Genomic DNA, 115343 nt, shown 5'->3' on the forward strand with positions numbered 1-115343 from the left:
GGCATATTGCATGGATAGGCTCTTAACTCCTTTTGCAAATTTAGTTTTCCTCGTGTTTGTGGTAATTCATGTGAGTACATATTTTGAACTAGATTTCGCAGTTACAAACGGCTTAATGCCAAAGCTTCACGGGACCGCAATATTGGTTGCGGGTGTTTTTATATTTTTGGCAAAAAGAGTTATCTCAAGCAGCGAGGAGTTTTTTAAGCTTGGTGGTGAAAATGCACCAATATTGCTAGGAGGGCTATTCTTTCCTGTAATGCCATATATATTAATGAATTTTTTCTTATGTATAGCATTACTTGAAGGTGGTAATCCCAAAATTATTAATGGCGCATATTTCCTAGTTCAAAAAGGTACAGTTATCCGAGAAGTTGATTATGCTGGTTATAATCAACTGTTAAGTTATCAATTGAGGCTGTTTACTGGACATTGGGTTCTTATTGGTTGGGCAGCTTTACTTTGCGCCAAACTGATAAAATCGGCTCAGTATAAAAATGCCTAACAAGTCATTAAAGCAGGACAAAAAACAGTTGGTTTTTGCTCGTGCCTCGGTTATTTTAACCAACTATTTTATTGCCTCTGAGTTAGGCGTTATACAAAATTATAGGATTCGCATGAAAATTTATGTTGGTTTAGCCTTATGCTTATTTACTTTGAGTGCTGTTGCCAGTAAAAAAGCTATCACGGAAGAAGGTGATGTTGTCATTCTAAAAGATGATGGAACTTGGGTATATGAAAATGGAAAAGCTGAAGAGGATATTCAACTTGAAATGAACCCATTAACTTTTTCAAAAGATCCAAGCTCAAATTTTATGCTTAAAAGCACTAAGACAAATTCTGCTTTTTGGATAAACCCTAAAAAATGGAAGTTCAAGAAGAATGATAATGGTCATGAATCAGCAGAGTATACTTTTAATATTAAAGGCTCCGATTTATATGGCATGGTTATATCAGAACAATGGGAAATGGATCTCGAGGAATTAGTAAAGCTTGCTGTAGATAATGCTAAAGGGGCTGCACCTGATTTAAGAGTTACTAAACAAGAATATAGAATGGTTAATGGCAAAAAAGTTATATACATGGAAATGGAAGGTACAATACAAAGTCTCAAGTTTACTTATTTAGGGTATTACTATTCAGACAAGTCAGGTGCTACTCAGTACCTTACATATACTGGTTCAAATCTTGTTAGTAAATATAGAAATGATATTGATAATTTTTTGAATGGATTTGATATTCAGCAGTAGTTTTGTATAACAAGCTGTTCAAGACGGGACTGCTAAAGCTTGGCTCAGTTCCACTTCGTTACACAGTTTAGCCAAGCATTATCAGCCCCTTAATGAGGCGTTAGCATTACTATGGAGTTCTACAAAAAATGAAAAGTATAATTTTACTTTTATCACTTACGGTTTCTTTTAATCTTTTTGCTGCTGATTATCAGCAAGAAATTAATAAATTTTTTGAATTATATAAAAAAGATAAAATAGATCAGGCAGTTGATTCGATTTACAGTTCAAATGAATATGTATCTGCAATTCCAGATCAAATTAAAAATGTTAAAACACAGCTTAAAGCTCTAAAAGGGTTAGTTGGTAATGTTCATCATATTGGTCAATTAGATACGTTTTTGGTTGGTGAGTCATTTGTATATGTTACATACCTGGCTACTTACGATAGACTGCCTGTACGTTACGAATTTCAATTTTTCAAAGTGAAAGAAGGTTGGAGAATTTATTCATTTTCATTTGATGACGATTTATCTGAAATACAGCGTCAAGCAAGAAAAGCCGCTTGGTCTGCAAAAAAGTAATGCTAACAAACAAATAAACTAGTACTAATAACAGTTGGCTTTTGCTCCTGCGTCGCTTATTTTAGCCAAGATATTATTTGACCGTTAATGGGGCGTTATGTGCTTAAAGGAGCCCAATATGAAGTATTCACTATTAATTTTACTACTGTTCATACAGTCTTGTGCCACTTCTATGTCTCCATCCACCTTTATCAATGAATTTCCTAAAGTTACACAAAGCACATACATTACAGAAACTAGTGCTGAAAACTGTAAGTTGTTAGTTGCAAACAGAAAGTATGTCGCTCCTATAGGTTTTACAGTCCACGGTGATGTTAGTAATGGGGCAAAAGGTGTTGATGAATGGGTTGTTGCAGATAAAGGGGATTCTTATACCGTAAATAATTTTGAGTGGATTTCAGTTGGTGATCAGGGTAAAACTCAATTAATAATTCACTTCAATACTTTAAGTTGTAAATAATTACGATTAATCAGCACATAACAAGGCAGTTAAACTGAAAACGCTTGGTTTTTGCTCCTTCGTCGCTTATTTTAACCAACTATTTTTAGCCTCTTAATAGGCGTTAGGTGCAAAAGGAGTTGTGGTGAAATCTAAAATTATTTTTTCATTATTCATTTTAAGTGTTTTTGTATTAGGGGCTCTAAGTGGCTTCTATTTTGGTATGGTTGGTGCTACAGGCTCTTATAGCAGTCAATTATATTCTGGTGCTCAGGAGATGAGGCTTGCCTTGATAAATATTCAACAAAACGACATTGATAAAGCAAAAGCAACGCTATGTCGTTCAATTGAAACTAGATTAAAAATCTTAGAACTTGCAACACCTATTCTGCATAAACGTAAAAAAATGGAAGTAAGTGAATTACAACAAGCTTTACTTTATAGAGATATCGAGCAAAACCAAGGTGAAATAGTGGCAATTTGCACCCAACAAGCAAATTAATCAGGGAAAATAACAGTTGGTTTTTGTTCCTGTGTCGCTTATTTTATCAACTATTTTAATGCCTCTTAATGAGGTGTTATTTTTTTAAATAGAATGGAGTCATATTTAAAATGGGTTATAAAAATCAATGCCCCAATTGCAAAAACTTTATTGAGAAAAAGTTAAAATTAAAGCTATTAAAAAATACTGAAATACGATGCCCGTATTGTGCAAAAGATTTACGAATTAGTGAGTCAAGAGCGTTCTTGGTTACAGCACCTTTGTTTGCAGCTTTTGCTTTCGGCTTGCACAAATATACAGACTTGAGTAACGAATTGGCGTTAGTCGCTATTTTGATTTTTGTAGCAGCATCCTATTATCCTAGTCGGAGTATTGAAATACTCTTAACTAAACTAGAGCTAACTAAAGATTAGGTTAGGTGTAATAAAAATATTACAAGGCAATTAAGCACGGATTAAAAAAGCTTGGTTTAGTTCGTGCTTCATTAATTTTAGCCAAGTTTTTTAGCCCCTTATTTGGGTGGTAGGTGTTTAGAGGGGGGGGCTCAGTGAAAAAGTCTGTTATATTTGGAACATTAGCTTATACATTTGTTACGTTTCCTTTAGCTGTTATTTGGCACGTAATATTATTTAAAGATAAGTACACTGCATTTGGTTATTTTGATGGAGAACCTAGTTTGATTTTAGGGTTTGCCACTATAATTATTCAGGGGTTTGTACTTTCCTTTTTATATTCTTATGTTAACTTTTCAGCTGCTGGAGTTACCCGAGGTTTAAAATACTCGGCTTTGTTGGGTATGTTTTTTTGGACATCACATGTATTAGCTCTGGTAGCTAAACAATCCATGTTAAACCCTATTACGTTCATGTTAATGGAAAGTGTTTATTTAATAATACAGTTCGGTATTTACGGTTGCTGTATTGGGTTAATATTCAAAAAAATACAGCGCTAACAATAGCTTGTTAGGTGTTTTATTTATTTTAGTGTATTCTGATGGCTTGGAGGAGTTATGTTGATTTCAATTGTTCTCGTTTCAATCTGGGTTTTTCTAATGTTTCGCTCAGGTTTGGCTGAATATAGATATTATCAATCGGTGAAAACACTTGAACCTAAAATTTGGGAGCAACTAGGATCACCTAAATACCTAAAAATTCCAATAGCATTTGTATCATCAAAAGGTTCAAAGTTATTACGTAGCACTTCTAATAAAACAGTGCGTGAGTTGGCGAATAAGCATAGGCAAGCAGGCATTCAATTTTTGTCGTATGTCGCGTTAGTTTTAGTTGCAGGTATAGTGTTTTTTAAAGTCGCCTAATAATCTGTTTCGTAAGGATAAAATTCAGTTGGTTTTTGTTCCTGCGTCGCTTATTTTAGCCAGCATATTATTTGCCTCTTAACGAGGTGTCAGGTTATTTGAGTATGGGAATTCGAAATGAAAAAATACGGATTTAATATCGCAAGAGGACTAATCGTCCTTGTTTTGATAGTAGGTGGCGCTGCCAAATTGGCCGGCGTTCCTGAGCTTCACGAAAGTTTTTATATTCTTGGGTTGCCTGAATGGTTTGGTTACTTCATTGGCGCTTGTGAAATCGCAGGTGTCATAGGGTTGTTCATCAGACCTCTCTGTGCTATTTCAGCTGTTGGTATCGCTATTATCATGGTTGGAGGAGTGTATTTTCACGTCAAGTATACACCTGTCGTCGAAGGAATTCCTGCATTTGTCATATTAGCCCTCAGTGTTTTTGTCTTTTTAAAAACAAAATCGCAAATACTCAAATTCAGTAAAACCCAACAAGAAACTTAAGCGGGACTGTCAACAGTTTGCTCGGTTTAGTTTCGCAACACATTGTAGCAAACTATTAATTAGTCCCTTCTTTGGGCGTTATAAGTACAAGGATAGTTAAGAGTATGTGGGAAAATTTAAGTAAAACTCAAAAGTTTATATTTATTGCGATAATGTGTTGTGTCGCTCCTTTTGCTCCAGAATTTATTTTGATGGCAGATATTGGTGGTATAGAGCTAGTCTTTAGCTTTTTGGTTTTATACTGCAAACCAATGCTACTTCGTATTCAATCGGCTATTCAGCGGGTAAAGTTTGAAGTTAACATTTGCACTTCTGCACTCAAAAGTAGCTCAATATTTCAGACTAAAGTATATTTTACCCAAGCATTATTCTATACAAGCGCGTTTGTTGTTTCTGGTTCCATACTTTACGCATCAGTATTCTTTTTACCTGCATTTATGCTAAATGGCGTTTTGGTGTAATGTACTGATAACAAGTTTTTAAACAATGACAAAACAAATTGAAATGGAAGGGAGCTTCGAGTCTCTTTAGCCACTTTGAAACGTTAGGTTTCAAATAAGCCTCTAGAGAAAGAAAAAAACCTATGTATCTCTTAACAAGCTACATAGGGTTCTCAATGAATGGTGCCGACCGTCGGAGTCGAACTGTCGACCTACTAATTACAAGGTACTGACGCTAAAGGGTTAAAGTCACTGTTTATGCACTATAACTACATGAATAATCTCTTGAAATACAATAATAGCCCTAGCTGTTCATAGTCTGATTCGTGTGATTATTGATTTTGTTTTGACAGCATCTGGTGTTTAGGAAAAATAACTTCATCTGTATCAAAGCCTAAATCTTTCGACATACTTAAAAACTTATCTACTACAGCTTTATCTGGGTTAGAGCTTCTTGACAATAACCATAGATATGAAGTGTTTGGTCCAGCAACAAAAGCGTATTGATATTGTTCATCTAATTCAAATATCACATAAGATCCATAAAAGGGGCCAAAGAAAGATACTTTTAAAAAGCCTATATCGGTTGTTTCGACAAATTTAGCTTTACCAATGGCTTTACTCCAAGTTTGTTCTTCAGTTGAAAAACCTCTATTGATAACTTTTACATGCCCCTCTGGCATTAATTGATATTCTGCGGTTACTTCGTCTAACCCTTTTTCAAATGAATGGTCAAGGCGGGCAATTTCATACCACTTTCCTAGGTATTTACTGAGGTTAAAATTCTCTACAGGTTTAACGCCTTCAGGCACCGTTGTACAGGCGGACAATAAAGAAAATAAAATAGCGATAAAAGTTACTTTAAACATAATTTTTAACATAGCCACCTCATTTGCGAGCAACTAAATGCACGGTACTGGTTGATCGTTCTAGAAATGCACCTTCGCAATAAGCAAAATAATAAAGCCACAGACGTTTAAACGCTTCATCGTAGCCAAAGCTAGTTAACTCCGACCAAGAATCTAAAAAGGCTGTTCGCCAATCAGCGAGTGTTTTTGCGTAATCTAAACCTATGTCCTCAATAGTTTCTACCACTAAGTCAGAGTGTTTAGTTAAATGATCAGATAACACTGAGATTGAAGGAAGAAAGCCTCCTGGGAAAATATAGCGCTGAATAAAGTCAACATTGTTTTTATAGTAATCAAAACGTTGGTCGACAATGGTGATTGATTGAATTAACAGTTTTCCACCTGGCTTTAAGCAGCGATTACACACCTCAAAAAAGCTAGGTAAATACTCATAGCCAACAGCTTCGATCATTTCAATAGACACTAATTTATCAAATTGCCCTTTAAGATCACGGTAATCGTTTTTTAATAAGGTAATTTGCTGTTCTAACCCATTGGCTTTTACTTTAGCTTGGGCAAACTCATATTGCGCATCTGAAATGGTTGTTGTGGTGACTTTACAACCATAGTGCTTGGCTGCATAAATCGCTAAACCGCCCCAGCCCGTGCCAATCTCTAGTAAATGATCATCTTCTGTTAAGGCTAATCGTTCGCAAATTGTTTTTAATTTATGCTGTTGTGCCTCAGCTAATGTTGCTTCAGGTGATGGGTAAATGGCCGAAGAATACATCATACTGTCATCAAGAAAACGGGTGTATAGCTCATTACCTAAATCATAATGTGCAAGAATATTGCGTTTAGAACCTGTCTGGTTATTTCGGTTTTGCCAATGAAAAAACTGATTCTTAAGTTTGTTTAACCAAGCGCCTTTTTTTTCTAATTGGTCGGTTTGTTGCTGGGCTTTTGCAAATATACGGATAACCGATGTGAGGTCTGGACTGGTCCATTTTCCTTCTATAAATGACTCTGCTGCACCAATACTGCCACCACGAACAAAGTCTTTATAGACACTACTATCATTAATGATAATTTTTCCGTTTACCTTAGCTGTATTTGGGGTGTTAGGAAAGAAACGGTGCTGCTTGCCTTCTACCACTTCTAATACGCCATAACTAATTTTTGAAAATAGTGAGAAAACCAAATTTCGACAGTGACCCTCAAACCAATTCATTCTATTTTTTATGTTGATAGGTGCAATGTTTTCCATGTTTAACTCCGCTTTTTATCTGCTAAGGTTTGGTAACCAATAAAAGGAATGCGCTTAATAACTAACGTTAATGCTTGCCAATAAATACTGGTGACTATTTTCACTGTCATCACAGGTAAACTACACCATGTTTTGAAAATATTTTTTGCTGTTAATGGTTTAGGCTGCATCGCTAAGCCAGCTTCAAAAACTTTGTTCATATCACCATGCGTATTATGGTTTTCTATTTTAATAAGCAATTTATTATTTAGCTCTGGTGGTTTTACCCGCCAGTGGTAACGCATATTTAAGTCCATAAAGGGAGATACTTGGAATTCTTTTTCGCTGACATCTTTTTTTGTTATATCGACTAAATAATAATGTCTTTCATGCCATGGGGTATTACTTACCTCTACCAACATTTGTTCACAGTCATTATTTGTGTTGTAACAAAAATAAAAATTCGCGGGGCTAAAGTAAACTCCAAAGCACCTTACTTGCGCTAGCATGGTGATGCGAGATATCTCTGCATTACCTTTAAGCTGTTGAACTTTATTTGTTATACGAGCAAATAATGGTTTAGGTTCACTTTTATGATAATTTTTTGTCTTGCTGTTTTGTCCTGCCTTTAAGTAATCCTTTGCGTTGAACCAAAGTGGTTTAAAACATGAGAAACCAAACACTCCCGTTGCACCTTGTTTTTTATCCATTTGCTCAACATCTAAGGACAACATAAATAACCGATAATTGAAGCTGTGAACTGTCGGTGTAAATCTACGGTGATAAATATTACCGGTATATATTTGATTAATCGGTGTATTACTCATAGAGTTCGCCGTTAGCCTAGTCTTTAGTTGCGACGTTTAGGGCGCAGCCAAAACGTTTGGCTACTTCAATAGCACTTTTTACGCCATCTTCATGAAAACCGTTATGCCAATAGGCGCCAGCAAAGTGAGTTTTTCGTTGACCACAAATTAAATTGCGCAGTTTTTGCGCTCGACATGACTGTAATGAGAAAACAGGGTGATGGTAAGTAAACTCTTTTAAAATTTTATCGGGATCAATTGCTTGTTTTTGGTTTAAGGTTACGCAAAAAGTGTGCTTTGACTGAATGCCTTGCAGAATATTCATGTTGTAAGTGACACTAGCGTCAGCGTCGCGGTTATCACTTAATTGATAATTCCAACTTGCCCAAGCTTTTTTTCGTTTAGGCAACATTTCAATATCAGTATGTAGTACGACTGAGTTAGCTTTATACGGCATCGCAGACAGCACGTTTCTTTCATTGTCACTTGCATCAGATAAAAGCGCTAGTGCTTGATCTGAATGACAAGCAATAACAACTTCATCAAAATACTGCTCAGGATCATCATCAAAGTTGATAGTGATACCTTCTGTAGTTCTTGTAATATTTTTAATGTTGGCGTTTAAATGAATGTTTTTTGCAAAAGGCATACTCAATGGAGTTAAATAGCTGCGTGAGCCGTTTGGAATAACATACCATTGCGGTCTGTCTTTGATATTGAGTAAGCCATGGTTATAGAAAAACTTGACAAAAAATTGAAATTCAAAAGCTTCCATTTGCGCTAATGAGCTTGACCAAATTGCCGCGCCCATTGGTAAAATATAATGCTCAGCAAAAAATGCACTAAAGCAATGAATGGATAAAAACTCTCCTAGAGTTAATTCTGCTTGGTAGGTATTTTGCTGGTAAGTTTCTTTACATAGTTTGTTAAAACGTAAAATATCTTTGATCAGCAACCAAAACTTAGGTCTGAAGACATTGCGTCTTTGTGCGAATAAAGAATTAAGGTTATGGCCATTATATTCTAGACCGGTTTTACTATTATGAACTGAAAAACTCATTTCAGTTTTTTGTTTATCAATACCAATTTCACCTAGTAAAGCTAAAAAGTTAGGGTAGGTTTTATTATTAAAAACAATGAATCCGGTATCAATAGCATAATTTTGTTGTTCTATAGACACATCAACGGTAGCAGTATGGCCACCAAGTGTTGAGTTTTTTTCAAAAACAGTAACATGGTGCTTTTTTGACAATAGATAAGCAGCGGTTAATCCTGAAATGCCTGATCCTATAATGGCTATTTTTTTCATGTGTTTAATCCCTTGCTCAGTAGCAACCTACTAAAAGATTGCGGTAAAAAAGCTAACAGCTTTAACAATAAAGTTAAGCGCTTTGGAAAATGTAGATAATGCTTTCTTCGTTTAATACCTTGATAAATTCTTTCTGCTGCTTGCTCTGCCGTAAGTAAAAATGGCATGGAAAAGTTATTTTTTTCGGTTAATGGTGTTTTTATAAAACCAGGATGAATAAGACAAACATCAATATGCTCACTCACTAAATCTATCCTTAAACTATTGGCCAAATAGTCTACCCCTGCTTTTGATGCTCCGTATGCTTCTGCCCGAGCAAAGGGTAAAATAGTCGCGCTAGAACTCACTAAAGCTAATTGTCCACCAGCAATGACCTTAGGTAAAAAACACTCTAATAAAGCTCCCATGGAAAGCAAGTTAGTATTCATCACTTCTCTAAAGCTTTTACCATCAAATTGCTTAGCGTTATTAATATAAAGACAAGTACCAGCATTAAGAATAAGTATATCAATATAAACTATTTGCTTAGCTGCCATTTTAATAGCACTAATATCGTTAACATCAAAAACTAAATGCATTGCAGCATCAGGGGTTAGTTGTGCTAGTTTTTCTTTGTTTCGTCCACAGGTGACCACTTGATAACCTAACTTTTTATAATGTAAGTATAAAGCCAGACCAATGCCTGATGTAGCGCCCGTGATGAGTACGACTTTACCTTGAGCATTTAAGCCGAACTTATTCATGCTTACTTGCTCTGCGCTTGATAAAAGCAATTAATTTTCCAACAAACGGAATGTGCTCATAAAGCATCGCGCCAACATCAACAAAGTCTTTGTGATAAATAATTTTATCGTCAATCCCTTGGATTTGAGAACTGCCAGACACTTCAATTTCAAAACCTTTGTTTAACTTAGGGTGGCAAAATTTCATTTGCCAATAAATGGCTGCTTGGTTGCCCTCATGTATCACCTGAACGATGGTGAAATCACAACTGACAAGATTGCTATAAAGGTTTTCGAAATAAGCTTTTAACTTGTCTATTCCATTTAATGAATGTATAGGATCAATAAAGATAATGTCATGGTGATACAATTTGTCCAATAAGTGAAGATTATCTACCGACAACTGGCTGTAGATATCAATAAAGTTATCTAACCAAGGTGGTTGCTGCTTATCTTTATTCACAATGCTTAATTGAGCACTCATAAATTTCCTTTATTGTTTCTTTCAATTGATTGATAAAACGCTATCGCTTTAATTCTAGCTGTAGCATGTTCAACAATAGCTGGCCAATAAATATCTAGTTGATGTTTCTCTAGGTATTTGTGAGGAAAATGTATTTCTTTATCTGGCACAGCGCTTAACTCTGGTAAATATATACGAATGAATTTTCCATAAGGATCAAACTTTTCACTTTGTCTGATAGGATTAAATACTCGAAAGTACGGTTGAGCATCACAACCGGTACTGGCAGACCATTGCCAGCCGCCATTATTAGCGGCTAAGTCGCCATCAATAAGCTGCTCCATAAAATATCGCTCACCCCAACGCCAATCTATTAAAAGATGTTTAGTGAGAAAGCTTGCCGTTAACATCCTAAGTCGATTATGCATCCAGCCCGTGGTATTGAGTTGTTTCATGGCTGCATCAATAATTGGGTAACCGGTTCGCCCTTGTTTCCATGCCTCAAAGTGTTTGGGATTATTAGGCCAATGAACCTGCTGGTATTTTTCTTTGAAGCATTGGTGTTTTGATAGCGCGGGGCGGTGAAATAATAAATGGCGATAAAATTCTCGCCATATAACCTCATTGAGCCAAATGAAGTTATCGCTATCACTGGCCAGTAATAGGTCAGGCCAATGGTTAAGCAGAAGTCTTAATACATATCTAGGGCTAATTACACCAGCAGCTAAGTAAGGAGATATTCCCGAAGTTCCTTTTATGCTCGGAATGTCTCTTTGATCTTTATAATATTTATGTTTGTGATTAATAAATTGAGTTAGCACCTCTTGCTCAAATTCGTCAGCAAGCGGCCAGTTTATTGAAGAGGGGGCTTTTACTTCATTATCACTACTGCTTTTAGAGGGTATATCAACATTATCATCGGTTTGAACTTTGCCTAAATATTCAAAACTATTGCTTTGCACATACTTTAGCCAAGCGCGTTTAAAGGGAGTAAACACTTTAAACATAGTATTAGATTTAGTGAGTATTTTTCCTTTTGGCACTATAACGTCAGATTCAAAGAGGGTAACATTAACGCCATGTTCACTAAGCGCTTTGTCTCGTTGTTGTTCGTTATATTCAAGTTCAGCGTTGGCAACGACTTCTGATATTGCGTGTTGATGGCAATACTCTTTTATGTATTTCGTTTGCTGCTTAAAGGTATCGACATGAACAATATCGAGCTTAATACCTATACGGGCGAGTTCTTTAATCAGGGAATAAGCATGTCTTAAGATAAAGTCTATTTTTATTTCTGACCAATGATGTTGTCGCCATTGAGCTTTTGAAACAAAGAAAATAGCCTTACCGACATCTTCAGATTTTTTATGGTTTAAAAAGTAGTGTAAGGCTGGGTTATCGTGGGTTCTTAAATCATTTCTGAGCCAAAGTAACACTGATATTCCTTAAAGTTTACATAGAAAAGTGTCTAGTATGCGTACCTGAGTTTTAACTGTTCAGGGTAAGGCGATAAATAAGACTGTTTCGCTAAATAAATTTTTGGGTATTGTAAAAGGTAATGTTTGAGCAAGGTCAGCGGTGCCATTAACGGAATCAAGCCTAAACGATAATCATGTATTTGCTGTGTTAACTCTTTACGTTCATTGTATTGAAGGTGTTTAGAGAAGTAGCCTTGAATATGCGCTAAAGTATTAGCATGTTTTTTTCTTGTTGCTAGTGTTTTAAGCGCTTGCATTAAACCGCTAATATATTGTTCTGCCATCGGCTTTAATGCTATATCTGCGCGAGCTAATAATCGTCCTAATTGTTTGTAAGCAATTAAATCGTGACTCATTACGGTATACTTATATTGGCTATGAAAACTGATGAGTTTATGTTTAGTTAGGCCTGATTCATTTAACTGTTGCCAATGTTTGTATGCATATACGCGAGCAATAAAGTTTTCCCTGATCAATGGATCATTGAGTCGTCCGTTTTCTTCACAAGGTAATGAAGGATTTTCTGTCATGATTTCTTTGGCAAAAGCTCCTACACCATTAGCCTTTAAGGCATTGCCTTCAGGGCTATAAACTTTTACACGCTCCATGCCACAAGTCGGGCTTTTCGCACAAAAGATATAACCACTAAGGTTTTTAGTTAAACCAGCCACTTTTTTTCCATAAGCTGCTAGGGCTTGAGTAACATCGCCACTGCCATCGGGTCTCGATACAGTGATCAAGTCGTTTTGCTTAATTTGTCTGATAGTTTTTCTTGGTACGGGTAAACCTATTGCCACCTCAGGGCAAAAGCTTTTAAAGGTCGCATGCTGAGAAAGCTCATTAATACAGAATTTTGAAGGCTTATTACTGGCGTCAAAGCGTACTTTTTCACCAACTAAACACGCACTAATACCTATGTGTAAATCTTTCTTATCAACGTTAAGGATCATGAGGATCTCCTAATTTCATTTAGTAAATAAATGAACCTATTGGATTAAGTAACTTATTTATTCCCTGGGTAAAATGCAATGCATCGTTTGCTACGGTGTAACATAAGCAACCTTCAGGTGAAATTGGATGATGCTGATGGTCACCATTTAACATGATGAAATCCCCTTTTACATATTGACCGTTTTCGTCTTCAAAAGAACCGTCTAGTAATAACGTTAATTCAAATCCTTTGTGTGTATGCTCAGGTACACCGCCTCCAGGTTGAATGTGCAATAAACTGGTGTGAATTTCATTTTCATCAAGTTGAATACGTGCTCGAGATAATTTACCTATGTGCGATGTTTTACCAAAATTCATGTTATGAAGTACAGCAGGTATAACGTAGGATTGCTTGTTAAACTCTATACGCTTTTCTGTTTTAACATCCGTTTCTGTTAAGGCGTTAGATGCGGTTATATCATCAATCATTTGATCAAAATTGATTACTGGCATGTTCTCAATATCGTCATTAGAATCAATAATAAAACGGTCAAGAAAAGCTTCTTCAAATTCGAAGCTATTTTCTGCAACTTGCTCGGTTAGTTGTGCAATTTGACGTTGGCAAGTCGGGCACATGTCAGCGTGAATAGCTATTCCTGCTGATAAGGATGCTGGCAATTCGCCATCAACGAATGACTTGAGTAACTCAAAAGTAGGGTGATGTTTAATCATGCTCTTCTCCTAACTGCACTTTGAGTTTAGCGAGTGCTAAGCGCAACCTAGATTTAATAGTGCCTAAAGGTAAATTTAATTTAGTCGCTAATTGTTCTTGGGACATTTCCATCAAGTAAAAACCTTTTACTACTTCCTTTTGTGCTTCTGGAAGGGTATCAATAACGCTGAGTAAGTTATCTTGAGCAAGATGATCTTCATAGTTGTCAGTCTCACTAACCATGCTTTCGGCAATCGGCCAGATATCATCACTTAAGTTATCTTCTTTGTTCCCTTTAATTTTACGTAACATATCAAAGGTTACATTACGCATTACTGTATAAACCCAGGTGGTAGCAGCACCTTTATCAGCATTGAAAAGGTGTGCTTTACGCCAAACATTACTCATGGTTTCTTGAACCACTTCATTAGCTTGTGCTTCGTTAGGGAATTTACCACGAGCTATCCGTAAAATTTTAGGTGCAAAAAACTTGAACAATACCGTGAAGGCTTGTTTATCTCTGCTTTGTGCGACAGCTTTAAGTTTTAGACAAAGCTGGGAATGATCTATTTCGTTAGACATCTTAATAGATTTAGCATTTGTCTGTGTGCATAGCAAATTAGTTTGCATCGCTGTAAATACCGATTAGTCATCATTTAATTACCTATACGCTGGTAATCAATAAAAGATCACTCAACAGGAAAATTATTTATAAATAACTGAATTAATAAAATCTTTTGCCTGAGAAAAGTCATTTAATTTAACAAATTGGCTTTTTATTTTTAAACCCACAGGTAAAAGTTCTAGCCACCTTGCTATTACCCAATGACTGTTGTTTAGCGCTCTGTGCTGGTATAGGTGATTTAACAAGGTGTTATTATTAATTATATCGTTAAGGGCTGAACTCAGCTCAGATGGCGACAAAAATTCATCCTCGCCTTTATCAGCCCAATGAGAAAGAGCGGTTGCTTGCGCGAAGACTAAGTCACTTTGATCAAGCTGAATGTTTGATAGTTTAACGAGTGTAAAGCAATGCACGTCTATTTCTAGTATGCCATCTTCCCCTTGATTAAAGTCTTGTATCTTTACCAGGCTGCCCCAGTTATTACTATCAATATTGAAAGATTTTGAGATGAGTTGAATAACAAACAGTTGATGAGATGAAATCATGCTCAACATTTTTAGGTATTTAGTTTCAAAAATCCTTAACCTTATCTTACCTTCGGGCAAAATAAATACTGATAACGGAAAGACTGGCAGAGTTAAGTTTTTTAATTCATGTTCAATGAAATTTTTCATATTAGTTCATACGAAGTAAAATGCTTAGGCGATCAAATAAATGTGATTTTTAGTAATAAAAAAGCCCCTGTATAGAGTGTTCAGGGGCAAAGCGTTGCACAGCTAAAGGTCATAATTACTCTAAAATTACCGTGTCAATGACGTGAATAATGCCGTTGCTCGTTATTATTTCGGTAACCGTTACATTCGCACCACCAATCATTAAGGTGCCATTTTTAGTATCGACAGAGACAGCTATTTTACTACCCGATGCAGTGGTGAGTGACTTACCGTTCGCAGCATAAGCATCAATCGTTGAAATAGCACTATCGCTAACCACATGTGTTAGTAACACATTGGTTAATGCTGAAGTGTCTGCTAATAATGCAGCTAGGGCATCAGCATCAATTTTATCAAAAGCAGCATTAGTGGGAGCGAATACTGTAAAAGTTGCGCTTTCATCAGCCAATGTAGACACTAAGTCAGCCGCAGTTAAGGCAGTTACTAAGGTTGAAAAATTATCAGAGTCATCGACTGCTACTTCTACAATGGTTTTTGAAGACATATCAATTGATGTAGGAGGTAAGATAACAGTATCAACAACATGAATGACGCCGTTAGTTGCCATCACATCTGCAGCACTCACTTTTGCGCCATTAGCAAACAGCATGCTATCAACAAATGATAATGCGATTGAGCTTCCTGATGCTGTGTTGGTCATATTATCTGCTGTTTGTGCTAATGAAATAACTGTATCAGACATGACTTTACCTGGTAGTACATGATATAAAAGAATGTCTGATAACTGTTCTGTGGTTAAACTTTCTAAGCTACCTTCTACAAGTTTTGAAAATGCATCATCGGTTGGTGCGAATACCGTATAATTATTATCAAGATCACCCAGTACACTATCTAAACCTGTTGTAACAAGTGCTGATGCAAGTTTTGTAAAATTACCATTATCAACCGCTACTTCCACTAAACTCATATGTGCAGGGATTTCTACTTCACCTACAATCACTGCATCAATCACGTGAATAATGCCATTGGTGGTATAGATATCTTTGATGACAATATTAGCACCTCCAAAAGTTAACTTATCTGTCATGGTATTAATCACTAGGGGTTGCATAGCTGTTGATGCTGTTTCAACAGAAGTTCCGTTTAAGGTATAAGCAGTAACCGAATCAACGGCTGCATCAGAAACGACATGTTGTAAAAGAATGCTAGATAACACGTCAGGATTAGTTAATAGTGTATTCATGGTTTTTTCATCAATTAATGCAAACGCATCATCTGTAGGAGCAAACACGGTGAAATCAGTGCTTTCATCAGCTAATACCGCATCTAAATTAGTTGCCTGTAAAGCACTAACTAAGGTAGTAAAACTGCCATTGGCAATGGCTGTTTCAACAATATTCATTGTTGGCTCAATCATTTCTTCTGGAGGCAATAACACCGCATCTATGACATGAATAATGCCGTTGGAAGTAACTATATCAGTGTCAGTTACAGCCACCGTATTGACCAATAAGCTATCGTTTGCCAGTGACAAGCCTATCTCATCACCACTGACCATTTCGACTTTCGTACCGGCTAGCGAGATCGCTGTACTTGCTGGAATCTCACCGCTAGCAACGTGGTAGGTTAAAATATCTGTCAATGTTTCTGTATCAGCTAACAAAGCATCAATGGTTTCTTGTCCAAGTAAGGAAAATGCTTCGTCTGTTGGAGCAAAAACAGTAAATTTTTGACTGGTATCGGCGAGCGTTACATCTAACCCGGTAGCCTGCATTGCGGCTACTAGTGTGGTAAAGTTCCCTGTAGAAACGGCTGTATCTGCTATCGTCATAGTGGACATAGGTTCATCAGCAACTTCCACAGTTTTATCATTGTCATCATTACACGCTTGCAATAACACGACACTTGCTAAAGTTATGCATAACAGTCTGAATTTATTCACGGGTGTACCCCTCAATTTTAATTAATTTTCATTATTACTTACGACGGTAAAAATCATTTTGATCACTTTTTATATTGAAAATAAATATAATAATTTTTGTGATCTTAAATTGAATATTTATCGTATAAATATGGTTGTAAATTTAAAAAGAGTTTATAAAACAACAGCTAACGGCTTTACTTCTTAGGGTGGTAACTTTACAAATAAGTTAACACCCTAAGTTGCTCTAGTGATATGAGGTTGAATCTGAGCGTTCTAAGAGAAAGTAATAAAGTAGAGTAAGGAGGTGAAAACGAGAAGGAGCTTACTTCCTTAACCTTGGCAATGTTGATCAGGTATGGATTTGTCGAAAAATAAGGTGATGTCGGCAACGGTTACGCCAAACTTTTTCATTTTAGTTTTATTTACCACACGATCACTATCAAGCTGGTACATCCAATCATCTAGATGAAGTACATAAACATCATCATCCACAGGTACTTGTAAACTATACTGCCAATGAAAGGCAAAACCGGCATGTTGGCCACTAGCAGTGCCAATAACATCTTCAGCTGTGCCTTGATAAACGCCATTTGCTAATTTGACAAGTTGCCAGTTGCGGTAAGTGATTTCACCATCGTCAAAATAGAATTTTTCAGCAAGTAATCCTTCATCACCTTGCCAACTCCCTTGAATTTCGACACAAAAACGTCGAGTAACTTGGCCGGAATAATTTTGCACCATACCCCAAGCAACGACAGGCCCGGTAAAGTAAGCCTTAATATCAAATGGTGTATCTACCTTGTTATATTGTTTAATATCAGTTGAGCAGGCATAAAGAAAACCCATCGCTATCGTTGTGAAAATGATCTTAATAAGTTTATTCATTACTCTTCTCTCCTAATAATTGTGAGCGTAACGAAGGTTCACTGGTACTTTCATGTAGCCAAATATTGACAAATAGCTGACCGAAAATTTCATCATGAATTGCGCCGATATACTGGCTATTAAAGTAAAAAATACTTTTATCTTTTTGCATTAATAAAGCTAAACTATCTCCCTTCTTAATGTTTGGCCAAATAGCTGTTAAGGTTTCAATATATTGTTGATAGACTTTTTTTGACACGCCTTGATGTTGCCATTGTTCAATTGTTCGTGTGATTAAGTCTTCATTGGAAATATCAGCTAGGTAAACAATTTGAAATATCAGTTCATCGTTATCAACAGATATAGGATACTTCCCCGATGTTGTTTTTAATTGGCTCTGATACAAATCCCAAAATAAAATTGAAAAAGTCGCGCTACCTGTCGTGATAAATTGTTTAGTAGCCATTACTGATTTAAGATTAGTTTTACTTGCAAAGATTGCCTGTGATTTTAGCGATGTATTAGGTGTACACCAACCAAATGAATTAATAGAAAAGAATAAAATAACACTTAAAAGGGGCTTAAACATAACAAAATTCCTTGTCAAAAAAGTAAGATTTCAACGAGAAAAATAGAATCATAAGTGATCCCCAAATAATAGAAAGAATGACGAAAGTAGTCGTTACGTTTAAACCAAACGATACCGCATTCATCTCGTTACCTGCTATGTAACTTAAAGGGGCAAGCAGTGCACCAATAATACCTTGAAATAACTTTGACTCTTGTAAGAACTTCAAGCTATGACAAAGTGTTGAGGCAAAACAAAACCACAAAGTAATTAACCAAAATGGCATGAATTTCCCTTCTGGGAAAACAAAAATACCTAAATACTGCAACATAGAGTCAACCATTATCCCAATAATCGTTACAGTACAAATTAGGTAAAATTCCTTAATTCTAGTCTTAGATACAAAATAGAAGTGTAGGAGCAACATTAATAATGCAACAGGGATAAAAAAGTTGCCCCAATAAACTAGTCCAAACCAAGCGATATCAAAGCCAATAAGATTAATAATAAACACGATGTTCACCGTAAATAACAGAGTCTTTATAACTAATACGCAGCAAAAGCCGTTTGGGTTTAATATATAGGTGTGAAATATCAAAGAAATTAACTCAAAGGTTAATTGGTAACAGATTTAAGTTGTAGGTGTAATCTTAGTGATTTATTTTAAAAGGTATCAGTAATGACATTATCAGAAATAAAACCAAGAAAACTAACTGTGAAAGCAAATTAAACCAATAACAATCATTAATACTAAAGCAGATGAAACAGACAATAATTAACTAAACTTTTTCTATAAAAAATTATTAATATTTACTTAAGTAAATATGTTGAGAAATAACACCTGTTTTATCTGCTATTCACTGGTTAAGTTAAATCAACTACAGCCCAAACCAATAGCTATCACTGGTGCTAATACCCCGTTCGTATATTTACACCATCAACTAATTTACCCTAATAAAATTCACTCGCAGTTTTAGCGGCCTATGCATCAACCTATGTACCCTAAGCAACGGATTAAATCCTTTTACCCCTAGAAACACCTGAAAAATCATTATGAAAAGTTAGATTTACCCTAATACCCAATTCGCACTAATTGGGTTTATTCAAAATAGGGTTTATTTTGTGCCTATCAATAACACGAAATAAATATTAAACAGGTGTGTAAGTCACGAATATTGTGGGGTAGATAAAATATTGGTGTAAGTGAAATTGATTAAGAATTTAATCAAGCGATAGATACAAAAAAGCCCTAACCGAAGTTAGGGCTTGAATGAATGGTGCCGACTGCCGGAGTCGAACTGGCGACCTACTGATTACAAGTCAGTTGCTCTACCAACTGAGCTAAGTCGGCACACAAAACTGTGTGCAGTATATCAATAGTTAATTAACATACTTTGGCACCGAAATAGTGATTTTATTAAATAAATAATAGCACCATTTCTTTAAATGGTGCCCCGACCCGGAATTGAACCAGGGACACGAGGATTTTCAATCCTCTGCTCTACCAACTGAGCTATCGGGGCATTTCTTTTCGAAGCGTTTTTGCTGCCTCGTTAAGACGGGCGCTATTAGACTGTTTTTAACTTTGTTCGTCAACTATTTTTTTTACTATTTTGAAAAAAAGAGTTTGTTTGCTGTTTTATTATCCTTATTGCGGTTTATTTAACAGTTATTGCTATCTGTTTTGATATAACCGGTTTTTGATGTGGGATATGTAAATGGTTACCTAATACCAGTTGTAAGGTATGTTTTCCTGGGGGGAGTGTTAATTCTGTTTCAGTTTGACCACCACCAAAGTGTTTTATTTTATCTGTCGCGGGTAAAGGTGCGTGCATATCAGGTAACTTATCGGTATCAATGAGTATGTGATGATGACCGGTATTGTCTTTTTTTATCCCTGCTGGCGCAACTCCCATGCCGCTTAAGCCAAATTTTACGGTAAATGTACTGGGCACAGTTTGACAATCGGTAGGGCTAATAAAATACACGCTTGCATTCTCTGGTGATGCTGAAACATGTTCGTGGCTCAATGCCACGTTACTTAGCGCCGCAGCACTTAACGTTGCTAAAGTAAGAGCTAGTGAAAATAATGTGTTTTTCATAAATTATCCTTAATTTTTACAGTATGTTATGCCGATGGTGGTACATAGCCTTCAATATCAGGCTCTTTGCCTTCAAATAAGTAAGCGAGCATTGCGTCTTCTAAAAAAGCGCGATCGTCAACATTCATCATATTCATTTTCTTTTCATTGATGAGCATGGTTTGTTTTTTCTGCCAATTTCCCCAAGCTTCTTTAGAAATATTATCAAAAATACGTTTACCTACTTCTCCGGGGTAAAGTTGAAAGCTTAATCCTTCGGCGTCTTTTTTTAAGTTTTGACAAAATACTGTGCGACTCATAATGTTTCTCAATAATTCTAGTTAAATATGTTTTAGTAGGTTAATTAGTTTTTGGGTAGATGCTGCTAAACCAACATTTTCCTCTATCGATAAATCATACCATTTTTGCGGCCGTTGTTCGTTTATTTCTGCCTTTATTTCGCAGTTAGGTGTTGCTTGGCAATGAACAACAATAGGTTCAATATCTAAATGAAAATGACTAAATGTGTGCCTAAATGCGCAGAGTGCTTCCCTTGACTGCTCTTGCAAGTTTAGGCTAGCTAATAATGCATCAATTTGATGGTGTTTTTCTACTTCATAAAAACACCATAACCCACCCCATATTCCTGCGGGAGGGCGCTTTTCCATAAGCACTTGGCTTGAACCTTCAGTGATTATTTTAGGGATAATCATAATGGTGTTTTTTTCGGGGATTTTTTTCTTCGGCTTTTTTTGTGGGTAGTTGGTTTGCTCGTTACTGGCAAAAGCTAAACAAGTTTCTTTTAACGGGCAACTTTCACATTTAGGTTTGCTTCTTGTGCAAACCGTTGCGCCTAAATCCATCATGGCTTGGTTGAAGCTTGCTGTTTCTACAGCAGGAGTGAGTTGCTCCGATAGTTGCCATAAGGCTTTATCAAAAGCCGATAAACCATTATACCCGGGGACTAAATAACACCTAGCCAGAACACGCTTTACGTTACCATCTAAGATCGGTTGATGTTGATTGAGGGCTAATGACAAAATAGCACCGGCAGTTGAGCGGCCAATACCTGGTAGGGCAATAACTTGTTCAATGTCTTCAGGAAAAATACTGTTGTGCTGTTCGACTATTAGTTTTGCCGCTTTATGTAAATTTCGCGCTCTGGCGTAATAACCCAAACCTGTCCAGTGATGTAAAACATTATCTTCTTCAGCAAGGGCTAATGCTTCAATGGTTGGAAAGCTTTCCATAAACCTTTGGTAATAAGGTATAACTGTAGCCACCTGCGTTTGTTGTAGCATTATTTCTGAAATCCACACTCGGTAAGGGGTTTTATTTTGCTGCCAAGGTAGGTGTTTTCTGCCTTGTTGATGATACCAAGTCACTACTTGTTCGCCAAAGCGGTTTGCTGAGTTAGTTGAAATTTGAGTATTAATGGGAGTCAAGCTTATTGAAATTTTTGGTTAGTGTAACGAAAAGTTTAGCTACGCTCAAAAAATAGTTTTGCTTTAGCTTATAAGTGTTTATATTGGTTTTAATCGTATTAAAGGCTTTTATGGATGAAAATGGATAAAACCACTTCCTTAACTTCACATCGTTATCATATGAATAAATACAGCCCTTATGCGTTACCTGAGTACTTGGTGCGGTCTTATTGGTGGGCTTATTTATCACCTGTAGGGGTGAGCTTTTTTGATCGAGACCTTATCGTAAATCGTATTTTATGGGGCAGTTACCACGCTATTGCAAAAGATGCAGTGTCGTTAATTGCTCGCTCAAAAGAGCATACCGTGGCGGGAATATCTTGTGCTTATGGGCATTTTTTCCCCGACCTTGCTCAACATGGTCAACTAGGTAAATTATACCTATTTGATATTGCGCCGATTCAAATTAGCCAAATGCAGAAAAAAATATCACAGCAAACAATTGATGAAAAATGCCAGTTTTTTATCAGTGATGCTGAGCAAATAGCATTGACTAATCAAAGTGTTGACACGTCAGTATTATTTTTTCTCTTACATGAGTTACCAGAGCAGGTGAGGGCAAAAGTACTAGCACAAGCAATACGTATTACAAAGCAAACTGGTCGTTTGGTAATTGCCGATTATGCGCCATGTGAATATAAACACTTCTTTCATAAACACATTATATTTAGATCTGTTTTTGAAAAAATGGAGCCTTTTCTTGCTAACTTTTGGAGTTGTGATTTATTGGCTGAGCTTGAAGTAAAAGCTCAACTACAAGGGCGCAGTATTAAATTAATCAGTAAACACTACTACTTTAATCAGTTTTATCGCCTGCTTGAGTTCAGTATTGAATAAATTTGTTTTATTGACTGTACTATCCTCTGTATAATAGCGCCGATTTTATTAAAGAGATTCCCAGATGAAACTAAATGCCAAAAATCGCAGCACTCGCTTGCGAAAAAAACTTCGTGTTGATGAGTTTAAAGAACTAGGCTTTGATGTTGCTTGGCAACTTAAAGAAGATATTACTAGTGATGAGTTAGATGCTTTTATTGATAAGTTTTTTACCGAAGTTATTCAACCTAACGGCTTAGGCTTTGGTGGCGAAGGTGATACTTTGTGGCACGGTTTAATTTGTACTCAAAAACTGGGGTCATGTACTGACGAACACAGAGCTGCTGTTGAGAAGTGGTTAACTGATAACGGTGCAACCTCTGTAGCAGTAAGTGAGTTATACGATGTCTGGTGGGCAGAGTAAGCTTCTTAACGTGGTAATTTAATAAGTAAGATAATGACAGATAAAATAGAGAAAACACATAAAACCTTAATGCAAGCAGAGCAAGAAGGTAAGTATATTCGCAAAGTGCGTAGTTTTGTTAAACGTGAAGGACGTTTAACAAAAGGACAAGAGCGGGCATTAAATGAACATTGGGCTGATATGGGGTTAAACCATAGTGACGGTGTTATAGATGCTAAAGCGCTTTTTGCTAATGATAACCCCGTAACGCTAGAAATTGGTTTTGGTATGGGGAAGTCGTTAGTTGAGATGGCTAAAGCGGCACCTGAAGTGAATTTTATTGGTATTGAAGTTCATAAGCCGGGCGTTGGTGCTTGTATCTCTTTAGCGGTAGAAGAAGGGGTAACAAACTTAAAAGTGTATGAGCATGATGCTATAGAAATTCTGGCTGATTGTATCCCCAATGATAGTTTAAGTACTGTGCAGCTTTTTTTCCCAGATCCTTGGCATAAGAAGAAACACCATAAACGCCGTATTGTTTCCGCCGAGTTTGTTAACACTATTCATCAAAAGCTCAAACTAGGTGGTGTTTTTCATATGGCAACAGATTGGGAGAACTACGCAGAATGTATGCTTGAAGACATGCAAAGTGCACAAGGGTATAACAACCTTTCTCCTACGAATGATTATGTGCCGCGCCCAGATTCTAGGCCATTAACTAAATTTGAAAACCGTGGTCAACGTTTAGGTCATGGTGTTTGGGATCTGCAATTTTCAAAATTGTAAGGTTAAACACACTAGCGCCATAAATTGGTAATCTGATAAGCATGAATCATTAGCGTTTAAGTGCGGTAGCTTTTAACTGACAGAATTAGTTAAAAGCTTTTTCAATATAAAATAAATGCTGAGCGTTACGAAGGTTGCCTGAATCTTTTAGCCATTGCTCAGTGATTATTTCTCTGCTGAGTGCCGCGTGTAATATTCGACTTTTGTATTGTGTCCAATAAAAAATGGTTGCTTCTTTGTGGCAATCATTATTGGGAAAAACATCACTTCGGCCTTGCTCTAACTCTTCTATAACGCTGGCAATCACTTTGTCTTTTAATTCATCTTCAATGAGTTGTTTAAAACGATTAAAACGCTTAGCTTGCAATAGTTGCCATATTAACCAAGCTAGCGCACATAATGCTAGCACTGCAATTATTTGCATGTATTTTCTCTGTAAATGGTTAATGAATATCTGCTAATGATATCAAGTCTTTTAAATAAAATACCTGATTATTTTTTATTAATTCGTTAAAATGTAAGCTAATTCAAGATAAGGACTTTTAGATACCATGCACTTTATTAAAGCCATTTTATTGGCAAGTTTACTTTTACTTACCTCGTGTGCCAGCGCTGAAAATACCATTCAAACATTGTATAAATCAGTTAACCCTGCCGTTGTTGAGCTGCATGTAAAAGCGCTTGCTGATCCCAAACCCGGGCAAGCAACCTATCAAGCAAACTTATCTGGCTCGTTAGGTTCTGGGGCGTTAATTAATAAGCGAGGACGAATATTAACTGCGGCTCATGTGGTTGATAAAGCCACATCCATAGAAGTGGTATTTGCTGATGGGACAAAAACCAGTGGTCACGTGGTTTGGGTTGAATCTATGATTGACCTTGCCATGATCCAAGCTGTAGATGTGCCTGAAAATATAGAGCCGTTAAAGTTGGCAAAAGCCAATGACTACCAAATAGGTGAGCAAGTCGTTGTAATTGGCGCGCCTTATGGTGTTAGCCATAGTTTATCTGTTGGATATTTAAGTGGTATTCGAGATGGTAAGACTATCCCTGCAACGGACATTACTCCGCGTCTTTTACAAACAGATGCTTCTATTAATGTTGGTAACTCAGGCGGCCCAATGTTTAATAGCCGAGGTGAAATTATTGGTATTGTTAGTCATATTTTATCAAAAAGTGGTGGTAGCAATGGTTTAGGGTTTGTTGTTTCAACAGACACTATTCATAGTATTATGGATAGCGATCCGGGAACATTTTCAGGCTTTATTCCTTATTTACTCAATAAAAAGCAATCTTATGCGTTAAATAATGCTGCAGGTCATGGCATGCTTATTCAGCATGTTGTACCACGTACATTAGCAGATAAGCTAGGCTTTAAAGGTGGCAATATCAGTGTCACTGTTGGCCATACTTCGATATTACTCGGTGGAGATATTTTGTTATCCATCAATGGGCATAAAATTACTGATATCGAATCAGCTATCAAGATCAAACAACGTTTATCGAGTGTGAAAGAAGGTGATGAAATTTCCTTTACTTTTTTAAGAGCAGGGGAAGTGAAGACCGTTTATTGGCGAGTTGAATCTAATTTTTAAACGCCGTTTTTATAGGGTATCAGGTGTTGTTCTGATTCAATGGTAGAGGTTGTAGCGGTAAACTTAATCAAGTTTACCGCTTTTATTTTATAAAACGTTATTTATTTGGTTTCTACCGCTGTTTTAGCTTTAGGTGGGAAGTTGGCTAATATTGTTTTTACTGTCTCTAATACAGCACTGTTTAACTCTGTAACAGTTAACTCACCGTCAGCTTCATAACTATCTGAGCCATGCCATACCGGCTTATCATGATTACTCATATCAATGATGATTTTATTGATTGTTGTATCATCGCGCTCAATTGGGACATTAGTACTTACTCCAATGCTGCTACCGCCACCACTACTGACCCTTCCGGTGCCAAAGCCAATACTAAATGATGAATTATTAGGTTTCACTTGTTGTTTGAAATTAACGCTAAGGGTTATGTCTGCACTTTGAGCGTCAACATAATCAACCTTGGTAAACCCTTGGGCTAATAAAGTTTCTTCAACAGCTGATTGTATTCTATTCAACATGATAGGGTTATCTTCAAGGTTTGTTTTAGGAAGAGGGTTGAATTGAAAGCTTTTAAAAGTGGTAAAGTCGGTATCTGAGTTAAAATCAATGGTAGTTGTGGGCTTTGTACTACAAGCTGAAATTAAACTGAACATAAAGGTAGCAGATAGTAAAATTAGAATATTCTTAAGGTTTTTCATCGTGGTTACTCTAGAGGTAAGATAAAGGCATAATATATTTTAACTCGCCACTTAGGAAATAAATTTTGTTAACTTATTATATTTAATGTTAAATTAACGTTAACGCTAGAGTTTGTTGTTGACTTTTTATTTAAAGCCCCCTTAAATGGTTAAAGATGGAACACTATGTCAAGGTAATTTATTTAATTCCTTAAAAATTTCAATGAGAAGCATTAATGAATAAAGCAGTTGAAATAAAAGATAAACTAACAAAGCGATTATTGCTTTATATCTTATTATGTAGTGCTTTTGTATCGGTGTGTTCAACATTGGTACAACTTTATGCGTCCTTTGAAGATGACCTAGCCCTTTTAGAGCAACGCTTTAGTAATATTGAAAAAAGTTATATCCCTTCTATCGCCAGCAGCTTATGGGACTTTAATAAACCACTTGTTGCGCAGCAAATCCAAGGCATTGTTGATTTACCTGATATTGGTTTAGTCAAGGTTGAGAATGACTTTGATTATCAGAATCAGATAGGTAATGCTGATATTATCGCTAAAAAAATGGTTGAGTTTCCTATTGTTTATGACGGTAAAAATGTTGGGAAATTAAAAGTTTATGCTGATTATCAAGACATTTATCAGCAATTGTGGTTACAAGCCGGTTTTATCCTTACCTCTGAATTCATTAAAATTTTTATCATTGCCTTTTTTATTATCATTATTGTCGACAAGTTAATTACCAGCCATTTATTTCGAATCACTCGATACGCTCGAGAACTTGCAAGCCATAACTTAGATGATGAGCTCGTTCTTTTTAATCGCCCTAAATCTGAGGATGAGTTAGATTACTTGGTTAATGCAATTAATAACATGCGCCTTAAACTTAAAAGTGAAATTGTGAAGCTTGAAAGTGCTGAGAATGCGCTGTTAACATTAAATGGCGAACTAGAAGTTAAGGTACATGATAGAACTGCTAAACTTGAAGAAAGTAACCAGCAGTTGCAGCAAAGTCTTGATGATTTAACGTTAGCGCAAGATCAGTTAGTGCAATCTGAAAAAATGGCATCTTTGGGTCAATTAGTTGCCGGTGTGGCGCATGAAGTTAATACGCCATTAGGTATTTGTGTTACTTCTATTACAGCGTTAAAAGAGAAGGTTGATAGTTTAAAACGTGCGGTAGAGTCGCAAGAGCTTACCAAGTCTTATTTGTCAGATACATTAAACTTATTGAGTGAATATGAGCAAATTATTGAGCGTAGTTTAAATAAATCAGTAGAGCTTATTCGCAGTTTTAAATCGGTTGCGGTTGAACAACATACCGATCCTAAAGTTAAGATTAATCTACATCAGCATGTATACGATATAGTCAATACGGTCAAAACTATGTTTAAGCATAAAAAGTATCATATACACATTGACGTAGATGAAGACTTTTCACTCATAACTTACCCGAGCGCATGGAACCAAATTTTAACTAACTTTTTGATGAATTCTCATATTCACGGCTTTGAAGATCGCCGAGAAGGAGAAATTTCAATAGCTTTTACGCACTCTAAAGGTTACTTAACACTTGTATACACTGATAACGGTAAAGGTATAGCGGAAGATTTTAAAAAGCGAATTTTTGATCCTTTCGTTACTACTAAGCGTGGTCAAGGTGGCTCAGGGTTAGGTTTAAATATTGTATTTAATTTAGTCAATGCTAAGTTGTCGGGTACTATCAAGTCTATTGAAACAGAACAAGGGGTTTGTTTTAAAGTGAAAGTGCCTATTGCACAAAGCACAACTAAAAAGGAAGAAGAGAACCAACCTTTAGTTACACCATAGAAGCTAAATTCTTATATTTACCTCTATAAGTTTTTCCTTTATAAAAATAGGGCTAAAGCGATGAAATATTGACATTTCTTCGCTAAATCTATACCATCCCCGCCCTTAATCCCCCATGCTTGTTAATAACCATCTATACTTAGCTGTTTATTAACCACTAACTATTTGCGAGTTTAGTGTGTTATCTCGCAACAATAATCAACGAGATCAAAATGTTTGAATTACAGGCCAGTAATGTTTCTAACTTAAAAAATGATGTACTGTCAGGGCTAACTGTTGCTTTAGCTTTAGTTCCTGAAGCGGTTGCTTTTGCCTTTGTTGCTGGCGTAGAGCCTTTAGTGGGGTTATATGCTGCCTTTATGGTTGGCTTAATCACTGCTGTATTTGGTGGTCGCCCAGGTATGATTTCTGGTGCAACGGGGGCTATGGCGGTTGTGATGGTAAGCTTAGTGGCTATTCATGGTGTTGAATACCTTTTTGCCACTGTGGTTTTAACCGGTTTGCTGCAAATACTCGCGGGGGTATTTAAGCTGGGTAAGTTTATTCGCCTAGTTCCACATCCTGTAATGCTGGGCTTTGTTAATGGCTTAGCGATTGTTATTTTCTTAGCGCAATTAGGACAGTTTAAAGTAACAAATGAAGCAGGTGATTTAGTTTGGATGGAAAACAATGCGTTAACCTTAATGGCAGGTTTGATAGTTTTAACGATGGCAATTATTCATTTCTTTCCTAAGTTAACTAAAGCCGTTCCTTCAACGTTAGTAGCGATAGTAACTGTTTCAGTATTAGTTTTTGCTGTTAATCTTGATACTAAACTTGTCGGTGATGTTGCCTCAATTGCCGGTGGTTTGCCTACTTTTTCTATTCCAGATGTGCCTTTTACTTTTGAAACATTCAAAATTATTTTACCCTTTGCTTTAGTGTTAGCGGCGATAGGTTTAATTGAATCTTTATTAACGTTAACGCTTATTGATGAACTAACGGGCACACGTGGCCGTAGTAATAAAGAATGTGTAGCTCAAGGTGCAGCGAATACAGTTAACGGCTTTTTTGGCGCTATGGGTGGCTGTGCCATGATTGGCCAATCAATGATTAATGTTAACTCTGGTGGCCGAGGCAGAGCTTCAGGTATAACTGCGGCATTAGCCTTACTCGCATTTATATTATTTGCTTCACCATTAATTGAGCAAATTCCATTAGCCGCTTTAGTGGGGGTAATGTTTATTGTTGTTATTGGTACTTTTGAGTGGTCAAGTTTACGTATTTTAGGCAAGGTTCCTAAAGGTGATGCCTTTGTTATTGTACTTGTGTCAGGTGTGACCGTTTATTCAGATCTAGCTGTTGCCGTAGTAGTTGGTGTAATTGTCTCGGCTTTAGTTTTTGCTTGGGAGCATGCTAAGCAGATTAATGTTATTCGTACTACACATGAAACGGGCTCTACATTATATGAAGTCAATGGCCCAATATTTTTTGGCTCTATTGCGAACTTTCTTGAACAGTTTACACCAGAAGAAGATGCTGATGATGTTATTGTTGAGTTTAAAAATGCACGAGTGGCTGATCATTCAGCTATTGAAGCAATCGATACGTTGGCTGAACGCTATTTATCTCGAAATAAAACCATGCACTTAAAGCACCTAAATCAAGAGTGTAAACAACTGTTGGAAAAAGCAGATAAGTTAGTCGAGCTTAATGTCATCGAAGATCCTGATTATCATATTGCTACCGATAAATTAGCTTAATTACTTAATAAAAACTAATTCAGTACTATATGCTGTTACATTAATGCTGTTACATTAATGCTGTTACATTAATGCTGTTATATAAAAGTGCGCTGTTAAGTTATAATAAGCTTACAGCGCATTTTTGTTTAAGTAATCACTTGAACATGCATGTTTTTTGTGTGACTTGGTTAGCTTTGTTAGTTAAAGAGTGTCGTTATTTTAATAGGAAAGGGTTAAATGCAGTTAGAGTTTTTTGACGTTCCCAGCCCGTGTGTTGGGATTTGCCAGTCTGATGAAAGAGGCTACTGCCTTGGCTGTATGCGCTCGCGTGATGAAAGACAACAATGGCAAGCATTTGATAGTGATCGAAAACAAAAAGTTATCAAGTTATGTATTCAAAGAAAAAAGCGTAAAAAAAATAAAGGTGACAACCAATCACCGATAGAACAATCTGCACAAATCACTGATGAAGTAGACGTTAATCAACAGCCTTCATTACTTGATCCACCTAGCAAAACAGTACATGTAGATCATAGTGACTTAGACTTTGGTGATTTCGAGTTGTGATGCTATTTGTTAATGTATAAGTGTAAAAAAACGGTTGCGAGCTTTATCGTTTATAGCTATGATACGCGCTCTTTGAAGAACTTCGTTCTTACTAAGAATGCCCCGATAGCTCAGTTGGTAGAGCAGAGGATTGAAAATCCTCGTGTCCCTGGTTCAATTCCGGGTCGGGGCACCATTTAGTTTATGCAATAAACATTAAAAAGCCTGCAGTAATTGCAGGCTTTTTGCTTTCTGTATTCTAATGTTTTTATCTTTTAAAAAAGACTACGAAGAAAGCCTTTAAAGAAAGTTCTTCGAAGAAACATCCTAATATGCTATTTATTAATAAACCTACGTGTAGATAGACCTAACAAACCAAGTGCAAATATTGCTAAGGTTGATGGCTCTGGAATACTGCCGTCAACGTCATCATCAATGTTAATTCTACCTCTCACTAGGAATGTTTCTGCAATGCCAGACTGAGATAAAGCTAATGAACCGGCAATACCAACAGGCGCACCCCAAATATAGCCACCAGTTACATCACCAGGATCACAATGGTTATGACCTGAGCCAAAGAAGCTTGATGCACAAACAATAGGATCATAGCTATTAATTTCAAAAGCAGCTACTAAATCAGATAAATCTGCAAAACTCGCGTTCCAATCGGCTTCACTTGCAAACCTAAAATCATCAATAAGGTTGAGATCATTACCACAGCCATTTTGTCCAGCACAGGGTGATGCGTAAACCCAATCTAACCCGTTATCATCTTCATAATAGGTGTAACTATCTCCTTGGAATATCAGTCCAGCATTAGCATTAAAGCTTACCGATAGTAATAAGATGATAAAATACATAATCCTTGATTTCATAAATATCTCCTAAATTTCTAAAGTTACTGTAATTTTCTTAAAGATTCTGCCAACTTAATCAGAAGCATAAAGCAAACCAATTTGTAAATAAGTTGTTAAATCAGATGGTTGGTAATGTCGTTCGTTTTAATGTATTAGTAAGTGTAAAAAAAGTGGACACTTTTTATACGAATTATGGTTTGAGGTATTAATAAGCTTAGTTTCTGTCCTAAAAATAATTCTAGTTAACTAACGCAAACTAAAATATTTCGATAGTATGAACTAGTATTAAATGTATTTTTTTAAAAGTTAATAAAAAATTATTAGCTACTCCATTCTATAAGTACATCATTTACCAAGGGATTAATTTACTTTACTGGTTAACTTTAATTCAGGTGTAAAAAAACTGGACAATAAATGTACAGTTTTTTTGTGTGAGGGGGCGAATTGTTTTTCTCTTCTTTAAATGACTTAAACGTACCAAAATATCATGAGAAAGTGGCAGGTAGCACCCGCTAAGACAAACAAGTGCCAAATAGTATGGGTAAAGGGAATTTTTTTCTGCACATAAAAGAACACGCCTAAGCAATAAACTAAGCCACCTAGAGCCAGTAATGAGATTGCATTACTGGGTAATACTTTATATAGCTCTCCTAATATAGAGAATGAGATGAAGCCCATACCAATATAGGTGGCTAGCGATATTTTCTTATATTTATTGCCAAACTTAATTTTGAAAATGATACCGCTGATGGCAATTGCCCATATAAGTACCATCAAACTATAGCCTAGTGCGCCATGCAAACTAAGTAACAATAGTGGAGTGTAAGTGCCCGCAATTAATAAATATATGGCACAGTGATCTAGCAGTTTAAATAGCTTCTTTACTTGTTGATTAGTTGTACCGTGATAACAGGTTGAAGCCAAGAAAAGTAAAATAAGGCTTGAACCATATATACTAAAACTAATAATGCGAATAAGTTTATCGTTATTAATGCCTTCAGTGATTGAGTCATTTGTTACTGAATGAGTTAATAACATCACTAGTGCGATAATACTAAGTATTGCACCTAACGCGTGGCTAATGGTATTTGCTAGCTCTTCTTTTACGCTGTAGGCCGGTGTCATATTCGTCATGATGTACTCAGCTATCGTTGATTAGCATTTAGTGTACACGTGTACGCTATTTTTTTGAAGAAGAATTAATTTATTGTTGAGGTAAAACTTGGTGAGAAGTAGCCCTTTTTCGTGGGCATTAATACTATTGCCTTGTTGCCTGTTCATTCTACAGGGATAGTCCAAGGCAATCGTCATTAGATTGATTAGAGTGCTAATTCAATAACCATTTCTTTTAGTTCATCTTTAGATATTGAGTTGCTATGGTTTTTATCGAAGCGATTAAAAATAGACTCACACATACGAATACCCTTGTCTTGTAACAACACATCAATTAACTCGACAAATTCAGTACGACTGATAACGCCATCTTTATCTTCATCAAATACTTCAAATAATTCATCAACCCACTGGTTTAATTCCATAACGTTTACCTTTTAACCGAATTCATTTAACTAAAACCATATACCAACTCTATCCTGTATAAAGGTTTTTTGGAATGGCTAATTATAAATATTTACAATTAGCTACGTTTTAAATGTAACTGAAATAAAATAGAATGTTTGCTTAGTGAAGTTCTTGATTAATGAAATGGAATCGTAAATATGTATAAAAACGGGATATTTCTTCTTTACGTTTTATTGCTGGTGAGTCTGAGTGCTTACAGCAAAAACCAAGCGTTAGTGATAGAAAACTGTCATGTTGATGGCGTAAAATCACAAGTGAAATGTGGGAAACTCAGTGTTCCTGAGAATTATAATAATCTTGAAGGTGATAAAATTACCATCAATTTTGTTATTTTACCTGCTATCGATAATAGTGATAATAAAACTCCATTAATGTTTTTAGCTGGCGGACCAGGGCAAGCAGCAGCTGAACTAGCCGCTCCTTTGCGTAGAGTATTTAATGAAGTACGCAAAACACGCGATTTAATTTTAATCGACCAACGAGGTACTGGCGACTCTCATCCTCTGCAATGCGAAGATACCACAAGCTATGATGTCTACTCATTAATGCCAGAAGACTTCTCAGAACAAGACATAAGAGATTGCTTAGCTAGCTTTACCGGAGATTTAAGTCAATATAATAGTGAAAACGCTATTCGTGATTTTGATGCTGTTCGTAAAGCTTTAGGCCACAAACAAATTAATATTTATGGTGGCTCATATGGAACCAGAGCAGGACTGGTTTATATGCGCATGTTTCCAGAATCATTACGCAGTGTTGTTCTCGATAGTGTAGGACCAATAGAAGTACCTATTGGCTTGTTTGGTCAAAGTACGGCCCGCTCTTTTCAATTATTGCTAGAAAATTGTCAGCAAGAGACAAGTTGTCAAAAAGCGTACCCAAACCTTGAACAAGAATTTAAGGTATTAATAGAACGTTTAAAGCAAGCGCCAGTACAAGTGGATATTGCTCACCCTCGACTGGGTACTCAGACGCAATTTAATATCAGCCAAGCAAAACTCTTAGGCACATTGCGTATGCAATTATATTCTGTTGCATCGCGATCTTTAGTTCCTTTGGTGATACACCAAGCGTATTTAGGAAACTATATGCCACTTGCTGGCTTAGTAGCTCAATCTGAAGAAGGGCAGGGAATTTATTTAGGGCTATTGTTTAATATTACTTGTAATGAAGACTTTCCAAGAATATCGACTGCTGATTTCGAACAAGATGCTGATAATAATTTTGGTGGCGGCGATAGCCATTTCGGCTTTAAAATGGTGTGCCCTATTTGGCCACAATACCGTCCAAGTGAAGAATTCTACCAAGCGGTAACGGCTGATATACCAACACTGATTTTATCAGGAAATTTAGATCCGGTAACACCGCCAAGTAATGGTGAACACAGTGCCAATTCACTGCCAAATAATCATCATATCGTAATTGAAAATGCCGCACATACGGTAGCCATGACTACTTGTGCAAGCGATATTATCAATGAGTTTTTAACCAGTCTTAATCCTAGTGAATTAGATGAATCTTGCATAGAAGATATTCCAGCTGAATCATTTATGACGAATTTGAACGGTGGGGTTATTAATACAGACGATTCTGAGCAGGGAAGGAAAGACTAATGATACAAGTAAATAATTTGCGGAAAACATTTAGTGGCGGTAAAAAAACGCTTTTCAGTCAAATGGGCAATAATAAAAAGCACAATGATGTTATCGCTTTAGATGGCTTATCTTTTTCAGCGAATGACGGTGAAATTACTGGAATTTTAGGCCCTAATGGGGCTGGGAAAACTACCTGTTTACGTACACTTTATGGTTTATTAAAAGCAGATGAAGGCAATGCTATTATTGATGGAATCAATGTTGTTGAAAACCCGCTAGCTGCCAGAGCACGTTTAGGGATTTTCCCTGATAAATTTGGTTTATACGAGCGTTTAACTGCCTATGAACAAATAGATTATTTTGCCAGTATTCATGGTTTGCAAGGAAATGCTAAGCATCAAGCGATTGAAACTATTATTGAAGATTTGGACATGGCAGAACTTGCTCACCGAAAAACCTTAGGCTTTTCTCAAGGACAGCGCATGAAAGTCACCCTTGCGCAAGCTCTTGTACATCAACCTAAAAACTTTGTACTTGATGAGCCAACACGTGGCCTTGATGTCATGAGTACGCGCGTACTACGTAACTATTTAGCGCGCTTTAAAGAAAAAGGACATTGTATTTTATTTTCCTCGCATGTTATGCAAGAAGTCGCGGCTCTATGTGATCGTGTCATCATTGTTGCTAATGGCAAGTTAGCAGCAGAAGGCACGCCAAGTGAGTTATGTGAACTTGCTGGTGAATCTCAATTGGAAGAAGCCTTCGTCAAAATTATTGGCTCTGATGAAGGAGTAGCGGCATGATCCAATTCAAAGCTTTACTCACTAAAGAGTTAAAAGAAGCATTTCGTGATAGACGAGCGATGATGATGGCTATGATGATGGCACTTATGGCACCAGTAATGATTTTTGCCATGTCAAAAGTCATGATCAAAGAAGCTGTAGAAACGCCCGATATTTACATTAAAGTTACCGGTGCAGAGTTTGCACCCAAGCTTATTAAAGCGCTTCAGGATGACAATATTTTATTATTTACTGATGTGCCAAACAGTAAGAAAACTATCTGGGATGATCGTAATTTGAAGTTAACAATTCCTGAAAGCTTTAATCAGGACATGTTAGATGGTAAAACCATTGATATTCACTTAAGTGCTGACTTTAGTGAAAAAGCGAATATGTCACCTATACGCCGAATTAATAATACGATTAATCATTATTCTCGCTCAATTGGCTATAAACGATTACTTGTTCGTGGCATTGACGTACGCTTATTACAACCCATAAAAGTGATTGAGCAAGATACCTCGCTACCTAATTCAAATGCCATGATTATATCTATGATGCTTGGTTTGTACTTATTAATGGCTGCCTTTATGTCAGGCCTTCCTGTGGCAATAGATGCCAGTGCAGGGGAGCGTGAGCGTAATGTATTAGAGATGCTACTTTGCCAACCCGTAAGTACAGTAAAAGTAGTTAGCGCTAAATTATGTTGTGCAAGCTTAATCGCCTGTATAGGTGTATTGTTAACACTGAGCTTGACCTCATTTTCGGTTAGTTTTATTGATTTAACGAAAATAGGTGCGAGCTTTAATTTAGACGCTTTTACTATTACAGCGTTGTTATTGCTACTGTTGCCAATTTGTTTCTTTGCTTCAGCGTTACAGCTTTTTGTTGCATTTCAGTCGAAGAACTTCAAAGAGGCACAGTCAATGGTTTCTATGATCATCATGCTTCCTGCGATGTTACCCGTGATTTTGATGTTTATTGATGATAAGCCTAAATGGTTAGAATGGCTGCCTATTTCAGGCCAATCATTGATAATGGAGGATCTGTTTAAAGGTTTACCTGTGTCATGGGCACTATTAGGGTTTACTGGTTTAGTGACTATTACTATGACTGTGGTTTTGGTGTTACTTATGGCAAATAAATTACGCTCTGAAAAAGTCGTATTAGCGTTAAGCTAATCTTATTCATAACTCTAGTTTTTTAAAATAGCGCATTTATGCGCTATTTTTAATTGTGGTAAAAACTAGTTATCTTGGTTTTAATTTATATTTTATTTGATTTTACTGTATTAAATTCGTTGTAACCGTAATTTTGTTGTTGTATATTTGTATTAGTTGGGGTTGATGCTGGAGTTAAAAGCGTTGAGAGCGGTTCATTTTCTTCTTGATAGATACTGAGTAAGTAATTAGGCATAAGAAAAGAGAAAATGTACTAAAACGAGCCGCTTTTAACGTGTACATTTTGTGCGAATTAAGGCAGAATACGCGGCATTAATTTATAGTCAGAACTTGCGACTAATTACAGTTGCTTATTTGAGGAAAAAACATGTTTACACGTGATATGAATATTGCAGATTTCGATGCTGAGTTATACCAAGCAATGAGCAATGAAGTTGTGCGTCAAGAAGAGCATATTGAATTAATCGCATCAGAAAACTACTGTAGCCCGCGCGTTTTAGAAGCACAAGGCTCACAATTAACGAATAAGTATGCCGAAGGTTACCCAGGTAAGCGTTATTACGGCGGTTGCGAATATGTTGATGTTGCTGAGCAATTAGCCATAGATCGCGCTAAAGAATTATTTGGTGCTACTTATGCTAACGTTCAACCTCACGCTGGCTCTCAAGCTAATGCTGCTGTTTTTCAAGCGCTTGTTACACCAGGTGGTAAAGTTTTAGGCATGAGTTTAGCGCATGGTGGTCACTTAACTCATGGTTCACACGTAAACTTTTCAGGTAAGTCATATGAAGCGTTCCAATACGGTCTTCACCCTGAAACTGGCGATATTGATTATGATGAAGTTGAGCGTTTAGCGAACGAACATAAGCCTGAAATGATTATCGGTGGATTCTCTGCATTCTCAGGCGTAGTTGATTGGGCTCGCATGCGTAAAATCGCAGATAGTGTTGGCGCATATTTCTTTGTAGATATGGCTCATGTTGCAGGTTTAGTAGCTGCTGGACTTTATCCAAATCCAGTTCCTCACGCACATGTAGTAACTACTACTACACATAAAACATTAGCTGGCCCTCGTGGTGGTTTAATTGTTTCAGGTTGTGATGATGAAGACGTTTATAAAAAATTAAACAGTGCGGTATTCCCAGGTGGCCAAGGTGGCCCATTAATGCATATTATTGCGGCTAAAGCGGTAGCGTTTAAAGAAGCATTATCACCAGAATTTAAAGAGTATCAGCAAAATGTGTTAGATAACGCTAAAGCTATGGTTGCTGTTTTACAAGAGCGTGGCTATAAAGTTGTTTCAAATGGTACTGATAACCACTTATTACTACTTGATCTGATTGATAAAGATATCACAGGTAAAGATGCTGATGCCGCGTTAGGTAAAGCACATATCACAGTAAACAAAAACTCTGTACCTAATGATCCTCGTTCACCGTTTGTTACTTCAGGTTTACGTTTAGGTACGCCAGCTATTACACGTCGTGGTTTTGGTATTGAAGAAACGAATGCATTAACCGGTTGGATTTGTGATATTTTAGATGATATCAACAATGAAGACGTAATTGCGCGCGTACAAGGTCAAGTAAAAGAATTATGTTCTCGTTTTCCTGTTTATAAATAATTAATAAATGCAGTTAATGCTAATTATTTGAATACGAAAACTAATTTACTATCCGCGGTAAATTTATATTAAAATGGTCGCAATTAGCGGCCATTTTTGGTTTTGTATTGAGCTTTTAGCCTTTCGACTACTTTACGCTCAGCATGCAAGAAGTGTTCAGGGGTAATGGAATACTCATGTTTAACAAAACAGCCATTTTCCCAGAGCTTGTCGAAAGGATTAACAAAATAAAGGTAAAGAATGTATTGTCCATTTTGTAGTGCACTTGACACCAAAGTAATTGATTCCCGTCTGGTTTCTGACGGTCATCAAGTTAGACGACGCAGAGAATGTTTAGCTTGCCACGAACGCTATACAACCTTTGAGTCAGCAGAGCTAGTAATGCCTCGTATTATTAAACGTGATGGTACAAGAGAGCCTTTTAATGAAGATAAAATGCGCTCAGGTTTAATGAGAGCACTTGAAAAACGCCCTGTTAATACTGAGCAAGTTGAGCTTTCTATTAATAAATTAAAATCTCAAATGCGTGCCACAGGCGAAAGAGAAATTACCAGCGAAATGCTGGGTAATTTATTGATGACACAACTAAAAGAGTTAGACAAAGTGGCTTACTTACGCTTTGCTTCAGTGTACTTATCTTTTGAAGATATCAGCGAGTTTGCTGATGAAATAGCTCGCTTAGGCAAGGAAAATTTAAGTCGAGCTAAAAGCGGTAAGAAAAAAGCAAACTCTTAGCCTAAAGGATAGAAAGTGTTTAGCAAGCAAGATCACCAATATATGGCATTAGCCATTAAGCTAGCCAAGCAAGGTCATTATACTACTACGCCTAATCCTAGGGTTGGTTGTGTACTTGTTAATACTGTTTCCGGCGAAGAGAAAATTATAGGCACAGGCTTTCATCAAAAAGCCGGTCAGGGACATGCTGAAGTTAATGCACTGCGCGATGCTAAAAAGAAGTATCCTGATTCAATTCAAGGTGCTACTGCGTATGTAACCCTAGAGCCTTGTAGTCATTTTGGGAAAACACCTCCTTGTGCGCAAGGCTTAATTGATGCGCAAGTAAAGCGCGTAGTCTCAGCCATGGTAGACCCTAACCCTGAAGTGTCAGGGCGAGGTTTAACTATGCTGAAACTAGCAGGCATTCAAGCTGAATCTGGTTTGTTAGAAAATGAAGCCAAGGCGCTTAATACTGGTTTTATCAAATTGATGACTGAAAAACGCCCTTATGTCCGCGTGAAATTAGCCGCGAGCATTGATGGTAAAACAGCCATGAAAAGTGGTGAAAGCAAGTGGGTTACCTCAGCTGATGCCCGCCAAGATGTACAAAGGTTACGTGCGCAAAGCTGCGCTATAATCACAGGAGCCGATTCTGTATTAACCGATAATGCTAAAATGACAGTGCGTTGGTCTGAATTAGGAACGCTTAAAGCAAGTTATGAGCAGCAGAGTCTTCGTCAACCTGTACGTGTTGTCATAGATACACAAAACCGTTTAACACCAGATTTAACGCTTTTTCAAGAAGCTTCCAAGGTTTTGTTAGTCAGAAGCAATTCGGAACTTGAAAATACACAAATGTGGCCTCACTTTGTAGAACAAGTGCAAGTACCAATCGTTAAAAATCATGCAGGGCAAAGTAAAGCTGACTTAGCGGCATTATTAACCTTGTTAGCACAACGAGGCTGCAATGATGTTTTAGTTGAGTCGGGTGCTAATTTAGCTGGCGCATTTATTGAGCAAGACTTGGTTGATGAGCTTATACTTTATCAAGCACCTAAAATAATAGGTGGTGATGGTAAAAGCTTAATTGAAATGCCAACTATCACTAAATTAGCACAGGCAAAACCTTTATCAATTACCGATGTTCAAATGGTGGGTTGTGATATTCGAATCACAGCTACGTTAGCAAAAACATCAACATAAAATTACAGAGAAGTACTATGTTTACCGGAATTATAGAAGCTGTTGGCACAATTAAAGCGATTAATATCAATGGGCAAGGAGCACGTTTAGTGATTGCTACCAATAACCTTGATATGAGCGATGTCAAATTAGGTGATTCAATTGCTACCAATGGCATATGTTTAACAGTGATTGATTTTGACCAACATAGCTATAGTGCGGATGTCTCTAATGAAACTTTAACCCGGACTGGTTTTGCTCATTACAATGTTGGTATGAAAGTTAATTTAGAAAAGGCCATGTTGGCTAGCACGCGTTTTGGCGGTCATATGGTGTCAGGACATGTTGATGGTATTAGTGAAGTATTATCCATTACCAATAATGGCAACAGTATTGAATATTGGCTTTCAATGCCGAATGATCTTGCCCATTACATTGCCGAAAAAGGCTCGGTAACCGTTGATGGTACAAGCTTAACCGTGAATGCCTTAGGTGATGACAAGTTTAGATTAACCATAGTGCCACACACGGTAAAAGAAACTATTTTTGCAGATTATCAAGTAGGCACTAAGGTGAATTTGGAAGTGGATCTTATTGCTCGATACTTAGAGCGTTTGCTAACCAAAGACAATAGCACTGAAGCCTCAGTAACTAAATCGAGAGTGACAGAATCTTTATTACAAAAATCAGGCTTTATTAAATAAAACCTGATTGATAGCCTTATTAAAAAGCAGAGAGAACCCAATGAATTTAAATACACCACAAGAAATCATCGACGATATTGCTCAAGGCAAAATGGTTATTTTGATGGATGATGAAGATCGTGAAAATGAGGGTGACTTTATCATGGCTGCCGAAATGGTGACGCCAGAAGCAATTAATTTTATGGCTACTCATGGTCGTGGCCTTATTTGCATGCCAATGAGTCGTGAAAAATGTGCAACGCTGAAGTTGCCATTAATGGTAGATAAAAATGATGCGCAATTTAGTACTAACTTTACCGTGTCAATTGAAGCGGCAAGCGGTGTTACTACAGGTATTTCAGCCTCTGATCGTGCAACGACTGTACTTGCCGCAGCAAATAAAGATGCAACGCATCTAGATATTGTACAACCTGGTCATATTTTTCCTTTAATTGCAAAAGATGGCGGCGTACTTAATCGTGCTGGTCATACAGAAGCAGGTGTTGATTTAGCACGTATGGCTGGATGCGAACCTGCTGCTGTTATTGTGGAAATTCTTAATGAAGATGGCACTATGGCTCGCCGTCCAGATCTTGAAGTCATAGCTAAAAAGCATGACATAAAAATGGGTACCATTGCCGATTTAATCGAGTTTAGAAATGCTACCGAAACGACTATTGAGCGAGTTTCACAGTGTAAATTGCCAACAGCATTCGGTGATTTTGATTTAACAGTTTTCAAAGATACTATTGATGGGCAAGCTCATTTTGCTTTAACCAAAGGGGAAATTAAGGCAGAAGAGCCTACGTTAGTACGTGTACATTTAGAGAATACTTTTAGAGACTTATTGTTCAGTCAACGTGAAAGTGTGGCTAAGTGGCCAATGGCTAATGCTTTAGAAAAAATAGCCAAAGAGGGTGGTGTACTAGTATTACTGGGTAAACATGAATCACCCATGGAGTTAATAAGCTTAGTTGAAAAGTACGCTAAAATAGACGCGGGCGAAACAGTAAAAGAAATTAAGCGCCATGTTGGCTCTCGTAATGTTGGGGTTGGCTCGCAAATATTATCTAACTTAGGTGTGAGTAAAATGCGCTTACTAAGCTCACAAACTAAATACCATTCTTTATCTGGTTTTGGCTTAGAAGTAGTTGAATACATAGCAGAATAAAATGACTTAGGAGGCTCAGAGTAATCTTTACTCTGAGCCTCATCTAATCTCTATAAAAAACTTCCCTTTGTTCAACTTTCAATGGTTATTCAAGCTTGAAGCGTGTCACTGAGTCACTTAGTTCAGTGGCTAACGTAACGGTATCGTTAGCTGCCTGTCCATTTTGTGTTGAAATTTGAAAATTCTCCTCGGTTCCATCAGACATAATCGTTAAGTTTTTACTAATATCTTGTGTTACTTGGCTTTGCTCTTCTGTTGATGTCGCCGTTTGTGTTGCTACGTCGAGCACTTTATTTGCAACTTCTGCAATACGATCAAAAGCATCTAATGTTTGTTGCGAGCAGTCTACGGAAGCCTGTGTGGCGGTATTTCCTTTAGATATTGATGTTACTGCTTCTTGTACACCAGCTTGTAGCTTTTCAATCATAGTTTGAATATCTTCCGTCGATTGTTGAGTTTTACTTGCTAGGTTTCTAACTTCATCAGCCACAACGGCAAAGCCCCGCCCTTGCTCACCTGCGCGTGCGGCTTCTATAGCGGCATTTAAAGCAAGTAAGTTGGTTTGCTCTGCAATACCTCTGATCACATCTAAAACAGAGGTAATGTTTTGAGAGTCTTCAGACAGTTTTGAAATGACTGTAGAAGCATGCTCTATAAGTTGAGATAATGCCGTTATTTCGTTTACTGCTTGTTGGGTGATTTGTGTTCCTTCGGAAGATAAGTCGCTCATTTGCTCAACTTCTGTTGCAGTTACTTTCGCATTTCCCGCAACCTCTTTAATAGCAAATGACATTTCATTTACGGCCGTTACAATTAACTCAACTGAGCTTAATTGACTTTTACTGGTATTATAAATTTGCGATGCACCTGAGTTTAACTCATCAACACCACTAATCACTTTACTGGATTGCACAACAATAGATTTGATTAAAACGGCTAAGCCATCGATGAACTCGTCAAAATTATTGGCAAGAAGGCCAATTTCATCTTTTCTTGTTGAGTGTATACGCTTGGTTAAATCACCATCACCACGATTAAGTTCGGTTAATTTTAGTGACAAGTCATTTAACGCATCAGCCATTGTTTTTGGTGCTGAGATGCCTATATAAAGTGTGACAGCAATAACGATTAAAGCAATGATGATTAAAATGAATTGTTGATTAGATACGCTACTTACTGTTTCTTCACTGACTTGAGTACTTTTATTGTCTGCAGATTCACCTGCTTTATCATAGAAGTTTCTTAATGTATTAAACGCAGTATTTGTTTGGCCATCACTTTGCGTTTTTGCTTGCTCTAAATTACCTGCGTTAATTAATGTAAATACTTGTTCTCCACTGCTTTGCCATGAAGAAAAGGCAGCTTTAAAACCATTTAATTTAGCCACTACGTCAGGATATTGTGACATTAACTGCTGATACTTAAGCATGCGATCATAAGCTTGCTGTGCATTTTCTTTAAAGGTTTTATGTTGCTCTGCAATATTGCTTGGTGTGGGGTCTAGTAAAGCCTGCTGCTCAGCAACTTTGGCTTGATATAAATCTCTGTCAGCGTTAATAACAGCTGAAATGGCAGGATTAAAGTTATCACCAAATAGAATCAGGCTATTTTCGGTTTTAGAAATAAGAACTGAGTTCATCAAAATAAGCACTACAAAAAATACTGCAATACTACAAAAAATCATAGTGTACTTTATACGAATACTTTGAAAATTCATGCTATTACCTATAGTTATTATCAGTGTTACCTAATAACTATAGGTTAACGATATTAATTAAGCGAATAGTTTTTTTGCTCTGGATTGTTTACACATTATCTACTGAAATAAAGGAATTAATGAAGGAGTTATAGAAGATAACTTGATCGAATAGGAGAGGCGAAAATATTAAAATCGTGTATTGACAGGCAACAAAAAAGCGAAGCTTAACTGATGTTAATGCTTCGCTTTTTTACAGAATTCTTTTCTCAAAAAGAGAAAGTTGAAAACAATTTTCTGACTATAAATTATAGTGCAGTTACGTTCTCAGCTTCTGGGCCTTTTTGACCTTGTTTAACACTGAACGATACTGCTTGACCGTCAGCTAGAGTACGGAAACCGTCTCCTGTGATTGCGCTGAAGTGAACAAACACGTCAGGACCATTTTCTTGCTCAATAAAACCGAAACCTTTAGTTTCGTTGAAAAATTTAACTTTACCAGTAACTGTATCAGACATACTTACATTTTCCCGTAGTCATAAAAAATATTAATGTGGCACTTCTATAAGAGTTATTTCTAATAGATAGTACCGTTTTCACCCGAGTAAATGCCCTCTACCATAAGTAGTACAGGAAGAGGAAGGAAACAAACCATATTCGTAACAAAGCGTATTTGGAACAAACAATCAGTCTGCATTGCCTAAATCCGTTTGTTAAGAATATTCAAATACATAGGTACCTGATAAATCTAAAACAAAAGTTAGTATCAACCTTCATCCGCAACGCAAAAACTCAACGCTAAGTCAGCATAACACAGTTATTTTTAATATGCTTTATAAAAAATTGAAATAGTTCAATTTTTTTTCGAATATAGCGTTAAAGCTGGGATTCTGGTTGATATACTCCTATTTTTAGGCGAATGTCAGTTTATATTGCTGCTATTTGCGCTTTTTGCTCAAGCATTTTAGCAAGTGCTGATTCAGCCTCGCTTAGTTTAGCTTTTTCTTTATCAATGACTGCTGCAGGGGCTTTACCAACAAAGTTTTCATTAGATAATTTACCACGAGTTTTTGCCGCATCTTTCTCTAGCTTGTCAATCGCTTTATCTAAGCGAGCTAATTCAGCTTCTTTATCAATTAAGCCTGCCATTGGAATTAACACTGAAAGCTCACCAACCACGGCAGAAGCAGAAGCAGGACCTTGTTCATCATCAGCAAGTAGTTCAATACTTTCTAGCTTTGCCAGTGAACTTAAGAACTGTTCGTTTTCAGCTAAGCGACGTTTATCGCTATCGTTAACGTTTTTCAATAATACCGGTAGCGGCTTGCTAGGGGCTATATCCATTTCACCACGGATATTACGAATAGCAACGATAAACTGTTTAACCCACTCTAAATCGTCTATAGCTTGTTGATCACAGTTGTTCTCATTAAATTGTGGGAACACTTGTACCATGATTGAGTCATCAGACTTAGTAAAGTTGCTAAGCGGTTGTACTCGCTGCCATATAGTTTCAGTAATAAATGGCATGATTGGGTGCATTAAGCGAAGTAAGCCTTCGAGTATATTAACTAAAGTATGACGAGTACCACGTTGTTGCGCTTCATCACCTTGCTCTTTGTTTTTAGGAAATAAAACTGGCTTAGTTAATTCTAAGTACCAATCGCAGAACTGGTTCCACGTAAATTCGTATAACGCTTGTGATGCTAAATCAAAACGGAAAGTATCAAACGCTTCGTGTACTGTTTTAATGGTTTGTTCAAATTGACCGATGATCCAACGATCAGCTAACGAAAGTGTCATATCTCCACCGTTAGCGCCGCAGTCAAACTCTTCAGTGTTCATTAATACGTAACGACTCGCATTCCATAATTTATTTGTGAAATTACGATAACCTTCAAGGCGTTTCATGTCCCAGCTGATATCACGACCTGTAGTTGCTACAGAGGTTAGGGTGAAACGCAAGGCATCTGTGCCGTGAGCTTCTATACCATTTGGAAACTCTTTTCTGGTTAGCTTTTCAATTTTTTTAGCAAGCTGTGGTTGCATCATGTTGCCGGTACGTTTTTCTAATAAATCATCTAAAGAAATACCGTCAATCATATCTAAAGGATCAATGACATTACCTTTTGATTTACTCATTTTATCGCCATTTTCATCGCGAATAAGGCCAGTCATGTAAATCTTTTTGAAAGGTATTTGCGCTTTGCCATTTTCATCTTTATTAAAGTGCATGGTCATCATGATCATACGGGCAACCCAGAAGAAAATAATATCAAAGCCTGTCACTAACACATCTGTTGGGTGGAAGGTTTTTAGATCATCAGTTGCTTTTGGCCAACCAAGGGTTGAAAAAGTCCAAAGCGCCGATGAGAACCAAGTATCAAGTACATCGTCATCTTGGGTTAGTTTGATGTCGTCGCCAAGGTTGTTGCTAGTGCGAACCTCTTCTTCTGTACGACCGACATAAACTTTACCGCTTTCATCATACCAAGCGGGAATACGATGTCCCCACCAAAGCTGGCGTGAAATACACCAGTCTTGAATATCTTTCATCCAAGAGAAATAAAGGTTTTCATATTGCTTAGGAACAAACTCTATTTGTCCATCTTTAACGGCGTCTACCGCAGGGCCTGCAAGTTTCTCAACGCGCACATACCATTGATCGGTTAGCATTGGCTCAATGATAACGCCTGATCTGTCACCATAAGGGGCAACTAGGTCATGATCTTTTACTTCAACTAATAACCCTTGTTCATCAAGTTTTGCAACGATAGCTTTACGGGCAGCAAATCTATCTAAGCTTGCAAATTCACTCGGTAATTCAGCACTGTAGGCATCGCAAGGCTCACCTTTAGTATCATAAATTTCGGCACTGGCTAATACGGCGGCATTTTTATCAAAAATATTAATTTGTGGTAAAGCGTGACGTTTACCGACTTCATTATCGTTAAAGTCATGAGCAGGAGTGATTTTTACACAGCCCGTACCTTTTTCCATATCAGCGTGTTCATCACCAACAATTGGGATTAAACGATTAACTAATGGTAATAGAACTTTTTTACCAATTAAGTCTTTATATCGTGGGTCTTCAGGGTTAACAGCAACACCTGTATCACCTAACATCGTTTCAGGACGCGTTGTGGCTACTACTAAATAGTCCAAACCTTCGGCGGTTTTTGCACCATCAGCAAGTGGGTAGCGTAAGTGCCACATGTGACCTTTTTTGTCTTTGTTTTCAACTTCTAAGTCAGAAATCGCTGTATGAAATTTTGGATCCCAGTTAACCAGACGTTTGCCACGATAAATTAAGTCATCTTCATAGAGGCGAACAAAGACCTCTTGTACTGCTTCTGACATGCCTTCGTCCATCGTGAAGCGCTCACGAGACCAGTCTATAGAGTTACCTAAACGACGCATTTGTTTGCCAATAGTACCGCCAGATTGCTCTTTCCATTCCCAGATTTTATCGATGAAGCCTTCACGACCATAGTCATGACGAGTTTTCTCTTCTTCAGCGGCAATTTTTCGTTCAACAACCATTTGCGTTGCGATACCCGCATGGTCACAGCCTGTTTGCCATAAGGTGTTTTTACCTTGCATTCGTTGATAACGAATTAACGTGTCCATGATGGTTTGCTGAAAAGCATGTCCCATATGCAAAGAACCTGTGACATTAGGTGGTGGAATAGCAATGCTGTAACTGCTTCCTTCACCTGTTGGGCTAAAGTAACCTTTCTCTTCCCAGTTGGCGTATAGAGATTGTTCAATGTCGTTTGGGTTGAATGTTTTTTCCATCATTTTTCCGATATAAAAAGTTGTAAATTGTAGGTTGTTAGTATGCGTAGAACTAAACACTTTCCTACTTTATTGTGGTATTGCCACTGCTTGGTTATTGACTTGAAAGCCCCATTGACGACACGTTTTAAAACGCTCTCTCGCCTGTTGCTTTAATGTTTCATCGCTTGGTACAAAGTCAACAACCAGTTGAAACTGATTGGCAAAGTTTGGCACTGTTTCGGTCAAATTTATTAAAACAGCACGGCGGCCTCGTGGCGCTTGGTAGCTAATTTCTACTGCAGCACCTTGTTTAGGGCCTTCGCCAACAAGATTGTGTGGTACAAAGCTGTCGCTATCAAATGACCAAAGAAGTTCATCAATTTTCTCAGCGTGTGCTTGATCTTGTGTATAAATAAACACTCGTTGATTTTGGCGATAAAAATAGCTTGCTTGCAAACAGGCATGGTAAAACGCTGAGCTAGTATCACTAACCTCAGCGTTTTCGCTATTGGCTGCTTTTTCATCATTAAGAATGTAAAACATTACCTGTGTTTGCATGAGATGTATTATTCGCCTTGCTCTTGTCCAGTACGGTTAAGTAAAAATTGCGTTAGCATACTTACTGGGCGACCGGTTGAGCCTTTATCTTTACCGCCACTTCGCCATGCTGTTCCGGCAATGTCTAAATGAGCCCAGTGGTATTTTTTAGTAAAACGTGACAAGAAACACGCCGCAGTAATAGTACCAGCAGCTTTACCGCCTATGTTTGCCATGTCGGCAAAAGGGCTTTCTAACTGTTCTTGGTAATCATCCCATATTGGTAAACGCCATGCTTTGTCGCCACTTTGATCAGAGGCATTAAGTAGCTCATGAGCAAGGGGGTTGTGTGTACTGAGTAATCCAGTAGCATGCTTACCTAAAGCAACAACACAAGCACCTGTTAAGGTGGCTACGTCAATCACGGCATCTGGCTCAAATCGTTCCACATAGGTTAATGCGTCACATAAAACGAGTCTTCCTTCGGCATCAGTATTTAATACTTCAACGGTTTGACCAGACATAGTGGTAAGGATATCACCAGGTCGGTAAGCATTACTGCTTGGCATATTTTCACAGCCAGCTAAAACACCAATCACTTTAATTGGAAGGTCAAGTTCAGCTAATGCGTGCATAGCACCTAAAACACCAGCAGCACCGCCCATGTCATATTTCATTTCGTCCATGCCTGCGCCGGGTTTTAATGAAATACCACCACTGTCGAAAGTCAGCCCTTTACCCACTAAAACAACTGGTTTAGAGTCATCATCAATACCGTTATAGGTCATGATGCTCATCAATGACTCATTTTCAGAGCCGCGACCTACTGCTAAGTATGATCCCATACCTAGCTCTTCCATTTCTTGCTCTCCAACAATTTTAGTTGTTACTTTTTCGTAATCATTGGCTAAAATTTTGGCTTGTTCTGCTAAGTAAGCTGGGTTACAAATGTTTGGCGGCATGTTAGCAACATTTTTACAGGTGCTAATGCCTTCTGAAATAGCAAGAGCATGCGCGATAGCACGCTCGCCGATAGGTAATTCTCTGCGAGTTGGCACATTGAATACTATTTTACGTAACGGGCGACGAGGTTCTTCTTTGTGAGTTTTTAAACTGTTAAAACTGTATAAACCGTCTTGAGTTGCTTCAACTGCTTGGCGAACTTTCCAATAGGTATCACGGCCTTTTACATGAAGCTCAGATAAGAAACAGACGGCTTCCATAGAGCCTGTTTCATTTAGGGTATTTATGGTTTTATTGATTATTTGGCGGTATTGGCGCTCATCAAGTTCACGCTCTTTTCCGCAACCTACTAATAAAACACGTTCGCTTAAAATATTAGGTACATGATGCAAAAGCAACATTTGACCTGATTTTCCTTCTAAATCGCCTTTACGCAAAAGGTTGCTAATGTAGCCTTCACTAATTTCGTCTAACTGCTCTGCTGTAGCGCTAAGACGGCGAGGTTCAAATACACCCACAACTATACAGGCGCTGCGTTGTTTTTCTGGGCTACCACTCTTTATACTGAACTCCATGAGTTCTCCTTTTGCATTTTATTTCTAGTATAACTTGCTAAAATCAGTAAAAAATAGCATTGTTGACTATTAAACTGATAGCGCTAAGGGCTATAATTATAGCCGCATTAATTAAATTTAGTTAATAGCTGACTATATAGTTTAGTTATGAAAACGGCAAGTTTACTAGAAAAACTAGCTGATTGTCAGAAAAAACACAGTTTTTATGGGATCTTTTTGTGATCATCTTTCGGTATTTATTAAAAGAAGTGGCCAAAACACAGCTTGCAGTATTTTTAGTGTTAATGACCATTTTTATCAGTCAAAAATTTGTGCGTGTTTTAGGTGATGCCTCAGAAGGTAGTATTCCAGGGCAAATGGTGATGATTTTTATTGGCCTAAAAGTCCCCGATTTAGCTGGCATGATGTTACCACTAAGTTTGTTTTTAGGTGTGTTACTTGCCTATGGCAGAATTTATGCCGATAACGAAATGACTGTATTACATGCTTGTGGTGTGAGTGAGTGGTACGTGGTAAGAGTCACACTCGTTTTGGCGGTAATCACAGCTATTTTTACTGGCTTGTTTACCCTGTATTTAGCGCCAATGGCTTCTGAATATCAATATCAGGTAAAAGATGAATTAGCGGCCGATTCGGGGCTGAGTACGCTAGTAGCAGGGCGGTTTCAAAAAACAGGCAATAACAAAGCCGTTATATTTATTCATGACAAACACCGCGAAGACAATGGTTTTGATAAAGTGTTTGTTGCGCAATTACCTAATGAAAATAGTCGAGAAGAAAGCATTATTAATGCAAGTTTAGTGTATGCAAAACAAGGGCAAGTTTTTGAAGAGGAATCTGGCTCGCAACGTTTGGTGTTAACTGACGGTACTCGATATCATAGTGATGCTGAAAATGGAGAGTTTCAGTCTGTTGCTTTCGACAAGTATTATATTCAAATACAAGATCAAGAAGTAGAGCAGAAGCATCGCAAATTGAGTGCGCTACCAACGGCGCAATTGTTTTCATCGTCAGAACCCAAGCAGGCTGCTGAGTATGGCGCCACCATTCAATGGCGTATTGCTTTCCCTATCGCCTGTATTATTTTGACGTTTATTGCTGTGCCTTTAAGTGTGGTGAATCCTCGTCAGGGTAAATTTGCTAAAATGTTACCTGCACTGATGCTTTTCTTAGGCTACTTCTTGTTGTTAACCGCTATGCGTTCAGGGGTTGAGCGACAAGCATTGCCCGTTAATATTGGTTTATGGCCTATTCATTTAAGCGCACTATTTTTAGGTATTACCTTATTGATGAAAGAACGTAGTAGTGGCCGAAAAATCAAAGCTAAATTGCCTAGTTTTAAACGCAGTAATGCAAATAAAAATCAGCTAGCCAAAGAGAAAGTATCATGAAAATTTTAGATGCTTATATCGGGCGCATTATCGCCTCAACTACTTTTTTAACCTTAGCTGTATTTGTAAGTGTTAGCGGTATTATTAAATTTGTTGAGCAAATGCGAGCTGTTGGTCGTGGTAATTACGATTTGTCTCACGCTGCTTTGTATGTCCTTTATGCGGTGCCTAGAGATATTGAAGTTTTTTTTCCAATGTCAGCGCTAATTGGTGGCTTAATTGGTATTGGCATGCTTGCTAGTAATAGTGAATTAGTGGTGATGCAAGCGGCCGGTTTATCCCGTTTGAATATTATCAAATCTGTAATGAAAACGGCTGGTTTTTTGGTCATTATTTCCATGGCTGTTGGCGAATGGTTGGCGCCTAATGGTGAAGCAAAGGCGAGAGAAATAAGAGCACAAGCGATTTCTGGCGGCAGCTTAATTTCAGCTAAAAACGGTGTTTGGGCCAAAGATGGCTCTTATTTTGTCAATATTGGTGAAGTATTAGAGCAGGGGCAATTAACCAAAATTCAAATTTATCGCTTTAATGATGATTTAAAACTTGATAGTTGGTTAAGTGCGGAAAGGGCAATATACCAAGACAATGCTTGGGTTTTATTTGATGTTGTTAATACACAGCTGACTGACTCGCTTATTACAACCAGTGAAGCTGAAAGCCAAGTTTGGCAATCGTCACTTACGCCGAAAAAGCTAGGTGTGGTCACAGTTACACCTGAATCGTTATCGATTCAAGGTTTAATCGACTATTTAGATTATTTAGAAGTAAACGCACAAGATCAAAGTCGCTATAAATTAGCTTACTGGCGTAAAATAATGCAGCCTATTACGTTAGCAGTTATGCTGTTAGTTGCTTTATCTTTTATTTTTGGTCCATTACGTTCAGTCTCTATGGGCGCACGTATTATGATGGGCGTAGTCACAGGGATATTATTCTTTGTGACTAATGAAGTTCTTGGTTCGTTAAGTTTGGTTTATCAATTTCCACCAATTATTGGGGCTATTTCACCTAGCTTGTTGTTTATCAGTATTTCTTGGTATTTTATGAGTAAGAAAATCACTTAATTTCAGGCATTATCTTACTCATAAAATTTGTTGATACTTTTTGATTGAGCGTTATGTGTGGTAATTTAACGCTCAAACAAATCTTTATAGTCTGCCTCTGTTCGCTTCTAATGATAAAACCACCACTTCAGTGTTGGTTAATCTATCTTGCAAACTAAGCCTGTTTTTTCTATCTATTAATACCGTTAAATTTCCTAAGCCAAGTAATGTTGGCAGTAAACGCTTTACGCCAGTGAATTTACTGATCAGACTTCCATCTTGGTTTTGAACACGTAAACGCCACGCTCTCATGCCTAACGTTTGACCGCTTTTAGCCCAGAAAAAGATAAAGAAAAAGCTTACCCAGCCGATATTCCAACCGTAAATGAGTGTGCTATACAGTATTGATGAACGCTGTAAATCAATGGCATGTTCAAAGCCCTGCATACTGATCACGCCAAATCGGATAAAGAGATTAAATAAAAGGAAAGACATTGCACCTGCAACCATATAAACAGCAATGGCAAGTAACACATCATAAATCCATGAGCCTAAACGTCTTCTAAAACCTGCTCGTGGAAAATGCTCGTGTTCTGATTGAGGAGTATTCAAAGTAGTCATAAAGCCTTAGCTTGAAGTAAATATTTTCGCTAGTTTAACAAACTTAGATAAAAAAAAGACAAAATAAATATTTAGCTATATAAGTTTTATCTTCTATTGTGATAGTAAGGCTTTAGCATTAGAATAAAATAAATTAATGTTTAAATATATGAGCTTACTGATGGAACCAGTTTTTTCAATTCATGGCAATACGGAAATATCTGTTGAAGAGGGTATTATTACACTTCAATGTGAAGGTCCGTGGAATATAGAGTTTTTTTCTAATCTGCATAAAGAGCTCATTGATATTGTTGTTGAGCACTCTTTAACTGATTACTCAGTGTTATTGATACCGCATGGTGTCGCTATTGCTGTTTATAATGCGATAAACTACCACGTTGCTTTTTTACGTACTACCAATACTACAGCTGTAGCGATTAATTTAGCCCACTGTGATACCTCGGAAATAACCGAAAGCATGTGTCATCAAATATATAAGTCCGCCGATTTAGCACATAAATTTTTTGATAATAATAAAGATGCTCTGGCTTGGCTAAAAAGTACAAAAAAATAAGATTAAAATAGTCATTTGATACGAAAAGCTTAAATAAACATCAAGTAACTCAAAGAAGCACAAAAAGGCTTGTCAACTAAGGTTTTTCTCGTATAATGCCAAGCTCTTAATTGAAGTTGATTAGTGTCATACGTAGCTTTTTAATTAAGAGCTTTATAGTGGTTTACAAAGTATTCAATTTTTAAGTGAAAAGTGAATACTTTGTAAATTGCAAAGTTTACTTCCCCCTTTGCCGGAGTGGTGGAATTGGTAGACACGACGGATTCAAAATCCGTTGCTTTCGAGCGTGACGGTTCAAGTCCGTCCTCCGGTACCATTATATTAAAGCCTAGCTCTTAATCGAGCTGGGCTTTTTTGTAGCTAAAATTCAAACATAAAGAAGAAAAGTGTTGAATTATACTTTGAAGATTAATTGGCTAATCACAATAACTTGTATTTAGCAATAATCAAATCTAGGAATTACTGGACGAGCCTCGATCATTTCAGTATCGTGCTTCATCAAAGCTGAGTGTTGTTAAATTAAGGTTATATCAATGCAATTAGAGGCAGTTAAGGTCGAAAGGCTTTATTTAAAAATCTCTGAACAAATCTCGCAACAAGTGCAGAATGGTGCCATTAAATCGGGTGAGCGCCTTCCTTCTGAACGTGAGCTTGCTGAAACACTTCATGTTAGTAGAGCAACTATTCGTGAAGCTATGATAGCGCTGGAAATTGCAGGAATTATTGAAATTCGCAAAGGCTCTGGCATTTATATCACAGAACCCAAACCTCAACTTACCTTTACCGACAAAGGGATTGGGCCTTTTGAAATTTTAGATACTCGAAACATTGTCGAGACAGAGGCTTGTGCTTTAGCCGCAACAAATATAACTGAACAACAATTAGCGCAGTTAAAACAAACGTTAATTGAAATGGAAGAGGAAGAAAAGCAGCAGGATGCTTCAGAAAAAGCAGACATGAAATTTCACCTTATTATCGCCGAGGCTAGCCAAAACTCAGCGTTGTTAGCAATTATTAAATGGTTATGGGAGCTTAGAAATCAATCTCAATTGAGTAAGGTGTTTATGTCGCGCCTTAGGGAGTCTGGTATTCACCCGTCAATTGATGAACATAAGCGCATAGTAATTGCCCTAGAAAGTGGCAAGTCTGAACAAGCACGTGAAGCGATGAAACTTCATATCAAAAACGCAACTAAAGCGGCTTCTAGTTATTTTAAAAGCATCTAGTTTTTAATTTTCAAACGTCTCCTTTTGTTTCTAACTCGGTAATTATTACCACAACAATTCCTGTTGCTAATATTATCTCGCTAATTTACGCGGGCTTAAATTGGCTATTAACTCAGTTTGGCTCAATATAGTATTTCAAAAACTCAATTATTGTGTTTTAATTGTCTGGGTGGCCTGACCAATTTATTGTTCGTTGATGCTGAGTTTATGTCCACTTTGATATTGTCTATATAGGAGGCCTTACTTTGGCTTTAAATACGATTGTTAAATTTGCCCCTAATCGCGTATGGAGGACATATGTAGGTGGCAAAATCCTTGACTCGATTGAAGGTAAACCGACGAAAGAAGATACTCACTTTCCTGAAGATTGGATTGGCTCAACGGTTGAAGCTCGAAATGTGGATCGTGAACATATTATCGAAGGACTTGCTAGCGCCATTGATAGCAAGGGACAGACTCATATTTTCAAAGATATTGTCGAAAAAAATAAAACTCATTATTTAGGTGAAGGACCAGAAAGCCCGTATAGCTTAGACGATATACCGCTAGTGAAATATTTAGACAGTGCCACTCGTTTGCATTTTCAAGCGCATCCGACACGAGAATTTGCCCAACAACGTTTAAATATGCCAAGGGGAAAAACCGAAGCATACGTAATATTAGCGATTAGAGATGACGTTGAAGAGCCATACATTTATGCTGGATTTCAACGTTCGCCAAACAGAGAAGAATTAAAAAACTGGATAGAGACGCAAGACATTAAGGCAATTGAGCGATGTTTTGACAAAATCCCTGTCAAACCCGGTGATGTATTTTTGATCCCAGGAGGCCGACCCCATGCGTTAGGTGAAGGGATTTTAATGTTGGAAATTATGGAGCCGTCTGACTTGGCTGTTAGATTTGAATTTGAACGTTGTGGCTATGTTATTCCAGAAGCCGCTCGGTTTATGAATCGAGATATTGAAACCGCATTAGATGTATTTAACTTCGACCCCGTAACCCCAGAAAATATTGATGCCGAATTTAGGTGTCAGCCAAAAATCATAATTGAAGAGGCACAAGGCAACCGTTTAGAAAAGTTAGTCGGAGCAGAGCAAACACCTTGTTTTACCGTGAAGCGAGCTCAAGTTAGCAATATTTTTAAACGAGAAAACCCTGCCTTTTTTATTGGCATAGTTACCGAAGGGCGCGGAAAAATACGCATTGGTGATGAAACGATTGAGCTCGATACTTGGGAGCGATTCTTTTGTCCTGCTTCAGTAGGCCAATTTGAATATGAGAGTGATTCTGGAATGACTGTATTGGAATGTTACCCTGGTGGGATCTAATCAAAATCGAATCTTTAGAACTCACAGCTGCACATACAAAGAGGCAAGATAATTTAATGACCATTCTTAGTAATAATACGCTCAGTCAGTTGCCTAACTGTATTGAAACGCCAAATTACAATCGAGAGGCGATAAGCCCTAGCATAGTTCATTTTGGAACTGGCAATTTCCATCGAGCACACCAAGCCGTGTATTGTGACGAATTGTTAAATTTGGGATTAACTGAGTGGGGAATTGTTGGTGTTTCTTTACGATCAAGTACTATTAAAGATCAGCTTAGTCCGCAAGATTATTTATATACTCAATCCACTTTAAGTGAATTAACTAAACATAGAGTTATTGGCTCAATTCAGCAAGTTATAGTGGCGCCTGAATCCCCAAGAAAAGTCATTGCAACTGTCGCATCCGAACAAACTCAGCTCGTCACCACAACAATTACTGAAAAAGGCTATTGTTTACTTAAAGGTGTAGTTAATCAGCAACACCCTGACATTATGGCCGATTTGAAATCGCTTAAAATGCCTATCAGTGTTTACGGTTATTTGGCGGCTGCACTAATTGAACGTTACCATCAGTCGCAGGCAGCCATCACTATTTTATGTTGTGACAATATTACCGCGGGAGGCGAATTATTAGAGCAGGGAGTACGCTTAATTTTAGGTGAACAACCCCATGGATTTAACCATTGGTTAGAACAAAAAGTATCTTTTTGTGCTTCAATGGTCGATCGTGTAACACCGGCAACAAGTGATAATTTAAAGAATGTCGTTAATGATGCATTAACAGTCTCTGACCAAGCCCCCGTTGCGGCAGAGCCGTTTAGACAATGGGTGATAGAAGATAACTTTGCTGGGAAACGTCCACCTTTTGACCGCGTAGGCGCTCTATTTGTTAAAAAAGTCGCGCCTTATGAACATGTGAAACTGAGGTTTTTAAATGCTAGCCACTCTATGCTCGCGACACTGGGGTTTTTAGCGGGTGATGAATTTATTCATCAAGCAATAGCTCGACCGCTTTTCTACCAATTTACAGAATCTGCGTTGCTGCAAGAAGTTATTCCTGTTACTCAAATACCTGAAGGCATTAATGCCAAGCAATACATAGCTGAAGTTTTTACACGTTTTAAAAATTCTCACCTTCCGTATGCTTGCTTACAAGTTGGAACTGACAGCTCGCAAAAAATTCAGCAACGCTGGTTTCCAGTCATAGACGACGCCGTTAGTCAAAATCACGGGATAGAGTATTTCGCATTTATATTAGGGTCGTGGTTGGAGTTCATTAAAAAAGCTTTGCTTTCTAACCAGTTACGAGATCCATTAACTGAACAATTTCAACAAAAAATATCAGCCAATTCAGAGATTGACGTCACATCAATCCTTGAATTAGTTGGCGCAAATAACTTTAAATTCTTTAAACAAGCTGAGTTTATGAACTCGGTAAACCAACATCATTTAGCAATTGCCAGTAAGGGCATTGAATCGGCTATTAAACAATTTTTAACAAACCATAAGGGGAAAAACAGTGCGTGAATCATGGCGATGGTTTGGTCCTAATGACCCGGTAACAATAGAAGATATAAGACAAACTGGTGCCACTGATATAGTGAGTGCACTACATAATATTCCTGCAGGAGAGGTGTGGTCGGTAGACAAAATACGTCATCATCAAGCTCTAATAGAAGCCACTGAGCCTAATACCAACAAACTGACATGGAGTGTAGTCGAAAGCATTCCAGTGCATGAAGATGTCAAGCTTGCGAAACAAGGTCACCAAGTTTATATCGACAACTGGATTGCATCGATGGAAAACTTAGCAGAATGTGGCATTAAAACTATTTGCTATAACTTTATGCCAGTCATTGACTGGACTCGAACCGATTTAAGCTACAAGTTGCCAACGGGTGCTTATGCATTGCGCTTTGATCAGAAAAAGTTTGCGGCTTTTGATCTTTATATATTACAACGAGAAAACGCCAGCAGAGATTATAGCGAACAAGAAATTACTGCCGCAAAAGCAGAATTCGACGCTATGTCAGAACAAGAGCGCAATTCACTTACTGACAACATTATTGCTGGGTTACCGGGAAGAATGACCGACAGTTACGGCATTGAAGGGTTTCGAGCTGCATTGTCACAATATAAAGGCATGACACATGACAAACTTAGAGCAAACTTAATTGCGTTTTTATCTCAGGTATTACCTAAAGCTGAAGCATTAGGGATGAAACTTGCGATTCATCCTGATGATCCACCACGAGATTTGCTCGGTTTGCCTCGTATTTTGTGTACAGCTAATGATTTATCGACATTATTTGACTCACTACCTAGCAGCTCAAACGGCATGACTTTATGTGTTGGCACCTATGGCAGCAGACCTGACAACAATTTACCAGAGATGGCTAAACAGTTTGGCTCACGAATTCATTTTACCCATTTACGTGGCGTAACCCGCGATCCCGAAGAACAACGGTCATTTTATGAAGCCAATCACCTCGACAGTGATGTTGATATGGTACAAGTGATAAAAGAGCTGCTAAATGAAGAACAGCGTCGCGTTCAAAGTGGTTCAACCGACGATAGTATTTTCTTACGTCCTGATCACGGCCATCAAATGATGGATGACATAGGAAAGCAAGTGAACCCCGGTTATTCAGGTATTGGCCGCCTTAAAGGGCTATCTGAAATTAGAGGTGTGATCCGAGCATTAACTGCATAACTTACAACGCTCTATAACAACTATAAATAAGCGAGAATATAAGATGTCATCAACACAGGCAAAATCGCCGAACAAATCGGTAAAAGAGAAACTGGTTATTGCGCTTTCGGCTTTTTTGCCGGGGTTATTTTTACTCGGCTTTAACATAGGGACTGGCAGTGTAACCGCCATGGCAAAAGCTGGTGCAGAATTTGGTATGACCCTTTTGTGGACAGTAATTGCGTCATGCATTTGTACTTATTCTATGATTAACCTGTATGGCCGGTTTACCTTAGTTACCGGCGAGACTGCTCTTCAGGCTTTTCGAAAGCATATTCACCCTAGTGTAGGTATATTCTTTATCATCGCGCTAACTACAGGTGTTGTCGGTAGCGTAATGGGTGTTATGGGAATTGTTGCAGATATTTGTTATGAATGGTCAAAAACGGTGGTGCAAGGCGGTATTTCTCCAGTATTCTTCTCCGCGTTTTTTATCTCCATCGTTTATTTTATTTTTTGGAATGGCAAAACTCAATTTTTTGAGCGAACGCTAGCGGTTATTGTTGCAATAATGTCGGCGTGCTTTTTATTCAATTTTTTTATTATGATGCCTCCGCCATTAGATATCTTAGCTGGCTTAATACCTTCTTTACCCGAGGTTAAAGCCAGCTCTGACAAAGGTCCTTTGTTAGTTATTGCTTCAATGGTCGGTACTACGGTTTTTTCTGGTTTATTCATTATTAGAACGACCTTAGTAAAAGAAGCAGGCTGGACAATTAAGGATTACAAAAAACAAAAAAGCGATGCGTTATTTTCTGTAAGTTTAATGTTTTTAATAAGCGCATCTATTATGGCGGCAGCGGCAGGTACTTTATATGTTGAAGGTTTAACCCTTACCAAAGCTTCGCAAATGATTGGTTTGTTGGAGCCATTAGCAGGACACCTTGCAGCGTCTATTTTTGCATTTGGACTAGTAGCCGCAGGAGTTTCCTCGCAATTTCCAAATGTGTTAATGCTACCCTGGCTGTTGTGTGACTACACAGGTGAAAAACGGGATATGACAAAAGCCAAATATCGGATAATGGTATTTTTCATCTCCTTACTTGGATTAGTGGTTCCAATATTTGAAGCCAGACCTGTAATTGTCATGATAGTGTCGCAAGCTTTTAATGCCGTTATCTTACCTGTAACCGTTGCTTGTATTTTTTATTTAAGTAATCGAAAAGATTTACTGGGTAAATACAGTAACAGTACGCCTACTAACATTTTACTTATTGCTATTTTTCTATTTTCAATATTTACATCATACATAGGTATAACAGGTGTGTTTCAGTTACTTTCAAGCTAGGTAACCACAGCTATACCGTAAAAATAGTAACTAGGGACAAGTTTGTATTAGCAGCAGGGACGCTCTTGATTAGGCGGCAACTCATTCACCATTGCACTTTACCTTTCTAGTAAAAACGTTAGTTTATGATTTTCCAAAGTGAGCATACAGGATATAGAAAAACTTAATGGCTGTTACCATTACAGTCCTGCGATACCATATTTGAGTAAGCTCTTAACAGCATCACTTCATGTTATCTATATCACTTGGTACATAAAGTATAAAAGAGCGCTTTGTGCTTTATAGCTATAAATACTATCTGACTTGATTAAGCACTTCGTTATATTGGTAACCCTTAGCACCTATTTTTTTATTAAACGTATTTAGTTCAATATCGTAATATGAGCACAGAGCACTTAATGATGAAAAATCATTTCGCAGTTTGGTATTAATCATGCTCACCAAAATATGTACATCCGTGACGTCAACATTACTTATTAACATTGATAGATCTCAGTTTCGCTGACTTTCTGGTAAGTGTTTTTACGCTGAATATGCCCTTGCCAAACCTTTTCATGAAAGTAATAAGCGACTGTATTTACCGCTGGCTCGACCATTGCAATGATGCCACCGATAACAAAATCACCTGTTAAGGCGGTAGTCACGGCAAATGCGACAAAAAAATGAGTAGCAGCAAAAGTGACCGTTTTTTGTTTAGCCATGGTATTTTCCTCGTTTGATTAAGTTGAAACTATTATTTATAACTTTTTAAGTTAAATAAAATTGATTAAATTGAATTTATCAATTAAAAAAATTAATCGTTGAGCGATAGCTACATTTAAGGTTACTTCTGAATTTGATTAACTAACATTTACTTACTTTTTCACTAGGAGGTAAGTCGAAGCTTCATCATGAATAGATAGGCTAATAAATCAGCGCAGTCCTACATATAACCCGTATGGTTTTGGTGGATTCTTTTCTTTAGCGCATGTAGATCTTGATAGAGCAGTACACCTTATGTTGGAAGAAAAAGCGAAAAACCCTAAGTGGATAGGACTAGATATTATCGCTGTTCATTATGATTTGAACATTAAAATGCTTGAACACCCACTCATAAAAGAATACTTTGTTAAAGAAGGCAGGTGGATGAATTACTTATCAAAACGGGTTGATAGCTACAAGAATCTGTAAAAGCGAATAGGAGAACCTTGATTGCCAGCATATGCGACCATTGAATTTGAAATATTGAGAAAAAACCTAACTGACACTTTAGTGAAAGAGTTCTATGATGCTATTTTTGTACGGGGGTTGTATTTCGATAAGGTGTTTGCTTGGGGCTGCGATGAAAATTTGCAAATTGATGACATCGTTGCTTGGAATCAGGAAAAATTGAATGCCAATTTTACATTGGGTTTTACCCAGGATGTTTCACACAATTATCGACAACTATTAATTGCTGGCTCACCTTACTCAGTGTGTCGCTTGTTTATTGTTAATTACGGTGAGTCATTTAGTTTTCACATTATTGTGCCAGAAGAAGAAATGCACTCTGTCAATTTAGATCTTTTACTAACAGCATCTGAAAATGTTTGGAATAACTTGCCGATTGAAATTATTCAAAGTTATGGTGAATTGGATGAAGGTCAACAGTTTGATGAAACCCAGTCAGCTCATGATGTATCGATTGAATTTTTCGCCTTCGTTTCTGATCCTGAACTCATTAAAGCCTTAAACCAAAATTACTCAGGTGCTGTGCTAAGTCGGGGCGTTAAGTTTGTCAAATAGTTCATCATTCAATTCATTCTATGACCTGACAGTTACGTAGTCGTTAAGTGTCGTTGGAATCTCGATAATACCTTAAAATATGTCCCTTAAAGTTTTCGTCTAAATAATCTGTATTTTCAGGTTTGCTATGATCACTTTTATAGCCTTGTTCAGTCATTTTTGATCTGAGTTTATTTTTTCTACCTCTCCCTGGATCAACGATGATGATTTCACTTTTTGGCAGGGAGTGTTTTTGTATGAATTGGGCTAATAATGAAACATGCATATCTTCGTATAACAAATCACTACCAATTATCACATCAAACAAACCTAAGTTGCTAGTGTCGTCGGCCCAATCTACACGCTCAAAAGCTATATTTCTTCCATTGTTGAGTTGTATATTTCGCTCTAGAAATAACTTAACTTCTGGGTGGTAATCGGTTGCTGTGATATCGGCTTCTCTTTCATTTAACAAAAGGCTTGATAGAGCCATTCCGCAGCCAATTTCTAGGATTCGTTTGTTTTTAATATCAAAATCCAGCATGTGGTGGGCTAGGACAATACTTGAAGGCCATATAGTTCCGAAAATAGGCCAAGTAGCTGACGAAATACCTAGGTTAAGTGCTGTATTATGAGGGTCTGAATATTGCTGTTTATCACGCAGAGTGCATAAGTGTATATCGTTGTTACCAATTTCGATGGTGCGATAACGTATGCGTATTGGGGCTGTCATGTATATCCTAGGTAGATTAGCAAAGCTAAGTCACCTTTATGGTTATAAATGACGAAACATATGAGCCTTTAAAGTACACTAATTTCAGCGTTATACAAGTCATTTCTGTAGGGCTAATGGTATTTTCCTAAGAATGAGGTTTTAGTTTTTGTTACATTTTCAAGTCATTAACTGTTTTACTTCATGATAAGTTGTCACTTTAAATCAGGGGATAATTATGAATAATTTACAAAAAGCAGGTGGAGTCTCCGCTGTTCTTGAAGCGACTATCTACATTTCAGCTTTCGTATTTTTTGGTGCATATTGGCATTTCCCAGTGGATACTGACGCCATACAAAAATTTACTTTTCTCGCTGAAAATCAAACTCTTTTGTCCATGGTGAATTTCATTATGTATGTGCTTTTTGGCGTCCTTTTAGCGATATTAGTGCTAGCACTTCATGAGCGTTCAAAGGCAAATGCTCCAACTCTTTCACAAGTTGCTTCTCTTTTTGGGGCTGTTTGGGTGGGGTTGGTGATCGCTAGTGGAATGATTGCCAATATAGGTTTAGCAGCGGCGATAGAGCTTTCAGTTAAAGAGCCAGAGCAAGCTATGACCCTTTGGCGGACTATTTCTGTTGTCGTTGAAGGCCTTGGCGGGGGCAATGAAATTGTTGGCGGGTTATGGGTTCTGTTAATAAGTGTTGCAGCTTTGCAAGGTAAATCACTTCCTAAAGTACTTAACTACCTTGGGGTTTTTGTTGGCTTTGTCGGTATTCTGACTATTTATCCTGCTGAAGTGTTCACTGAAATTTTTGGACTTAGTCAAATTGTTTGGTTTTCTTGGTTGGGAGTTTCCATGCTCTCTAATAGTCAAAGTTAATAGCATACTCAACACCAGTGAAGTTTGGTCACTTATAGAAAAAATCAAAATATTTTTTACTGAATATAGAGAAATTTAACTAGGGAGTTTGGCAAGGGAAATAATGAAAAATTTAAACTTAAATCCAGTGCCTTTTTTCGGCGGTCAACTGGCAATAGGGCCTAGGCCTAAGCTGAAAAAGCTTGGTGAGTATAAACAGGCAGGAGTCAGTGCTGTTTTGACTTTACTTTCAGAGAAAGAAGGGGCTAAAGACATTGCAAGGGCTTGTAAAAAAGAGGGGTTAACTTGGCTTTGGCTTCCTCTTGAAAATGCAAAACCACCAGCTGACTCAACAGAGCAGATAATTCATATCTTTAAGCAATGTAGAGAGTTGTTAGCAAACGGAGAGTGTGTTTATCTTCATTGTTCTGCTGGAATACATCGTACCGGTATGATTAGTTATGCGTTTTTACGTTTTTGTGATTTTGATAAAGACAGTGCATTGGCATTATTGAAATCTTTAAGACCTATCACTGGTGCTGACGTTGGTGAAGAGAGAATTTTGTGGGGAGACGACAACTTTAGCGTTTTAAATCCACTGTGTTAGTTTATTCATTATTTAAAAGAGGGATCACGTGTTTAAATTTTTTTTACTTATGACATGTTTATTATTGCTTGCTGATGCTCAAGCTGAGAACGCACAATTTGTTAAACCTGAACAATTTACCTTTGGCAGTAGTGTCGAAGAGGTTAAGTTTAACTTAACACCATTATGCTCTGCTATTCAGGTTAAAAAAATCACACCTATTACCGCACCGTTAGCTCAAGAATCACAATCACAAATTAACTGTTCTGGCTTTATATTTGGCGGTAAAGCGAGAGATATTGAATTGGTATTTCAAGATAACCAGTTAGATATTGTTTGGATTTTATTTCCTAAAGCTGAGAAGCAATCATTCTTAACTCACTTTAAAGCACTCTATGGCGAGCCCTCTATGGATATAGATTATGGTGCCATCTTCTTGCAAGCTAATGCTGCTATTCGAAATGAGCCTTCAGAAGTGTTGTTTGCCTCTAACCGACAGGTTAAAGCCATGTTGCAAATACTTAAAAAGCAGCAAGAACAGCGCTTAGAAAAGTAACTGAATTATTATACTAGTGTTGTTTAAATTGCTGATATAGAATAAATTTTACTGGTTATTATTTAATGTAGGGCATCAAAGATGCAAGAAGTCGATTTTAGTTTACCCATAGGCACACAAATAGCTGAATTTCGCATTTTAGATATTTTAGGTGTGGGTGGTTTTGGTGTCACATATAAAGCACAAGATACACGTCTTGATCGCTTAGTGGCTTTAAAGGAGTTTTTACCTACCGATTTAGCTGCTCGTCCAACAGGCTCGCCTACAGTAATGCCACGCACTAATGTCAGTGAAGATTATCAATATGGCTTAGTTAAATTCCTTGATGAAGCCAAAACCTTAGCAAAATTTAACCATGCGAATATAGTCAAAGTGCTTTCATTTATCGAAGATAATGGCACTGCTTATTTAGTTATGGAGTATGTTGAAGGTGAAGCATTAGATGAACACTTGAAAAAAATACACTTTACTGGTGGTATGCCAGAAAGTCGTATTCGAGAAATAATCGAGCCTTTACTTGCCGGTTTAGCACAAGTGCATAAAGCAGGATTGCTACATAGAGATATAAAACCTGGTAATATCTATTTAAAACAAGATGGCGAGCCGATGCTAATTGATTTTGGTGCGGCTCGGCAAAGTGTCGGTGAAAAATCAAAAAGTATGAGTGCCATTGTCAGTGATGGTTATGCTCCTCCTGAGCAATATAATACTCACAGTAGACAAGGCGCATGGACTGATATATATGCCATAGGTGCAGTTATGTACCACCTAATACATGGCGACAAACCTTTTCCTAGCAGCCATAGACAACATCAAGTGATGGATGATGAGCCTGATCCGTTAATTGAACTTCCCAAGGATAATTATAGTCAGGCCTTACTTGACGCTATTGGAGCATGTTTAAACCTAAAAGCTAAAATGCGTCCGCAAAACATTACACAGTTACAGCAGTTATTAACGACAGGTAAAACTGCTCCTTCAGACACTACGGAAGCTGAAAATAGTGATGTTACGCGAAAAATCACACCTGAAGTATCTGAACCTGCAATTAAGAGAAGCACTAACAAGGCAAAAGTGAACGAAGAAAAGCCAGCATCTAAAACTAAGTATGCGGTTATTTTTTCTCTTGTTTTTTTGATTATTATTGGCGTTTTTTTTGGACAGCCACTGTGGCAACAGCAAACACTCAGTGATGCTGAGCTTGCAGCTCAAAGAAGCTTAAAAGCCTTACAAGCTGCTCAAAACAAAAAACGTACTTTTATGGCTCAGCACAAGATAGATTACGCTTTTCAAGATGAGTTACCTTCATGGTTAAGTGATAGTGTTTGTGAGGATGAGGTTTGTCACCCCTTAGTAATGAACTACGATGAAGAAAAAAGCTGGACTGGGCAAGTTGCTATGTGTGCTATTGAAGCAGTAGTCGATTTTGCACGACTTAACCAGGTAAATGTTCAATCGATGGAGAAAGTTGATACATCCATTACTGAGAATCAAAATGGCTCAACTGATAAGCAATCTACCTTTACCAGTGTATCTAAACAAACTAGTGACATTAACTTTAAAGATATCACTATCAAGTCGTTAGTTGAGTCGTATGCGTCATTGATAAGTCCAGAGGAAGGAGAGAGAGAGTCGCAGCAAACCTTTAAATTAGCAGCAAAAATAGAGATACCTAATACTATAGATACCCCAGTGTTAAGCTATGTTGGGTCAAAACAACAAGATGGTGTCGAAGTAGAATCATCAAGTGAGCAGAAGTATCAAATACATTTTGATAGCGAAGAAAAATTATCAGCTTTATTTACCTCACTAAACACGGCTGGTTTTTCTTTTCCTGTTTTTGCAGAGCTTAAAGAGCAGCAGTTGTTAATTTGTTTAACGTCCATGTCTCGCGCAGATATGAAAACATCTAGCCATCAAGGAGAATAAACCGATGTTAAAATTACCTACTATGCTATTCACGTTTTTTTCTTCAGCTTTTTTCATGATGCTTTCGGCATTTGCTTTTGCTGAGCAAAGTTCCCTTCCTGATTGGGTTTTAAATCCAGTTGTTGAAGAAGGTATAGCGACTTCAAGTTGTGTGAAACGAAATGAAAATATATTAATAGCGACCCGAGATGCACAGTCTCAGGCGTTATTATATCTTGCACAACAAATTGACACTAGAGTCACTACTATTGATCAAGAGTATAAAAAACAAGAACAAACAAGCACTGATACTGCACAGGAGTCTAGTCCTACGGATGTTAGCCAACAAATTACTCAGCAACAACTTAATCAAGTCAAACAAGTTAAATGGGGTTTAGTTACCATAGGTAATGATGAGCATGTTTGTGTGATGATGATGCTACAGGCTGATAATATTTTTGGTTAATGTTGATGAAAATTTTTGTCAATCATTAAGAGTTAAGGTGTTATTTTTTACTTAGTTTATTCTTAGGTCTAATATGGTATCTGATGTAGCATCGAATCAGCTATTGTAAGTAATGAAGTAATAAGGGCGTAAAAATTACTGTTAATCAGGATAATGTTAAATGCGATAAGCATAAATAAGGAGAAGCTTTAATATGAAATATGGATATCAATTAATTTTACTATTACTCGTCACCATTTTATCTGCGGTGGGGTGTTCGTCTATTCAATTTAACACTAATGCTGGCGATTATGCACAGGGTCAAATACGTAAAGCTGTTGTTGATGAATATACAAATTATGAAGTATGGGAGCTAGGTGGCCAACAACTAGGGTACGTAGAAACAAATTACTGCCAAAAGGATTTTGAAGTAACCCAACCGACTAAACATGCATTTATCTCTGAATTAAAAGTGAAAACTCAACTCTTGGGAGGTAATGCCTTGGTTTTTGATTCATGCCTTGTTAATAAAACTACAGCAACTTGTAACACACATACTCTCTGTAAAGGGATGGCTTACTTAGTCACTTATTAGATATAAGTTAAACCATACACGGCAGTTGATAGTTACTTTGAGTATTCACAGGCTTTAAATGAACAAACACGGTGAAATTCTATATCATCAAAGAAAATGTTGAAAGTGATGCAAAAATATTTACATAGGTTAGTAAAGCGTTATCTTGGCTTGAGAGTTGTAAATAGTTATTAATGCCTTAACGAGAAAACTCTTTAGAGAAAATGTTTATTATTCGTTTTGTTCATGGGACTGATGATATTTTGATAAAAAAGTCAGTTGTTCAGATTAGTGAGCAGCTGTGTTATTGCGATAAACTTAGTAGTAAAAAAGGAAAGATAAATGAATCGTAATTTTGTAGTTTCAAGCTTAGCAGTAGTTATGCTTTCTGCTTGTAGTGCATCATATATGCATAATGAAAATAAAGCGCCGGACATTAAACTTGATACGAGTGTAAGTGTGTTGATTTCAACCCCTGCAAATGGTCATTATGGAGAGCGTGAATATACTAGCTCAGGAGATATGACAGCTAAAATTATTAGAGCAGTATTTGCTAAGCATGCAAGCGCTGCCTATATCACCACAAAATGTACTGGCAAAGCCTGTTTGGATACTATAGATAGTGATAAATATGGCTACTATGTAGAGCCTATTATTTTACACTGGGAAGACAGAGCAACTGAATGGTCAGGTAAACCTGATAAGGTTGAAATTCAACTTATCACTTACGACACAAAGACTAAGCAACAAATCAGTAATACGACGTATTCGGGCGAAAGTAAGTGGTTAACATTAGGGGGTGATCACCCACAAGATCTGCTTGAAGAGCCTACAGCTAAATATATTAACTCTTTATATCAGTAGTTTTAGCGAATAGCAGAGTGTCGATGTAACATTGTTGTAGGAAAATAAATATGAAAAAGACAGGAATGAAAAGTGCTTATAGCCTGTTATTTATTGCGCTGTTTTCATTTGGAAGTCAAAGTCAGAGCCAAAGTGAAGAGAAGAACCAGCAAACAGACACTTTGTGTGAACAATACACTTGGAGTAGCGTGTTAGCATTAGTGGAGCCACACCTTGATGATATTTTGTACGTCGCATTAGTTATGCAAGGGCAAAGCTCTGAGTATAATGTTTCTGTCGCAGCAGAGCAGGCTATGGATGAGTCTTTACCGGATGAGGTAAAGGAAATACTTAACGCTATCATTGACGCGGGTTGTCAAAGCTAAACTGAGTTTACTTTATTAAAGTGATATGAACATGGTGAAAATATAAAAGAGGCACATAGGTATCATTCTATGTGCCTCTTTCAATTAGATAAGTTTTATTTTAAGAATTTACTTAACTTCTTCACCTGCTGCTTGCTTGTCCGCATGGTATGAAGAACGGACTAACGGCCCACATGCGGCATGTTCAAAGCCCATTTTCGTGGCTTCTTCTTGGAACATGGCAAAGTCATCAGGATGTACATAACGCTCTACAGGTAGATGATCTTTACTGGGTTGTAAATACTGACCTATAGTTAACATAGTCACGCCATGGCTACGTAAATCACGCATAACTTCAAGAATTTCTTCGTTAGTTTCACCAAGACCAACCATTAAACCTGATTTAGTCGGTACACCGGGGTTTGCTTCACCAAATTTTTTCAATAAATCCAATGACCATTGGTAGTTAGCACCCGGTCTAGCTTTGGTATATAGGCGAGGAGCCGTTTCCATATTGTGGTTGAACACATGAGGTGGGTGCTGGTTTAAAATATCTAATGCTCTGTCCATACGCCCTCTAAAATCAGGCACTAAAATTTCAATTTTAGTATTGGGGGCTTGCTCATTGATTTCTTTAACACAGTCTGCAAATTGTTGTGCGCCACCATCACGTAAATCGTCACGGTCTACCGAAGTGATTACCACGTATTTTAGTGCCATATCTTTCAGGCTCATGGCTAATTTTTTAGGCTCTTCAGGATCTGCCGCTAATGGACGACCATGACCAACATCACAAAAAGGGCAGCGGCGTGTACAAATATCCCCTAAAATCATAAAGGTAGCTGTACCGTGGTTAAAGCATTCTGACAGATTAGGACAAGAAGCTTCTTCACAAACAGAATGAAGATTATGTTTTCTTAAGTTTGCTTTTATGCCGTCAATACGTTCACTAGAGCGAGGTAGCTTAATACGAAGCCAATCTGGCTTTCTTAGCATACTGTCGCGTGTTGAAGGTACTACTTTGATCGGGATATGCGCCATTTTATCGGCATCACGTAGTTTGGTACCGGGGGCAATTCTTGCTGATTTTACTACTGTTTTGTCAGTCATAACTTAATGTGCTCTATTGCTGCTTAAGACATATAAACTTAGGCTATTTTACTCATTGTTGGTAAGCCACTCTTATTGGTTACTTCACTTGCTGATAATAATGCTGTTAAGTGTTTCACAAGTACTTTGCTTGACTCTTCAGTACTTTGAGGGCCCTTGATATCACAGGTTTGTATCATTTCTAATCCGGCATAACCACACGGGTTTATTCGTAAAAAAGGGGCTAAATCCATGTTTACATTTAACGCTAAACCATGAAATGAACAGCCTTTACGAACGCGTAGCCCTAATGACGCTACTTTTTTATCATCAACATAAACGCCGGGGGCGTCAGCTTTCGGGTAAGCTTTAATGTTGTAATCGTTAAGTGCGGCAACAATGGCTTTTTCAATTAACGTCACTAATTGACGCACACCCATTTTTCGACGCTTTAAGTTTATCATAAAGTAAATCACTTGCTGGCCTGGGCCGTGATAAGTCACTTGACCACCGCGATCGACTTTAACGACTTCAATGTCACCGGGCATTAATAAATGCTCAGCTTTGCCTGCTTGCCCTTGGGTAAAAACAGGTGGGTGTTCTACTAACCAAAGTTCGTCTAATGTACTTTCGTCTCTATTATCAGTAAACGTTTGCATGGCATGCCAAACTTGGCTGTAATCCATGGTTTCAAGTTGACGGATGACTAAAGGCATATTAGCTAATGGCTCTGGCACAGAAATTCTCTTTGTAGATTGATGTTATAAAACTTAGGTTAAAAGCTATAAAACGTAACGTACCTGTTCGATAGCATTTAGGGTTTTATATACTTTTTCTATATGCTCTTTGCTCGTAACTCGTACAGGAATCGACACAGAGTGATAGTTTCCTTTTGAACTTGGCGTAATTTTCGTGGTGTAGTCACCCGGTGTGTGTTTTTGAAGTTCGGCAATAATTAAATCGGGTAGTTCATCACAGGCAACGCCCATCACTTTAAAGTTTAATACTGTCGGAAATTCTAATAGTTCGTCGAAATGGGTTTTCATCTTGTTCTCAATCTTGGGTCAACAGACCAATAGCCAAATGCAGCTTTTGCCAATTTTAATGCAATTAGTAAATGCATGAGATAAAAGCTGGCTAGTTAATTGCGCAGTATTTTACCACTAATCTAGTTAAAAGTGCTAATAGAGTGTGATGAGATATCAGTAAAGGTTCTAAAAAACTAGTAGCAAAGTAAAAGGTATGATTTAATAACTGTTATTATTTACAGTGTTTGCCTTGTTTATGAGTATTAGTTTATGAGTGTTGCTTTATGAATATAGACTTTAGCTTGTTTGACCCAGCAGCTTTACTGCTTGTTTGCGTGTTAATTTTGTTAGTTGTGCTAATTGTTATATTTTGGCAAAACGTTCGCATTAAGCAACTATCAGAAAAAATACAATCAGTGACCACGCATTTTGATAATGCTGCGGTCAATGAGCAGCATTATCTAACGCAATTAATGGATAAACAGCAATTACAACTTCGGAATGTTTTTGAGCAGCAGATGGCTGATTTGCGTATAAAACTGTTGAGGGAATTAAGTGGACAAAAAGAGCAACTTAATCAGAATCAAAATCAAGCATTAGATCAGTTAATTCTTCATTTAAATAAAGCCACTCAGGCTAGTCGAGAAGAGCTCAGTAAATCTTTAAGTTTAAGTAGCGAACACATGGCAAAACGTATTGATGCGCTAACTCTGAGCACCGACTTACGTCTTAAAGAAATTAGTCATGGAGTTGAAAAACGGTTGAGTGAAGGTTTTGAGAAAACCACCAAAACCTTTAGTGATATTCTACAACGTTTAGCCTTGATTGATGATGCACAGAAAAAGATCACGGATTTGTCTAATAATGTTGTTAGCTTACAAGAGGTTTTAAACGATAAACGCTCACGAGGCGCGTTTGGGGAAGTACAACTCAATAGTTTAATTCGTAATGTTTTACCTGAGCAAAGCTTTAAATTACAGCATACGCTATCAAACGGGAAAATTGCGGATTGTGTTTTATTTTTACCTGAGCCAACAGGTAATGTCGTTATCGACTCTAAATTTCCGTTAGAAAGTTACCGTACTATGATGGATGTTGAGCAAGATGAATTATCGCGAAAAGCAGCGCAACGACAATTTAAAGTAGATATTAAAAAGCACATTAACGATATTAGTGACAAGTACTTGATTGACAAAGAAACGGCTGATGGTGCCATTATGTTTATCCCTGCTGAAGCTATCTTTGCTGAGATTCATGGTCATCAAAATGACTTGGTTGAGTATGCGAATAAGAAGCGTGTTTGGTTAGCCTCACCAACAACCTTGATGGCTATTTTAACAACGGCCCGTTCGGTATTAAAAGATGAAGCAACTCGTAGTCAAATTCATATAATTCAAGCTCATTTGTCACATTTATCACAAGATTTTTATCGCTTTAAAGGTCGCTTTGCTAATTTAGCTAAGCATATTGATCAGGCTGCTAGTGATGTAAAACAAATTCATACATCTGCTGATAAAATATCGACTCGATTTGAAAAGATAGAACAGGTTGATTTACAAATAGTGGATGAGCCAGATACTATGCTGACGAATAATTAACCTGAGTTAAGGTTAATTAGCTGTTTCAACAGAGTTACCGCCATGTTGCTTAGCTCGGTACAGTGCTTTATCGGCTTCAACCATCAGGCTTTTCAAAGTGTCAGAGCAAGTAGTTTTGCTACTAACACCAATACTAATTCGACATTGAAAAGCATCGCCTTCAGGCGGGTTTATGGTGTGTTCTCTTATTGATAGTTGTATACGTTGTGCAATTGTTTTCGCTTCTGGTAGCGTGGTATCGGCTAATGCAATGACAAACTCATCACCGCCCACACGAGCAAAACAGTCGTGGGCACGACAATGATTTTTAATTTGTTGGCTAACTTCCACCAAAGATAAATCACCAATATGATGGCCATAACTATCGTTGATTTTTTTGAAGTCATCAAAATCAACCAACATTATGCTAAACGGGCGTTGAAGTTTGTTTGCCATGGCTAACGTGTTGTTTGCGTGTTCAAAGAAGTAGTGCCTGTTATGTATTTTTGTTAATGAGTCAATGGTTGCTTGCCTAGTAAGTTTTAATTCATTGGCTTCAATTTCATTGGCAAATAAGGTTAAAACAAGAATTACTTCCAACATATTAAAGAAAAACACTGACTGATAAATTAAATGATTCATTTCGTCACTTAATTCAATGATAGGGGTGAGATTTAGCGTGTTTTCACAATAAAAGAACAGGGCGATAGCGATTATGCTTAAGGCTATTTTTTCAATTTTTTCTTTTAACTCGAAAAGCAAGAAAGAGCCAGTAGGAACGAGAAAAAAGTACAAGTGAAAGCCTGTTTTATTAGTCACGTAAATATTGGTACAAACCACTAAATGCACCATTAACACCGAAAAAAACCATAATTTACTGGCTTTGTGAGCATTGTATTTATTAAAAATCAGGCTAATGCTATAGGCAAAAACAAATATGGTATTGATAAAAGCGACTAAAGGCTCATCTAAAATAAAAATATAATTTAGGGTATACAGAGCAGATAGTGCCATTGTAAGCAAAGTAACAATATTGGTTATCTTTACTTTGTTGGCGACGTTAAACGGCTGGTAGTCTGTGCCTAAGTTAATTAAGGTTTTAAATGTCATTTTGTGTTTTAAACTTTTATTGCCTAAAAAGCAGTATTAAAGAAAACGATAATAAGTAAAGCAGGACAAATAAAGCGTAAATAAAAACCAAAGAGTTTTAATTTTTTATCTTTTTTCAATTGCCCTAAATCTGTAATTTTATTGCCTCGCTGCCAAATCCAACCAACTACGATAAAGTAAAATAGTGACATTAATGGCTGTAAAATGGTTGTTAGTAACTGAATCACTAGGCCAAATAGCGCCTCGAAATTCATAATTATTAACATGCTAGTAATAATAACAATAGTCGATACTAAATTAGTTGCTTTTTTTCTGCTGATATTTTTTGCTTCTACTAAGTATGCAACCACCACTTCTGTTGCTGAAATAGTCGAGGTGAGCGCTGCAATGGCAAGTAAGGTAAATAAGGTAAAGGTCAGAATTAAACCGATAATGCCAAATTGACTAAATAGCGAAGGTAGGATCTGAAAAATCATTTGTCCTTGACCGATAAGCTTGCCATCTTCAAACACTTGCTGGCCATGATGTAAAGCGACAAAAAGAGCTGGGATTATGAGTAAGCCGGCGATAAAAGCTATGAAGGTATCCAATGCTGCAATTGATAGCACTAATTTGCCAATATCTTGATCTTTTTTCATGTAGGAGCCGTAAACCATCATAGAGCCAACGCCTATCGCTAATGAAAAAAACGCTTGCCCCATAGCGGCAATAATTAGGTTCGCATCAGTAATTTGTGTGAAGTCAGGAATAAGGTATGTTTCTACACCTTTCATGGCGCCTTCTTGCTGTAATATATAAATAATCAGTGCGATTAACATCACTAACAATAATGGCATTAACCGAGATGACCAGCGCTCTATGCCTTGATGAACACCTTGGTGAATAATAGCTGCTGTCAGTACAATAAAAATTGGGGTAAAAATAACATTGCGCCATGTACTTGAGCTTGCCAGCCATTGAGCACTTTGGTTTAAGCCAACTAATTCAGCTACAGGGCTTAAACTGTGGGCTATCATCCAGCCTGCGACAATAGTATAAAAACTTAGCATCATCAGTGCACCAATAATACCAATTATGCCAGCACTTTCCCCAGCCTTAGCGAACCGCTCACCACAAGCTTTTTTTAAGGCTGCCACTGGGTTTGTTTGCATTTGGTTACCAATAAATATTTCGGCATATAGTGCAGGTAATGCCAGTAATACTGTGACGATTAAATAGACTAATAAAAATGCGCCACCGCCATTGTTTGCCGCTTGAGTTGGAAAACCCCATATATTACCTAACCCGATAGCTGCTCCAGCAGAAGCGAGCACAAAACCTAGGCGAGAATGAAAAGAATCACGAGTAGTAGTAGACATAGAAAACGTTATAATACTTAAGGTGCTGTAAGCTTACCCAGTAATAAAGATTTAGGGAAGAGCTAAGTCACTAATGTATGCGTTTCAGGCTAGTTTGGTGCTTGGCAGATTTGATTTCTGCCTAGTTGTTTCGCTTGATAAAGCGCTTGATCAGCTCGCTCAAAACAATTCAAGATATTTTCCTTACTTTGATGCTCAGCTATGCCAAAGCTACAAGAGAGCTTTTTACAATAAGGAAAAGTGTATTCATTAATTGCTTTTTGTATTCTGGAGCTTAATTGTACTGCACTTTTGATATTAGATTGTTTTGAAACAATAACAAATTCTTCACCACCCCAACGGGCCAGTAGATCAGTTTCTCGGATGTGCTGACTCAATATATTTGATAACACCATCAAAATTTGATCTCCCGCACTGTGACCATACTTATCATTAATATCTTTAAAATAATCAATATCAATAATAATTAAGGTAACACCTTCTTTATGCTCTCTATGATCTTGAGCGAGTTTTTCATTGAAGTATTGGCGATTATACAGCTTTGTTAAAGGATCATGGTTAGCCGCATATTTTAGCTTTTTATTGGCTGTTTCTAACTCAGTTTTAAGTTTATTTAAGCTATTGTTTTTCTCTTCTAACGTTAAGTTATACCGCTTGATAAAGTAATGTCGTGTTAATAGGCAGAAAAACAAGATTGAAACAATTGCTATGCTTTGTATCCAAAGTTTGTAATCAGTTTGTTTGATCACTTTGATGTTATGCCATTTACGGTAAATTTCTAAGCGTTTACTTTCTGTTATGCTCGCAATAGCTTGATTTATTTGAGGCAGCAGATGTTGTTTTGATTTTATTACTGCCAGCTTTAACCTATCTTCTGGTCCAGCCCAACCAGCAATTTTAAGCTTGGTTAAGCCTTTTTCTCTTATTTGGTTATTCACTGAAAGCATTGAACCAATAAATAGTTTTACTTTTCCACTTGATACATAATTTAAGCCTTGTTGCTCAGTATCAACATACGTTAGCTGAATATTTGGGAAATACTGTTGGATGTATTCTATTAGTCGATAGCCTTTTACAATGGCAACACTTCTATTTTCGATATGCGTTAAATCTTGTAAGAAAGGCTCATCTCTTAAAGAGACTAGAACGTTAGGGGCAGTGAAGTAAGTTTGGCTAAAGCTAAGAAATTTTTTGCGTTTTTCACTGATATTTAACATGGGTGTTAAATGACAATGACCACTTTTAAGTAACTCTAGTGTTTCTACCCAAGAGCTTGTTTGAATGAGCTTTAATTTTATGCCTGTATAGGCGGCAAAATAATTGAGGTAATCACTTGAGATACCTATATGTTTTTGGTTTTCTAATCCTTCATAAGGTTGCCAACTTGGATCAATACAATAGTTGATTATTTGCTGTTCAGCATTATGGTTTAAATCTGATGTACTTTTTGACCAAGCGCTTGTTGTAGAAAAGCAGCTAAGCAATATCAGCAGCTTTATCCTAAACGCTGTTTTTTTTGTTATGCAATGAGAGAGCAGTTGATGAAAATCCATTTTACTTCATAGCTGTTATTATTGAATTGTTACTATTAATAGCATTTATTGAATTTTTCGCAAGTTGTACTTCTCCCACGTTCACAATTTTTGCTACAATTTGCCTCTTTTTAAGATGTATAAGTTAAGTTGAGAGCACTATGGCAAACAATACGTTGCAATATAAAATTATCCCCGTGACTCCTTTTGAACAAAATTGCACTTTGTTTTGGTGTGATGAAACCAAACAAGCAGCCGTTGTTGATCCTGGTGGTGATATTGAAAAAATTATTGCTGCTATTGAAGCTAATAATTTAACCTTAGAAAAAGTGCTTATCACTCATGCACACATTGATCATGCTGGCGCTACTCATGATTTAGCCAGTCATTATGGTGTGCCAATAGAAGGGCCACATCAAGAAGATCAATTCTGGATTGACAGCATTGAAGGTCAAAAACAACGATTTGGCGGTGCTTTTTCGTATGCGAAAAAATTCACGCCAACGCGCTTTTTAGTACAAGGGGATAATGTTAGCTTTGGCAACATTACCTTAGAAGTCTATTTTTGTCCCGGTCACACCCCTGGGCATGTGATTTTCTTCCATCGTGAATCTAAATTAGCGCAAGTGGGAGATGTGTTGTTTTGTGGTTCGATAGGTAGAACCGACTTTCCACGTGGCGATCATGCCACACTCATTAACTCTATTCGTAATAATCTATTTACTTTGGGTGATGATGTGCGCTTTATTCCTGGTCATGGGCCCATGGGCACTTTCGGTCAAGAGCGGCAAACGAATCCTTACGTTAGTGATATGGCTGTAGCGCGGAGATAAATAACTTTTATGGATAGCTTTGTATTTCGCGCTCAAAGGCGTTTAAAAAAAATTGATTCCAGCAAATTGTTTCAAGGCGTTGTTATTGCAGTTATTTTACTTTCTGCACTATTGATAGGGGCAAAAACTCATAACCTGTCAGCCCAAACCATTGCCGTACTTGGCATCTTAGATTTAGCAGTAACCGTTTTTTTTGTTTTCGAAATAATTATTCGCTATTTAGCGTACCCAAATAAGAAAAAGTTTTTTCATAGTGGTTGGAACATTTTTGATACTGTCATTGTTATCGGCAGCTTAATACCAGATGGTGGCTCAGGTGTATTACTTGCTCGCTTATTGCGCGTATTTAGAGTATTACGTTTGGTGTCTATGGTGCCTGAGTTACGTTTATTGGTAAACGCCTTACTCAAAGCTATTCCTCGGATGGGATATATTGCCCTACTCATGTTTGTTATTTTTTACATTTATGGCGCAATTGGCAGTATGCTTTTCCACCAAATTAATGAAGTGTTGTGGGGCGATGTATCCATTTCAATGTTAACGCTATTTAGGGTTGCTACGTTTGAAGATTGGACAGACGTAATGTATGAAACCATGACCGTTTACCCATTAAGTTGGACTTATTACTTGAGTTTTATTTTTCTAACAGCGTTTATCTTTTTAAATATGATGGTAGGTACTGTTTTAGAAGTGATGGCTCAAGAGCATGATAGCCAAAGAGCGCAGTTACATGGTGAAAGTGATGAAGGTGGTGAGCCAGCAAGTCGCGCACAAATTGAAAAATTAGAACATGAATTAGCCGAAATAAAGGCATTGATATTACAAGATAAAAAATAACGTAATAAGTCTGCTAATTATAGAGTAAAGCGTTAGCCCTTAGCTTGCTGATATCTCGTTAGTATACTGTCTAAGTGATTGGCAAAGGCTTGTCTGTCACTTTGACTTAGCGCAGCAGGGCCGCCTGTTTGAACGCCACTTGCGCGCATGGTGTCCATAAAATCGCGAATATTCAGCCGTGATTTTATATTTTCTTTGGTAAAAAGCTCACCTCTTGGGCTTAGTGCTTGGGCAGATTTTTCAATCACCTCACTGGCAAGAGGAATGTCTGAGGTGATGACCAAATCGCCATTATTAACACGTTTTACAATTTCATCGTCAGCAATATCAAACCCTGAACTCACTTGCATAAAGTTAATTACTTTTGAAGGAGGTACGCGAATAGGGTGGTTAGCCACTAATGTCATTGGGATTTTTGTTCTTTCAGCAGCTTTAAATAATATTTCTTTGATTACCACAGGGCAGGCATCGGCATCGACCCAAATTTTCATAGTTGTTCTCAGCGTTGTCGGTTTCTCTGTTGTTATGATACCGTAATCAACCACTTAATATTACTTTTTACGCAACTTTACTTTTTAACCAAATTTAATGGGGTCCTTTTGTCTACGACTATGGTAAATCCGCATTACAAGCAAATATGGCAAACTGTCCAACTTATTCCTCAGGGAAAGGTAGCCAGTTATGGTCAAATTGCCGATCTTGCCGGTTTACCGGGTAGAGCACGGTTAGTTGGTAAAGCGCTTGGCAAGGTGCCTGAATCTGGCTGGCAAGGGAAAACCGTACCTTGGTACAGAGTAATCAATAGCCAAGGGAAAATTTCTTTCCCACAAGGAAGTGAGTCCTTTGAAAAGCAAAAACAAGCTTTGCAAGATGAGCAAGTTGTTGTTATTGATTCAAAAATTAAACTTAACGCCTTTCAATGGCAACCAGATTTAAGTGAAATATTATTCTCCCTTAGTTTTTAAAAGCTATTGTTTTATTGAATAAATTTCAATCAAGTTGTCTTTTTACTTGCCGTTTAGCTTTATGTGTGTATAATGCGCGCCTCGATGAAGGGATGTTGGTTTTTTCAACAAAATCACAATAAACGCTTAATGTTATTAACAAAGATTGATAATTTTTAAGTAGTCGCTTATTTAACAGTATGAAAATAAGCCCATCGAAATGAGTAGGGGTTTTCCGCCCAATAGACTTGCCCAGCTAGTTAATTTCCTTACTAGCAAGAAATATAGCGTGAGAGTACGCTATGCGCCTTAAGTCTTCCTGGTGGTTTCCTCGTATGATGTACGCAGGTTAAAGACTTAGCAATTAAAATTTAGACAGTTCTATCACTTCCACAACCTTGTTGTGCATGAAGATGAGTTTCTTTTGTCGAAAATTTTACCATGCTATTAATGCCTGCCTTGAGAAGATGACATATAAATGACTGATCAAATTAATACTCAAAGCACTCAAGTAGTTAGCTTTGACTCTTTAGGTTTACCTGAAAACTTATTATCTGCTATTACCAATATTGGTTTTACCTCAGCTACGGCTATTCAGGCACAAACGATTCCTCCGCTTTTAACGGGTAAAGATGTTTTAGGTGAAGCGCAAACAGGTACTGGTAAAACTGCCGCTTTCGGTTTACCGGCACTGGCTAAAATTGATACTTCAATTAGAAAACCACAATTAATGGTGTTAGCACCAACACGTGAATTAGCGATGCAGGTTGCTGAAGCTATAGAATCTTTCGGTAAAAACATGAAAGGTTTACGTGTAGCGACTTTATATGGCGGCCAGTCTTATGGACCACAATTTCAACAGTTAGAGCGCGGTGCTCAAGTCGTTGTTGGAACTCCAGGTCGTTTGATGGACCATTTACGCCGTAAAAGCTTAAAGTTAGATGCATTAAGTGTTTGTGTGCTTGATGAAGCCGATGAAATGTTAAACATGGGCTTTTTAGAAGATATTCAATGGATTCTGGATCACTTACCTGAAAACACGCAAATGTGTTTATTTTCAGCTACCATGCCACCAGCCATTCGTAAAATTGCCAATCGTTTCTTAAAAGAGCCTGAGCATATTAAAATTGCGGCTGTTAAAAAAGCGAAAGCAAATATAACGCAGTATGCATGGAAAGTAAGTGGTATTACTAAAATGACGGCGTTAGAGCGTATTGCTGAAATAGCTGATTACGATGCCATGATTATTTTTGTGCGCACACGTAATGACACTGTTGATGTAGCTGAAAAGTTAGAGCGTGCTGGTTACCCTGCATTAGCACTAAATGGTGACATGAACCAAGCACAACGTGAGCGTTGTATTGAGCAAATGAAATCAGGTAAGTCTTCTATTTTAGTGGCTACAGATGTTGTTGCTCGTGGTTTAGATATTCCACGTATTTCGTTAGTAATCAACTATGACTTACCGGGTGATAACGAAGCTTATGTTCACCGTATTGGTCGTACAGGTCGTGCAGGCAGAGAAGGCACATCAATTGCTTTTGTTCGTCCACGTGAAATGTACTCACTTCGTCATTATGAGCGTTTAACTTCAAGCAAAGTAAACATGTATGAATTACCAAATATTCAAGAAATTGGTAAAAAGCGTATTGAGCGTGCTCGTGTTGAAATTACAAGTATCGCTGAAAGTAAAGACTTAGAAAAAATGCGTGAAATTGTTGAGTCGATGGCAAATGAATCTGAAATGTCTATGATTGATTTAGCTGCTGCTTTGTTATACCAAAAGCAATTAAAACAACCATTACAGCCAAAAGAAGATCCTAAGCCTCGTCGTGAAGCGCGTGAAAATAACAGCCGTGACAGAAATGGTCGTGATAGAAATGATCGTGGCAGAGATGGTCGCCGTGATGCTCGTGGTGAAAGATCTGGCCAGCGTGGCTCACGTGAAGATAGACCACGTAAAGCTAAAGTTAATCGTAATGATGTTGATTGGCAAACATACCGCCTTGAAGTAGGTAAAGATCATGGTGCTCGTCCAGGTGATATTGTTGGTGCTATTGCCAATGAAATTTCATTAGACAGCAGCTATATCGGGCAAATTAACCTACATGAAAAGCATAGTTTTGTGCAGTTACCAAAAGGTATTCCTGCCGATTTGTTTAAGCAATTAAAAGGTGTGCGTGTTCGTCGTCAGCCATTAGCTATTAGTGCTTCTGATGAGCAAGTAGCTAGCCAACGTCCAGCTCGTCGTCGTAATGAGCGTCCATCACGTAATAATTAAAGCTAAGCAACTTAGTAAAGCTAAATTAGTGATTTGTTTTTAGTTGAAAAAGGCGCTTTATAAGCGCCTTTTTAATATCTAGTTTGTGAGTAGCTTTCTAGCTTTTAGTATTGAGGTTGTTATTGAGTAACAGTGTTTCAGCTTTTGCGCCTAAATAAACATAAATCCCTAAACCAATTAATAATCCCACCGATGCTCCCATCATTGCCACCGCTTTGGTTAAATACTCGGGTGAGCCTAAAACCGATTTAAACATTAATAACAATGCCTCAATAGAAACTGCAATTAAAATGGTAGCGATAAATCGTGTGATGGTTCTTCTGGTTGAACTATGTCTAAAAATGTCTTTTTTCATTAACACTTCTTCTTCAATAGTGGTTTTCCCTAAATCAAAGATTGCCAGTGCTAAAGTTAAAAATATAATAACCCCAAAAGGCTTTAGTTGAAGGTTTTCTGGTGTTGGCGATAACAATAAGCTGATTATTTCGCTACCCGCTGAATACAAAAGAATAGCAACGATAAAAAATAAACCAACAACAATTAACGAATAGACACAGGTAAAGAATGGGTGGAATTTATTCCGTTTTCTATCACCCATTAAAAATTCAATAGCATGGGCAAGATCTATATCTAAGACCAGTATCCCCATTACTTCGCCTATTTTATTACAATGTTTTATAGCAGCTGAAATACAAAGGTTATGACTAGAAGTGGACAAGTATGGTTCAGTAACAATAATGCCTTCGTGTTCTTTGGCTAGGATATAGTAAGGACGATATGAGCGATCAACGCCTTTATCTTTGTATGTTTTTACACTTTGATTTTTACTGTTAGCAATATTGGGACTTAACTGTGTACCTTTTTCATCGAGTGTAAACATCAGCTCAACAAAAGGGTAATTTTTGCCAAGCCAATTCATTGCATTAGTAAGTGCTTCATCATCAGAGAAAAAAGCTTCGTCAAAAGCTCCTGCTATAATTGACGCCATTAATTCATGGATTGAATTTTTATAGTCATGATACCTTTCAATGACATTTATATAATTCATAATTGTTTTGAATCAACTGTTTGAATAAGTGCTTTGATATATTTGATTATGGCAAGGGTAGTTGTTAGTCACCGTTGCTAGCAACGCTTAATTATTAGGTGAGAGTGTAGTTAATTAAGCGCTGCTAATGCATTAGTTGAATGAATCATTTTTTACCTTTGCTGTCGTGTTTCCCTGTCTAGGAGCATGCTTTTATTGTGGTCGATATCCCATTGGCTAATTGATAGGTGTTTCATTTCCTCAATAAACAAAGTGATAGACTTGAGCGGTTTCATCATTTTATTCATCATACTTTTTACTCCTCGTGTTAGCGTGTATACCTTTAATCAGCTACAAGTTCGTTTGTACTTTCATGTTCAGCTGCTAGATAGTTTTTTACAATTTTGAGGTTACCTTTAGTGATATCGTTAGTATTGATAGACTTAGCTTCAGTTAAATCAGCAAGTGCACCACTAAGATCGTCTTTTAAATAACGGGCAATTCCGCGATTACTATAACTTATCGATTTCAAATAACTTAACTTGCTGCTACTTGAATCCATTGAATTGATTGATTCAATGGCTGCAGTACAAGCAGATTCAGATTTTTCGATATCTTTGTTTTGTAGATAAGCAACGCACAGGCTAGTATTTTTTTCAAAATCACTTGTACCTATAGAGCTTTTAGTTAACTTATTGATACTGTAATCTAATTTACCAGCAATAATTGCTTTGGTTGCCGCTGAGTCTTTGATTACTGCGAGTTTTAGCGTATCTTTTTCAGCTAAAGCCGATGCAGAGCCCATAATGGCTACACCAGCTACCATCGCTTTTAAAGATATAGATTTTAATGACATGATAATTCTCCAATTGAAAGTAGGCACCTTGTTGATGCCCGTTAAATGTAGAGAATTGAGCGCATGCTGACAAACGAGAAAAATACACTTAATGGTTGAATTATTTTCATCCATTAAGTGAGAGGACTTTTAGAAGAAGTTTATGACTAAGTTATAGGGTAAAGCTATAGGACAAAGGTGTCTTTTACCCAATCAGCAAAAACAGTAAGCTCAGGTTTACCTTCCATATTTTCATGTTGAATTAAATAGTATCGGTCATTGGTGTTTAGCTCTTCATCAAAGAGTTTCACTAATAACTGTTCACTAAACCATGTTTTACTCATAGGTAGTGGTACAAGTGCAATGCCCATACCTTGTTGTGCAGCCCTAGCAACCCCAAACATACTGTCGAATTGTATAATTTGTTTAGGATCAAAATCGTCTATACCAACATTGTCGGCCCATTGATGCCATGACCATGGGCGAGATCTATGCAATATTAAAGGTGTATTTTTTAGGGCGTCAAAACCTGATGATTTAAGCTTTTTATAAAGTTTTTTATTACAAGAAGGTGCATACCTTATTGGAAATAAATCCTGAACTATACTTGCGTTGGGTTTACCATTGGCAAGCACAATAGATAAATCAGCCACTTGCGAAGGTTGACTGCCAGCTTTAACCGTTTCTAATTGTAAGTTGATGTCAGGATTTAGCTCAGACCATTCACTTAACCTTGGAATAAATAATTCGCTGGCGAAAAATTCAGGCAAACTGATCACAATTGTTTTGTTTTGCTGAGTATGAGTGAACTCTGAAATAGTTGATTCTAGCTGGTGAATAATAGGCTGTACTGCTTGATAAAATTGTTTACCTGCACTGGTAAGCTCTATCGATCTTGTACCTCGCTTAAATAACGTTAAGCCAAGTTGTTCTTCAAGTTGTTTAATTTGGTGGCTTACTGCCGATGGAGTTAAAAATAATTGAGCAGCAGCATGCTTAAAGCTTAAACACTTTGATGCAACACAAAAAGAGCGTAAACCACGGATAGGAGTTTGAATTGGCATATTATTCTGTAATTTTATTAATGACAAACTTACATAGCAAAAATTAAACCGACATGTAAGTTGTTGAACTTTAATTTAAAAAAAATTGTTGATATAAGTTATAACCTGTTTTTCGCACTATTTTAGTTCGGTTGCACAAATAATTTACATCATGATTAATGAATTTTTTAGATAAAAAAAAGGACATCAAATGATGTCCTAAAAAATAAAGCTAATGAAACATATTGTCTTTAAAAAATCGGGGGAAATTCAAAGAACAAGGCCATAATATTAATATCTTCGTAGTTAGGCAAACGAGATAAATTCACTCGATAGATGAATTTTTTTCACTCATCAATGTGAAGTAAAGGTAAAGTAATTTGTCTTCGGTAAAATTCAGACAAAAAAAAGGACATCAAATGATGTCCTAAAAATAAAGCTAATGAAACATATTGTCTTTAAAAAATCGGGGGAAATTCAAAGAACAAGGTCATAGTATTAATATCTTCGTAGTTAGGCAAACGAGATAAATTCACTCGATAGGTGAATTATTTTCACCTGTCTGTTTTTTAATATGCTGGGTCAATATGTGAATTTAAATACTATCTAGTTCTAATAATTTATTTTTTATTCAATTAGTGTCTGATAATTTTACATTATTGTTAATAAATCCTTTGGGTTTTATTTAACTTTATGTAAAACAAGAATAAATAAAGTTGGCTTGTATTTTGCTTTGTTCTGACTAGGTTTTATTAATAATTTGAATTAAAGGTTCTTCTCAAATGACAAAGATAAGTAAAAGCACTAAAGTAGTATTTGCAGGTATTAGTATTGTTCCTTTATTTGTTCAAGCAGGGGTTATTAATATAGACCCTGCAACCTATGCTAATAATGATGCAATAGATCTAAATGGTGATGGCGTTTATGATTATAACCTAGGATATAGTAATCTAAATGATAACTATAGTCCTTTACCTACACCGACAGCATCAGGTCAAACAGGCCATAGAACTTATGAAAACCACCAAGAATTTACGTTTGGTTCTAATTATTCAAACTTGTGGACGAGCTCTTTATTAACTTCTGGCTCTACAATTGATGAAAGCTCTATTTTCAGTGGTAACACAAGCGATTCAATTTTTTCAAATGATAGTTTGTATTTACAGTCTTATTCCTCTTTCCAAAACTGTTTTAAATCAAGTTGTTGGTATAGCTGGAGCCATAATTCTACAACTCAACTTAGCAACACTCGAACTTTTGGAGCATTACAAGGCCGTGGTTTGATGGGCTTATCATTGGATGTAGCAGGTGAAACTCGTTACGGTTGGATTGATGTAGAATTTGGTGAGAATACTTTGAATATTTTCGGTGGTGCCATTGCTGATGTTCAAAATAGAGGAATTATTGCTGGCGAACATCGATTAGTAAGTAGCATACCTGAGCCAGGTTCAATTGCGCTATTAGCTACAGGGTTAGCTATGGGTGCTGTTGTTAGACGCAGAAAGCTCCGTGTAAAATCAGCAGCTTAAGTTATATATGTTAATACAAGTAAGCGATTCAGAAGCTCTGAATCGCCTTGCTACTCTTGTAAAACCTAGCGATTTTGATGGTATTGAAATCGCTCCCCAATTTTATTCTTTTACTTGCCCAGACAGTGAACATGACGTTCTGCTTTTTTTAGCTGCTGAGCGAAGTGTAGAGTGGCGTTCCATTAAGCTGGGGTTATATTTTGCTGAGCAATTACAAACTCATGAACTTGATCTACTCGTTGCTGCTGTTGAGCTTGAGGCAAAAAAGTGGAATAGCTCTCAAATAACGTTTGTGAGTGATGAACACCAGTCTAAAGTACCTACTTATCTAATTAAGTGTTGCCAATGGATAAGATCGACGCAATATCGTTACTATCATCAAAACTCTCCTAGTCAAAATAGACTATCCAAATTAGAGTTATTTTTAGCAAAATATGAAGATAAGCTTGATAAAATTAAAGGGATAGTTTCTGTTGGCTTTGACAGTATAGATAAGTCAAAACTACATCGTTTTATTCTTGAAAATCTTGGTGAATCTTCTATGCTCACGCATAAATTTAACACTTCAGATTCATTGTTTATGCTTGATAGTGATACTAGAGAAATAGCTGGGTGCGTTATTATTCAAGTTATTAAGCATGAAATGCATGTGATAGGTTGGGGGATTTCTACAAAATTTCGTAATTCTCTTTTAATCCTTTTATTTATTAAACATATCGCAGAAATAATGAAAAAACATGATATTGAAGAGGCTAATTATTATTGCCATGAAAATAATATTGAAATGATGAAATTTTTAAAACGCATAAATATCAAAAACCGCAGTGAAAGATCAACATTGATCAAGAATTTATAGCATGAAAAAAATACTTGTTGTTTTACCAAATATTGGTACTGAATCTGAATCATTTACTCGATTGAAAAAGTGTTTACCTGCTAATGAATACTCTTGCATTGAATTTCCTACGAGTTTTCCTAATCTTAATGAATCATTCTGTACTTCGTTGGTAACAGGTCTTCAACCTTTTGAGCACGGAGTTTCACATTTTTTAAAATATAATGCTCTGACCAAAAGGTTAGGCCGATATAAACAAGAAGATATTAATTCGCAACCATTATGGGAAAAGCTGTCTAGTGATAATAATGTTTGGGTTGTCAATTGGCCAGCTTCTTTAAACCCCAAAATACAATCAAACACAGTCTACCTCGTTTCACCTGAATTTATTAATCCATTGTCTACAACTTATGAATCATGGCCAATTCAACCCTTTAGTGTTTATCCTTCTTCTTTATTAGAACAATTCATGAACTTCAGGTTGCACCCTAGTGACATTGAAGCAAGCGATCTTGACAGTTTAAAAAGTTTTGAAATTATAAAAGCTTCACCTGAAGCGATGAAATTGTTACTTGTGTTGCTGTCTATGATGACTACAATTCAATCACATGCTATTTTTTTTATTAACAGGCTTGAAAAAAGTTCAGGCTTTCTAGTGTTACCTATTTTTACCCTATTAAATAACATCGTTGCAGCAGTTCCTTCAGTTAAGTCTCAAGAAGTACGTGAAGATTTATATCAAGTTGCCGAACTCTTTATATCAAATCTATTTCAAAATGAAGCGGAGTTTATTGTAGTTGGGGATGGGTTTGATAATAGTAATACAAAAGTTAAACCTATGGCATTTGCCCTTAGTAAAGGGGTTGTAAGCCAAAATATTGTACATGTAGAAGATATATACAACTCTTTATGTAAATGGTTCAATGTAGAAGTAGGGCATCATGCTTTAAGTCAAGGTACTCCTACTAGCATAGATGAAAATTTATATTTGTCGGCACCAACAAATTACAGAGCTGACTTTTATTTTTATCTTTCTGAGTCTTTAAGAGCGAGAGATAATTTTTCTCTATCATACAAAGCCATATATGAAGCCTATAAATTAACACCAGAAAATAAACTTATTAAGTTCCGATATATTCAAGCCATTATAGAAGAAGAAAATAAAGAAAAGTTAATGGCAATAATTAACTCTTCTATTTGGGTTAAAGATAAAGCTATTTATATTATTTTTGAGTTTTTAATTAACGTGTTAACAACTGAAAACTATGATCAACTTGAGTTATCGATAACCTCTCAAGACTATGACATATTGCCATTTGTTCAAATGCAGCTGCTTTCTATATTATCTCATTTAGAAAACAACCCTGCTCATTCGTTTTTGTTAAAGTCATTAAGTCCTTTCTTCCTGGATCACACAGTACGTTTATTGTTTTTATCACGTTACTATCAATCAGAGTTGGATTTAAATGAGCTTGAAACTAACTTAAATTCGTCGCACCAAACAACGCTTGTGAAAAATATTCAAGCGCAGGTTATGAATCAATTATTAGCAAATAATCAGCTAGGTCACTTAAGTAAATTCATGTGAGCAATTTGTTTCATTTATTTTAAGAGGATGAAAATCAGGTTTATAAAACTCATCTATCATCAGTTCAAACTTATGGTAAATATTGCCTATCCCTTCAGTGTGTTCAGCTAGCCAATTTTTAAAAGGTGCCACTGGAATTCTATTTATGATTAACATCTGACATGATGTTACTTTATATAATGAAATGATATTTTCTACGGTCGTTTTCATAACTTCATGTAATGTTGTTCTATCATTATAAACTGACATATAGAGATCGAAAGCAACCGACTTGTGTTCTATTTCTTCTTTAGCATGACTCGCCCAAAACTCATAAATCTCTGAATCAGTAGTAATTTTTTCTTTTGGAATAGACAAGTATAAATAAGACAAAATAGAGGTTATATGCTCCATAGTTACAGTACAGGCAAGCCGCTCTTTAAGGGTTGTTTTATTCATATAATCGAAAACACTACTAAAATTATTTTCTAGTTTTTTTTTGTCATAGCCTTTTAGTAAACATAATTGCTCATTATAAGTAGTATGTGCTTTAGAATGTGACGCTTCCTGAGAAATAAATAATTGAATGCCTTGCCTTAATTTGGTGTCTGAAATTAAATTCACATGCTCATTAACACTTTTCATGAATAACTTTTCACCTAAAGGTAAAGCTATTGAAAATGCGTTAATTAAACTGGTGAGATATAAATTATTATTTAGCCAGTTTTTATTTAATGAGTCGGTTATGGCACTTGAATACTGCATAGACATTTTGGGTTTACCTTAACTCTTATTCAAATTTAATAAGTTTTTTTAATGACAATTTTTCAAAATATTACTAAAAAAATATGCGAAATTGTACTTTTAATAAAGGATATTTAAGCTGAACTAAGAGCTCGTGATTTTCCTTACAAACCCTTTATATTAAAGGAAATCCCTTGAATTAGCTAACTATCTATATTAAGGTTTATATGCAATTTATTTATAGAGCTTATTAGGTATCATGCTAGATAGAAAAGAAGTTTACAGCAAAATTATTGAAGCTATTGAGAACTCCCTTATTGTTGAAAATGTCGAGTTAAGTGAAACTACTCACCTAGTCAATGATCTGGATGCAGACTCTATTGATTTCGCAACATTGTTTATGGAACTTGAGGAAGTAAGTGATAAAAAGATACCAGAAGATATTGATATTAGCGTTAAAGATATCACTATAGGCGACTTGGTGGATCTTGTTATTGAGTTAGAGTCTAAAACTTAATATGACAAAAGTTTATGTTACTGGTACGGGTGCAATTACTAGTATAGGTCATTCGTCTCCTTCATTCTGGCAGTCCTGTTTGGATGGACGAGTTAATATAGAGGCAATACCTAAAGACTGGAGTAAGTATTGGACTTCAAAATCTAAATATTGGTCTCCTCTTAAATTACCTGATTATTTAGAACATGGCTTTCGTAAATTTGAAGTAAAACAAAATGACCCTGCGTCGTTAAATGCAATCATTGCAGCAACAGAAGCTTTGAATGAAGCCGGATTTACTTTAAAAACTAATGATAAGCGTCCATTAGCTATTGATATAGAAGAAGCTAACCCTTATAGAATAGGTGTTTTTATTGGAACCGGTGCTGGAGGTATTCAATCTTTACTCGATAACTATTCTTCAATGCTCTATGCCGCACAATTAGATCAAATTAATTCTGATGAAAAAGCTCACATAGCAGCAGATGAGGAAATTCTCACCCTAATTAACGAGTTTTTTAAAGGGAATAAACATGGGAATATCTTTTCATTACCCATGTTTTTACCTAACTCTCTTGCTGCATCCGTAGGAATTAAATTTGGTATAAAAGGCCCTGTAAATATTGAAGTTTACGCATGTGCATCTGGCAACATAGCTATTGGTAAGGCTTCTCAGGCAATAAAACGGGGAGATATTGATGTTGCTATTGCAGGTGGCTCTGAGTTTGTTGATGATCACTATGGTACAACATTCAGAGGTTTTGATGCTTTAAATACGCTAACAACATATCCCGGAAAGCCTGAAGAAGTGAATCGTCCTTTTGATATGGCAAGGAAAAACTTTTTATTTAGCCAAGGCGGGTGTGGGATGGTAGTTCTAGAAAATGAAGAGTCATTTTCAAAAAGAGCAAGTAAACCGCTTGCCGAAATTGTAGGTTTTTCTGAAACATTTGACGCACATCATTTTATGCAATTAGAACCTACAGGTACTGAAATTCGTCGTTTAATCAAGGAAGTATTAACTAAAAGCGCATTAACTTTTGATAAAATAGATTATATCAATGCACATGGAACAGGTACTGTCAGTAATGATCAACTTGAGGCTCAAATCATTATGGACATGTTCGGAGATAATGTTCCCGTAAATAGTACAAAAGGAATACTTGGACACACTCTCGGGGCTAGTGGGGCACTTGAGTCTATTGTATGTGTTAAAACCCTTAAAGAGCAACGGGCTCATCCATGTTTGAACATCGACAATCCTATTCTACCTTTGAATTTTGTAAAACGTTCAGATTCACATAAGTATAATACGGCATTAAACTTATCTTATGGTTTTGGGGGCCATAATGCTGCATTAATCTTTAAGTCGGTATAACGATATGGTAGCGCTGAGTATAGAAATTCATCTATTGAATTAATTGATACTCATTAAAGCTTAAAGATTGAGTAAAAGTTATCACACTTAGCGGTTCGCTATACCTATACAGGAAGGTTTAAGTTGTATTCAGGATATTTTACTAAAGAACGTATTCAAGAAGTATTGAATGAATATTTCACGGATAAAGACATTTTAATTAATGCTATATCGGTGGAAAAATTAAATGACATAGGGGTTGTAGGAGATCTATTTCGTTTAAATATTGAGTATCAAAATAGCGATGATAACTTACCTTATTCACTTATTGGAAAATTTTCTAACAACAGTCAAATTCAACGAAAATTTTTTCATCAAATGTCTCTCTATGATAAAGAAGTGAACTTTTATCAAGTTTTAGCACCAAAAACTAAGTTAACTCTACCTATTTGTTACTATAGCCACATAGACAGTGAAACTGGCTTTAGTTTTATATTACTGCAAGACTATAAGGATTATCATTCGAGTGATATTTGTCATGGGTGTAACTTAGCTGAAATATCTGCAGTTATTCAAAGTTTAACGTCTTTGCATTCTACTTGGTGGGGAAACCCATTATCTTATCAATTACCCTCTGTTAAAACTTCTTTGGAAAATACTTATAAGCTCTTTCATGGATGTTGGCCAAAGTTTGAGCGTAAAATTAAACAGTTAAGTCCAAATACCTCAGTAGCTGATGAACTATTAGAGTTAGGTGAGTTTATGTGTTTGAATGAGCAAAAAATAGTTGAAACGTTAACTTCTTCAACGTCAACTTTAACCCATATGGATACTCACTCAAGCAATATATTTTTTTCTAATGATGATAAAAATAAAGCAGCTCTTATTGACTGGCAAACGTATGTATACGGAATAGGTGTAACTGACTTAACATATTTTATGATTTCTTCAGTTGAAACTTCTATTAGGCGCTCTCATGAATTTTTAGTAGTTGAAGAATACCATCGTCAACTGATTGAGAAAAAGGTTACCGATTACACCCTCGAGCAATGTTTATTGGAATATAAGCAAGCAGCTCTGTGGAATATTTTAGTTTTAGTTGTTGGTATTATATTTGGTCGGAAGAAATTTAAAGATATAGATTTCATTGATATTGTTTTATTTCGCTTAAGTACCTTCATTCATGATCATAAGCTAATTCAAATATTGAATAGTAAGCCTTAAAGTACTGTAGGAAGGTAGCGTTTTCTTTTAAGAAAAAGCTATTGGGGTTCAACTGTAACGGTTCAATTTTTTGTTTTCATTTTAACAATATTAGTGTTTAAGGTTCACTTTGGCTGAAAAGTTGAATTGTATCTCCGTAGTATTTCTTCACGATTTTATCAAATTCACCAGCAGCCTTTAAGCGGCCAATAGCATCGGCTAATTGTTGTTTTTTACCTAAATGCTTAGACTTCACTGATAATTGTATTGCTTGATTTTTAGAGCCGATTTTTAAGGTATTGTTAAAGTCTAACTCTTCGTTATGTTCATGCAGGTATAGATGATAAATTAATACATGAATACCACCAGCAACAGCATTAATCTTCCCCGTTGTTAACATAAAAGCGAGTTCTTTGTAGTCCGTTAACGGCACTTTATTTAGCTTGTCATCGTTATCAAACCTTTTACTTAAATGCGAGCCCCTTGTTTTGCCAATGGCAAGATCATATAAGTCATCATACGTATTTATAGGTTTGTTTTTACTGCCAACTACAACAGTATCTATCTCACGAATCGAAGCGACAACTTCTGTTAGGTGTTTCCGAGCGTCAGAAACAAAAATAACCCCACCATCATGCCTACCAGCTTCAATACTCTTCCATATTCTCGCGTATGGTAAGAGCACTTTTTCAATACATAAATTCGATTCTTTAGCTATAGCCGCTATATAATCAGCATGAACACCTTGAATAGTGTTATTCTCATCAATAAACCCTAAGGGCTTCATTTGCATGACATGAAATGTCATACAGTCATTAGAATTTGGCTTGGCGTTGAAACTTACGCAACATAAAAGTAAAAATACAGAAGTAATTTTGAATGTTCTAAACACAACAATATCCTCCCCAAAAAAATTTAAGCACCTATTTTCAAGTATAAACCTTGAACATAATTAGTCTAATTAACTTTTATATAATGTATTTTTTTTAGCCTGAGTTGTACTTAATACTAGAAAAGCAGAAAAACAGGTATCAAGTAAGTAACTTTATCTGGTTAATATAACGCTTTGCTTAATCTGCGGAGATTAATTCAGGTTCACTTATTTGATTATACGTTTTGGGTTTATCAATTTGGTGAGCGATTAAATTTTGTGGAAGATGCGGTGTAAGTAAATAATTGAAGTTATCAACGTTTGTATTGCTAGTATCTAACCATGAATTTATCAGTGAGTTATCTTGTGGCAGCATTAACGGCATAGCTTTACTGTGTATGTGTTTTAGTTTTTTATGTGGAGGTAAGGTAATCACTGAACATGATGTGGCTATTTCACCTGTGTGCTTATTCATCCAATCTCTTGCTAACCCTCCTAATAAAATCCCACCATTTTCAGCTTGCATATCATAATAATGCACAGGCTTTTTATTTTGAAATTCAGTTTCTCCAAAACCCTTAACGGCAATGATGCAGCGTGATTGTCGGTAAGCTTGGTAACCTGCGCTTCTCGGTGTGTTTAACTTATCAAATCGCGTGTTAAACGATGTGTATTTAGATGGTTTAAAACCGTTTTCGTGTTGATCTAGCAATAGCCACCATGTGGCGTTTTGCACTATTCTACTGTTATTAACATTTCTTATGATTGAAACGGTATCAGCGGCTTTTACAAACCGTTTATCGATAGGTTTATCCATAACTTTATTAATTTTCAAGCTGGTATAAAGTTTTTTTACACCGCTGTCGAAGGTTGCATTAAATCTTCCACACATAATTTAGAGGTTGTTGATTAATCACTTTTATCAAGTTTAACACTTTATTTTGGGTATATGTTGCCAATTAGAGGTGTATTGTGGACTCAGAAAATGGCGTTTCATGTTCCATTTTTCTGTTTGTCCTGCACTGGCAATGTTAATACTGCCTTGACCATAACGATGGTTAATCTTATCTAAACACTGCATTAATTTGGGGTTGGTATTATCTGGAGTAAATAAATCAGCTTGATAAAACTTATTACTTGTAAGTTCGATAGCACCAACACCGCAGCGATAAAAGTTCACCCCTGTTTGATAAATATTGGGTAATACAATGGATATTGCACTGGCTAACTGACTGGTGTTATCGGTGGGTATGGGAAACGGGTAAACTATGGCTTGTTTGTAGTAGTATTCATCATGTGGAGAGCTTGAGGCAAATACCATGACTTTATGGGTTTTTGATGATTGCTTGCGAAGTTTTCTTGCGACAATAGTAGCGTGGCTAGCAAGTGCTGCATGTAATGTATGATAGTCAGTAATACGCTGCCCAAAACTACGGGTAGAAAATATCTCTTTCTTTGGCTCTTTTACTTCATCCCATGAAAGGCATGATATACCGTTTAATTCATTAACGGTACGTTCGGTTACTACACTAAATTGTTTTCTTATTTCTTTTGGATTTTGCACTGCTAATTGTTGAGCAGTTGTAATGCCTTGCATGTTAAGCTTCTTCGCAATGCGGCCACCAATACCCCATACATCACTGGTTTTCATTTTATTTAAAATAGCGACGGCGTCATTGGAGTGTTTAATAACAGCAACACCATCAAACCCTGCTAGTTTTTTAGCGGCATGATTTGCCGCTTTTGCTAAAGTTGCGGTATGTCCAAAGCCCACACCAACAGGTAAGCGTGTTTCTTGCCATATAGCTTGTTTTATTTGCTGGCCGTATTGATGCCAATTATTAATGGCTCGGTGAAAATTATCAAAGTAGAGAAAAGCTTCATCAATTGAATAAATGTGCTGATTATCACAATATCTGGCGATTACCGTCATCATTCGCTCAGATAGGTCAGCATATAGTTCATAGTTGGATGAACGGATCACCACTTGATGTTTATAGAGCAAATCTTTAACTTGAAAGAAGGGAGTAAATTTGGGAATACCTAAGCGTTTGGCAATAGGGCAAACCGCACAAATACAGCCATCATTATTGGTTAAAACAACAACAGGCTTATTGCGAATGCTTGGATCAAATACTTTTTCAGCCGACGCATAAAATGAAGTAGCATCAACTAAGCAATACATGCCACTAACTCAGGTGCTTTATGATGTAATCGAATAGAACGAGTAACCACACCCTCAACTTGAAATTCATCTTGCTCTGAAATACTCACGGGCTGATGATACTTAGAGGCAGATATTAATCGTGCTTGTGCTTTATCAATGAGTTTACATACAAAACAACCATTATAATTGGCAACAATCACATCACCATTTTTAGCCGATAGTGCGCGATCAACGATGAGTAAATCACCATCAAAAATACCAACGCCTTGCATAGATTCCCCTGATGCTTGTCCAATAAAGGTTGCATTAGGGTGTCGTATTAATAACTGATCAAGCGATAAACCTAATTCCTTGTATTCCGCTGCGGGTGATTCAAATCCTGAAATACCTGCGTCAATGTATATGGGAATAACTTTCATACAAACCAAACTATACTGTAAATAAATACAGTATAGTTTTTTAGTTGTCATTAATAAAGTAATTATGAGTGGGTTGTGCAGAACAATTCAGTTAGTTGGTCATTAGCCATGCATTTTTAAAAACTTTGTTAATAAGGTTTCTTCACTTTCTACATGGTTAGGATCAGGTTTTACGCAGTCTATTGGGCAAACGCTTACGCATGTTGGTTTGTCATAATGACCAACGCATTCAGTACATTTGTCAGCATTAATTTCATAGATGTGCTCACCTAAGGTGATCGCACCATTTGGACATTCAGGATCACACATATCGCAATTAATGCAGCTATCTTCAATAAATAGTGCCATGAGTTAATTGCCTATTTATCCGCTTGGTTTTGCGCAAATGGGTGACGGGTTGTGCCGCCGTCAGTTAAGTAGCGCATGATAATACCGAATTCGAGATCTAAGTCGGTTTCTAGTTCAATAGAAACTTTGTGACCTGAGCCTTTAGCATCTGTGATGACTTCGCCATTTTTACTGTTGATCATATGCGTTAAGGTAAAGCTGATATTGCCATTAGGTGTCATCAGCTCTAATGCATCACCCACTAAAAACTTATTTTTAACGTCAATTTCAATTAAGCCTGTCGTTTTATTTTTGCCTGTGACTTCACCAACAAATTGTTGCGTGTCACTTTTTGAATAGCCGTAATCATAATTTTGAGTTTCAGAAGGGCGATGACGTTGTAAAAAGCCTTCGGTATAGCCTCTATGTGCTAAGTGTTCTAAGTCAGTATTTAAAGCTTGATTAAAAGACTTATTTGCTAAAGCATCATTGATGGCATGCTTATATACTTGTGCGGTACGAGCACAGTAGTAGAAAGATTTTGTTCTGCCTTCAATTTTCAAGGAATGCACGCCCATTTTTACTAACCGTTCAACATGTTCAACTGCACGTAAATCTTTAGAATTCATGATGTATGTACCATGCTCGTCTTCAAAAGCAGGCATGTATTCGCCAGGGCGGCCTTGCTCTTGTAGTAACACTACATCATCAACGGGGGCGTTTTCAGGTACCAGAATATCTTTTTCAGGGGTGTAAATTTCAGCAGGTTTTACAGCAATTATGTCGCCTGTTTCTGTTTCTTTGGCTTCATGTGTGTCATATTTCCAACGACATGAGTTAGTACAGGTGCCTTGGTTAGGATCACGTTTGTTAATATAACCTGATAATAAACAACGGCCAGAGTATGCCATACAAAGTGCGCCATGAACGAAAACTTCTAATTCCATTTCAGGGCAATGAAAACGAATATCTTCAATTTCATCTAAGGAAAGTTCGCGTGAAAGTATTACGCGCTCAACGCCTTGTGCTTGCCAAAACTTAACCGTGGCCCAGTTCACAGCATTAGCTTGAACTGATAAATGAATTGCCATCTCTGGGAAATTTTCACGCACTAACATGATCAGCCCAGGATCAGACATGATTAAGGCATCGGGCTTCATAGCAATAACAGGTGCAATATCTTTTAAAAAGGTTTTTAACTTACCATTATGCGGAGCAATGTTATTTACTAGATAAAACTTCTTACCTAAGGTATGCGCTTCATCAATACCAATCTTTATGTTTTCTAATGTAAATTCATTATTTCTAACCCGTAAAGAGTAGCGAGGTTGGCCCGCATAAACTGCGTCTGCGCCGTAAGCAAAGGCGTAGCGCATATTTTTCAGACTGCCTGCTGGCGATAATAATTCAGGTGTAAACATAAAATTAATCTTTTAAATAATGCTCTTATTGTGGAGCCTAAAACTCTTAATATTGAGCCTAAAACATAGGGGCGCGTATTATATACCCAATTTTCGTAAGGATATAGATTTTGTAGGAGAAAAATTCATCATTTTAATCATGAAAGGTAATTATTGTCTGGTTTGTAAAACTTATTGGGAAATTACTTTTGGTCGGTTTTCATATAATGTTGAAAATAGGTAAAAATTTGCAGGGTAAAGAAAAATCTGTGCTACTTTTAAACTAGAGAGTACGTTTTGCCAGAATAATAAAAAGGGGAGCTATATGGCAACTGAAAATGCTTTGTACACAATTTTAATGGAAAAAATAAAACATGATGAATTAGTGTTACCCACCTTACCCGAAGTTGCATTAAAAGTTAGACAAGCTGCGGATGATACCGAAATTAATTTAGGGCATATGAGTGATATTATCTCGCAAGATCCTGCACTTTCTCTTGGCATGATTAAAGTTGCTAATAGTGCGTTGCTTGGCAGAACGTTTAAAGTCGAAACGGTTTCTCAGGCGGTTACTCGTATAGGTTTAAGGCAAATAAAATGCATTGCTACTGCCATGGCGCTTGAGCAAGTGTTTGTGTCTGACAATGACGTTGTGGCCATGTACATGAAAAAGTCATGGCTTAAAACAATCGATATAGCTTCGGTGGCTATTAGTTTAATGAGCTTATACCTTAAAGATAATAAGCATAGCCCATTAACTTTAGACACTATTACCTTAGCAGCATTAATTCATAATATTGGTATTTTACCTATATTAACCGAAGCTGAGCAGCACCCTGACGTATTTGCAAACCCAACTTTTTTACAGCAGGCTATTATTAAATTGTCAGGAAAAATTGGTGGTACAGTTACCCGTGCTTGGGATCTTTCAGATGAATTAACGTTATTGGTTGAAAGCTGGAGTGATTTAACTGTGTTGCCAAAAGAAGTTCATTACTTAGACTTTATTCGTGCCGGCGCTATTTACCATAGCATTTTTAAAAACGCTTCGACTCAAGAAGTCTTGTTAAATAGTTATGTTAAGAAAGGGATTTTACCTTCGGCAGATTATATGCAAAATGATGAGTTTAAAACGATGTTGGCTGATGTTAAAACAATGTTTATTTAGTGATTTAGACTGGAAATAACAACAAAAAAAACAGGTGGGTAACTGCTTTTTTGTTGTTTTTAGCGTGTAAAATTAAGGTGTTATTGACAGGATTACTGTGCAGCAATCATTTGCTCAGCAGTATCTAACATTCTATTGGCAAAGCCCCATTCATTATCACACCAAACTAACATTTTCACTAAACGCTTGTGACTAACACGAGTTTGATTGCCGTCAACAATACATGAATGCGGATCATGATTAAAATCAGATGAGACCAAAGGCTCCTCTGTATAAGAGACGATACCTTGTAAGCCCCCTTCACTAAGCAACTTGTGCTGATTAGATTTTATTACTTGGTTAATCGCATCTATAGTGACATCTTGATTGACGGTTATACTTAAATCCATTGCAGTGACGTTTATTGTCGGTACGCGTACAGCAATAGCTTCAAAACGACTTTTAAATTTGGGTAAAATTCGCTCTATACCTAATGCTAACTTGGTATCAACGGGAATAATTGATTGGCTAGCGGCACGCGATCTACGTAGATCAGGGTGATAAGCATCAATAACTTGTTGATCATGCATAGAGGAATGAATGGTGGTAATAGTGCCACTTTCAATACCAAAAGCATTATCAAGTATGTTTATGACAGGGACTATGCAGTTTGTGGTGCAAGAGCCGTTTGACACTATGCGATCATCACTGGTTAGCTGTTGATGATTTACCCCATAAATTATGGTGGCATCAATATCATGGCTAGCAGGGTGAGAAAATAGTACTTTTTTAGCCCCTTGATTAATGTGCGCTAGACCGTCAGCTTTACTGCCAAAAGTACCTGTACAATCAAGCACTATATCAATATTGTGTTGTTGCCATGGTAAGTCGGTTAACTTATCAACGTGTGATAATGCTATTTTATCCTTGTTGATCAATAAGTGATTATGCTGTAATTCTACAGGAATAGTAAAACGCCCATGAGTACTATCGTATTTCAATAAGTGAGCAATACCTTCAGCAGGTGCAAGATCGTTAATGGCAACGAGATTAAATAACTCATTTTTACCACTTTCGTAAATAGCTCGAACAATGCTACGACCAATACGGCCAAAGCCGTTAATAGCGATATTTATCATAAAGATCTTTCGTTTTTCTTTTAAAGAAAAAGCCACATACTATATAGAATATAGTCTGTGGCTTTGTGCTTATAAGTATACTCTTATAGTGCGTTAACAGTATTTACAACGTTTTCGACAGTGAAGCCAAAGTGCTCAAGTAAAACATTACCTGGCGCTGATTCACCGAAGGTAGTCATACCAACAACCGCACCTTGCAAGCCTACATATTTAGCCCAGTAGTCAACATGCGCAGCTTCAATAGCAACACGTTTAGTTACACTGCTTGGTAATACTGATTCTTTATATTCACTTGATTGTGCATCAAAAACATTAGTAGAAGGCATTGAAATAACGCGAACTTTTGTACCTTGTTCAGTTAATGCATTAGCAGAGTTAACAGCTAAGGCTACTTCTGAGCCTGTTGCAATTAAAATAACCTCAGGCGTGCCTTTACAGTCTTGTAGAATATAACCACCTTTTTCAATATCACTTATTTGTGATTGGCTTCTAGCCATGGCTGGTAAGCCTTGACGAGAGAACACTAAAGCAGAAGGTGCTTTTTGACTTTTCACTGCAGATTTCCACGCAACGGCAGATTCAGTAGCATCACATGGACGCCATGTTGTTAAGTTTGGCGTAGTACGTAAATTCGCTAATTGTTCAATAGGTTGGTGAGTTGGACCGTCTTCACCTTGACCAATTGAATCATGGGTATAAACAAAAATGTTTTGAATACCCATTAAGGCTGACATACGAACTGCGTTGCGAGCATATTCCATAAACATCATGAAAGTAGCACCATAATTGATAAAGCCACCATGTAATGAAATACCATTCATGATGCCGCTCATACCAAATTCACGTACACCGTAGAAAATATAATTACCAGCAGGATCAGTTTCTATGCCTTTTGAGCCAGACCATAAAGTTAAGTTAGAGCCTGCTAAATCTGCTGAACCACCTAACATTTCAGGTAATACTTTACCAAAAGCCTCAATGGCATTTTGTGATGCTTTACGTGAAGCGATATTTTCACCGCTTGCTTGACATTCTTGAATGAAAGCATTGGCTTTTTCTTCAAATTCTTGAGGTAACTCACCTTTGATAACTCGACGCTCAAACTCAGCAGCTAGCTCAGGGTGAGCAGCTTGATAGGCAGCAAATTTTTCATTCCAACTTACTTGGCTTGCTTGGCCTTTTTCGTTTTGATCCCATTGAGCATATATATTTTCAGGTACTTCAAATGGTGCATGCTGCCATTTTAAGAAATCACGTGTAGCTTGAACTTCATCATCGCCTAGTGGTGCACCATGACAGTCGTGAGAACCTGATTTATTCGGAGAGCCAAAACCAATAATTGTTTTACAACAAATCATACTTGGTTTGTCGGTAATTGATTTTGCTTCTTCAATTGCTGCAGCAATGGCTTGAGTGTCATGACCATCAACACTGATTACATGCCAACCGTAAGACTCAAAACGAGCTGGTGTGTTGTCAGTGAACCAACCTTCAACATGACCGTCAATTGAAATGCCGTTATCGTCCCAAAAAGCAATTAATTTACCTAAGCCTAGCGTCCCAGCTAAAGAGCAAGCTTCATGAGAGATACCTTCCATTAAACAGCCATCACCTAAAAAGCAGTAAGTGAAGTGATCAACGATATCGTGATTTTCGCGATTAAATTGTGCGGCTAAAGTTTTCTCAGCGATGGCCATACCTACTGCATTAGAGATACCTGCGCCAAGCGGGCCAGTTGTTGTTTCAACACCTGGCGTATAACCATATTCAGGATGACCTGGTGTTTTTGAATGTAATTGACGGAAGTTTTTTAAATCATCAATCGATAAATCATAGCCAGACAAGTGCAATAAAGAATAAATAAGCATTGAGCCATGACCATTTGATAATATAAATCTATCGCGATCAGCCCAGTTAGGATCACTTGGGTTATGTTTGAGAAAATCACGCCATAATACTTCAGCGATATCCGCCATTCCCATCGGTGCACCAGGGTGCCCTGATTTTGCTTTTTGTACGGCATCCATGCTTAACACACGAATGGCATTGGCTAGTTCTTGACGCGACGACATATTCACTCCAATTAGACTGTTTTTTGGAAAGGGTAAATAACCCTCATTAATTGCGCGTATTTTCCCCTACCCAAAGGGGGATCGCAAATTAATTTATACTATTTATTATATTTTTTTTCATAATTCATTACTTTTACTTTCATATGGATTAATAATAGCGAGAGAGATAGTTGGGGCAGAAGCGGAATAGTGCTACTATTCTTACTCTGATCAAATAGTTATATTTACTTACTGAACTCTAAAATTAATGGATTAACGATACAATAATAATGTTAACTAAACTACAGCGTTTTAATCTTGCCTTTGTTATATATTTCTTCATTTGTGTGGGGACATTTGTCCTTATTGAGCCTTTCTCTTTTATTAGCTTTATTGGCCCTATTGCGGGAGTTACCACAGCTTTAGTTGTTTATTTAGGGACAAGCATATTATTGATGACCATTGCTGTTGTCGTGATTTTTTCAAGTTTTTTACTGTGGCAGCTAAATTTAAATATTAATTTAGCTATGGTTGTCATTACGCTCTTATCCATTGCTTTACAAAGTTATTGGGCAAAGCAGCTCACATTAGCAGAGGTATATCAGCAAAAGTGGTTGAGTTCACGACAGTATCTATTGAGGTTTCTTTTTAAAATAGGTCCATTAACAGCACTGGTAAGCGCTAGTTCAACGTTAATTATTACAATGCTAGACAATGAAATGTTAGCAGGCAATTTATTTTATACGGTTGTTAATTGTTGGTCTGGTAGTACTTTATTTGCCATTTTCTTTACTCCTTCATTGCTATTGACACAAAAGCGACAACAATTAAAAACATCCAAAAGATTTTTTATTATCTTTGCTTCTTTATTAGCGTTTATAGCGATTGGTTTACTCTTTAAAGTGTCTCAAACGGTACAGTTAGATAATCGTGAAGACTCATTTAAGCAAGTGAAAAATGAAGTAAGGCAAAGTATTGAAACAGAAGTTGCTTTAATTACTAATCAGTTAAATAGCTTGTCTGCCTTTATAAAAGCTAATCACGAGGCTACTTCGTCGCAGTTTAATGTGTTTGCAGAGCACATTAGCAATGAAAACTCTGCCATAAGGGCGCTTGAGTGGGCGCCTATTATTTCTCATGAACAAAGAGACCTTTATGAGCAGCTAGCAGGCGCAATCATGGAAAGGGGAAAAAGTAATAGAATACAGCTGGCTGAAGATAGAGATAAATATGCTCCTGTACGCTTTGTTTATCCACAGTTAGGCAATCAAGTTGTGCTTGGCTTAGATGTGCTAACAAATCCAAGCAGTGTCATTTCTATGCAAAACGTTATTTACAGTCGAAACCTTGTCACGAGTGCGCCAATAAACTTGATACAAGATGATCACTCCAACCCCGGCGTATTATTTATTACTGCCGTTTACGATATTAATCAAGTTGATTTATTAGGGTTTGTTATTGCCGTAGTACAGTTTGAAAAGTTTTTTGCTCAACTTTCTAATTTCACCCTGACGAATACCAACTTATTTATAGAAGATATTAGCGCTGCAGAGCCTTATGTTTTATTTGGTGAGCAATTCAACAATATTAATCGTCATGTAGAGCAAATAGATATGGAAATATACTCTCGTCATTGGCAAATTAGCTTTGTAGAACAATTACCATGGCAAATGCAAGCTAAAAGTTGGCAGACATGGGGCATGCTGTTTGGTGTGACTGTTGGTGGCGTGTTGTTTCAACTACTTATTTTGATGATGGCTGCTTATTCTAGCGAATTAAGCGCACAAGTAATGCGAAAAACACAAGAATTGATTCTTGCTAAAAATCAGTCAGAGCAAGAAAGTGTTGCGAAAACTAACTTTTTAAATACTTTAAATAAAGAGTTGCAAACTCCATTACAAGCGCTGAGTTTGTTTACTGAGCAATTAAAAAGTACATCTGATGCGCAACAGAAAAACGTGATTAATAATATTAATTTAGCGCAGAAAAATATGGGGAAGCTGCTTGAAATGGCAGTAGATTTATCAAAAATTGAATCAGGTGAATTAGCTTTAAAGTCAGAGCCATTTGATTTTTATGGTTTCTTATCTCGTATAGATGAAGTATTAAAAACGCAAAATATCGCTAAGCAGACAAGTATTACCTTACTGATTGATCCTTCTGTGCCTCACTTTATTACTAGCGATGAATTACGTATTCAGCAATTTTTAATGGCATTATGTGAAAGTGTTCATGAACTTTATGCTATGAAAAATTTACGCCTGAGCGTTAAGATACATACACATCAACTCAGTAGTGCTACATTGTTATTTGTTTTTACTGCACATAACGATGAACAGGTTGATGCTAAAGCCCCTTTTGCTGAATATATTTCGAAAGATATCTCTTTGTATAGTACCAAAATGGGGATGGCTAAAGAGATTTGCCAATTAATGAAAGGTGATATAAGCCTCGCTATCACTAACTCAGGCGAACAGCTCCTTACGGCTACCGTTAAAATTACTCAAACCACTATTGAGCAACAACAAAACTACCAAGCCTTAATTTTTGATAGTAAATCTGATAATTAATCGGCTGGCTAGATTCAAGCTAAACTTTTACTTGTATTAGTGTTTGAAATGGTTTACTTTTTAAACAGTTTGTACATTTGACCAAGTTAAATGCTTACATGTGGAGTAAAATTTGCATGTGAAAGGCCTCATGTTCGAGCAAATAATCATAATATGTAAGGTAAATAATGAATAAGTCATCCTCTCGAGGATTAAAACTGACAACAGTCATTCTAGCAGTACTAGTTATGGCCGTTTCAGCAGTGTTAAGTAACACCTCAGTTGCTGATGACATGGAAGTAAAAACAGCGCAATCAGAAAAATAACGATAAATTTTTAGTAGGTTTAGACACACAAATACATTGAAAATGTATAACAAAGCCTAGTGTAAATTTATCCGATAACGGAAATTCAAGCCTCAATAACTCTTACGAGTTGTTGAGGCTTTTTTCTGTTTAGTGAACAATAATGGCGTCCTCGGAGGGAGTCGAACCCACGACATCGCCCTTAGGAGGGGCGCACTCTATCCAGCTGAGTTACGAGGACTTAATTTATTTATATGTGCATCATATAAAAAAATTTCAGTAAAGTTAATACACCACCAAGTACATTAATGCGAGCTATTAAGTACTTGGTAAAATAATGGTGGGGTAGGTTTAAAATCTGATAGCTAAATCGTTCCGTTGAATATTTCCCAGCATACTATTATCAATAGTAATAGCAGTCGCACTTTGCCTTGTTAGTTTGGTAACTTTCACTTTATATGGGCTGATATTGTAGCTGGCATAGTGCTTACCTGTGTCGTTAGTAAAGTTATCTAAGTGTAAAAGCGAGAATTCATCACCCAGTTTTACACCATGGTTACGTCCTAAATTAATGACCACTTCGTTACCGTTAACTTGTAATATTTGTCCTTCACTCGGCTCACACATAATCGTCTCATCAATATCAGCGACAGTTTTATCAAGCAGTGAGTTGATCATATTGCCGTAGTCACTTTCCCAAAAAATACTGCTATTAACATCTATGGCATTACGCTTGTTAAAATCCCAAACTGCCGAGTTTTTATAGTCTTTATGCCAAATAAGCTCACCGCTTACGCCATTATATAAATATAAAGTAAAGTTAAAATTTCTAGGGTAAGTTCCTTGTTGCCATATCTTCCAGCTATTAGCTCTTTGTTGCGTTAATGAAGCATCATTGATTTCACTAAAGAGAATATATTGGCTGTCAGTACTATCTGCTAATGATAGAGCTAACTGTTTTATTTTGTCTTCTTGCATACTTTGGTTATAGCGAGAAAAAACCGTACTACTTTTTAATAATAACTTGGTACTTGCATAACTGCTTTGTGAAAGAATACGCTGATTTAGTTGTTTGATTAGCGCTACGTCAATCGCATATATCTCACCAATGTTAGCCTGCTCTCTATGAAGTAGATGACTTTGAGTCAGTAGTATTGTTTTTTTGAAATCTATTGCAAAACACTTCTTTTCTTGAGGGAAAATATCAGCGCGAATGGTTACACTAATGGTATCGCCGCTATGTAATTCATCAACAAGTTCGATAGAGTTAACACTTCCACTGGCACGAATACTGATTTGATCTTGGGTGAGAAGACCATTCACCACTTGTTGAACACTTGAGACACTTGCTCCTGCAACAAGTAGTGCTTTTTTTAAGGCATTCTCAGTGGCTTTAGCTCTAGCAATATCTAAAGAGTTTTTTTCTAAGCTTGCATGACCTTGTGCCTCATACCACTGAGCTTGGCTATAAAAACTCATGAAAGTAAAGCTGGTAAATAAGGTAAGTGATAATAAAAAGGTACGCATAAAGTTTTCCATTAGCAGTATATCTACAAGCTAATATGCATGATTTATGCCTGATATATAATCTTATTATTGTAAGATGCTTTGTTACTATTTATTTGGCTTGAAATGTGCATGAAGTTTAGCATAGTGGCAGAAAATAGAGTTGCCAGTTAACGCGCGCAAGCCTAAAGTATTTTGTAGCGCTGATTTTTTAAGGGGATCACCATGAAAAAGTGGCTTATACCATTACTTTTACCAACATTGTTCTCGTGTAGTATCACACAAGAAGATGACTTTTATAAGTCTACTCAAGTAGATAAAGGTGAAATTGATAGTTATAACCTGCCAAAGCACGCCATTAATGATGTTGTTAAAGGGTTAGCTTATCAAATGTTAGAAAGTAGTGCTTTTGTTAATGCTAAAACGCCTGTAGCGGTAGCTTCTTTTGTTAATTTAAAAGACTTAGAGTCAACAAACTGGTTAGGTAATCAGTTAGCTGAAAGCTTTGTCCATGAATTACAACGCCATGGTTTAGTGGTCATTGATTTTAAAACAACCGGCCATATTCGTGTGACAAAAGAAGGTGATTACGTTTTTAGCCGAGATTGGAAAGAGCTACCTGAACGTCAGATTATTGACTACATAGTGGCTGGTACCATGATTGAGCAAGAAAATGGTATTATGATTAATGCGCGCATGATAGGTATTCAATCACGTGTTGTTGTCGCAACTGCGCAGTCATTTATTCCATCTTGGGTATTAGGCGAAGAAAAAAGCCATAGTGAAAATGTTAAAATAAAAGACGGTATGATTATTCGTAGTAATGCCATGCTATTAGAAAATGAAAGAGCTGTGGAAATACAAAATTAATAGGTGGCCATTATGTTAGATACTCAAATGGGCTTTGCAAGTCAGCTAAAAAAGCAATTCACTAAAATACTGTTTGTAATTATTAGTGTCGTTACATTATCTGCTTGTTCGAATATGTATGATAAACATGTGCAGTGGCAACAAGTTAAGCCAGAAACCTTTCCTATTATTCGTGGTATTGGCTATGCACCTATTAGTTTGCAAAAATCTGATCATGAAACTCAGCGGATGCTAATGGCCATTAAAGCGTCAAAAATTGCCGCTTATGCTGAATTAGCCGAACAAGTCTATGGTCAGCAAGTGAATAGTAAAACAACCATGGCAGATATGCTGATTAAAAATCAAGAATTAGCCGCTTCAGTTCAAGGTTTAATTCGCGGGGCGAAAGTGGTAAAGAGTTACCCTGTTGGCGACACATACACCACAGAGTTGTTGTTAGACTTTAAAGATGTTTATGAAATTTATCAGGCCAGTATAAACCGTAAAGAGATAAAAGAGGTGCAATACTTTTAATTATCGCTGAACGGTTAAATATTTAATTCATTTGGTACTAATATAATTGGTATTAGTACTTTATTCTTACGCTTTTATTCCAATACTTGATAAGCCGCCACTTTTCTTACCTTTATTGTCGTAAGTGATGGCGGTTTTATTATGACTTTCTAATAATGACGTTTTCATGCGCTCAACAGAAAGTTGCGACTGGTTAATTATCTGCCCGTTTATTTGATTTTTACGTTGGCATTCCAGTAATAATGTTTCAATATCAGCAAGCTCTTTTTCTAAGAACTTGGCAGCTTTATCTTGAGCAAATTGTTGATTAACAGAAATTTCTTGATCTAAGCTTTGAATACTCATCAATAATTGGTTTTTTTGCTCACTGATTTGAATTAATTGCTCAGGTTGGTGTTGCTGTAAAATATTTTTTTCTTCAGCAATTATCTTTTCAAGTGCTTGAAGCTGAGTGAACTGTTTAGCAAGTAATGCAAGTGATTGTGGTGAAGCTGGCATGTATAGCACCCGTAAAGGTTATCGTATTAAAGGTGATTATTACTCAGTGTCTCATTGATATCAAACGAAAGCAGTACAAGCAATTCAAATTTTTAGCACTAACTTTGAATTAGATAAGATCAAACTCAAAGTTAGCAATACTTGCAGCAAGCTTTTGCGGGTCTACTTTGTAGTCACCTGAAGCGATAGCTTTTTTTAGTTCATCGACCTTTTTCTGATCAACCACTGGTGCTTCATTGGCTTTTTTCTGTAAATCACTTAATTGTTTTGCTTGAGGTGTAATCGAAACAGAGTCAGCACGAGGTTGTTTTACAGGTGCGTTAGCATTAGCTGCTTGCTCAGCTTGTTGCTTAACCTGTGTTTGTTTATTTTGGTGAACTTGAGCTTGATTGTTCAAGTTATTGATATTTATAGCCATAATATTAACCTGCGGCAAAAGTTTTCATTTAAAATTAATTCGCTAACTTTATATCGGCAAATAAGCTTAAAACTTAAATTAAAATATTAATAAAATTATAGGTGAATAGTGACCTGATTAATAGCACTAACTTTTGGCGTGATCACTTTGCCTGAACGAGAGTTTTTTACATTAATCTGTTGATTAATATTACCATCGCTTAAGGCCACGCCAGTTGTTTTTATCATGAAATTATCAGACTTAGCAATAATAGTAACCGTATCGCCTTTACATACCAAACATACATACTTCCGACTAATTGCTCGTCCTTTACCTATTCTTTTGGTTGCTTTACTGCCTAAAACGGCATTTTTGTCAGACAGTTTCTTTCCGCGTATTTTATTAGTAGCTAAATACTGAATATCAATATTATTTTCAGTGAGAATCATGCCTTTTTCTATCACAGTAGTTGCGACTAATACTGCAAAGGTTTTTTCTATTTTTGCAGGCAAATACATCTTCCATGGCATTGAACCATCACAACTGATTTTTACATTTACATTTCTACCATTATGATTTTCAGGGATATCTGCGGTGATTGCTTGTTGGCAAGGCTTGATGGTTATTCTTGGATCTACTTGAGCGACACTTATAACTATTTTCCCATTTTCAGGTGATGTTATTTTATTTTCAAGGTAGCTTTTTGCAAAATTTTCAATATAGGCACTGTCTAGTGTGTCAGCAAGGCTTAAAGTGCTGTTTGACACTATAAAGTACATAATAAATAAAAAAAATTTTAGTTTAAGCATAGTTTTTGGCGTTTATTTTTTAGGTTAATTCAAATACTCGTCTATGCTTAGATTAAGTCAGCATAGTAGTTAGTCTGTCAATTTTGTGACAATAAGTTATTTATTCTAATATTGTTAAATACTTAGCTAGTAATAATTTGACTTTTTGTTAAGCTATTAGTTACTACTGACAAGTTTTTCGACTTATAATTGACTCATTAATAGAGTAATCAAGAATTGTGCCTTTTTGCTTTTAGTCTAAGAGTAACTAAGAAACATGACTGGTTTTGAACGAGGTTTTTTATGGCAGGTATATTAGATTCAGTTAACCAACGAACACAACTTGTTGGTCAAAACAGACTGGAATTATTACTTTTTAAATTAGTGGGCAGGCAACGATTTGGTATTAATGTCTTTAAAGTTAGAGAGGTTTTACAATGTCCTCATTTAACTTCGTTACCTAAACAAGATTCCTTTATTAAAGGTGTTGCACATATTCGTGGTCAAACTATTTCAGTGATTGACTTGAGTAAAGCAATCGGAGCACCAGCAATAAAGGATACAAAAGATGCCTTTATTATTATTGCAGAGTACAACCGTAGCGTTCAGGGTTTCCTTGTTGCTGGGGTAGAGCGTATTGTTACGCTAAGCTGGAAAGATATGATGCCGCCACCTGAAGGCGCTGGTAAGTCAAGTTATCTAACCGCTGTTACAGAAATTGATCAAGAAATGATTTCTATTTTAGATGTTGAGAAAATCCTAAATGAAATTAACCCAGTTTCTACTGATTTAAGTGAAGATGTCGCTGATGAAGCTGTCGGGGAAGAATTAGGTGAGCGTATTGTGATGATTGCGGATGACTCAACAGTTGCCCGAAACCAAGTTAAGCGCGCACTAGAACCATTAGGGATTAAAATGGCCTTAGCTAAAAATGGTCAAGATGCACTTGATCAACTTACGGCGATAGAAGCTACTTGTGAAAATAGTATTACTGAGAAAGTTGCCCTAATGGTATCAGATATTGAAATGCCAGAAATGGACGGTTATACGCTAACCGCTGAAGTTAAAGGTAATGAACGAATGGCAAAAATGCCGGTGATACTTCATACTTCACTTAGTGGTGTATTTAATAATGCAATGGTTGCAAAAGTGGGAGCTGAAGATTTTATCCCTAAATTTCATCCTGATGAATTAGCAACTGCGGTAAAAAAATGGCTTAACTATGAAGGTTAAGTTAATTGTTCGCAACACAGTATTTAGGAAGTAGTTATAGTGTCAGCAAGACAACTTGACGATAAAAGTTATGATCAATTTAGAACTTTTTTAGAGCAGCAGTGCGGCATCGTTTTAGGTGAAAATAAACAATACCTAGTCAAAAGTCGTTTAGCGCCTTTAATGAGCAAATTTGATATTAGCTCATTGGGTGAACTAGTGAGTAAAACCTTATCTCCTGTTGAACGCCAGTTACGGGCAGCAGTTATCGATGCCATGACGACTAACGAAACTTTATGGTTTCGTGATGACTACCCGTTCAAATTGCTGAAAAGGCAATTACTGCCAGATTTCGCTGATCAAAGAACACCAGTAAAAATTTGGTCAGCGGCAAGCTCCTCAGGACAAGAGCCTTATTCTATTGCTATGTCAGTGCTTGAGTATCAGCAAGAAAACCCAGGTGCTTTCCCTCGTGGTGTTCAAGTCATTGGCACCGATATCTCAACTACCATGTTAGAACATTGTAAATATGGTCACTATGACTCATTAGCCTTAGCAAGAGGTCTATCTATTGAGCGTAAAAATAGGTTTTTTGAAGCGGGTGATAATGGCATGTTAAAGGTGAAAGATGAAGTTAAGAGTATGGTTAACTTCAGGCCGCTCAACTTATTAAACAGTTATAGTTTAATGGGGCGTTTCGATATTGTTTTTTGTCGTAATGTACTTATTTATTTTTCTCCTGAAATCAAAGCACAAATTATTGGTCAAATTCATGGCACTTTAAATAATGCTGGTTATTTATTTTTAGGAGCTTCAGAGTCATTGTCTGGACTGAGTGATGATTTTAATATGCTCAGATGTAATCCTGGAATTGTCTATCAAAAAAGATAATTTTTTGATTAAATATCAATAAAGAATCTCTTGATAACTGAGTTTATCAAGAGATTTATTTTTTCTCTCACCCCAGTATTTTTTTAACTTATTCATTCAGGCTCATCAACCGAAACCCTTGTGTTGAGTTTCTTCTTTCAATCCTTTGGCATAATTTTTGAATATCATTAGTAAAGTTTTATTAATGGTGGTTACTTATGGCTATAGGTTTTGACAAAGGTTTTCAACTACACGCTCAAGGTATGCAAATTCGCGCTGAGCGAGCAGAAGTGATCGCGAGTAATATAGCTAATGCAGACACTCCGGGTTACAAAGCTAAAGGCATGGACTTTCAAAAAGCAATGCAACTAGCCACTTCACAACAGCAAATGGGAATGAGTCAAACCCATTCAAAACATTTTGATCTTCGTACTGAATTGAATAATAAAGTCGATTTTCGTGTACCAAATCAACCAGATACTGGTGATGGGAATACTGTTGATGTACAAATGGAACGAAACTTGTATTTAGAAAACTCATTAGAGTATCAAGCAGGCGTGCAATTTCTTAACGGAAAAATAAAAGCGCTGCAAAAAGTAATTAGCGGAGGTAGATAATTATGAGCTTATTTAACGTATTTAATATTACTGGTACAGGTATGAGCGCACAATCTACTCGCTTGAACACAACAGCAAGTAATATTGCTAACGCAGACAGTGTTAGCTCAAGCATAGATCAAACTTACCGTGCTCGCCATCCTGTATTTGCCGCTGCTATGCAAAAAGCTGCCGCAGGTCAAGAAGGTAACATAGGAGTACAAGTACTTGGTATTGTAGAAAGCAATAAGCCGTTAAATATAGAGCATGCGCCAGATCACCCAATGGCCGATGCCGAAGGTTTTATTTATAAACCTAATGTGAATGTTATTGAAGAAATGACCAACATGATTTCAGCGTCTCGTTCATACCAAACTAATGTTCAGCTGGCTGAGTCAGCAAAAAACATGCTGAACAAAACGTTAGTATTGGGTCAACGTTAGGCTAGCAGAAGTTAGGAGTAAAAAATGGAAACAATTTCAGGTGGCAACCTATTAGATGGTATACGTTGGCAGAAAGAAGAGTATAAAGTTGCTGAAGAAAATGATAATGGCATGCTTACTCAAGAGGATTTCTTTGCGTTATTAACCAAAGAATTAGCAAACCAAGATCCAACTAAGCCTGTAGACAATAACGAAATGATATCGCAAATGACGGCATTTTCTACCACCGATGGTGTGCAACAATTGAACGAATCATTTACCGACTTTGCAACGTCTATGACGTCTAGCCAAGCATTACAAGCATCATCACTCGTTGGTCGTAGTGTGTTAGTGGAAGATAACGTTTTTGGTATGAATGAAGGCGAAGACGTTAAAGGTAAAATTGTCACTGATGTTGATGCCAGTAACGTTAATATTTATGTAGAAAATATTGCCGGTGAAATTATACAAACTGTACCTGTTGGTAATGTTGGTGCAGGCGGCGGTAACTTTGTTTGGGACGGACAAGCATCGAATGGCGAAGCCGCACCTGCAGGAGCCTATCGATTTAGAGTTGCCGGTTTAGTTGACGGACAAGCGTCAGAATTACAAGCCATGACGTATCGAAAGGTAGATAGCGTCACTTTAGCGGGTGCTAACGGTAGTATCTTATTAAACCTTAATGGTGGCAGCTCAATGGCATTAGCCGATGTAGTTGAAGTATCAGAAGGTTAGTTCAGATTTTTTAAGAGGGTTAAATTATGTCATTTAATATAGCATTAAGCGGATTAAACGCAGCGCAAAAAGACCTCGATGTGTCGTCAAATAACATCGCAAACGTAAATACTACGGGTTTTAAAGAATCTCGTGCCGAATTTGTTGATGTTTACGCGGCATCTTTACTTGCCTCAGGTAAAACCAAAGTAGGTGATGGTGTACTAACAGCAGATGTTGCTCAGCAATTTTCTCAAGGTAGTATTCAATTTACTAATAATGCGCTTGATTTAGCTATTACAGGTAATGGTTTTTTTGCTACAGTGCCTGAAATTGACTCGCTTGAGCGCTCTTACACACGAGCAGGGCAGTTTAAATTAAATGCTGAAAATTTCGTCGTTAACTCTGCGGGCGGTCATTTATTAGGTTTCCCTGTTAACTCTGATGGCTCTTCTTCTTCAGTAAGTTTAAGTACTGCTGAGCCTGTACTTATTCCTACCGCTTCAGGTGCACCGACTAAAACAAGTAAAGTTGATATGCGCATGAATTTACCTGCAGGCGATGCATACATTGCTACAGCACCAGGTAACTTTGATCCAGATGATCCATTAACGTATAACAATTCGACGTCAGTAACTATTTTTGACTCTTTAGGTGATAGTCATGTCATGACTTATTATTTTGTTAAAGATGACCCAGCAACTAACCCTAATGAGTGGTTAATGTTTGCCGCTGTTGATGGTAGTGTTATTGATCTAGAAGATCCTAATGGTACAGCCGTAGCTGATGGGCGTGTTGGTGGTACAGTTTCAGGGCCTTTATCACCGGGTGGTGTCACAGGTGCTAGATTAGTGTTCGATGCTTCTGGTGATTTTACAGGTCAATTCCCACCATTAGCTGATGGTGGCATTATTACTCGAGACTTTACTAACCATTTACCCAATGGTGCTGATATCACGCAAACGGTAGAAATTGACTTTAACTTAGATCCAACTGGGCCTAACCCGAATGAACCAACACAATTTGCGTCTAACTTTGAAGTAACCGCGTTAAATCAAGATGGTTTAGCAGTAGGGCGCTTAACAGGTATAGATATTGGCTCGGATGGTTTAGTTCGTGCAACTTATTCAAATGGTACATCACAACCACTTGCTCGTATCGCCATGGTAAACTTTGCAAATGAGCAAGGATTAACACAAATAGGTAACACGAGCTGGAAAGAGAGTATTGTCTCTGGTGAACCGTTAGCAGGTGAAGGTGGCTCAGGTACTTTTGGTACGATTAATTCTTCAGCGCTAGAGCAATCAAACGTTAACCTAACAACAGAATTAATTGATTTGATTTCAGCGCAGCGTAATTTCCAAGCTAACTCAAGAGCTTTAGAAGTTGATAATCAGCTGAACCAAACCATATTACAAATTAGATAATAATTAGGCGGGAGTTTACTCACGCTATAAAAGCCACCAATACTTTATGTACTGGTGGCTTTTATTTTTTAGTAGTTTATCCGTACTTGTCTCTTTTAACCCACTCGTATTCCCGTTTCTGGCACCTTCTTTGCATTTACCTAATAAAGCGTTAATTAATCAATTCAACCACATTGGAGTTCACTATGGATAAGCTGTTATATGTCGCCATGAGTGGTGCCAAACAGAATATGCAAGCATTATCAATTAATGCTAATAACCTTGCCAATGCCAAAACTACAGGCTTCAAAGCCGATCTTGCGCAGGCGAGAAGTATGCAAGCTTTCGGTGAAGGACAACCTACTCGAGTGTTTTCTATGACAGAGCGCTCCAGCCAAAATTTTGACTCTGGTGGCATATTAACCACAGGCAGATCGTTAGATATTGCCATTGAAGGTGATGGTTGGTTAGCAGTACAGGATGACACTGGTGAAGTGGCTTACACTCGAAATGGTCAACTACGTTTAACTGAAGAAGGTGCTTTAGAAACCAATACCGGCAAGCTTGTTGTGGGTGATGGTGGTCCAATTTACTTACCGATACCTGTGAATAATATTGAAGTGACCCGTGATGGAACCATTATGGTTCAGCCAGAAGGTTCACTGGGCGGTGTTCAAGAAGAAGCGGGTAAGTTAAAACTGGTTAACCCTGATGTACGTATGCTTGAAAAAGGCAATGATGGTTTGTTTCGTCGTAAAGATGGCGCCCTTGAACAAGCAGATATTAGTGTGACTGTGTTAGGTGGAAAACTAGAGTCAAGTAATGTTAATCCAATAAGTGAAATGACAGACATGATTGCGCTGCAAAGACAGTTTGAAATGCAATTGAAAATGATGAAAACCGCTGAAGAGATTGATGCGAGTTCAGCTGCACTATTACGTGCATTCTAACAGCTTTGTCAGTGGACTATCGGTTATCTAATAACCGAATTTAAAGAATTTGAATTTGAGGTGATGTATGAACCCAGCATTATGGATTAGTAAAACCGGCTTAGATGCGCAAACGAAAGATATTGCGGTAATTTCTAATAACTTAGCAAACGCAAGTACTGTAGGCTTTAAGAAAAGCCGTGCCGTTTTTGAAGATTTACTTTATCAAAACATAAACCAACCGGGTGGACGAACTGCCGATGATAGCGAAGCGCCGTCTGGCTTGATGTTAGGTGCGGGAACCAAAGTGGTTGCTACACAGAAAATACACACCCAAGGTGATATGTTAACCACAGATAATGCCCTAGATTTGATGATTCAAGGTGAAGGATTTTTCGAGGTGTTAATGCCAGATGGTACTTCTTCTTATTCTCGTAATGGCCAATTTACCATGGATGATGAAGGAAATGTGGTAACACCAGGGGCTGGTTATTTATTGCAGCCACAAGTTACTATTCCTCAAGATGCCCTTAGCATTATTGTTTCTCAAGATGGTGAAGTCTCTGTGACCTTGCAAGGTCAAGCTGAGCCAGCTGTCGTTGGTCAAATCAATACCGTTAACTTTGTTAACCCAACAGGACTTGAGCCAATAGGGCAAAATTTATTTACAGAAACACAAGTCAGTGGTGCGCCACAAGAAGGTGTTCCAGGCCTTGAAGGTTTCGGCATGATAGTGCAAGGGGCACTTGAAACTTCGAATGTTAATACCACTGAAGAATTAGTTAACTTAATTGAATCGCAACGTGTGTATGAGATGAATTCAAAAGTCATTTCAGCCGTTGATCAAATGTTAAGTTATATCAATCAGCAACTATAGGTCAGGGTAAGTTGACTATTATGGAGGCGATTATGAGATTTAAATTTTTATCCCTTTTCACAGCACTGCTTTTAACGCAAATAACAGCTTGTAGTAACACTGTTGAGCTGAGTAAAGCACTACCTAATGATCCTGATTTTGCGCCAATTTTACCGGCGGAAGAAGAAGAGTCTATCGTACCTACAGGTTCTCTTTTTAAAACAAATTATGTCAATAACATTTATTCAGATTCTAAAGCACACCGTATTGGCGACATTATTTCTGTCATTTTAGAAGAAAATACGCAAGCGAAGAAAAACGCTAAAACAGAAT

General features: G+C 37.0%; 122 protein-coding genes and 5 tRNA genes (1 of these 127 running past the window's edge). 69 read left to right on the forward strand and 58 right to left on the reverse strand.

Annotated elements, in window-relative coordinates; genetic code table 11:
* The 9 genes from AC27GZ_RS13855 to AC27GZ_RS13895 form a co-directional block, all read left to right on the forward strand.
* The coding region (locus AC27GZ_RS13855) for a hypothetical protein (protein ID WP_487095863.1) at positions 1-505 on the forward strand (505 nt) is incomplete at its 5' end.
* Positions 498-1250: a hypothetical protein gene (locus AC27GZ_RS13860; protein WP_487095865.1), complete on the forward strand. Its 753-nt coding sequence runs from the start codon at positions 498-500 to the stop codon at positions 1248-1250. The genes AC27GZ_RS13855 and AC27GZ_RS13860, both read left to right, overlap by 8 nt.
* Positions 1251-1378: 128 nt before the next feature.
* Positions 1379-1813: a hypothetical protein gene (locus AC27GZ_RS13865; RefSeq protein ID WP_487095867.1), complete on the forward strand. Its 435-nt coding sequence runs from the start codon at positions 1379-1381 to the stop codon at positions 1811-1813.
* A 118-nt stretch (positions 1814-1931) separates the two neighbouring features.
* Positions 1932-2273 carry a hypothetical protein gene (locus tag AC27GZ_RS13870; RefSeq protein WP_487095868.1) on the forward strand — a complete coding sequence of 114 codons (342 nt, stop codon included), beginning with the start codon at positions 1932-1934 and terminating at the stop codon, positions 2271-2273.
* 124 nt (positions 2274-2397) lie between these two features.
* Positions 2398-2754, forward strand: coding sequence for a hypothetical protein (locus tag AC27GZ_RS13875; protein ID WP_487095869.1), 357 nt, complete (start codon positions 2398-2400; stop codon positions 2752-2754).
* Between the two features lie 547 nt (positions 2755-3301).
* A complete protein-coding gene (locus AC27GZ_RS13880) occupies positions 3302-3706 on the forward strand; it encodes a hypothetical protein (RefSeq protein WP_487095870.1) in 405 nt (134 codons plus the stop codon).
* A gap of 57 nt (positions 3707-3763) precedes the next feature.
* Positions 3764-4069: a hypothetical protein gene (locus AC27GZ_RS13885; protein WP_487095871.1), complete on the forward strand. Its 306-nt coding sequence runs from the start codon at positions 3764-3766 to the stop codon at positions 4067-4069.
* A 117-nt stretch (positions 4070-4186) separates the two neighbouring features.
* Entirely contained in the window at positions 4187-4558 is a 372-nt protein-coding gene (locus AC27GZ_RS13890) for a DoxX family protein (protein ID WP_487095872.1), read from the forward strand.
* A gap of 104 nt (positions 4559-4662) precedes the next feature.
* Complete coding sequence (locus AC27GZ_RS13895) at positions 4663-5019, forward strand: hypothetical protein (RefSeq protein ID WP_487095874.1); 357 nt, start codon at positions 4663-4665, stop codon at positions 5017-5019.
* A gap of 311 nt (positions 5020-5330) precedes the next feature.
* Here the strand turns inward: AC27GZ_RS13895 and AC27GZ_RS13900 are convergent, their stop codons facing one another.
* From AC27GZ_RS13900 to mutY, 20 genes are all read right to left on the reverse strand, one after another.
* Positions 5331-5867 carry a lipocalin family protein gene (locus AC27GZ_RS13900; RefSeq protein WP_487095876.1) on the reverse strand — a complete coding sequence of 179 codons (537 nt, stop codon included), beginning with the start codon at positions 5865-5867 and terminating at the stop codon, positions 5331-5333.
* A gap of 19 nt (positions 5868-5886) precedes the next feature.
* Positions 5887-7113 carry a class I SAM-dependent methyltransferase gene (locus AC27GZ_RS13905; RefSeq protein ID WP_487095877.1) on the reverse strand — a complete coding sequence of 409 codons (1227 nt, stop codon included), beginning with the start codon at positions 7111-7113 and terminating at the stop codon, positions 5887-5889.
* 2 nt (positions 7114-7115) lie between these two features.
* Entirely contained in the window at positions 7116-7919 is an 804-nt protein-coding gene (locus AC27GZ_RS13910) for a DUF1365 domain-containing protein (RefSeq protein WP_487095879.1), read from the reverse strand.
* Positions 7920-7935: 16 nt separating this feature from the next.
* On the reverse strand, positions 7936-9207 hold the full coding sequence (locus AC27GZ_RS13915) for an NAD(P)/FAD-dependent oxidoreductase (protein WP_487095881.1): 1272 nt from the start codon (positions 9205-9207) through the stop codon (positions 7936-7938).
* Positions 9204-9950 (reverse strand): SDR family NAD(P)-dependent oxidoreductase, encoded by a 747-nt coding sequence (locus tag AC27GZ_RS13920; protein WP_487095883.1) that lies wholly within the window; start codon positions 9948-9950, stop codon positions 9204-9206. Before AC27GZ_RS13920 ends, AC27GZ_RS13915 begins: the two co-directional genes overlap by 4 nt.
* On the reverse strand, positions 9943-10413 hold the full coding sequence (locus AC27GZ_RS13925; RefSeq protein WP_487095884.1) for a nuclear transport factor 2 family protein: 471 nt from the start codon (positions 10411-10413) through the stop codon (positions 9943-9945). Before AC27GZ_RS13925 ends, AC27GZ_RS13920 begins: the two co-directional genes overlap by 8 nt.
* On the reverse strand, positions 10410-11834 hold the full coding sequence (gene phrB / locus AC27GZ_RS13930) for a deoxyribodipyrimidine photo-lyase (RefSeq protein ID WP_487096176.1): 1425 nt from the start codon (positions 11832-11834) through the stop codon (positions 10410-10412). The genes AC27GZ_RS13925 and phrB overlap by 4 nt, the downstream gene beginning before the upstream one ends.
* A 26-nt stretch (positions 11835-11860) precedes the next feature.
* Entirely contained in the window at positions 11861-12820 is a 960-nt protein-coding gene (locus tag AC27GZ_RS13935) for a YbgA family protein (protein ID WP_487095886.1), read from the reverse strand.
* Positions 12821-12839: 19 nt separating this feature from the next.
* Complete coding sequence (locus tag AC27GZ_RS13940; RefSeq protein ID WP_487095887.1) at positions 12840-13532, reverse strand: ChrR family anti-sigma-E factor; 693 nt, start codon at positions 13530-13532, stop codon at positions 12840-12842.
* Positions 13525-14094, reverse strand: coding sequence for a sigma-70 family RNA polymerase sigma factor (locus tag AC27GZ_RS13945; protein WP_487095888.1), 570 nt, complete (start codon positions 14092-14094; stop codon positions 13525-13527). The genes AC27GZ_RS13940 and AC27GZ_RS13945 overlap by 8 nt, the downstream gene beginning before the upstream one ends.
* Before the next feature lie 123 nt (positions 14095-14217).
* Positions 14218-14811, reverse strand: coding sequence for an LON peptidase substrate-binding domain-containing protein (locus AC27GZ_RS13950; protein ID WP_487095889.1), 594 nt, complete (start codon positions 14809-14811; stop codon positions 14218-14220).
* Positions 14812-14926: 115 nt separating this feature from the next.
* The gene (locus tag AC27GZ_RS13955) at positions 14927-16753 is read right to left on the reverse strand and encodes a fasciclin domain-containing protein (RefSeq protein WP_487095890.1); all 1827 of its coding nucleotides are present in this window, start codon (positions 16751-16753) and stop codon (positions 14927-14929) included.
* Positions 16754-17065: 312 nt separating this feature from the next.
* Complete coding sequence (locus AC27GZ_RS13960; RefSeq protein ID WP_487095891.1) at positions 17066-17620, reverse strand: DUF3833 domain-containing protein; 555 nt, start codon at positions 17618-17620, stop codon at positions 17066-17068.
* A complete protein-coding gene (locus AC27GZ_RS13965) occupies positions 17613-18188 on the reverse strand; it encodes a chalcone isomerase family protein (protein WP_487095892.1) in 576 nt (191 codons plus the stop codon). Before AC27GZ_RS13965 ends, AC27GZ_RS13960 begins: the two co-directional genes overlap by 8 nt.
* Positions 18181-18681: a DUF2878 domain-containing protein gene (locus AC27GZ_RS13970; RefSeq protein WP_487095894.1), complete on the reverse strand. Its 501-nt coding sequence runs from the start codon at positions 18679-18681 to the stop codon at positions 18181-18183. Before AC27GZ_RS13970 ends, AC27GZ_RS13965 begins: the two co-directional genes overlap by 8 nt.
* A 761-nt stretch (positions 18682-19442) precedes the next feature.
* A tRNA-Thr gene (locus AC27GZ_RS13975) sits at positions 19443-19518 on the reverse strand.
* A gap of 96 nt (positions 19519-19614) precedes the next feature.
* Positions 19615-19690 (reverse strand) — tRNA-Phe (locus AC27GZ_RS13980).
* Positions 19691-19825: 135 nt separating this feature from the next.
* Entirely contained in the window at positions 19826-20269 is a 444-nt protein-coding gene (locus tag AC27GZ_RS13985) for a DUF4399 domain-containing protein (RefSeq protein ID WP_487095895.1), read from the reverse strand.
* A 26-nt stretch (positions 20270-20295) separates the two neighbouring features.
* Positions 20296-20568, reverse strand: coding sequence for an oxidative damage protection protein (locus AC27GZ_RS13990; RefSeq protein WP_487095897.1), 273 nt, complete (start codon positions 20566-20568; stop codon positions 20296-20298).
* Positions 20569-20589: 21 nt separating this feature from the next.
* Positions 20590-21693 (reverse strand): A/G-specific adenine glycosylase, encoded by a 1104-nt coding sequence (gene mutY / locus AC27GZ_RS13995; RefSeq protein ID WP_487095898.1) that lies wholly within the window; start codon positions 21691-21693, stop codon positions 20590-20592.
* A 120-nt stretch (positions 21694-21813) separates the two neighbouring features.
* Here mutY and AC27GZ_RS14000 point away from each other — a divergent pair, with 120 nt between their 5' ends.
* The 3 genes from AC27GZ_RS14000 to trmB all read left to right on the forward strand — a co-directional run bounded on the left by AC27GZ_RS14000 (position 21814) and on the right by trmB (position 23737).
* A complete protein-coding gene (locus AC27GZ_RS14000; RefSeq protein WP_487095899.1) occupies positions 21814-22569 on the forward strand; it encodes a methyltransferase domain-containing protein in 756 nt (251 codons plus the stop codon).
* A gap of 64 nt (positions 22570-22633) precedes the next feature.
* Complete coding sequence (locus tag AC27GZ_RS14005; RefSeq protein WP_487095901.1) at positions 22634-22972, forward strand: YggL family protein; 339 nt, start codon at positions 22634-22636, stop codon at positions 22970-22972.
* Positions 22973-23005: 33 nt separating this feature from the next.
* The gene (gene trmB, locus AC27GZ_RS14010) at positions 23006-23737 is read left to right on the forward strand and encodes a tRNA (guanosine(46)-N7)-methyltransferase TrmB (protein ID WP_487095902.1); all 732 of its coding nucleotides are present in this window, start codon (positions 23006-23008) and stop codon (positions 23735-23737) included.
* 85 nt (positions 23738-23822) lie between these two features.
* Here trmB and AC27GZ_RS14015 read toward each other — a convergent pair whose 3' ends face one another.
* On the reverse strand, positions 23823-24161 hold the full coding sequence (locus tag AC27GZ_RS14015) for a hypothetical protein (RefSeq protein WP_487095904.1): 339 nt from the start codon (positions 24159-24161) through the stop codon (positions 23823-23825).
* 127 nt (positions 24162-24288) lie between these two features.
* On the opposite strand from AC27GZ_RS14015, the gene AC27GZ_RS14020 reads away from it, so the two are divergent.
* The gene (locus AC27GZ_RS14020) at positions 24289-25332 is read left to right on the forward strand and encodes a S1C family serine protease (RefSeq protein ID WP_487095906.1); all 1044 of its coding nucleotides are present in this window, start codon (positions 24289-24291) and stop codon (positions 25330-25332) included.
* A gap of 101 nt (positions 25333-25433) precedes the next feature.
* On the opposite strand, the gene AC27GZ_RS14025 is transcribed toward AC27GZ_RS14020, so the two are convergent.
* A complete protein-coding gene (locus AC27GZ_RS14025; RefSeq protein WP_487095907.1) occupies positions 25434-26030 on the reverse strand; it encodes a DUF4136 domain-containing protein in 597 nt (198 codons plus the stop codon).
* Between the two features lie 215 nt (positions 26031-26245).
* Between AC27GZ_RS14025 and AC27GZ_RS14030 the strand changes: the two genes are divergently transcribed.
* The 4 genes from AC27GZ_RS14030 (at position 26246) to AC27GZ_RS14045 (ending at position 30307) form a co-directional block, all read left to right on the forward strand.
* The gene (locus AC27GZ_RS14030; protein WP_487095908.1) at positions 26246-27841 is read left to right on the forward strand and encodes an ATP-binding protein; all 1596 of its coding nucleotides are present in this window, start codon (positions 26246-26248) and stop codon (positions 27839-27841) included.
* A gap of 212 nt (positions 27842-28053) precedes the next feature.
* Positions 28054-29583, forward strand: coding sequence for a SulP family inorganic anion transporter (locus AC27GZ_RS14035; RefSeq protein WP_487095909.1), 1530 nt, complete (start codon positions 28054-28056; stop codon positions 29581-29583).
* 219 nt (positions 29584-29802) lie between these two features.
* On the forward strand, positions 29803-30132 hold the full coding sequence (locus AC27GZ_RS14040) for a DUF1289 domain-containing protein (protein ID WP_487095910.1): 330 nt from the start codon (positions 29803-29805) through the stop codon (positions 30130-30132).
* A gap of 99 nt (positions 30133-30231) precedes the next feature.
* Positions 30232-30307 (forward strand) — tRNA-Phe (locus AC27GZ_RS14045).
* 139 nt (positions 30308-30446) lie between these two features.
* On the opposite strand, the gene AC27GZ_RS14050 is transcribed toward AC27GZ_RS14045, so the two are convergent.
* The 3 genes from AC27GZ_RS14050 to AC27GZ_RS14060 form a co-directional block, all read right to left on the reverse strand.
* On the reverse strand, positions 30447-30986 hold the full coding sequence (locus AC27GZ_RS14050) for a PEP-CTERM sorting domain-containing protein (RefSeq protein WP_487095911.1): 540 nt from the start codon (positions 30984-30986) through the stop codon (positions 30447-30449).
* Positions 30987-31436: 450 nt separating this feature from the next.
* Positions 31437-32102, reverse strand: coding sequence for a PAQR family membrane homeostasis protein TrhA (gene trhA / locus AC27GZ_RS14055; protein WP_487095912.1), 666 nt, complete (start codon positions 32100-32102; stop codon positions 31437-31439).
* A gap of 185 nt (positions 32103-32287) precedes the next feature.
* Complete coding sequence (locus tag AC27GZ_RS14060) at positions 32288-32506, reverse strand: EF-hand domain-containing protein (protein WP_487095913.1); 219 nt, start codon at positions 32504-32506, stop codon at positions 32288-32290.
* A 180-nt stretch (positions 32507-32686) separates the two neighbouring features.
* Here AC27GZ_RS14060 and AC27GZ_RS14065 point away from each other — a divergent pair, with 180 nt between their 5' ends.
* The 8 genes from AC27GZ_RS14065 (at position 32687) to ribBA (ending at position 41484) form a co-directional block, all read left to right on the forward strand.
* A complete protein-coding gene (locus tag AC27GZ_RS14065) occupies positions 32687-34162 on the forward strand; it encodes an alpha/beta fold hydrolase (protein ID WP_487095915.1) in 1476 nt (491 codons plus the stop codon).
* Positions 34162-34947: an ABC transporter ATP-binding protein gene (locus tag AC27GZ_RS14070; RefSeq protein WP_487095917.1), complete on the forward strand. Its 786-nt coding sequence runs from the start codon at positions 34162-34164 to the stop codon at positions 34945-34947. Before AC27GZ_RS14065 ends, AC27GZ_RS14070 begins: the two co-directional genes overlap by 1 nt.
* Positions 34944-36107 carry an ABC transporter permease gene (locus AC27GZ_RS14075; RefSeq protein ID WP_487095919.1) on the forward strand — a complete coding sequence of 388 codons (1164 nt, stop codon included), beginning with the start codon at positions 34944-34946 and terminating at the stop codon, positions 36105-36107. Before AC27GZ_RS14070 ends, AC27GZ_RS14075 begins: the two co-directional genes overlap by 4 nt.
* Before the next feature lie 367 nt (positions 36108-36474).
* On the forward strand, positions 36475-37731 hold the full coding sequence (gene glyA, locus AC27GZ_RS14080; RefSeq protein WP_487095921.1) for a serine hydroxymethyltransferase: 1257 nt from the start codon (positions 36475-36477) through the stop codon (positions 37729-37731).
* A 240-nt stretch (positions 37732-37971) separates the two neighbouring features.
* Entirely contained in the window at positions 37972-38466 is a 495-nt protein-coding gene (nrdR, locus tag AC27GZ_RS14085; RefSeq protein ID WP_487095923.1) for a transcriptional regulator NrdR, read from the forward strand.
* Positions 38467-38481: 15 nt separating this feature from the next.
* Positions 38482-39651 (forward strand): bifunctional diaminohydroxyphosphoribosylaminopyrimidine deaminase/5-amino-6-(5-phosphoribosylamino)uracil reductase RibD, encoded by a 1170-nt coding sequence (ribD, locus tag AC27GZ_RS14090; RefSeq protein WP_487095925.1) that lies wholly within the window; start codon positions 38482-38484, stop codon positions 39649-39651.
* A gap of 17 nt (positions 39652-39668) precedes the next feature.
* Entirely contained in the window at positions 39669-40334 is a 666-nt protein-coding gene (locus AC27GZ_RS14095; protein WP_487095927.1) for a riboflavin synthase, read from the forward strand.
* Positions 40335-40374: 40 nt separating this feature from the next.
* The gene (gene ribBA / locus AC27GZ_RS14100; RefSeq protein WP_487095929.1) at positions 40375-41484 is read left to right on the forward strand and encodes a bifunctional 3,4-dihydroxy-2-butanone-4-phosphate synthase/GTP cyclohydrolase II; all 1110 of its coding nucleotides are present in this window, start codon (positions 40375-40377) and stop codon (positions 41482-41484) included.
* 85 nt (positions 41485-41569) lie between these two features.
* Here ribBA and AC27GZ_RS14105 read toward each other — a convergent pair whose 3' ends face one another.
* The 5 genes from AC27GZ_RS14105 to pepA form a co-directional block, all read right to left on the reverse strand.
* Complete coding sequence (locus tag AC27GZ_RS14105) at positions 41570-43201, reverse strand: methyl-accepting chemotaxis protein (RefSeq protein ID WP_487095931.1); 1632 nt, start codon at positions 43199-43201, stop codon at positions 41570-41572.
* Between the two features lie 287 nt (positions 43202-43488).
* Entirely contained in the window at positions 43489-43698 is a 210-nt protein-coding gene (locus tag AC27GZ_RS14110; RefSeq protein WP_487052856.1) for a cold-shock protein, read from the reverse strand.
* A 409-nt stretch (positions 43699-44107) separates the two neighbouring features.
* On the reverse strand, positions 44108-46978 hold the full coding sequence (locus AC27GZ_RS14115; protein ID WP_487095933.1) for a valine--tRNA ligase: 2871 nt from the start codon (positions 46976-46978) through the stop codon (positions 44108-44110).
* Positions 46979-47047: 69 nt separating this feature from the next.
* Entirely contained in the window at positions 47048-47518 is a 471-nt protein-coding gene (locus AC27GZ_RS14120) for a DNA polymerase III subunit chi (protein ID WP_487095935.1), read from the reverse strand.
* Positions 47519-47526: 8 nt separating this feature from the next.
* Entirely contained in the window at positions 47527-49035 is a 1509-nt protein-coding gene (gene pepA, locus AC27GZ_RS14125) for a leucyl aminopeptidase (RefSeq protein WP_487095937.1), read from the reverse strand.
* A gap of 218 nt (positions 49036-49253) precedes the next feature.
* Between pepA and lptF the strand changes: the two genes are divergently transcribed.
* Positions 49254-50426 (forward strand): LPS export ABC transporter permease LptF, encoded by a 1173-nt coding sequence (lptF, locus tag AC27GZ_RS14130; RefSeq protein ID WP_487095939.1) that lies wholly within the window; start codon positions 49254-49256, stop codon positions 50424-50426.
* A complete protein-coding gene (gene lptG, locus AC27GZ_RS14135; RefSeq protein ID WP_487095941.1) occupies positions 50423-51490 on the forward strand; it encodes an LPS export ABC transporter permease LptG in 1068 nt (355 codons plus the stop codon). Before lptF ends, lptG begins: the two co-directional genes overlap by 4 nt.
* Positions 51491-51574: 84 nt before the next feature.
* On the opposite strand, the gene AC27GZ_RS14140 is transcribed toward lptG, so the two are convergent.
* A complete protein-coding gene (locus AC27GZ_RS14140) occupies positions 51575-52090 on the reverse strand; it encodes an RDD family protein (RefSeq protein WP_487095943.1) in 516 nt (171 codons plus the stop codon).
* Between the two features lie 160 nt (positions 52091-52250).
* Between AC27GZ_RS14140 and AC27GZ_RS14145 the strand changes: the two genes are divergently transcribed.
* The 7 genes from AC27GZ_RS14145 to AC27GZ_RS14175 all read left to right on the forward strand — a co-directional run bounded on the left by AC27GZ_RS14145 (position 52251) and on the right by AC27GZ_RS14175 (position 59239).
* Positions 52251-52643, forward strand: coding sequence for a hypothetical protein (locus tag AC27GZ_RS14145; RefSeq protein WP_487095945.1), 393 nt, complete (start codon positions 52251-52253; stop codon positions 52641-52643).
* A gap of 231 nt (positions 52644-52874) precedes the next feature.
* Positions 52875-52959, forward strand: a tRNA-Leu gene (locus AC27GZ_RS14150).
* A gap of 217 nt (positions 52960-53176) precedes the next feature.
* On the forward strand, positions 53177-53869 hold the full coding sequence (locus AC27GZ_RS14155; protein ID WP_487095947.1) for a FadR/GntR family transcriptional regulator: 693 nt from the start codon (positions 53177-53179) through the stop codon (positions 53867-53869).
* A 245-nt stretch (positions 53870-54114) separates the two neighbouring features.
* Complete coding sequence (locus AC27GZ_RS14160) at positions 54115-55197, forward strand: class I mannose-6-phosphate isomerase (protein ID WP_487095949.1); 1083 nt, start codon at positions 54115-54117, stop codon at positions 55195-55197.
* A gap of 56 nt (positions 55198-55253) precedes the next feature.
* Positions 55254-56726 carry a mannitol dehydrogenase family protein gene (locus AC27GZ_RS14165; protein ID WP_487095951.1) on the forward strand — a complete coding sequence of 491 codons (1473 nt, stop codon included), beginning with the start codon at positions 55254-55256 and terminating at the stop codon, positions 56724-56726.
* On the forward strand, positions 56719-57912 hold the full coding sequence (gene uxuA / locus AC27GZ_RS14170) for a mannonate dehydratase (protein WP_487095953.1): 1194 nt from the start codon (positions 56719-56721) through the stop codon (positions 57910-57912). The genes AC27GZ_RS14165 and uxuA overlap by 8 nt, the downstream gene beginning before the upstream one ends.
* Before the next feature lie 43 nt (positions 57913-57955).
* The gene (locus AC27GZ_RS14175) at positions 57956-59239 is read left to right on the forward strand and encodes an Nramp family divalent metal transporter (RefSeq protein ID WP_487095955.1); all 1284 of its coding nucleotides are present in this window, start codon (positions 57956-57958) and stop codon (positions 59237-59239) included.
* 294 nt (positions 59240-59533) lie between these two features.
* On the opposite strand, the gene AC27GZ_RS14180 is transcribed toward AC27GZ_RS14175, so the two are convergent.
* Positions 59534-59722: a DUF4250 domain-containing protein gene (locus AC27GZ_RS14180; RefSeq protein ID WP_487095957.1), complete on the reverse strand. Its 189-nt coding sequence runs from the start codon at positions 59720-59722 to the stop codon at positions 59534-59536.
* Entirely contained in the window at positions 59716-59940 is a 225-nt protein-coding gene (locus tag AC27GZ_RS14185) for a DUF2061 domain-containing protein (protein WP_487095959.1), read from the reverse strand. Before AC27GZ_RS14185 ends, AC27GZ_RS14180 begins: the two co-directional genes overlap by 7 nt.
* Positions 59941-60235: 295 nt before the next feature.
* Between AC27GZ_RS14185 and AC27GZ_RS14190 the strand changes: the two genes are divergently transcribed.
* Both AC27GZ_RS14190 and AC27GZ_RS14195 read left to right on the forward strand, forming a co-directional pair.
* On the forward strand, positions 60236-60409 hold the full coding sequence (locus AC27GZ_RS14190; RefSeq protein ID WP_487095961.1) for a hypothetical protein: 174 nt from the start codon (positions 60236-60238) through the stop codon (positions 60407-60409).
* 21 nt (positions 60410-60430) lie between these two features.
* Positions 60431-61003, forward strand: coding sequence for a hypothetical protein (locus AC27GZ_RS14195; RefSeq protein WP_487095963.1), 573 nt, complete (start codon positions 60431-60433; stop codon positions 61001-61003).
* Between the two features lie 43 nt (positions 61004-61046).
* Here the strand turns inward: AC27GZ_RS14195 and AC27GZ_RS14200 are convergent, their stop codons facing one another.
* On the reverse strand, positions 61047-61715 hold the full coding sequence (locus tag AC27GZ_RS14200) for a class I SAM-dependent methyltransferase (RefSeq protein ID WP_487095965.1): 669 nt from the start codon (positions 61713-61715) through the stop codon (positions 61047-61049).
* A gap of 217 nt (positions 61716-61932) precedes the next feature.
* Between AC27GZ_RS14200 and AC27GZ_RS14205 the strand changes: the two genes are divergently transcribed.
* The 8 genes from AC27GZ_RS14205 (at position 61933) to AC27GZ_RS14240 (ending at position 67854) form a co-directional block, all read left to right on the forward strand.
* A complete protein-coding gene (locus tag AC27GZ_RS14205) occupies positions 61933-62577 on the forward strand; it encodes a hypothetical protein (RefSeq protein WP_487095967.1) in 645 nt (214 codons plus the stop codon).
* 103 nt (positions 62578-62680) lie between these two features.
* Positions 62681-63163: a protein-tyrosine phosphatase family protein gene (locus AC27GZ_RS14210; RefSeq protein WP_487095969.1), complete on the forward strand. Its 483-nt coding sequence runs from the start codon at positions 62681-62683 to the stop codon at positions 63161-63163.
* Positions 63164-63191: 28 nt separating this feature from the next.
* Positions 63192-63698 (forward strand): hypothetical protein, encoded by a 507-nt coding sequence (locus AC27GZ_RS14215; RefSeq protein ID WP_487095971.1) that lies wholly within the window; start codon positions 63192-63194, stop codon positions 63696-63698.
* Between the two features lie 81 nt (positions 63699-63779).
* A complete protein-coding gene (locus AC27GZ_RS14220) occupies positions 63780-65627 on the forward strand; it encodes a serine/threonine protein kinase (RefSeq protein WP_487095973.1) in 1848 nt (615 codons plus the stop codon).
* 4 nt (positions 65628-65631) lie between these two features.
* Entirely contained in the window at positions 65632-66072 is a 441-nt protein-coding gene (locus AC27GZ_RS14225; protein ID WP_487095975.1) for a hypothetical protein, read from the forward strand.
* A 193-nt stretch (positions 66073-66265) separates the two neighbouring features.
* Positions 66266-66646 carry a hypothetical protein gene (locus tag AC27GZ_RS14230; RefSeq protein WP_487095977.1) on the forward strand — a complete coding sequence of 127 codons (381 nt, stop codon included), beginning with the start codon at positions 66266-66268 and terminating at the stop codon, positions 66644-66646.
* A gap of 321 nt (positions 66647-66967) precedes the next feature.
* Complete coding sequence (locus tag AC27GZ_RS14235) at positions 66968-67489, forward strand: DUF4823 domain-containing protein (RefSeq protein WP_487095979.1); 522 nt, start codon at positions 66968-66970, stop codon at positions 67487-67489.
* A 50-nt stretch (positions 67490-67539) separates the two neighbouring features.
* Entirely contained in the window at positions 67540-67854 is a 315-nt protein-coding gene (locus tag AC27GZ_RS14240) for a hypothetical protein (RefSeq protein WP_487095981.1), read from the forward strand.
* 108 nt (positions 67855-67962) lie between these two features.
* Here AC27GZ_RS14240 and lipA read toward each other — a convergent pair whose 3' ends face one another.
* The 3 genes from lipA to ybeD all read right to left on the reverse strand — a co-directional run bounded on the left by lipA (position 67963) and on the right by ybeD (position 69968).
* Positions 67963-68943 carry a lipoyl synthase gene (gene lipA, locus AC27GZ_RS14245; protein WP_487095983.1) on the reverse strand — a complete coding sequence of 327 codons (981 nt, stop codon included), beginning with the start codon at positions 68941-68943 and terminating at the stop codon, positions 67963-67965.
* A 38-nt stretch (positions 68944-68981) separates the two neighbouring features.
* The gene (lipB, locus tag AC27GZ_RS14250; protein WP_487096177.1) at positions 68982-69638 is read right to left on the reverse strand and encodes a lipoyl(octanoyl) transferase LipB; all 657 of its coding nucleotides are present in this window, start codon (positions 69636-69638) and stop codon (positions 68982-68984) included.
* A 66-nt stretch (positions 69639-69704) separates the two neighbouring features.
* Positions 69705-69968 (reverse strand): DUF493 family protein YbeD, encoded by a 264-nt coding sequence (ybeD, locus tag AC27GZ_RS14255; RefSeq protein ID WP_487095985.1) that lies wholly within the window; start codon positions 69966-69968, stop codon positions 69705-69707.
* A gap of 266 nt (positions 69969-70234) precedes the next feature.
* On the opposite strand from ybeD, the gene AC27GZ_RS14260 reads away from it, so the two are divergent.
* Positions 70235-71548 carry a DNA recombination protein RmuC gene (locus tag AC27GZ_RS14260; protein WP_487095987.1) on the forward strand — a complete coding sequence of 438 codons (1314 nt, stop codon included), beginning with the start codon at positions 70235-70237 and terminating at the stop codon, positions 71546-71548.
* A 12-nt stretch (positions 71549-71560) separates the two neighbouring features.
* On the opposite strand, the gene AC27GZ_RS14265 is transcribed toward AC27GZ_RS14260, so the two are convergent.
* The 3 genes from AC27GZ_RS14265 to AC27GZ_RS14275 form a co-directional block, all read right to left on the reverse strand.
* Entirely contained in the window at positions 71561-72637 is a 1077-nt protein-coding gene (locus AC27GZ_RS14265) for a GGDEF domain-containing protein (RefSeq protein WP_487095989.1), read from the reverse strand.
* 23 nt (positions 72638-72660) lie between these two features.
* Positions 72661-73995: a sodium-dependent transporter gene (locus AC27GZ_RS14270; RefSeq protein ID WP_487095991.1), complete on the reverse strand. Its 1335-nt coding sequence runs from the start codon at positions 73993-73995 to the stop codon at positions 72661-72663.
* Between the two features lie 89 nt (positions 73996-74084).
* Positions 74085-75548, reverse strand: a complete 1464-nt coding sequence (locus AC27GZ_RS14275) for a diguanylate cyclase domain-containing protein (RefSeq protein ID WP_487095993.1) — start codon at positions 75546-75548, stop codon at positions 74085-74087.
* A 140-nt stretch (positions 75549-75688) separates the two neighbouring features.
* On the opposite strand from AC27GZ_RS14275, the gene AC27GZ_RS14280 reads away from it, so the two are divergent.
* Positions 75689-76360, forward strand: a complete 672-nt coding sequence (locus AC27GZ_RS14280) for an MBL fold metallo-hydrolase (RefSeq protein WP_487095995.1) — start codon at positions 75689-75691, stop codon at positions 76358-76360.
* Between the two features lie 9 nt (positions 76361-76369).
* Positions 76370-77197, forward strand: coding sequence for an ion transporter (locus AC27GZ_RS14285; protein WP_487095996.1), 828 nt, complete (start codon positions 76370-76372; stop codon positions 77195-77197).
* 32 nt (positions 77198-77229) lie between these two features.
* Here the strand turns inward: AC27GZ_RS14285 and AC27GZ_RS14290 are convergent, their stop codons facing one another.
* Complete coding sequence (locus AC27GZ_RS14290) at positions 77230-77688, reverse strand: YaiI/YqxD family protein (RefSeq protein ID WP_487095998.1); 459 nt, start codon at positions 77686-77688, stop codon at positions 77230-77232.
* 120 nt (positions 77689-77808) lie between these two features.
* Between AC27GZ_RS14290 and AC27GZ_RS14295 the strand changes: the two genes are divergently transcribed.
* Both AC27GZ_RS14295 and AC27GZ_RS14300 read left to right on the forward strand, forming a co-directional pair.
* Positions 77809-78162, forward strand: coding sequence for an MGMT family protein (locus tag AC27GZ_RS14295; RefSeq protein ID WP_487096178.1), 354 nt, complete (start codon positions 77809-77811; stop codon positions 78160-78162).
* Between the two features lie 457 nt (positions 78163-78619).
* Positions 78620-80422, forward strand: a complete 1803-nt coding sequence (locus AC27GZ_RS14300; RefSeq protein ID WP_487096000.1) for a DEAD/DEAH box helicase — start codon at positions 78620-78622, stop codon at positions 80420-80422.
* A 97-nt stretch (positions 80423-80519) separates the two neighbouring features.
* Here the strand turns inward: AC27GZ_RS14300 and AC27GZ_RS14305 are convergent, their stop codons facing one another.
* From AC27GZ_RS14305 to AC27GZ_RS14315, 3 genes are all read right to left on the reverse strand, one after another.
* Positions 80520-81470, reverse strand: coding sequence for a PDC sensor domain-containing protein (locus AC27GZ_RS14305; protein ID WP_487096002.1), 951 nt, complete (start codon positions 81468-81470; stop codon positions 80520-80522).
* Between the two features lie 322 nt (positions 81471-81792).
* Positions 81793-82305, reverse strand: coding sequence for a hypothetical protein (locus tag AC27GZ_RS14310; RefSeq protein WP_487096004.1), 513 nt, complete (start codon positions 82303-82305; stop codon positions 81793-81795).
* A 164-nt stretch (positions 82306-82469) separates the two neighbouring features.
* Positions 82470-83342 carry a LysR family transcriptional regulator gene (locus tag AC27GZ_RS14315; protein ID WP_487096179.1) on the reverse strand — a complete coding sequence of 291 codons (873 nt, stop codon included), beginning with the start codon at positions 83340-83342 and terminating at the stop codon, positions 82470-82472.
* A 767-nt stretch (positions 83343-84109) separates the two neighbouring features.
* Between AC27GZ_RS14315 and AC27GZ_RS14320 the strand changes: the two genes are divergently transcribed.
* From AC27GZ_RS14320 to AC27GZ_RS14330, 3 genes are read left to right on the forward strand one after another with little or no spacing between them, the layout of a single operon-like run.
* Entirely contained in the window at positions 84110-84856 is a 747-nt protein-coding gene (locus AC27GZ_RS14320) for a PEP-CTERM sorting domain-containing protein (RefSeq protein WP_487096005.1), read from the forward strand.
* 7 nt (positions 84857-84863) lie between these two features.
* On the forward strand, positions 84864-85712 hold the full coding sequence (locus AC27GZ_RS14325; protein ID WP_487096006.1) for a hypothetical protein: 849 nt from the start codon (positions 84864-84866) through the stop codon (positions 85710-85712).
* 1 nt (position 85713) lies between these two features.
* A complete protein-coding gene (locus AC27GZ_RS14330) occupies positions 85714-87279 on the forward strand; it encodes a hypothetical protein (RefSeq protein ID WP_487096007.1) in 1566 nt (521 codons plus the stop codon).
* Here AC27GZ_RS14330 and AC27GZ_RS14335 read toward each other — a convergent pair.
* Entirely contained in the window at positions 87262-88029 is a 768-nt protein-coding gene (locus AC27GZ_RS14335) for a metal-dependent hydrolase (protein ID WP_487096008.1), read from the reverse strand. The two genes, AC27GZ_RS14330 and AC27GZ_RS14335, sit on opposite strands and share 18 nt — an antisense overlap.
* Before the next feature lie 232 nt (positions 88030-88261).
* Between AC27GZ_RS14335 and AC27GZ_RS14340 the strand changes: the two genes are divergently transcribed.
* From AC27GZ_RS14340 to AC27GZ_RS14350, 3 genes are all read left to right on the forward strand, one after another.
* Positions 88262-88519, forward strand: coding sequence for an acyl carrier protein (locus AC27GZ_RS14340; protein ID WP_487096010.1), 258 nt, complete (start codon positions 88262-88264; stop codon positions 88517-88519).
* 1 nt (position 88520) lies between these two features.
* Positions 88521-89876: a beta-ketoacyl-[acyl-carrier-protein] synthase family protein gene (locus AC27GZ_RS14345; protein WP_487096011.1), complete on the forward strand. Its 1356-nt coding sequence runs from the start codon at positions 88521-88523 to the stop codon at positions 89874-89876.
* A 123-nt stretch (positions 89877-89999) separates the two neighbouring features.
* On the forward strand, positions 90000-91079 hold the full coding sequence (locus tag AC27GZ_RS14350; protein ID WP_487096012.1) for an oxidoreductase family protein: 1080 nt from the start codon (positions 90000-90002) through the stop codon (positions 91077-91079).
* Positions 91080-91176: 97 nt separating this feature from the next.
* Here AC27GZ_RS14350 and AC27GZ_RS14355 read toward each other — a convergent pair whose 3' ends face one another.
* The 6 genes from AC27GZ_RS14355 to trhP form a co-directional block, all read right to left on the reverse strand.
* Complete coding sequence (locus tag AC27GZ_RS14355; protein WP_487096014.1) at positions 91177-91950, reverse strand: substrate-binding periplasmic protein; 774 nt, start codon at positions 91948-91950, stop codon at positions 91177-91179.
* Positions 91951-92128: 178 nt separating this feature from the next.
* Positions 92129-92821: an SOS response-associated peptidase family protein gene (locus tag AC27GZ_RS14360; protein WP_487096016.1), complete on the reverse strand. Its 693-nt coding sequence runs from the start codon at positions 92819-92821 to the stop codon at positions 92129-92131.
* Positions 92822-92857: 36 nt separating this feature from the next.
* Entirely contained in the window at positions 92858-94114 is a 1257-nt protein-coding gene (locus AC27GZ_RS14365; RefSeq protein WP_487096018.1) for a Y-family DNA polymerase, read from the reverse strand.
* Positions 94102-94515: a LexA family protein gene (locus tag AC27GZ_RS14370; protein ID WP_487096020.1), complete on the reverse strand. Its 414-nt coding sequence runs from the start codon at positions 94513-94515 to the stop codon at positions 94102-94104. The genes AC27GZ_RS14365 and AC27GZ_RS14370 overlap by 13 nt, the downstream gene beginning before the upstream one ends.
* Before the next feature lie 102 nt (positions 94516-94617).
* Positions 94618-94863 carry a YfhL family 4Fe-4S dicluster ferredoxin gene (locus AC27GZ_RS14375; protein ID WP_487096021.1) on the reverse strand — a complete coding sequence of 82 codons (246 nt, stop codon included), beginning with the start codon at positions 94861-94863 and terminating at the stop codon, positions 94618-94620.
* A gap of 11 nt (positions 94864-94874) precedes the next feature.
* Entirely contained in the window at positions 94875-96263 is a 1389-nt protein-coding gene (gene trhP / locus AC27GZ_RS14380) for a prephenate-dependent tRNA uridine(34) hydroxylase TrhP (protein WP_487096022.1), read from the reverse strand.
* 304 nt (positions 96264-96567) lie between these two features.
* Between trhP and AC27GZ_RS14385 the strand changes: the two genes are divergently transcribed.
* The gene (locus AC27GZ_RS14385; RefSeq protein WP_487096024.1) at positions 96568-97410 is read left to right on the forward strand and encodes an HDOD domain-containing protein; all 843 of its coding nucleotides are present in this window, start codon (positions 96568-96570) and stop codon (positions 97408-97410) included.
* Between the two features lie 92 nt (positions 97411-97502).
* Here AC27GZ_RS14385 and epd read toward each other — a convergent pair whose 3' ends face one another.
* Together epd and tkt are read right to left on the reverse strand one after the other, a co-directional pair.
* The gene (gene epd, locus AC27GZ_RS14390; protein WP_487096025.1) at positions 97503-98528 is read right to left on the reverse strand and encodes an erythrose-4-phosphate dehydrogenase; all 1026 of its coding nucleotides are present in this window, start codon (positions 98526-98528) and stop codon (positions 97503-97505) included.
* A gap of 83 nt (positions 98529-98611) precedes the next feature.
* Positions 98612-100600: a transketolase gene (tkt, locus tag AC27GZ_RS14395; protein ID WP_487096027.1), complete on the reverse strand. Its 1989-nt coding sequence runs from the start codon at positions 100598-100600 to the stop codon at positions 98612-98614.
* Between the two features lie 269 nt (positions 100601-100869).
* Here tkt and AC27GZ_RS14400 point away from each other — a divergent pair, with 269 nt between their 5' ends.
* Positions 100870-103149, forward strand: a complete 2280-nt coding sequence (locus AC27GZ_RS14400; protein WP_487096029.1) for a CHASE domain-containing sensor histidine kinase — start codon at positions 100870-100872, stop codon at positions 103147-103149.
* A gap of 167 nt (positions 103150-103316) precedes the next feature.
* Positions 103317-103454: a hypothetical protein gene (locus AC27GZ_RS14405; RefSeq protein WP_487096031.1), complete on the forward strand. Its 138-nt coding sequence runs from the start codon at positions 103317-103319 to the stop codon at positions 103452-103454.
* Between the two features lie 143 nt (positions 103455-103597).
* Here the strand turns inward: AC27GZ_RS14405 and AC27GZ_RS14410 are convergent.
* Both AC27GZ_RS14410 and AC27GZ_RS14415 read right to left on the reverse strand, forming a co-directional pair.
* Positions 103598-103674, reverse strand: a tRNA-Arg gene (locus AC27GZ_RS14410).
* A 110-nt stretch (positions 103675-103784) separates the two neighbouring features.
* Positions 103785-104960: a flagella assembly protein FlgT gene (locus AC27GZ_RS14415; protein WP_487096033.1), complete on the reverse strand. Its 1176-nt coding sequence runs from the start codon at positions 104958-104960 to the stop codon at positions 103785-103787.
* Between the two features lie 204 nt (positions 104961-105164).
* Here AC27GZ_RS14415 and AC27GZ_RS14420 point away from each other — a divergent pair, with 204 nt between their 5' ends.
* Positions 105165-105809: a FlgO family outer membrane protein gene (locus AC27GZ_RS14420; protein ID WP_487096035.1), complete on the forward strand. Its 645-nt coding sequence runs from the start codon at positions 105165-105167 to the stop codon at positions 105807-105809.
* A gap of 12 nt (positions 105810-105821) precedes the next feature.
* The gene (locus AC27GZ_RS14425; RefSeq protein WP_487096037.1) at positions 105822-106322 is read left to right on the forward strand and encodes an LPP20 family lipoprotein; all 501 of its coding nucleotides are present in this window, start codon (positions 105822-105824) and stop codon (positions 106320-106322) included.
* Positions 106323-106388: 66 nt separating this feature from the next.
* On the opposite strand, the gene AC27GZ_RS14430 is transcribed toward AC27GZ_RS14425, so the two are convergent.
* The 3 genes from AC27GZ_RS14430 to flgA form a co-directional block, all read right to left on the reverse strand.
* Positions 106389-106820 carry a flagella synthesis protein FlgN gene (locus tag AC27GZ_RS14430; protein ID WP_487096039.1) on the reverse strand — a complete coding sequence of 144 codons (432 nt, stop codon included), beginning with the start codon at positions 106818-106820 and terminating at the stop codon, positions 106389-106391.
* Between the two features lie 109 nt (positions 106821-106929).
* Positions 106930-107238 carry a flagellar biosynthesis anti-sigma factor FlgM gene (flgM, locus tag AC27GZ_RS14435; RefSeq protein ID WP_487096041.1) on the reverse strand — a complete coding sequence of 103 codons (309 nt, stop codon included), beginning with the start codon at positions 107236-107238 and terminating at the stop codon, positions 106930-106932.
* Positions 107239-107333: 95 nt separating this feature from the next.
* Positions 107334-107984, reverse strand: coding sequence for a flagellar basal body P-ring formation chaperone FlgA (gene flgA / locus AC27GZ_RS14440; RefSeq protein ID WP_487096043.1), 651 nt, complete (start codon positions 107982-107984; stop codon positions 107334-107336).
* 324 nt (positions 107985-108308) lie between these two features.
* Here flgA and AC27GZ_RS14445 point away from each other — a divergent pair, with 324 nt between their 5' ends.
* The 9 genes from AC27GZ_RS14445 to flgH all read left to right on the forward strand — a co-directional run.
* Positions 108309-109238 carry a chemotaxis protein gene (locus AC27GZ_RS14445; RefSeq protein ID WP_487096045.1) on the forward strand — a complete coding sequence of 310 codons (930 nt, stop codon included), beginning with the start codon at positions 108309-108311 and terminating at the stop codon, positions 109236-109238.
* A 39-nt stretch (positions 109239-109277) separates the two neighbouring features.
* Entirely contained in the window at positions 109278-110108 is an 831-nt protein-coding gene (locus tag AC27GZ_RS14450; protein WP_487096047.1) for a CheR family methyltransferase, read from the forward strand.
* Between the two features lie 197 nt (positions 110109-110305).
* Positions 110306-110704 carry a flagellar basal body rod protein FlgB gene (gene flgB, locus AC27GZ_RS14455; protein ID WP_487096049.1) on the forward strand — a complete coding sequence of 133 codons (399 nt, stop codon included), beginning with the start codon at positions 110306-110308 and terminating at the stop codon, positions 110702-110704.
* Positions 110705-110706: 2 nt separating this feature from the next.
* On the forward strand, positions 110707-111126 hold the full coding sequence (gene flgC / locus AC27GZ_RS14460) for a flagellar basal body rod protein FlgC (protein ID WP_487096051.1): 420 nt from the start codon (positions 110707-110709) through the stop codon (positions 111124-111126).
* Between the two features lie 24 nt (positions 111127-111150).
* Positions 111151-111840: a flagellar hook assembly protein FlgD gene (locus AC27GZ_RS14465; RefSeq protein WP_487096053.1), complete on the forward strand. Its 690-nt coding sequence runs from the start codon at positions 111151-111153 to the stop codon at positions 111838-111840.
* A gap of 26 nt (positions 111841-111866) precedes the next feature.
* On the forward strand, positions 111867-113246 hold the full coding sequence (flgE, locus tag AC27GZ_RS14470; RefSeq protein ID WP_487096055.1) for a flagellar hook protein FlgE: 1380 nt from the start codon (positions 111867-111869) through the stop codon (positions 113244-113246).
* Positions 113247-113431: 185 nt separating this feature from the next.
* A complete protein-coding gene (gene flgF, locus AC27GZ_RS14475) occupies positions 113432-114175 on the forward strand; it encodes a flagellar basal-body rod protein FlgF (RefSeq protein ID WP_487096057.1) in 744 nt (247 codons plus the stop codon).
* A gap of 67 nt (positions 114176-114242) precedes the next feature.
* A complete protein-coding gene (gene flgG / locus AC27GZ_RS14480; RefSeq protein ID WP_487096059.1) occupies positions 114243-115031 on the forward strand; it encodes a flagellar basal-body rod protein FlgG in 789 nt (262 codons plus the stop codon).
* A 32-nt stretch (positions 115032-115063) separates the two neighbouring features.
* Positions 115064-115343: the start of a flagellar basal body L-ring protein FlgH gene (gene flgH, locus AC27GZ_RS14485; RefSeq protein ID WP_487096061.1), read on the forward strand. It continues 416 nt past the right edge of the window; the window shows 280 of its 696 coding nt (coding positions 1-280); its start codon is at positions 115064-115066; its stop codon lies off the right edge, out of view.

This window comes from Colwellia sp. SU-HH00943 (genome assembly GCF_057546125.1).

What these genes read in the sequence shown, in the direction of transcription:
- AC27GZ_RS14140 (WP_487095943.1), bottom strand. Translation starts at nt 52,090, where the DNA reads ATGACTACTTTGAATACTCCTCAATCAGAACACGAGCATTTTCCACGA.
- AC27GZ_RS13925 (WP_487095884.1), bottom strand. Translation starts at nt 10,413, where the DNA reads ATGAGTGCTCAATTAAGCATTGTGAATAAAGATAAGCAGCAACCACCT.
- lptG (WP_487095941.1), top strand. Translation starts at nt 50,423, where the DNA reads ATGAAAATTTTAGATGCTTATATCGGGCGCATTATCGCCTCAACTACT.
- AC27GZ_RS14305 (WP_487096002.1), bottom strand. Translation starts at nt 81,470, where the DNA reads ATGAATTATATAAATGTCATTGAAAGGTATCATGACTATAAAAATTCA.
- AC27GZ_RS14110 (WP_487052856.1), bottom strand. Translation starts at nt 43,698, where the DNA reads ATGTCTGATACAGTTACTGGTAAAGTTAAATTTTTCAACGAAACTAAA.
- AC27GZ_RS13920 (WP_487095883.1), bottom strand. Translation starts at nt 9,950, where the DNA reads ATGAATAAGTTCGGCTTAAATGCTCAAGGTAAAGTCGTACTCATCACG.
- AC27GZ_RS14290 (WP_487095998.1), bottom strand. Translation starts at nt 77,688, where the DNA reads ATGAAAATTTGGGTCGATGCCGATGCCTGCCCTGTGGTAATCAAAGAA.
- AC27GZ_RS14000 (WP_487095899.1), top strand. Translation starts at nt 21,814, where the DNA reads ATGGATAAAACCACTTCCTTAACTTCACATCGTTATCATATGAATAAA.
- AC27GZ_RS14210 (WP_487095969.1), top strand. Translation starts at nt 62,681, where the DNA reads ATGAAAAATTTAAACTTAAATCCAGTGCCTTTTTTCGGCGGTCAACTG.
- AC27GZ_RS13945 (WP_487095888.1), bottom strand. Translation starts at nt 14,094, where the DNA reads ATGTCTAACGAAATAGATCATTCCCAGCTTTGTCTAAAACTTAAAGCT.
- lipB (WP_487096177.1), bottom strand. Translation starts at nt 69,638, where the DNA reads ATGCCTTTAGTCATCCGTCAACTTGAAACCATGGATTACAGCCAAGTT.
- AC27GZ_RS14040 (WP_487095910.1), top strand. Translation starts at nt 29,803, where the DNA reads ATGCAGTTAGAGTTTTTTGACGTTCCCAGCCCGTGTGTTGGGATTTGC.
- AC27GZ_RS14200 (WP_487095965.1), bottom strand. Translation starts at nt 61,715, where the DNA reads ATGACAGCCCCAATACGCATACGTTATCGCACCATCGAAATTGGTAAC.
- AC27GZ_RS14075 (WP_487095919.1), top strand. Translation starts at nt 34,944, where the DNA reads ATGATCCAATTCAAAGCTTTACTCACTAAAGAGTTAAAAGAAGCATTT.
- AC27GZ_RS14265 (WP_487095989.1), bottom strand. Translation starts at nt 72,637, where the DNA reads ATGACATTTAAAACCTTAATTAACTTAGGCACAGACTACCAGCCGTTT.
- AC27GZ_RS14340 (WP_487096010.1), top strand. Translation starts at nt 88,262, where the DNA reads ATGCTAGATAGAAAAGAAGTTTACAGCAAAATTATTGAAGCTATTGAG.
- AC27GZ_RS14230 (WP_487095977.1), top strand. Translation starts at nt 66,266, where the DNA reads ATGAAATATGGATATCAATTAATTTTACTATTACTCGTCACCATTTTA.
- AC27GZ_RS14370 (WP_487096020.1), bottom strand. Translation starts at nt 94,515, where the DNA reads ATGAAAGTTATTCCCATATACATTGACGCAGGTATTTCAGGATTTGAA.
- ybeD (WP_487095985.1), bottom strand. Translation starts at nt 69,968, where the DNA reads ATGAAAACCCATTTCGACGAACTATTAGAATTTCCGACAGTATTAAAC.
- AC27GZ_RS13990 (WP_487095897.1), bottom strand. Translation starts at nt 20,568, where the DNA reads ATGAGTCGCACAGTATTTTGTCAAAACTTAAAAAAAGACGCCGAAGGA.
- AC27GZ_RS14175 (WP_487095955.1), top strand. Translation starts at nt 57,956, where the DNA reads ATGTCATCAACACAGGCAAAATCGCCGAACAAATCGGTAAAAGAGAAA.
- AC27GZ_RS14225 (WP_487095975.1), top strand. Translation starts at nt 65,632, where the DNA reads ATGTTAAAATTACCTACTATGCTATTCACGTTTTTTTCTTCAGCTTTT.
- AC27GZ_RS13895 (WP_487095874.1), top strand. Translation starts at nt 4,663, where the DNA reads ATGTGGGAAAATTTAAGTAAAACTCAAAAGTTTATATTTATTGCGATA.
- AC27GZ_RS14420 (WP_487096035.1), top strand. Translation starts at nt 105,165, where the DNA reads ATGAAAAAGTGGCTTATACCATTACTTTTACCAACATTGTTCTCGTGT.
- AC27GZ_RS14165 (WP_487095951.1), top strand. Translation starts at nt 55,254, where the DNA reads ATGACCATTCTTAGTAATAATACGCTCAGTCAGTTGCCTAACTGTATT.
- AC27GZ_RS14445 (WP_487096045.1), top strand. Translation starts at nt 108,309, where the DNA reads ATGGCAGGTATATTAGATTCAGTTAACCAACGAACACAACTTGTTGGT.
- AC27GZ_RS13940 (WP_487095887.1), bottom strand. Translation starts at nt 13,532, where the DNA reads ATGATTAAACATCACCCTACTTTTGAGTTACTCAAGTCATTCGTTGAT.
- AC27GZ_RS13935 (WP_487095886.1), bottom strand. Translation starts at nt 12,820, where the DNA reads ATGATCCTTAACGTTGATAAGAAAGATTTACACATAGGTATTAGTGCG.
- AC27GZ_RS14320 (WP_487096005.1), top strand. Translation starts at nt 84,110, where the DNA reads ATGACAAAGATAAGTAAAAGCACTAAAGTAGTATTTGCAGGTATTAGT.
- AC27GZ_RS14275 (WP_487095993.1), bottom strand. Translation starts at nt 75,548, where the DNA reads ATGGATTTTCATCAACTGCTCTCTCATTGCATAACAAAAAAAACAGCG.
- flgF (WP_487096057.1), top strand. Translation starts at nt 113,432, where the DNA reads ATGGATAAGCTGTTATATGTCGCCATGAGTGGTGCCAAACAGAATATG.
- flgG (WP_487096059.1), top strand. Translation starts at nt 114,243, where the DNA reads ATGAACCCAGCATTATGGATTAGTAAAACCGGCTTAGATGCGCAAACG.
- AC27GZ_RS13905 (WP_487095877.1), bottom strand. Translation starts at nt 7,113, where the DNA reads ATGGAAAACATTGCACCTATCAACATAAAAAATAGAATGAATTGGTTT.
- AC27GZ_RS14035 (WP_487095909.1), top strand. Translation starts at nt 28,054, where the DNA reads ATGTTTGAATTACAGGCCAGTAATGTTTCTAACTTAAAAAATGATGTA.
- AC27GZ_RS14115 (WP_487095933.1), bottom strand. Translation starts at nt 46,978, where the DNA reads ATGGAAAAAACATTCAACCCAAACGACATTGAACAATCTCTATACGCC.
- AC27GZ_RS14400 (WP_487096029.1), top strand. Translation starts at nt 100,870, where the DNA reads ATGTTAACTAAACTACAGCGTTTTAATCTTGCCTTTGTTATATATTTC.
- AC27GZ_RS14145 (WP_487095945.1), top strand. Translation starts at nt 52,251, where the DNA reads ATGGAACCAGTTTTTTCAATTCATGGCAATACGGAAATATCTGTTGAA.
- AC27GZ_RS13890 (WP_487095872.1), top strand. Translation starts at nt 4,187, where the DNA reads ATGAAAAAATACGGATTTAATATCGCAAGAGGACTAATCGTCCTTGTT.
- AC27GZ_RS13950 (WP_487095889.1), bottom strand. Translation starts at nt 14,811, where the DNA reads ATGAAAAATTTCATTGAACATGAATTAAAAAACTTAACTCTGCCAGTC.
- nrdR (WP_487095923.1), top strand. Translation starts at nt 37,972, where the DNA reads ATGTATTGTCCATTTTGTAGTGCACTTGACACCAAAGTAATTGATTCC.
- AC27GZ_RS13885 (WP_487095871.1), top strand. Translation starts at nt 3,764, where the DNA reads ATGTTGATTTCAATTGTTCTCGTTTCAATCTGGGTTTTTCTAATGTTT.
- AC27GZ_RS14025 (WP_487095907.1), bottom strand. Translation starts at nt 26,030, where the DNA reads ATGAAAAACCTTAAGAATATTCTAATTTTACTATCTGCTACCTTTATG.
- flgE (WP_487096055.1), top strand. Translation starts at nt 111,867, where the DNA reads ATGTCATTTAATATAGCATTAAGCGGATTAAACGCAGCGCAAAAAGAC.
- AC27GZ_RS14375 (WP_487096021.1), bottom strand. Translation starts at nt 94,863, where the DNA reads ATGGCACTATTTATTGAAGATAGCTGCATTAATTGCGATATGTGTGAT.
- AC27GZ_RS14310 (WP_487096004.1), bottom strand. Translation starts at nt 82,305, where the DNA reads ATGTCATTAAAATCTATATCTTTAAAAGCGATGGTAGCTGGTGTAGCC.
- AC27GZ_RS14220 (WP_487095973.1), top strand. Translation starts at nt 63,780, where the DNA reads ATGCAAGAAGTCGATTTTAGTTTACCCATAGGCACACAAATAGCTGAA.
- AC27GZ_RS14330 (WP_487096007.1), top strand. Translation starts at nt 85,714, where the DNA reads ATGAAAAAAATACTTGTTGTTTTACCAAATATTGGTACTGAATCTGAA.
- AC27GZ_RS13870 (WP_487095868.1), top strand. Translation starts at nt 1,932, where the DNA reads ATGAAGTATTCACTATTAATTTTACTACTGTTCATACAGTCTTGTGCC.
- AC27GZ_RS14360 (WP_487096016.1), bottom strand. Translation starts at nt 92,821, where the DNA reads ATGTGTGGAAGATTTAATGCAACCTTCGACAGCGGTGTAAAAAAACTT.
- AC27GZ_RS14325 (WP_487096006.1), top strand. Translation starts at nt 84,864, where the DNA reads ATGTTAATACAAGTAAGCGATTCAGAAGCTCTGAATCGCCTTGCTACT.
- AC27GZ_RS14300 (WP_487096000.1), top strand. Translation starts at nt 78,620, where the DNA reads ATGACTGATCAAATTAATACTCAAAGCACTCAAGTAGTTAGCTTTGAC.
- AC27GZ_RS14270 (WP_487095991.1), bottom strand. Translation starts at nt 73,995, where the DNA reads ATGTCTACTACTACTCGTGATTCTTTTCATTCTCGCCTAGGTTTTGTG.
- ribBA (WP_487095929.1), top strand. Translation starts at nt 40,375, where the DNA reads ATGAATTTAAATACACCACAAGAAATCATCGACGATATTGCTCAAGGC.
- AC27GZ_RS14465 (WP_487096053.1), top strand. Translation starts at nt 111,151, where the DNA reads ATGGAAACAATTTCAGGTGGCAACCTATTAGATGGTATACGTTGGCAG.
- trmB (WP_487095902.1), top strand. Translation starts at nt 23,006, where the DNA reads ATGACAGATAAAATAGAGAAAACACATAAAACCTTAATGCAAGCAGAG.
- AC27GZ_RS14070 (WP_487095917.1), top strand. Translation starts at nt 34,162, where the DNA reads ATGATACAAGTAAATAATTTGCGGAAAACATTTAGTGGCGGTAAAAAA.
- AC27GZ_RS14205 (WP_487095967.1), top strand. Translation starts at nt 61,933, where the DNA reads ATGAATAATTTACAAAAAGCAGGTGGAGTCTCCGCTGTTCTTGAAGCG.
- AC27GZ_RS14260 (WP_487095987.1), top strand. Translation starts at nt 70,235, where the DNA reads ATGAATATAGACTTTAGCTTGTTTGACCCAGCAGCTTTACTGCTTGTT.
- AC27GZ_RS14065 (WP_487095915.1), top strand. Translation starts at nt 32,687, where the DNA reads ATGTATAAAAACGGGATATTTCTTCTTTACGTTTTATTGCTGGTGAGT.
- AC27GZ_RS14295 (WP_487096178.1), top strand. Translation starts at nt 77,809, where the DNA reads ATGGTAAATCCGCATTACAAGCAAATATGGCAAACTGTCCAACTTATT.
- flgC (WP_487096051.1), top strand. Translation starts at nt 110,707, where the DNA reads ATGAGCTTATTTAACGTATTTAATATTACTGGTACAGGTATGAGCGCA.
- epd (WP_487096025.1), bottom strand. Translation starts at nt 98,528, where the DNA reads ATGATAAATATCGCTATTAACGGCTTTGGCCGTATTGGTCGTAGCATT.
- AC27GZ_RS14285 (WP_487095996.1), top strand. Translation starts at nt 76,370, where the DNA reads ATGGATAGCTTTGTATTTCGCGCTCAAAGGCGTTTAAAAAAAATTGAT.
- AC27GZ_RS14415 (WP_487096033.1), bottom strand. Translation starts at nt 104,960, where the DNA reads ATGCGTACCTTTTTATTATCACTTACCTTATTTACCAGCTTTACTTTC.
- AC27GZ_RS14020 (WP_487095906.1), top strand. Translation starts at nt 24,289, where the DNA reads ATGCACTTTATTAAAGCCATTTTATTGGCAAGTTTACTTTTACTTACC.
- AC27GZ_RS14405 (WP_487096031.1), top strand. Translation starts at nt 103,317, where the DNA reads ATGAATAAGTCATCCTCTCGAGGATTAAAACTGACAACAGTCATTCTA.
- AC27GZ_RS13910 (WP_487095879.1), bottom strand. Translation starts at nt 7,919, where the DNA reads ATGAGTAATACACCGATTAATCAAATATATACCGGTAATATTTATCAC.
- AC27GZ_RS13985 (WP_487095895.1), bottom strand. Translation starts at nt 20,269, where the DNA reads ATGAAAAACACATTATTTTCACTAGCTCTTACTTTAGCAACGTTAAGT.
- AC27GZ_RS14050 (WP_487095911.1), bottom strand. Translation starts at nt 30,986, where the DNA reads ATGAAATCAAGGATTATGTATTTTATCATCTTATTACTATCGGTAAGC.
- AC27GZ_RS14030 (WP_487095908.1), top strand. Translation starts at nt 26,246, where the DNA reads ATGAATAAAGCAGTTGAAATAAAAGATAAACTAACAAAGCGATTATTG.
- AC27GZ_RS14190 (WP_487095961.1), top strand. Translation starts at nt 60,236, where the DNA reads ATGTTGGAAGAAAAAGCGAAAAACCCTAAGTGGATAGGACTAGATATT.
- AC27GZ_RS14385 (WP_487096024.1), top strand. Translation starts at nt 96,568, where the DNA reads ATGGCAACTGAAAATGCTTTGTACACAATTTTAATGGAAAAAATAAAA.
- AC27GZ_RS14430 (WP_487096039.1), bottom strand. Translation starts at nt 106,820, where the DNA reads ATGCCAGCTTCACCACAATCACTTGCATTACTTGCTAAACAGTTCACT.
- AC27GZ_RS13965 (WP_487095892.1), bottom strand. Translation starts at nt 18,188, where the DNA reads ATGTTTAAGCCCCTTTTAAGTGTTATTTTATTCTTTTCTATTAATTCA.
- trhA (WP_487095912.1), bottom strand. Translation starts at nt 32,102, where the DNA reads ATGACGAATATGACACCGGCCTACAGCGTAAAAGAAGAGCTAGCAAAT.
- AC27GZ_RS14365 (WP_487096018.1), bottom strand. Translation starts at nt 94,114, where the DNA reads ATGTATTGCTTAGTTGATGCTACTTCATTTTATGCGTCGGCTGAAAAA.
- AC27GZ_RS14425 (WP_487096037.1), top strand. Translation starts at nt 105,822, where the DNA reads ATGTTAGATACTCAAATGGGCTTTGCAAGTCAGCTAAAAAAGCAATTC.
- AC27GZ_RS13960 (WP_487095891.1), bottom strand. Translation starts at nt 17,620, where the DNA reads ATGAATAAACTTATTAAGATCATTTTCACAACGATAGCGATGGGTTTT.
- flgB (WP_487096049.1), top strand. Translation starts at nt 110,306, where the DNA reads ATGGCTATAGGTTTTGACAAAGGTTTTCAACTACACGCTCAAGGTATG.
- glyA (WP_487095921.1), top strand. Translation starts at nt 36,475, where the DNA reads ATGTTTACACGTGATATGAATATTGCAGATTTCGATGCTGAGTTATAC.
- AC27GZ_RS13865 (WP_487095867.1), top strand. Translation starts at nt 1,379, where the DNA reads ATGAAAAGTATAATTTTACTTTTATCACTTACGGTTTCTTTTAATCTT.
- AC27GZ_RS14155 (WP_487095947.1), top strand. Translation starts at nt 53,177, where the DNA reads ATGCAATTAGAGGCAGTTAAGGTCGAAAGGCTTTATTTAAAAATCTCT.
- AC27GZ_RS14095 (WP_487095927.1), top strand. Translation starts at nt 39,669, where the DNA reads ATGTTTACCGGAATTATAGAAGCTGTTGGCACAATTAAAGCGATTAAT.
- AC27GZ_RS14180 (WP_487095957.1), bottom strand. Translation starts at nt 59,722, where the DNA reads ATGTTAATAAGTAATGTTGACGTCACGGATGTACATATTTTGGTGAGC.
- AC27GZ_RS14345 (WP_487096011.1), top strand. Translation starts at nt 88,521, where the DNA reads ATGACAAAAGTTTATGTTACTGGTACGGGTGCAATTACTAGTATAGGT.
- flgM (WP_487096041.1), bottom strand. Translation starts at nt 107,238, where the DNA reads ATGGCTATAAATATCAATAACTTGAACAATCAAGCTCAAGTTCACCAA.
- AC27GZ_RS14185 (WP_487095959.1), bottom strand. Translation starts at nt 59,940, where the DNA reads ATGGCTAAACAAAAAACGGTCACTTTTGCTGCTACTCATTTTTTTGTC.
- AC27GZ_RS13915 (WP_487095881.1), bottom strand. Translation starts at nt 9,207, where the DNA reads ATGAAAAAAATAGCCATTATAGGATCAGGCATTTCAGGATTAACCGCT.
- AC27GZ_RS13900 (WP_487095876.1), bottom strand. Translation starts at nt 5,867, where the DNA reads ATGTTTAAAGTAACTTTTATCGCTATTTTATTTTCTTTATTGTCCGCC.
- tkt (WP_487096027.1), bottom strand. Translation starts at nt 100,600, where the DNA reads ATGTCGTCGCGTCAAGAACTAGCCAATGCCATTCGTGTGTTAAGCATG.
- AC27GZ_RS14120 (WP_487095935.1), bottom strand. Translation starts at nt 47,518, where the DNA reads ATGCAAACACAGGTAATGTTTTACATTCTTAATGATGAAAAAGCAGCC.
- AC27GZ_RS14005 (WP_487095901.1), top strand. Translation starts at nt 22,634, where the DNA reads ATGAAACTAAATGCCAAAAATCGCAGCACTCGCTTGCGAAAAAAACTT.
- trhP (WP_487096022.1), bottom strand. Translation starts at nt 96,263, where the DNA reads ATGTTTACACCTGAATTATTATCGCCAGCAGGCAGTCTGAAAAATATG.
- AC27GZ_RS14015 (WP_487095904.1), bottom strand. Translation starts at nt 24,161, where the DNA reads ATGCAAATAATTGCAGTGCTAGCATTATGTGCGCTAGCTTGGTTAATA.
- pepA (WP_487095937.1), bottom strand. Translation starts at nt 49,035, where the DNA reads ATGGAGTTCAGTATAAAGAGTGGTAGCCCAGAAAAACAACGCAGCGCC.
- AC27GZ_RS14240 (WP_487095981.1), top strand. Translation starts at nt 67,540, where the DNA reads ATGAAAAAGACAGGAATGAAAAGTGCTTATAGCCTGTTATTTATTGCG.
- AC27GZ_RS13860 (WP_487095865.1), top strand. Translation starts at nt 498, where the DNA reads ATGCCTAACAAGTCATTAAAGCAGGACAAAAAACAGTTGGTTTTTGCT.
- AC27GZ_RS14335 (WP_487096008.1), bottom strand. Translation starts at nt 88,029, where the DNA reads ATGTCTATGCAGTATTCAAGTGCCATAACCGACTCATTAAATAAAAAC.
- AC27GZ_RS14060 (WP_487095913.1), bottom strand. Translation starts at nt 32,506, where the DNA reads ATGGAATTAAACCAGTGGGTTGATGAATTATTTGAAGTATTTGATGAA.
- AC27GZ_RS14105 (WP_487095931.1), bottom strand. Translation starts at nt 43,201, where the DNA reads ATGAATTTTCAAAGTATTCGTATAAAGTACACTATGATTTTTTGTAGT.
- AC27GZ_RS14235 (WP_487095979.1), top strand. Translation starts at nt 66,968, where the DNA reads ATGAATCGTAATTTTGTAGTTTCAAGCTTAGCAGTAGTTATGCTTTCT.
- lipA (WP_487095983.1), bottom strand. Translation starts at nt 68,943, where the DNA reads ATGACTGACAAAACAGTAGTAAAATCAGCAAGAATTGCCCCCGGTACC.
- AC27GZ_RS14280 (WP_487095995.1), top strand. Translation starts at nt 75,689, where the DNA reads ATGGCAAACAATACGTTGCAATATAAAATTATCCCCGTGACTCCTTTT.